The 115,343-nt window shown below is 73.1% G+C and carries 97 protein-coding genes, 1 tRNA gene, 1 pseudogene and 1 riboswitch (2 of these 100 cut by a window edge); of the genes and pseudogenes, 76 read left to right on the top strand and 23 right to left on the bottom strand.

Annotated features, from left to right (window positions below):
• Nucleotides 1-1,617, bottom strand: the 5' portion of a protein-coding gene (locus WBQ80_RS03210) for a hypothetical protein (protein WP_337282455.1). The gene continues 111 nt to the left of window position 1, outside the view; the window shows 1,617 of its 1,728 coding nt (coding positions 1-1,617); it begins with the start codon at nucleotides 1,615-1,617; its stop codon lies beyond the left edge, outside the window.
• 342 nt (nucleotides 1,618-1,959) lie between these two features.
• A complete protein-coding gene (locus tag WBQ80_RS03205) occupies nucleotides 1,960-2,604 on the bottom strand; it encodes an MBL fold metallo-hydrolase (protein ID WP_336571068.1) in 645 nt (214 codons plus the stop codon).
• Nucleotides 2,605-2,664: 60 nt separating this feature from the next.
• Here WBQ80_RS03205 and WBQ80_RS03200 point away from each other — a divergent pair, with 60 nt between their 5' ends.
• The 18 genes from WBQ80_RS03200 to WBQ80_RS03115 all read left to right on the top strand — a co-directional run bounded on the left by WBQ80_RS03200 (nucleotide 2,665) and on the right by WBQ80_RS03115 (nucleotide 26,879).
• Nucleotides 2,665-3,570, top strand: coding sequence for a diacylglycerol/lipid kinase family protein (locus WBQ80_RS03200; RefSeq protein ID WP_336571067.1), 906 nt, complete (start codon nucleotides 2,665-2,667; stop codon nucleotides 3,568-3,570).
• Between the two features lie 74 nt (nucleotides 3,571-3,644).
• A tRNA-Glu gene (locus WBQ80_RS03195) sits at nucleotides 3,645-3,720 on the top strand.
• Nucleotides 3,721-4,008: 288 nt separating this feature from the next.
• Complete coding sequence (locus WBQ80_RS03190) at nucleotides 4,009-5,067, top strand: TerC/Alx family metal homeostasis membrane protein (RefSeq protein ID WP_336571066.1); 1,059 nt, start codon at nucleotides 4,009-4,011, stop codon at nucleotides 5,065-5,067.
• A gap of 201 nt (nucleotides 5,068-5,268) precedes the next feature.
• The gene (locus WBQ80_RS03185; RefSeq protein ID WP_336571065.1) at nucleotides 5,269-6,072 is read left to right on the top strand and encodes a PP2C family protein-serine/threonine phosphatase; all 804 of its coding nucleotides are present in this window, start codon (nucleotides 5,269-5,271) and stop codon (nucleotides 6,070-6,072) included.
• Nucleotides 6,053-7,234, top strand: a complete 1,182-nt coding sequence (locus tag WBQ80_RS03180) for an FHA domain-containing protein (protein ID WP_336571064.1) — start codon at nucleotides 6,053-6,055, stop codon at nucleotides 7,232-7,234. The genes WBQ80_RS03185 and WBQ80_RS03180 overlap by 20 nt, the downstream gene beginning before the upstream one ends.
• Complete coding sequence (locus WBQ80_RS03175) at nucleotides 7,234-8,988, top strand: serine/threonine-protein kinase (RefSeq protein WP_336571063.1); 1,755 nt, start codon at nucleotides 7,234-7,236, stop codon at nucleotides 8,986-8,988. The genes WBQ80_RS03180 and WBQ80_RS03175 overlap by 1 nt, the downstream gene beginning before the upstream one ends.
• On the top strand, nucleotides 8,985-9,698 hold the full coding sequence (locus WBQ80_RS03170) for a hypothetical protein (RefSeq protein ID WP_336571062.1): 714 nt from the start codon (nucleotides 8,985-8,987) through the stop codon (nucleotides 9,696-9,698). The genes WBQ80_RS03175 and WBQ80_RS03170 overlap by 4 nt, the downstream gene beginning before the upstream one ends.
• Before the next feature lie 164 nt (nucleotides 9,699-9,862).
• A complete protein-coding gene (locus WBQ80_RS03165) occupies nucleotides 9,863-15,169 on the top strand; it encodes an Ig-like domain-containing protein (RefSeq protein WP_336571061.1) in 5,307 nt (1,768 codons plus the stop codon).
• A gap of 49 nt (nucleotides 15,170-15,218) precedes the next feature.
• On the top strand, nucleotides 15,219-16,187 hold the full coding sequence (locus WBQ80_RS03160) for an AAA family ATPase (protein ID WP_336571060.1): 969 nt from the start codon (nucleotides 15,219-15,221) through the stop codon (nucleotides 16,185-16,187).
• Complete coding sequence (locus tag WBQ80_RS03155; RefSeq protein WP_336571059.1) at nucleotides 16,184-17,545, top strand: DUF58 domain-containing protein; 1,362 nt, start codon at nucleotides 16,184-16,186, stop codon at nucleotides 17,543-17,545. The genes WBQ80_RS03160 and WBQ80_RS03155 overlap by 4 nt, the downstream gene beginning before the upstream one ends.
• Entirely contained in the window at nucleotides 17,542-19,836 is a 2,295-nt protein-coding gene (locus WBQ80_RS03150; RefSeq protein WP_336571058.1) for a transglutaminase-like domain-containing protein, read from the top strand. Before WBQ80_RS03155 ends, WBQ80_RS03150 begins: the two co-directional genes overlap by 4 nt.
• Before the next feature lie 19 nt (nucleotides 19,837-19,855).
• Nucleotides 19,856-20,353: an FHA domain-containing protein gene (locus tag WBQ80_RS03145; RefSeq protein WP_336571057.1), complete on the top strand. Its 498-nt coding sequence runs from the start codon at nucleotides 19,856-19,858 to the stop codon at nucleotides 20,351-20,353.
• Between the two features lie 128 nt (nucleotides 20,354-20,481).
• Nucleotides 20,482-21,981, top strand: a complete 1,500-nt coding sequence (leuC, locus tag WBQ80_RS03140; RefSeq protein WP_336571056.1) for a 3-isopropylmalate dehydratase large subunit — start codon at nucleotides 20,482-20,484, stop codon at nucleotides 21,979-21,981.
• Complete coding sequence (leuD, locus tag WBQ80_RS03135; protein WP_336571055.1) at nucleotides 21,981-22,598, top strand: 3-isopropylmalate dehydratase small subunit; 618 nt, start codon at nucleotides 21,981-21,983, stop codon at nucleotides 22,596-22,598. The genes leuC and leuD overlap by 1 nt, the downstream gene beginning before the upstream one ends.
• A complete protein-coding gene (gene murA / locus WBQ80_RS03130) occupies nucleotides 22,599-23,969 on the top strand; it encodes a UDP-N-acetylglucosamine 1-carboxyvinyltransferase (protein ID WP_336571054.1) in 1,371 nt (456 codons plus the stop codon).
• Between the two features lie 7 nt (nucleotides 23,970-23,976).
• Nucleotides 23,977-24,753, top strand: coding sequence for a lysophospholipid acyltransferase family protein (locus tag WBQ80_RS03125; RefSeq protein ID WP_336571053.1), 777 nt, complete (start codon nucleotides 23,977-23,979; stop codon nucleotides 24,751-24,753).
• Complete coding sequence (locus WBQ80_RS03120) at nucleotides 24,743-25,879, top strand: NAD(P)H-dependent glycerol-3-phosphate dehydrogenase (RefSeq protein ID WP_336571052.1); 1,137 nt, start codon at nucleotides 24,743-24,745, stop codon at nucleotides 25,877-25,879. Before WBQ80_RS03125 ends, WBQ80_RS03120 begins: the two co-directional genes overlap by 11 nt.
• Nucleotides 25,779-26,879, top strand: coding sequence for a D-alanine--D-alanine ligase family protein (locus WBQ80_RS03115; RefSeq protein ID WP_336571051.1), 1,101 nt, complete (start codon nucleotides 25,779-25,781; stop codon nucleotides 26,877-26,879). Before WBQ80_RS03120 ends, WBQ80_RS03115 begins: the two co-directional genes overlap by 101 nt.
• 38 nt (nucleotides 26,880-26,917) lie before the next feature.
• Here the strand turns inward: WBQ80_RS03115 and WBQ80_RS03110 are convergent, their stop codons facing one another.
• The gene (locus tag WBQ80_RS03110) at nucleotides 26,918-27,430 is read right to left on the bottom strand and encodes a DUF3515 family protein (RefSeq protein ID WP_336571050.1); all 513 of its coding nucleotides are present in this window, start codon (nucleotides 27,428-27,430) and stop codon (nucleotides 26,918-26,920) included.
• Nucleotides 27,431-27,454: 24 nt separating this feature from the next.
• Here WBQ80_RS03110 and thiL point away from each other — a divergent pair, with 24 nt between their 5' ends.
• A complete protein-coding gene (gene thiL / locus WBQ80_RS03105) occupies nucleotides 27,455-28,453 on the top strand; it encodes a thiamine-phosphate kinase (RefSeq protein ID WP_336571049.1) in 999 nt (332 codons plus the stop codon).
• Here the strand turns inward: thiL and rsmD are convergent.
• The gene (rsmD, locus tag WBQ80_RS03100) at nucleotides 28,423-29,037 is read right to left on the bottom strand and encodes a 16S rRNA (guanine(966)-N(2))-methyltransferase RsmD (RefSeq protein ID WP_336571048.1); all 615 of its coding nucleotides are present in this window, start codon (nucleotides 29,035-29,037) and stop codon (nucleotides 28,423-28,425) included. The genes thiL and rsmD overlap by 31 nt on opposite strands.
• Before the next feature lie 48 nt (nucleotides 29,038-29,085).
• Here rsmD and WBQ80_RS03095 point away from each other — a divergent pair, with 48 nt between their 5' ends.
• From WBQ80_RS03095 to mutM, 10 genes are all read left to right on the top strand, one after another.
• Nucleotides 29,086-29,904 carry a hypothetical protein gene (locus WBQ80_RS03095; protein WP_336571047.1) on the top strand — a complete coding sequence of 273 codons (819 nt, stop codon included), beginning with the start codon at nucleotides 29,086-29,088 and terminating at the stop codon, nucleotides 29,902-29,904.
• Nucleotides 29,901-32,093, top strand: coding sequence for an ATP-dependent DNA helicase RecG (locus WBQ80_RS03090; protein ID WP_336571046.1), 2,193 nt, complete (start codon nucleotides 29,901-29,903; stop codon nucleotides 32,091-32,093). The genes WBQ80_RS03095 and WBQ80_RS03090 overlap by 4 nt, the downstream gene beginning before the upstream one ends.
• A 51-nt stretch (nucleotides 32,094-32,144) precedes the next feature.
• Entirely contained in the window at nucleotides 32,145-32,636 is a 492-nt protein-coding gene (gene coaD / locus WBQ80_RS03085; protein ID WP_336571045.1) for a pantetheine-phosphate adenylyltransferase, read from the top strand.
• 44 nt (nucleotides 32,637-32,680) lie between these two features.
• Nucleotides 32,681-33,655, top strand: a complete 975-nt coding sequence (locus WBQ80_RS03080; RefSeq protein WP_336571070.1) for an AAA family ATPase — start codon at nucleotides 32,681-32,683, stop codon at nucleotides 33,653-33,655.
• A 62-nt stretch (nucleotides 33,656-33,717) separates the two neighbouring features.
• Nucleotides 33,718-35,034, top strand: coding sequence for a DUF58 domain-containing protein (locus WBQ80_RS03075; protein WP_336571044.1), 1,317 nt, complete (start codon nucleotides 33,718-33,720; stop codon nucleotides 35,032-35,034).
• Entirely contained in the window at nucleotides 35,024-37,396 is a 2,373-nt protein-coding gene (locus WBQ80_RS03070) for a transglutaminase family protein (protein ID WP_336571043.1), read from the top strand. Before WBQ80_RS03075 ends, WBQ80_RS03070 begins: the two co-directional genes overlap by 11 nt.
• Nucleotides 37,397-37,407: 11 nt before the next feature.
• Nucleotides 37,408-37,974 carry a YceD family protein gene (locus tag WBQ80_RS03065; protein WP_336571042.1) on the top strand — a complete coding sequence of 189 codons (567 nt, stop codon included), beginning with the start codon at nucleotides 37,408-37,410 and terminating at the stop codon, nucleotides 37,972-37,974.
• A 9-nt stretch (nucleotides 37,975-37,983) separates the two neighbouring features.
• A complete protein-coding gene (rpmF, locus tag WBQ80_RS03060) occupies nucleotides 37,984-38,187 on the top strand; it encodes a 50S ribosomal protein L32 (protein ID WP_067950558.1) in 204 nt (67 codons plus the stop codon).
• Between the two features lie 85 nt (nucleotides 38,188-38,272).
• Entirely contained in the window at nucleotides 38,273-38,926 is a 654-nt protein-coding gene (gene rnc / locus WBQ80_RS03055) for a ribonuclease III (RefSeq protein ID WP_336571069.1), read from the top strand.
• Between the two features lies 1 nt (nucleotide 38,927).
• The gene (gene mutM, locus WBQ80_RS03050; RefSeq protein WP_336571041.1) at nucleotides 38,928-39,914 is read left to right on the top strand and encodes a bifunctional DNA-formamidopyrimidine glycosylase/DNA-(apurinic or apyrimidinic site) lyase; all 987 of its coding nucleotides are present in this window, start codon (nucleotides 38,928-38,930) and stop codon (nucleotides 39,912-39,914) included.
• A 610-nt stretch (nucleotides 39,915-40,524) separates the two neighbouring features.
• Here the strand turns inward: mutM and WBQ80_RS03045 are convergent.
• Nucleotides 40,525-40,986: pseudogene (locus WBQ80_RS03045) on the bottom strand (GNAT family N-acetyltransferase); the annotation flags it as partial.
• Nucleotides 40,987-41,087: 101 nt separating this feature from the next.
• On the opposite strand from WBQ80_RS03045, the gene smc reads away from it, so the two are divergent.
• Entirely contained in the window at nucleotides 41,088-44,609 is a 3,522-nt protein-coding gene (gene smc / locus WBQ80_RS03040) for a chromosome segregation protein SMC (protein WP_336571040.1), read from the top strand.
• A gap of 10 nt (nucleotides 44,610-44,619) precedes the next feature.
• On the opposite strand, the gene WBQ80_RS03035 is transcribed toward smc, so the two are convergent.
• On the bottom strand, nucleotides 44,620-46,284 hold the full coding sequence (locus WBQ80_RS03035) for an alpha-amylase family protein (RefSeq protein ID WP_336571039.1): 1,665 nt from the start codon (nucleotides 46,282-46,284) through the stop codon (nucleotides 44,620-44,622).
• A gap of 3 nt (nucleotides 46,285-46,287) precedes the next feature.
• Complete coding sequence (locus WBQ80_RS03030; RefSeq protein WP_336571038.1) at nucleotides 46,288-47,274, bottom strand: TIGR03885 family FMN-dependent LLM class oxidoreductase; 987 nt, start codon at nucleotides 47,272-47,274, stop codon at nucleotides 46,288-46,290.
• Nucleotides 47,275-47,442: 168 nt separating this feature from the next.
• Between WBQ80_RS03030 and ftsY the strand changes: the two genes are divergently transcribed.
• The 4 genes from ftsY (at nucleotide 47,443) to WBQ80_RS03010 (ending at nucleotide 52,000) form a co-directional block, all read left to right on the top strand.
• Nucleotides 47,443-48,318 (top strand): signal recognition particle-docking protein FtsY, encoded by an 876-nt coding sequence (gene ftsY / locus WBQ80_RS03025; protein WP_336571037.1) that lies wholly within the window; start codon nucleotides 47,443-47,445, stop codon nucleotides 48,316-48,318.
• 17 nt (nucleotides 48,319-48,335) lie between these two features.
• The gene (locus WBQ80_RS03020; RefSeq protein ID WP_336571036.1) at nucleotides 48,336-48,818 is read left to right on the top strand and encodes a hypothetical protein; all 483 of its coding nucleotides are present in this window, start codon (nucleotides 48,336-48,338) and stop codon (nucleotides 48,816-48,818) included.
• 70 nt (nucleotides 48,819-48,888) lie between these two features.
• Nucleotides 48,889-50,478: a signal recognition particle protein gene (gene ffh / locus WBQ80_RS03015; protein WP_336571035.1), complete on the top strand. Its 1,590-nt coding sequence runs from the start codon at nucleotides 48,889-48,891 to the stop codon at nucleotides 50,476-50,478.
• An 88-nt stretch (nucleotides 50,479-50,566) separates the two neighbouring features.
• Entirely contained in the window at nucleotides 50,567-52,000 is a 1,434-nt protein-coding gene (locus WBQ80_RS03010; RefSeq protein WP_336571034.1) for a GH1 family beta-glucosidase, read from the top strand.
• 24 nt (nucleotides 52,001-52,024) lie between these two features.
• Here WBQ80_RS03010 and WBQ80_RS03005 read toward each other — a convergent pair whose 3' ends face one another.
• The gene (locus tag WBQ80_RS03005; RefSeq protein WP_336571033.1) at nucleotides 52,025-53,176 is read right to left on the bottom strand and encodes a glutamate--cysteine ligase; all 1,152 of its coding nucleotides are present in this window, start codon (nucleotides 53,174-53,176) and stop codon (nucleotides 52,025-52,027) included.
• Between the two features lie 222 nt (nucleotides 53,177-53,398).
• On the opposite strand from WBQ80_RS03005, the gene rpsP reads away from it, so the two are divergent.
• The 5 genes from rpsP (at nucleotide 53,399) to WBQ80_RS02980 (ending at nucleotide 56,322) form a co-directional block, all read left to right on the top strand.
• A complete protein-coding gene (rpsP, locus tag WBQ80_RS03000) occupies nucleotides 53,399-53,812 on the top strand; it encodes a 30S ribosomal protein S16 (protein ID WP_336571032.1) in 414 nt (137 codons plus the stop codon).
• Nucleotides 53,813-53,815: 3 nt separating this feature from the next.
• Nucleotides 53,816-54,052 (top strand): RNA-binding protein, encoded by a 237-nt coding sequence (locus WBQ80_RS02995; RefSeq protein ID WP_067950541.1) that lies wholly within the window; start codon nucleotides 53,816-53,818, stop codon nucleotides 54,050-54,052.
• A gap of 1 nt (nucleotide 54,053) precedes the next feature.
• Nucleotides 54,054-54,695, top strand: coding sequence for a ribosome maturation factor RimM (gene rimM, locus WBQ80_RS02990; RefSeq protein ID WP_336571031.1), 642 nt, complete (start codon nucleotides 54,054-54,056; stop codon nucleotides 54,693-54,695).
• Between the two features lie 9 nt (nucleotides 54,696-54,704).
• Nucleotides 54,705-55,421 (top strand): tRNA (guanosine(37)-N1)-methyltransferase TrmD, encoded by a 717-nt coding sequence (trmD, locus tag WBQ80_RS02985; protein ID WP_336571030.1) that lies wholly within the window; start codon nucleotides 54,705-54,707, stop codon nucleotides 55,419-55,421.
• Between the two features lie 202 nt (nucleotides 55,422-55,623).
• Nucleotides 55,624-56,322 (top strand): sirohydrochlorin chelatase, encoded by a 699-nt coding sequence (locus WBQ80_RS02980; RefSeq protein WP_336571029.1) that lies wholly within the window; start codon nucleotides 55,624-55,626, stop codon nucleotides 56,320-56,322.
• 32 nt (nucleotides 56,323-56,354) lie between these two features.
• Here the strand turns inward: WBQ80_RS02980 and WBQ80_RS02975 are convergent, their stop codons facing one another.
• From WBQ80_RS02975 to nirB, 6 genes are all read right to left on the bottom strand, one after another.
• Complete coding sequence (locus WBQ80_RS02975; RefSeq protein ID WP_336571028.1) at nucleotides 56,355-57,983, bottom strand: NAD(P)/FAD-dependent oxidoreductase; 1,629 nt, start codon at nucleotides 57,981-57,983, stop codon at nucleotides 56,355-56,357.
• Complete coding sequence (locus tag WBQ80_RS02970) at nucleotides 57,980-60,094, bottom strand: molybdopterin oxidoreductase family protein (protein WP_336571027.1); 2,115 nt, start codon at nucleotides 60,092-60,094, stop codon at nucleotides 57,980-57,982. Before WBQ80_RS02970 ends, WBQ80_RS02975 begins: the two co-directional genes overlap by 4 nt.
• Before the next feature lie 10 nt (nucleotides 60,095-60,104).
• Complete coding sequence (locus WBQ80_RS02965) at nucleotides 60,105-61,529, bottom strand: MFS transporter (protein ID WP_336571026.1); 1,425 nt, start codon at nucleotides 61,527-61,529, stop codon at nucleotides 60,105-60,107.
• Nucleotides 61,530-61,670: 141 nt separating this feature from the next.
• Complete coding sequence (locus WBQ80_RS02960) at nucleotides 61,671-62,801, bottom strand: uroporphyrinogen-III synthase (RefSeq protein ID WP_336571025.1); 1,131 nt, start codon at nucleotides 62,799-62,801, stop codon at nucleotides 61,671-61,673.
• Nucleotides 62,798-63,574: a uroporphyrinogen-III C-methyltransferase gene (gene cobA, locus WBQ80_RS02955; protein WP_336571024.1), complete on the bottom strand. Its 777-nt coding sequence runs from the start codon at nucleotides 63,572-63,574 to the stop codon at nucleotides 62,798-62,800. Before cobA ends, WBQ80_RS02960 begins: the two co-directional genes overlap by 4 nt.
• On the bottom strand, nucleotides 63,571-66,180 hold the full coding sequence (nirB, locus tag WBQ80_RS02950) for a nitrite reductase large subunit NirB (protein WP_336571023.1): 2,610 nt from the start codon (nucleotides 66,178-66,180) through the stop codon (nucleotides 63,571-63,573). Before nirB ends, cobA begins: the two co-directional genes overlap by 4 nt.
• Nucleotides 66,181-66,386: 206 nt before the next feature.
• Between nirB and nirD the strand changes: the two genes are divergently transcribed.
• Entirely contained in the window at nucleotides 66,387-66,737 is a 351-nt protein-coding gene (gene nirD, locus WBQ80_RS02945) for a nitrite reductase small subunit NirD (RefSeq protein WP_336571022.1), read from the top strand.
• 48 nt (nucleotides 66,738-66,785) lie between these two features.
• On the opposite strand, the gene map is transcribed toward nirD, so the two are convergent.
• Complete coding sequence (gene map / locus WBQ80_RS02940; RefSeq protein WP_336571021.1) at nucleotides 66,786-67,553, bottom strand: type I methionyl aminopeptidase; 768 nt, start codon at nucleotides 67,551-67,553, stop codon at nucleotides 66,786-66,788.
• A gap of 74 nt (nucleotides 67,554-67,627) precedes the next feature.
• Here map and WBQ80_RS02935 point away from each other — a divergent pair, with 74 nt between their 5' ends.
• From WBQ80_RS02935 to WBQ80_RS02890, 10 genes are all read left to right on the top strand, one after another.
• Nucleotides 67,628-68,149: a hypothetical protein gene (locus WBQ80_RS02935; RefSeq protein WP_336571020.1), complete on the top strand. Its 522-nt coding sequence runs from the start codon at nucleotides 67,628-67,630 to the stop codon at nucleotides 68,147-68,149.
• 201 nt (nucleotides 68,150-68,350) lie between these two features.
• Nucleotides 68,351-68,698: a 50S ribosomal protein L19 gene (rplS, locus tag WBQ80_RS02930; RefSeq protein WP_336571019.1), complete on the top strand. Its 348-nt coding sequence runs from the start codon at nucleotides 68,351-68,353 to the stop codon at nucleotides 68,696-68,698.
• Between the two features lie 76 nt (nucleotides 68,699-68,774).
• Nucleotides 68,775-69,521: a signal peptidase I gene (gene lepB, locus WBQ80_RS02925; RefSeq protein ID WP_336571018.1), complete on the top strand. Its 747-nt coding sequence runs from the start codon at nucleotides 68,775-68,777 to the stop codon at nucleotides 69,519-69,521.
• Between the two features lies 1 nt (nucleotide 69,522).
• Complete coding sequence (locus WBQ80_RS02920) at nucleotides 69,523-70,209, top strand: ribonuclease HII (protein WP_336571017.1); 687 nt, start codon at nucleotides 69,523-69,525, stop codon at nucleotides 70,207-70,209.
• A 6-nt stretch (nucleotides 70,210-70,215) separates the two neighbouring features.
• Nucleotides 70,216-70,539, top strand: a complete 324-nt coding sequence (locus WBQ80_RS02915) for a DUF2469 family protein (protein ID WP_336571016.1) — start codon at nucleotides 70,216-70,218, stop codon at nucleotides 70,537-70,539.
• Nucleotides 70,540-70,674: 135 nt separating this feature from the next.
• Nucleotides 70,675-71,031 carry a YraN family protein gene (locus WBQ80_RS02910; protein ID WP_336571015.1) on the top strand — a complete coding sequence of 119 codons (357 nt, stop codon included), beginning with the start codon at nucleotides 70,675-70,677 and terminating at the stop codon, nucleotides 71,029-71,031.
• A complete protein-coding gene (locus WBQ80_RS02905) occupies nucleotides 71,031-72,596 on the top strand; it encodes a YifB family Mg chelatase-like AAA ATPase (protein WP_336571014.1) in 1,566 nt (521 codons plus the stop codon). The genes WBQ80_RS02910 and WBQ80_RS02905 overlap by 1 nt, the downstream gene beginning before the upstream one ends.
• On the top strand, nucleotides 72,593-73,831 hold the full coding sequence (gene dprA / locus WBQ80_RS02900) for a DNA-processing protein DprA (RefSeq protein ID WP_336571012.1): 1,239 nt from the start codon (nucleotides 72,593-72,595) through the stop codon (nucleotides 73,829-73,831). Before WBQ80_RS02905 ends, dprA begins: the two co-directional genes overlap by 4 nt.
• Nucleotides 73,832-73,881: 50 nt before the next feature.
• Complete coding sequence (locus WBQ80_RS02895) at nucleotides 73,882-74,799, top strand: phosphodiesterase (RefSeq protein WP_336571011.1); 918 nt, start codon at nucleotides 73,882-73,884, stop codon at nucleotides 74,797-74,799.
• On the top strand, nucleotides 74,792-75,724 hold the full coding sequence (locus WBQ80_RS02890; RefSeq protein ID WP_336571010.1) for a tyrosine recombinase XerC: 933 nt from the start codon (nucleotides 74,792-74,794) through the stop codon (nucleotides 75,722-75,724). Before WBQ80_RS02895 ends, WBQ80_RS02890 begins: the two co-directional genes overlap by 8 nt.
• Here the strand turns inward: WBQ80_RS02890 and WBQ80_RS02885 are convergent, their stop codons facing one another.
• The gene (locus WBQ80_RS02885) at nucleotides 75,725-76,294 is read right to left on the bottom strand and encodes a murein hydrolase activator EnvC family protein (RefSeq protein ID WP_336571009.1); all 570 of its coding nucleotides are present in this window, start codon (nucleotides 76,292-76,294) and stop codon (nucleotides 75,725-75,727) included. It abuts the gene before it with no gap.
• A gap of 281 nt (nucleotides 76,295-76,575) precedes the next feature.
• On the opposite strand from WBQ80_RS02885, the gene rpsB reads away from it, so the two are divergent.
• The 9 genes from rpsB to WBQ80_RS02840 all read left to right on the top strand — a co-directional run bounded on the left by rpsB (nucleotide 76,576) and on the right by WBQ80_RS02840 (nucleotide 83,310).
• Nucleotides 76,576-77,526, top strand: a complete 951-nt coding sequence (rpsB, locus tag WBQ80_RS02880; RefSeq protein ID WP_336571008.1) for a 30S ribosomal protein S2 — start codon at nucleotides 76,576-76,578, stop codon at nucleotides 77,524-77,526.
• A gap of 27 nt (nucleotides 77,527-77,553) precedes the next feature.
• Complete coding sequence (gene tsf / locus WBQ80_RS02875) at nucleotides 77,554-78,384, top strand: translation elongation factor Ts (RefSeq protein ID WP_336571007.1); 831 nt, start codon at nucleotides 77,554-77,556, stop codon at nucleotides 78,382-78,384.
• 156 nt (nucleotides 78,385-78,540) lie between these two features.
• Nucleotides 78,541-79,272 (top strand): UMP kinase, encoded by a 732-nt coding sequence (gene pyrH, locus WBQ80_RS02870; RefSeq protein ID WP_336571006.1) that lies wholly within the window; start codon nucleotides 78,541-78,543, stop codon nucleotides 79,270-79,272.
• 30 nt (nucleotides 79,273-79,302) lie between these two features.
• Nucleotides 79,303-79,857: a ribosome recycling factor gene (gene frr, locus WBQ80_RS02865; RefSeq protein ID WP_336571005.1), complete on the top strand. Its 555-nt coding sequence runs from the start codon at nucleotides 79,303-79,305 to the stop codon at nucleotides 79,855-79,857.
• Between the two features lie 8 nt (nucleotides 79,858-79,865).
• The gene (locus tag WBQ80_RS02860; protein WP_336571004.1) at nucleotides 79,866-80,849 is read left to right on the top strand and encodes a phosphatidate cytidylyltransferase; all 984 of its coding nucleotides are present in this window, start codon (nucleotides 79,866-79,868) and stop codon (nucleotides 80,847-80,849) included.
• Between the two features lie 20 nt (nucleotides 80,850-80,869).
• Nucleotides 80,870-81,424 carry a DivIVA domain-containing protein gene (locus WBQ80_RS02855; protein WP_336571003.1) on the top strand — a complete coding sequence of 185 codons (555 nt, stop codon included), beginning with the start codon at nucleotides 80,870-80,872 and terminating at the stop codon, nucleotides 81,422-81,424.
• A gap of 137 nt (nucleotides 81,425-81,561) precedes the next feature.
• Complete coding sequence (locus WBQ80_RS02850; RefSeq protein WP_336571002.1) at nucleotides 81,562-82,212, top strand: lytic transglycosylase domain-containing protein; 651 nt, start codon at nucleotides 81,562-81,564, stop codon at nucleotides 82,210-82,212.
• A 37-nt stretch (nucleotides 82,213-82,249) separates the two neighbouring features.
• Entirely contained in the window at nucleotides 82,250-82,561 is a 312-nt protein-coding gene (locus WBQ80_RS02845; RefSeq protein WP_336571001.1) for a hypothetical protein, read from the top strand.
• An 11-nt stretch (nucleotides 82,562-82,572) separates the two neighbouring features.
• Nucleotides 82,573-83,310 (top strand): alpha/beta hydrolase, encoded by a 738-nt coding sequence (locus WBQ80_RS02840; protein WP_336571000.1) that lies wholly within the window; start codon nucleotides 82,573-82,575, stop codon nucleotides 83,308-83,310.
• Nucleotides 83,311-83,319: 9 nt separating this feature from the next.
• Here the strand turns inward: WBQ80_RS02840 and WBQ80_RS02835 are convergent, their stop codons facing one another.
• The gene (locus tag WBQ80_RS02835; protein WP_336570999.1) at nucleotides 83,320-84,384 is read right to left on the bottom strand and encodes an AI-2E family transporter; all 1,065 of its coding nucleotides are present in this window, start codon (nucleotides 84,382-84,384) and stop codon (nucleotides 83,320-83,322) included.
• Nucleotides 84,385-84,409: 25 nt separating this feature from the next.
• Nucleotides 84,410-86,020, bottom strand: a complete 1,611-nt coding sequence (locus WBQ80_RS02830) for a DivIVA domain-containing protein (RefSeq protein ID WP_336570998.1) — start codon at nucleotides 86,018-86,020, stop codon at nucleotides 84,410-84,412.
• A 204-nt stretch (nucleotides 86,021-86,224) separates the two neighbouring features.
• Here WBQ80_RS02830 and WBQ80_RS02825 point away from each other — a divergent pair, with 204 nt between their 5' ends.
• Both WBQ80_RS02825 and WBQ80_RS02820 read left to right on the top strand, forming a co-directional pair.
• Complete coding sequence (locus tag WBQ80_RS02825; protein ID WP_336570997.1) at nucleotides 86,225-88,111, top strand: hypothetical protein; 1,887 nt, start codon at nucleotides 86,225-86,227, stop codon at nucleotides 88,109-88,111.
• A complete protein-coding gene (locus tag WBQ80_RS02820; RefSeq protein WP_336570996.1) occupies nucleotides 88,108-89,070 on the top strand; it encodes a tetratricopeptide repeat protein in 963 nt (320 codons plus the stop codon). Before WBQ80_RS02825 ends, WBQ80_RS02820 begins: the two co-directional genes overlap by 4 nt.
• Nucleotides 89,071-89,165: 95 nt before the next feature.
• On the opposite strand, the gene glgB is transcribed toward WBQ80_RS02820, so the two are convergent.
• Complete coding sequence (gene glgB, locus WBQ80_RS02815; protein WP_336570995.1) at nucleotides 89,166-91,370, bottom strand: 1,4-alpha-glucan branching protein GlgB; 2,205 nt, start codon at nucleotides 91,368-91,370, stop codon at nucleotides 89,166-89,168.
• Nucleotides 91,363-93,378, bottom strand: a complete 2,016-nt coding sequence (locus WBQ80_RS02810; protein WP_336570994.1) for a maltotransferase domain-containing protein — start codon at nucleotides 93,376-93,378, stop codon at nucleotides 91,363-91,365. Before WBQ80_RS02810 ends, glgB begins: the two co-directional genes overlap by 8 nt.
• A gap of 110 nt (nucleotides 93,379-93,488) precedes the next feature.
• Between WBQ80_RS02810 and glgP the strand changes: the two genes are divergently transcribed.
• On the top strand, nucleotides 93,489-96,053 hold the full coding sequence (gene glgP / locus WBQ80_RS02805) for an alpha-glucan family phosphorylase (protein ID WP_336570993.1): 2,565 nt from the start codon (nucleotides 93,489-93,491) through the stop codon (nucleotides 96,051-96,053).
• 49 nt (nucleotides 96,054-96,102) lie between these two features.
• On the opposite strand, the gene ybaK is transcribed toward glgP, so the two are convergent.
• Together ybaK and glgX are read right to left on the bottom strand one after the other, a co-directional pair.
• On the bottom strand, nucleotides 96,103-96,600 hold the full coding sequence (gene ybaK, locus WBQ80_RS02800) for a Cys-tRNA(Pro) deacylase (RefSeq protein ID WP_336570992.1): 498 nt from the start codon (nucleotides 96,598-96,600) through the stop codon (nucleotides 96,103-96,105).
• Nucleotides 96,600-98,726 (bottom strand): glycogen debranching protein GlgX, encoded by a 2,127-nt coding sequence (glgX, locus tag WBQ80_RS02795; RefSeq protein WP_336570991.1) that lies wholly within the window; start codon nucleotides 98,724-98,726, stop codon nucleotides 96,600-96,602. The genes ybaK and glgX overlap by 1 nt, the downstream gene beginning before the upstream one ends.
• Before the next feature lie 50 nt (nucleotides 98,727-98,776).
• On the opposite strand from glgX, the gene WBQ80_RS02790 reads away from it, so the two are divergent.
• Nucleotides 98,777-100,012, top strand: coding sequence for a cysteine desulfurase family protein (locus WBQ80_RS02790; RefSeq protein WP_336570990.1), 1,236 nt, complete (start codon nucleotides 98,777-98,779; stop codon nucleotides 100,010-100,012).
• Between the two features lie 14 nt (nucleotides 100,013-100,026).
• Here the strand turns inward: WBQ80_RS02790 and arfB are convergent, their stop codons facing one another.
• Entirely contained in the window at nucleotides 100,027-100,464 is a 438-nt protein-coding gene (gene arfB / locus WBQ80_RS02785; protein WP_336570989.1) for an alternative ribosome rescue aminoacyl-tRNA hydrolase ArfB, read from the bottom strand.
• 249 nt (nucleotides 100,465-100,713) lie between these two features.
• Between arfB and mnmA the strand changes: the two genes are divergently transcribed.
• The 13 genes from mnmA to WBQ80_RS02720 form a co-directional block, all read left to right on the top strand.
• Nucleotides 100,714-101,835, top strand: coding sequence for a tRNA 2-thiouridine(34) synthase MnmA (mnmA, locus tag WBQ80_RS02780; RefSeq protein ID WP_336570988.1), 1,122 nt, complete (start codon nucleotides 100,714-100,716; stop codon nucleotides 101,833-101,835).
• Nucleotides 101,836-101,926: 91 nt separating this feature from the next.
• Nucleotides 101,927-102,637: a hypothetical protein gene (locus tag WBQ80_RS02775; protein WP_336570987.1), complete on the top strand. Its 711-nt coding sequence runs from the start codon at nucleotides 101,927-101,929 to the stop codon at nucleotides 102,635-102,637.
• A gap of 294 nt (nucleotides 102,638-102,931) precedes the next feature.
• Complete coding sequence (locus WBQ80_RS02770; protein ID WP_336570986.1) at nucleotides 102,932-103,663, top strand: PRC and DUF2382 domain-containing protein; 732 nt, start codon at nucleotides 102,932-102,934, stop codon at nucleotides 103,661-103,663.
• 217 nt (nucleotides 103,664-103,880) lie between these two features.
• The gene (locus WBQ80_RS02765) at nucleotides 103,881-104,672 is read left to right on the top strand and encodes a hypothetical protein (protein WP_336570985.1); all 792 of its coding nucleotides are present in this window, start codon (nucleotides 103,881-103,883) and stop codon (nucleotides 104,670-104,672) included.
• Nucleotides 104,673-104,783: 111 nt separating this feature from the next.
• The gene (gene ligA / locus WBQ80_RS02760) at nucleotides 104,784-107,024 is read left to right on the top strand and encodes an NAD-dependent DNA ligase LigA (protein ID WP_336570984.1); all 2,241 of its coding nucleotides are present in this window, start codon (nucleotides 104,784-104,786) and stop codon (nucleotides 107,022-107,024) included.
• A 72-nt stretch (nucleotides 107,025-107,096) separates the two neighbouring features.
• Entirely contained in the window at nucleotides 107,097-107,396 is a 300-nt protein-coding gene (gene gatC / locus WBQ80_RS02755; protein ID WP_336570983.1) for an Asp-tRNA(Asn)/Glu-tRNA(Gln) amidotransferase subunit GatC, read from the top strand.
• Nucleotides 107,393-108,925 carry an Asp-tRNA(Asn)/Glu-tRNA(Gln) amidotransferase subunit GatA gene (gene gatA, locus WBQ80_RS02750; protein WP_336570981.1) on the top strand — a complete coding sequence of 511 codons (1,533 nt, stop codon included), beginning with the start codon at nucleotides 107,393-107,395 and terminating at the stop codon, nucleotides 108,923-108,925. Before gatC ends, gatA begins: the two co-directional genes overlap by 4 nt.
• On the top strand, nucleotides 108,925-110,448 hold the full coding sequence (gene gatB / locus WBQ80_RS02745) for an Asp-tRNA(Asn)/Glu-tRNA(Gln) amidotransferase subunit GatB (RefSeq protein WP_336570980.1): 1,524 nt from the start codon (nucleotides 108,925-108,927) through the stop codon (nucleotides 110,446-110,448). Before gatA ends, gatB begins: the two co-directional genes overlap by 1 nt.
• Nucleotides 110,449-110,566: 118 nt before the next feature.
• Nucleotides 110,567-111,244 carry a hypothetical protein gene (locus tag WBQ80_RS02740; RefSeq protein WP_336570978.1) on the top strand — a complete coding sequence of 226 codons (678 nt, stop codon included), beginning with the start codon at nucleotides 110,567-110,569 and terminating at the stop codon, nucleotides 111,242-111,244.
• Nucleotides 111,245-111,301: 57 nt separating this feature from the next.
• Nucleotides 111,302-112,618, top strand: a complete 1,317-nt coding sequence (locus WBQ80_RS02735; RefSeq protein ID WP_336570977.1) for a DNA polymerase IV — start codon at nucleotides 111,302-111,304, stop codon at nucleotides 112,616-112,618.
• A 64-nt stretch (nucleotides 112,619-112,682) separates the two neighbouring features.
• Nucleotides 112,683-113,015 (top strand): hypothetical protein, encoded by a 333-nt coding sequence (locus WBQ80_RS02730; protein WP_336570976.1) that lies wholly within the window; start codon nucleotides 112,683-112,685, stop codon nucleotides 113,013-113,015.
• Nucleotides 113,016-113,066: 51 nt separating this feature from the next.
• Nucleotides 113,067-113,176: riboswitch (TPP riboswitch) on the top strand.
• A gap of 88 nt (nucleotides 113,177-113,264) precedes the next feature.
• Nucleotides 113,265-113,885, top strand: a complete 621-nt coding sequence (locus tag WBQ80_RS02725; RefSeq protein ID WP_442892672.1) for an ECF transporter S component — start codon at nucleotides 113,265-113,267, stop codon at nucleotides 113,883-113,885.
• Nucleotides 113,886-113,888: 3 nt separating this feature from the next.
• On the top strand, nucleotides 113,889-115,343 hold the 5' portion of the coding sequence (locus tag WBQ80_RS02720) for an ABC transporter ATP-binding protein (RefSeq protein WP_337282454.1). It continues 39 nt past the right edge of the window; the window shows 1,455 of its 1,494 coding nt (coding positions 1-1,455); its start codon is at nucleotides 113,889-113,891; the stop codon falls past the right edge of the window.

The following is a 115,343-nucleotide window of genomic DNA, read 5'->3' as shown; positions in this document are numbered from 1 at the left end:
GCCCGGCGCCACCCCTGCGGTGCCCGCGGCGAGCTGCGCCGAACCGTTCGCGAGGCGGTCGTTGCCGTCCCTGAGGTCGGCGGCGCCGTCGGCGAGGTCGCCCGCGCCCGTGGCGAGGACGATGCTGCCGTCGGCGAGCGTCTGCGTGCCCGAGGCGAGGTCGCCTGCTCCGGTCGCGAGCTCGTCCAGTCCGCCGGAGAGGTCGGCGGCGCCCTGCGAGAGCGTACCCGCACCGGCCGCGAGGTCGCCGGCACCCGTCGACAGGCGCTGCGCCCCGGCGGCGAGTTCGCCCGACTTCGTCGCGAGCTCCTGCGTGCCGCTGACCAGCTCCTCCACGCGCGAGTCGAGCGTCGTCGTCCCGTTCCGCACGGCAGCGGCCCCGGCGCTCACGCGGGCAGCGGCGCTCGACACCTGGGCTGCGCCGTCGGCGACGCGGCTCGTGCCGTCGGCGAGCTGGGCGTTCGCGACCGCGAGCTGCCCCGCGCCGCCGGCGACCTGCTTCGCACCGTCCGCGAGCTTCGTCGAGCCGGTCGACAGCTCGGCGGCGCCTCGCGCCAGAGCGGCCGTGCCGTCGGCGAGCGAGGCCGAGCCGGCGGCGGCGGCGTCGATTCCGCCTGCGAGCTGCGCCGTGCCCGCGCGGGTCGACTCGGCGCCGTCAGCGACCGCCGCTGCGCCGGCCGCGGTCTCGGCGGCGCCGTTCGACACGGCCTGCGCCGCGTCACGGAGGGCCTGCGCCTGGGCGATCAGCTCGGGGCTCGCTCCGCCGGCCGCCAGCGCGGCGCGGAACGCCTCGAGGCCCGACGCGAGCTGCGCGCTGCCTCCGGCGACCTTCGCCGCGCCGCCGTCGACCGCTGCGGCGCCCGCGGAGAGCTGCGCGGTGCCCGCGACGAGGTCCTGCGCCCCGGCGTCGGCCGTTGCGAGCCCGGCCGCGAGGGCCGCGGCGCCCGCGTCGACATCGGCCGCACCCGCGGCCACGCCCCTCGCGCCGGCGGCCAGGCCGTCGGCGCCGGCCGCGGCGGCCGAGGCGGCGTCGCGGACCTTCGCGGCCCCGCCCGCGGTGGCCGCCGCGCCGCCCGCGACGCTGGCGGCGCCGCCGGCCACGGTGGTCGCGCCCGAGGACGTGCGCCCGGCACCGTCCGCGACCGCGGTCGCGCCGTCGTTCGCGCGCCCGATGCCGTCGGCCAGCGCACCCGTTCCGCCGGCGATCCGCTCCGCGCCGGCCGAGAGCCGACCGGACCCGTCCGCCGCCCTGGCAGCGCCGTCCGAGACCTCGAGCGCGCCGGCGGCGGCCTTCGCCGCCCCGGCCTCGACCCGATCGGCGCCCGCCGCAGCGGAGGCGGCGCCCGCCGCGACCTTGCCGGCGCCCTCGGCGGCGTCGCCGGCTCCCGCGCTGAGCTCGCCCGAGCCGTCCGAGAGCCGCTCGGCTCCGGCTGCGAGCTCCGCCGAGCCCTCGTCGGCGAGTCCGGCCCCGTCCGACAGGCGCGCGGCGCCCGCCGAGATGGTGCTGGTCGTGAGCAGGAAGAACGCCGCGAGGCCGATGAGGGCCACCGTCACGGCGACGGCGGCGATGCGGACGCCGATGCCGTGGCGGTGCGCGGCAGGGTCGATTCTCGTCATTGAGGCTCCTGTGTGTCCGGGCGCGCCGAAGCGCGGCGGTTCGGGTGCGGTGCAGGGCGACGGCGCGCCGAGGGTGCGAGGGAGCGGCGCCGGCTCGGCGCGGCACCCGCGGGAGACCGCACCGTCGCGGCTCCGGCGCGTGGTCGCGTCGAGAGTGGCATGAATCTCTCAGGGAGCCTGCCGATCCGTCAACGGAGTCCGGCGAAGTCGAGAGCTTCCCTCCAAGCATCGGCGCGTCGCGTCCGCGCCGCGTTGTCGGTCATCGACATGCGGCACGCGACGACGGGAACGCGTCCCGGTGCTTCCGCCCGGTGAGGCGGGCGGCCGCCGCGAGATCCGCCGTCAGAGGTCGAAGGAATCGCCCGGTTCGAGCGGGAGGTACTCGCCGCCGCCCTGCTCGGTCGCCCACTCGAGCCGGGCGTTCGACAGGTCCTTGCCCGCCCGGGAGAGCACCATCTCGTGCGTCGGGAAGGCGCGCCGCGGGCGGACGGCGACCACGTAGTCCATCGATTCGGCGATCTTCATCCACGGCGCCCCGGCCGGCGCGGCGAGCACGTCGACGTCGACGCCCTCGGGCACGGCGAACGAGTCGCCCGCGTAGTACAGGGAGTCGTTCACGAGCACGCCGACGTTGTCGATCACGGGGATGGAGGAGTGGATCACCGCGTGGCGGCCGCCGAAGAAGCGCAGCCGGAACGGTCCCACCTCGACCTCGTCGCCCGGTGCGACCCGCTCCACCTCGATCCCCGCCTCGGCCGCCGCGGCGACCACGCCGTCGGGGCCGAGGATGCGCACGTCGGGGCTGCGGTCGCGGATCCGTCCGAGCTGTTCCGGCGTCCAGTGGTCGTCGTGCCGGTGCGTGATCACGACCGCGCGCGCCCCCGAGGCCTCGGTGATCGGCGTCGTGAACTTGCCCGGATCGACGAACAGCCGAGCGCCGGAATGCTCGATGACGAGGGCGGCATGTTCCAGCTTCGTGACGCGCATGCTCCGAGCCAACACCGTGTGCGCACGTCATGCAACCGGGTGTGCTGCCACAATCGCAGCATGGGTCCCCGTTCCCCCCGGCGACTGCTCCTGGCAGTGAACCCCTCCGCGTCCTTCGGACGGAATCGCGTGGTCGGCCCGGTCGCCGCGCGCCGGCTCGCCGACGCCGGCTACGACGTGACCCTGCTGCGCGAGGACAACTTCGAGCTCCTGCGGCGCGAGACGCAGTCGGCGTTCGAGCAGGGCACCGACGGCCTGGTCGTCGTCGGCGGCGACGGGATGGTCTCGCTCGGCGTGAACATCGTGGCGCGCACGGGCGTGCCGCTCGGGATCATCGCGGCCGGCACGGGCAACGACCTCGCCCGGGCGCTCGGCCTCCCGCACGACGATCCCGACGCGGCCGTCGACGCGCTGATCGAGGCGCTCACGCGGCCCCCGCAGGTCATCGACCTCGGCCTCGCGCACCACGGCGAACTCGGCACGTGGTTCGCGTGCGTGCTCTCCGCCGGGTTCGACGCGGTCGTCAACGAGCGGGCCAACCGGATGTCGCGACCCCGGGGCCCGAGCCGGTACACGCTCGCGCTCCTCCGCGAGCTCGCCACGTTCCGCCCCCTGCGCTATCGGCTCACGCTCGACGGATCGGTCCGCGAGCATGCTGCGATGCTGGTCTCGGTCGCCAACACGCCCTCGCTCGGGGGCGGCATGCGGATCGTCCCCCACGCCGACCTGTCGGACGGCACGCTCGACGTCTTCATCGTGCACCCCCTGTCCCGGGTGGGCCTGCTGAGCGTGTTCCCGCGGGTGTTCGCGGGCGAGCACGTCAACCACCCCGCTGTCGAGTTCGCTCCCGTGCGGCGCGCGCGCCTGGAGGGCGACGGCATCGTCGCGTACGCCGACGGCGAACGCCTGGGGTCGTTGCCGGTCGACGTCGAGGCCGTGCCGGGGGCGCTCGCGGTCTTCGTCTGAGCGTCTCGACGCCCGTCCCGGGCCGATTTGGAATGGGCTCGAGTCGTGTGGCATACTCTTCAAGTCGTCAACGAGGCCCCATCGTTTAGCGGCCTAGGACGCCGCCCTCTCACGGCGGTAGCGCGGGTTCAAATCCCGCTGGGGTCACCACACGACAGGCGAACGCCCCCGCATCATGCGGGGGCGTTCGTCGTTTCCGCGGATGCCGCATCCCGGACGCCGTCCCCGGGATCCCGTGATGCGGGCGCGCGCCGGCTCCCTCGGCCGCTAGACTCGTCCGAGCGAAGGGGAGTATCCCACCGAGGTCCAGCGCCTCGGGCCACGATCGTCAATACGAGCGCCGTCGACGCCGCTCCGGGCGTGGCGGCGCACGCATGTGCGGCCGGGAGAGACTTTCGGTCCTCCGTACGCAATCGCACACACCCGGAAAGGCGTCACGTGACCGCACTGCCCGTCTGGTTCGAAGTCGGCTCGCTCGTCGTGCTGACCCTCATCCTGGTCGCCGACCTGCTGCTGGTCATCAAGCGCCCGCACGTCCCGTCGTTCCGCGAGTCGACGCTGTGGGTGGTGTTCTACATCGTGCTCGCGCTGATCTTCGCCGGCCTCATGTTCACCATCGGCGACGCCGAGCACGGCGCCCAGTTCCTCGCCGGATGGCTGACCGAGTACAGCCTGTCGATCGACAACCTGTTCGTGTTCGTGATCATCATGGCGCGGTTCGCGGTGCCCAGGAAGTACCAGCAGGAGGTGCTCATGGTGGGCATCATCCTCGCGCTGATCCTGCGCGGCATCTTCATCCTGCTCGGCGCGCAGCTGATCGCGAACTTCAGCTGGATCTTCTACATCTTCGGCGCCTTCCTGCTCTGGACGGCCTTCAACCAGGCCTTCGGCAACCACGAGGACGACGGCGGGGACTCCGCGCTGATCCGCCTGCTGCGTCGCCGGCTCGCGATCACGAACGACTACGACGGCATCAAGCTGCGCACCGTGATCGACGGGCGCCGCTTCTTCACCCCGATGCTCATCGTGTTCGTCGCGATCGGCACGACCGACCTCATCTTCGCGCTCGACTCGATCCCCGCGATCTTCGGCATCACCGAGAGCCCGTTCATCGTGTTCACCGCGAACGTGTTCGCGCTCATGGGCCTGCGCCAGCTCTACTTCCTGCTCGGCGGCCTGCTCGAGCGACTCGAGTACCTCAAGTACGGCATCGCGTTCATCCTCGCCTTCATCGGCGTGAAGCTCGTGCTGCACGCGATGCACGAGAACGAGCTGCCGTTCATCAACGGCGGCGAGCACATCGAGTGGGCCCCCGACATCTCCACCTGGACCTCGCTCGCCGTGATCCTCGGAGCGATGCTCGTGGCGACCGTCGCGAGCCTCGTCAAGGCGAACCTCGACGCGCGCCGCCGCGGCCACACGCTCGGCGAGGAGATCCCGCACTTCACCGACGAGGGCGACCGCGCGGAGCGCGACGAGTCGCGCGTCGAGCGCTGATCGCGCCCCGTCGACGCCGGTCCGGCGCGGCGACCCCGCCGTCGGCTTGCTAGCGTTGAGCCACTGCGCCTCCGCGCCGCCCCTACCCCGCAGAGAGGACCCCAGCCAGTGACGTCCGATGGCAGTGGTGTCGTCGCGATCCCCAGTGGGTCCGCGCGCATCGCGCACAGTGCACGAACGCACGTCGGCCGCGTCCGGTCGGTGAACGAGGACGCGCTCCTCGCCCACGCGCCCGTGTACGTCGTCGCCGACGGAATGGGCGGCCACGCCCGCGGCGACGCCGCGAGCCGGGCCGTCGTCGACACCTTCCGCCGGCACCTCGACACGGGGGCGCCATCGCGCCCCGAGCAGGTGCTCGATGCGATCCACAGCTCGAACGAGGTGGTCCGGGCGCTCTCGACCGAGGGCGACGAGGGCACCGCGGTCGCCGGCACCACGGTCGCGGGAATCGCGCTGGTCGACGCGGGCGACGGGCGAGGCGTGCACTGGATGGTGTTCAACGTCGGAGACTCGCGGGTCTACCTGTGGGACGGACGGCGCCTCGACCAGGTGACGGTCGACCACTCCGCCGTGCAGGAGATGGTCGATGCGGGCCTGCTCCACGCCGACGACGCGGAGCGGCATCCCGACCGGAACGTGATCACGCGAGCGGTCGGCGCCGACGAGGTGGTCGAGCCCGACGTGTGGCTCATCCCGGCGCACGGTCGCCAGGTGTTCCTCATCTGCTCCGACGGGCTGTCGAAGGAGGTCGGCGACGAGGCGATCGCCGGCATCCTCGCCGGAGCGTCCTCGCACGCGGCCGGGCTCGCGGGCGAGCTCGTCGAGGCCGCGCTCGCAGCCGGCGCGCGCGACAACGTCACCGCGGTCGTGGTCGAGTCCGACCTGGGCGGCGAGCACGTCGACGGCGACGAGGCCACGCGCGACCGCGACGACGCGCTGCCGCCCGAGGCGGAGCAGACCTGGCCGAGGGGAGCGGGGGAGCAGGGTGGCGGACTACCGACCTGATCCCGGCGGCGGATGGCTCGCCGCACTCCGCCCCCGCGTCCTCCTCGTGCTGCCGGCCGAGCGCGCGGGCGAGGTCGCCGCGCTGTGGCCCGCACTGGGCACGGCGGATGCCGCCGCGGCGGTCGTCGACCGGCTGACCGCCGGCGGGGTGACGTCCGCCCCCGGCTTCGCACTGGTCGTGCGCGAGCCCGGTTCGGTGCGGGTCCTCGCGCGGGGTCCGCTCACGGTGCGGGTGGGCGAGGACGCCGTGTCCGGCGCGGGCGTCTCGACGTGGAGCGAGCGCGCCTTCGACGGGTCGCCCGAAGTCCGGGTGAGCGTCGACCGCGGGGCCGAGGCGGCGGACGCCTCCGGGCCCGCCCTGCCGATCGTCGAGGGCGTCGTCGCGGCGTCCGTCGTCGACTGGAGGGGCGTCGAGGCCGCCGGGCCCACGTCCGAGTCCTCGACGCCCGACTCCTCGGCGTCCGCGCCGGCAGCGGTCGTGCCCGGTCCGGCCGACTCGCGCCCGGAACCCCCCACCGCCGAGGCGGCCCGGCCCGTCGTGACCGCCGCCGCGCCCGAGGCAGAACGCCACGGGCCGCCGGACGAACGCACGATGGTGCCCGACGAGGACACCGTCGTCGGGTTCTCGCGGACCGAGCGCCCGCGCATCGACGTGCCCGACGGCCAGGCGACCATCGTCCCGCCGCCCGGCCTCGGCGACCCGCGCGTGCTCGGGGACCACGACGGGCTCACCGTGGCGGCCGCCGACATCCGACGTCTGCGCGAGGCGCGCGACGCCGGGCCCGCGGCGGCGGAGCCGGGTCGCTCCGCCGACGGCGCCGACCACCGGCTCGCACTGCGGATGCCCGACGGGTCGTTCGAACCCATCACGGGCGAGCTGCTCCTCGGTCGCGCCCCCGCCATCGGCCGGGTGACGGGCTCGCGCGTGCCGCGACCGGTCGTGATCGGCGCGGGGGACCCGGACATCTCCCGGACCCACCTGAAGGTGGCGGTGGAGGGCGGCACCGCCGTCGTGACCGACCTCGAGTCGCGCAACGGGACCCACGTGGTCGCGCCCGGCCAGGCGCCGATGCGCCTCCGGCCCTCGGAGCCCACGCCCGTCCTCCCGGAGACCGTCATCGACCTCGGCGGCGGATGGTCGATCCAGGTGGTGACGCGCTGATGCGTCGCGCGCCGTCGTCGCCGCCCGACCTGCCCGGGTACACGCCGCTCGGACTCCTGGGCTCCGGCGGGTTCGCCGACGTCTTCCTGTACGAGCAGCGCCTGCCGAGGCGCAAGGTCGCCGTGAAGGTCCTGCTCGCCGACGACATCGACCAGGGCACGCGTGCGCAGTTCGTCGCCGAGGCGAACCTCATGGCGCGCCTGTCGGCGCACCCGTTCATCGTGACGATCTTCCACGCCGACGTGTCGGCCGACGGACGGCCCTACTTCGTCATGGAGTACTGCTCGGGGCCGAGCCTGTCCGAGCGGTACAAGCGGCAGCCGCTCACCGTCGAGGATGCCCTCCGCACCGGGATCCGGCTCTCGGGAGCGGTCGCGACCGCGCATGCGGCGGGCATCCTGCACCGCGACATCAAGCCCGCGAACGTGCTCACCAACGACTACGGATGGCCGGCGCTCAGCGACTTCGGGATCTCCTCCGACCTCGAGGGCGAGCTGCCGGTGCACACCATGTCGTTCACGGGCGATCCCGCGGCGACGGGCTCGGGCACGGGATCCGACCGGGCCGCCGTGGGGATGAGCGTGCCCTGGTCGCCGCCCGAGCTGTTCGAGGACGACCCGCGTCCCGACACCCGGAGCGACGTGTTCGCGCTCGCGGCGACGGTGCACACGCTGCTGGCCGGGCGCACGCCGTTCGAGGTGCCGGGGCGCTCCAACGGCCCGCTCGACCTGATCGGCCGGATCGAGCGCGGCCGCATCACGCCGATCGATCGCGACGACGTGCCGGCGAGCCTCCAGGCCGTGCTCGCGACCGGGATGGCCCCGCGCCGGGAGGACCGATACCAGAGCGCCGTCGAGTTCGGTCGCGCCCTCCAGCGCATCGAGCTCGAGCTCGGCTACTCGGTCACGGGCATCGAGGTGCCGGCGATCCCCGCGGCGACGCCGTCGGACGCCGGGGCGACGGATGCCGCGAGCGAGGCCGCCCCCGCGCCGGAGGACGAGGACGCGACCCGCGCCCGCTCGGTGAGGGTCGTGCGGCCCGAGGGGCCGGTCGGACCGGCTGGCCCGTGGTCGGCCGACGCGCCCCGACCGGTCCGTGGTACGGCGCCCGACGGCGACGACGACGACGCGACCCGAGCCAGGGGCGTGCGCGAGGTGCGCGCGCAGGCGCCGCGGTCCGCGCCCGCCTCCGACCTCGTCGACGACGGGACCGTGCTGCGCGGCGCCTCGCCCGCGGCACGCGGCGGCGTCCTCGCAGCGGCGGGCGGGGAAGCCACGTCGGTCGCGGCTCCGGCCGCCGACGAGGCTGCGGTCCCCATCGACCCGCCCCGGCCGGGCGCCGGGCGGCGACGCGCGATCGCCGTCGCCATCGGCGCCGCGGCATCCGTCGCCCTCGTCGCGGCAGCCGGCGCCGCCATCGTGCTCGGCGGCTCGCTCGGCGGCCCGACCGGGGACCGGGAGGCGACGCCCGACCCCGCCGAGGACGCGGTCGTGGCCGCGACGGTGCCCGCCCCCGAGATCGAGCCGGGGCAGGCATCCGGCGACGGGAGCGTCGTCTTCGCGGTGTCCCACGACGACCCGGAGGAGGGCGACCGGTACCGCTGGCGCAACGCCGACGGGTCCGGCGGCACGGCGATCGCCGAGGGGCCGCAGATCGTCGTCCAGGGGGTGCCCGCCGGGCGCACGGTCTGCATCGAGGTGCAGGTGCAGCGCGGGAGCAAGACGTCCGAGCCGGTCACGGGGTGCACCGCATGAGGCCGCTGCGGGTCGAGTACTGCGGTGAGTGGTACACCGTCGAGTCGGGCCGGACCTTCGGCATCGGCCGGGACTCCGACCTCACCATCGACGACAACCCGTACCTGCACCGGACCTTCCTGACCCTGTCGAGCGAGTTCGGGCTGTGGTGGCTGTCGAACGTCGGCCAGCTGCTGTCGGCGACGGTGTCGGATGCCACGGGGAGCGTCCAGGCGTGGGTCGCCCCCGGTGCCAAGCTCCCGCTCGTCTTCCAGACGGTGCACGTGATGTTCAGCGCGGGAGCGACGACCTACGACTTCACGGTGCACGCCGAGGAGGACTTCTACAACACCTCGCTCACCGCGAGGCCCGACGACGGAGGCACCACGATCCTCCCCGTCACCCTCACGAGCAGCCAGCGGCTGCTCGTCGTCGCGCTCGCCGAGCACGTGCTCGCCCAGCCCTCCGCGGGCCGCGCCACGGTCCCGAGCTCGGCCGAGGCGGCAGCCCGGCTGGGCTGGAGCATGACCACGTTCAACCGCAAGCTCGACAACGTGTGCGAGAAGCTCGACAAGATCGGCGTCGACGGGCTCCGGGGCGGACGGGGGAGGCTCGCGACCAATCGGCGCGCTCGGCTGGTCGAGTACGCGGTCGCGACGCGGCTGGTCAGCGCGGAGGACCTGGCGCTCCTCGACCGGACCGCCGACGAGCGCGCCGAATCCCCGTCCTGACGACGCCCGGAGCCCCGGAGACCCCTCTCCGGTTGATGCGTCCGAATGGGCAGCGCTCCCCATTCGGCGGCTCGCGGGGACCGTGTTAGCGTGATGCCCGGCCCGCCGGTCTCCGGCGGCGGAATCCGACGCCCTACCGACGGAACGCACGCGGGGAGACGAGCTTGGTCACGTTGAGGTCCTGGGTGCGCACGCGTCGCCGGACGGCGTCCGTGGTCGCGCTCGCCGTGCTGGCCGGCGTGCCCGTCGGGATCGCCGCGCTGCATCAGGGCTTCCCCGTCACCGATCCCGACCTGCGCGCCCGCGAGGTGTGGGTGACCAACGCCGAGGAGCTCCTCGCGGGCCGGCTCAACCGGCAGATCGAGGAGCTCGACGCGTCGGTCGCGACCGCGACCGACGAGGTCGACGTGTTCCAGCACGGCGACGACGCGTTCCTCTACGACCCGAGCGTCGGCTCGGTCGAGCGCATCGACCCCGCGTTCACGACGCTCGTGCAGCGCATCGACGTTCCGCCCGCCTCGCAGCTGGCCTACGGCGGCGACGTCATCGCCGTGCTCTCGCCCGAGGGCGAGCTGTGGCGCGTGCCCGCCGCCGCCGACCTCTCCTTCGACTTCCGCGGCACCGACCCGGTCGCCGAGCTCGGCGACGACGCGCGTGTGGCCGTGAGCGGGGACGGCACGATCTTCGCCACCTCGCCCGGCGATCGCGAGCTCGTGAGCCTCGCACGCGACGCCGACGAGCCCCGGCGCGCCGAGCTCCCGCGGATCGGCCGTCACCAGCTGGCGGCCGTCGGCGAGCGCCCGGTCGTCCTCGACGTCGAGGCCGAGGCCGTGGTCGTCGAGGGCCGCCGGATCGAGCTGCCCGAACCCGCATTGCGGATCCAGCAGTCCGGGCCCGAGCGCGACCGGGTCGCGCTCGCCACGGCCACCGGGCTCCTCGACGTGCCGCTCGGCGGGGGCGACATCCGCTCGATCGACAGCGGCGCCGAGGTGCCGTCGGCGAACGCCGACGAGGTCGCCGCGCCGGTCCGCCTCGGGTCGTGCGTGCACGGCGCCTGGGCGCCCGGCCAGCGGTACCTCGCCGCGTGCGACGGCGCCGAGGCCGAGCGCGTGCCGATCGAGCAGCAGACCGCCGGGTCGCGCCTCGAGTTCCGCGTCAACCGGGACGTCATCGCGCTGAACGACCTCGGGAACGGCAACGCGTGGCTGGTCGACTCCGACCTGCGGCTGGTCGACAACTGGGAGGAGGTCACGCCGCCCGAGGAGTCCGACGAGCTCGAGGGCGACGAGAAGTCCTCGCAGCAGACGTTCGAGGACACGCTCGCGGAGCGCACGGACGTGAACCGACCGCCGGTCGCCCGGGACGACGACTACGGGGTCCGGCCCGCGCGCACGACCATCCTCGAGGTGCTCGAGAACGACACCGACCCGGACGGCGACGTGCTGACCATCGCGTCGACGTCGGAGGTGCCGGACGCGGCGGGCCGGCTCGAGCTCATCGACGGCGGTCGCGCGCTGCAGTTCTCGCCGGCCGAGGGTGCTGCGGGCAGCGTGTCGTTCCGGTACGGCGTCGACGACGGCCGCGGCGGCGTGTCCGAGGCATCCGTGAACGTCCGCATCGTGCCGGAGAGCGAGAACGCCGCGCCGACGTCGATGCGCAGCGGCGCGATCAGCGTCGAGCAGGGTCAGCAGCTCTCGTACAACGTGCTCGCCGACTGGAACGACCCCGACGGCGACGACCTCTACCTCGTCAACGCGTCGCCGACCGGAGGCGACACGGTGCGGTCGAGCCCGGACGGCTTCGTCACCTTCGAGCACCGCTCCGCCGAGCTCGGCACGAAGGAGGTCCAGTTCACGGTCTCCGACGGCCAGACCACGGCGGCGGGCACGCTCGTCGTCGAGGTGAAGCCGACCGGCACGCTCAACCCGATCGGCACGCCCGACTTCGCGCAGGCGTTCGTCGGCGAGACCCAGCTCGTCGAGCCGCTCGTCAACGACCTCTCGCCGTCCGGTGCGGGGCTGGAGCTGCTCGGGGTGGCCGAGGCCCCCGGCGGCGCGACCGTGACGCCGAACGTCGAACGCGGCACCATCGCCTTCTCGGCGAACGAGCCGGGCGAGTACGTCTTCCTCTACGACGTCGGCGCGGGCGCCGCCGTGAGCAAGGGCCTCGTGCGCGTGCAGGTCGTCGAGCCGCCCGGTGAGGCTCCGCCGCCCATCGCGGTGAAGGACACGGCCTACCTCCGCGCGGGCGAGCCGCTCACCGTGCCGGTGCTCGCCAACGACGTCTCGCCGTCGGGTCGCGTGCTCGCGGTGCAGACCGTCGACGACTCGGCGGCCGAGGGGCTGGTCTCGGTCGAGATCCTCACCAACACCGTGCTGCGCGTCACGGCGTCGCAGGCCCTCGACCGCCAGCTCCAGGTCGCGTACACCGTCTCCGACGGCGTGAACGCGTCGACGGCGACCGTCACCGTCGTGCCCGTGCCGCCGCTCGTGAAGCACCAGCCCCCGGTGGCCGTCGACGACGGCGCGATCGTGCGCGCGGGCGACATCGTCACCGTGCCGGTGCTCGAGAACGACTACCACCCGGACGCCGCGACGCTGCACGTCGAGCCCGAGCTGCTCGACGTCGAGGTGGGCGAGGGCCTCGCCTTCGTCGACGGCGACACGGTCCGCCTGCAGGCGCCCGAGGAGCCGGGGGCGTACAGCGCCGTGTACACGATCGGCGACGACCACGACCAGACCGCCCGCGCGACCGTGCGCTTCACCGTCGTGCCGCGCGACGCCGGCGAGAATCGCGAGCCCCTCCCGACGCCGCTCACCTCGCGCACCTTCGCCGGGTCGGCGGTCACGGTCGACGTGCCGCTCGACCAGCTCGACCCGGACGGCGACTCCGTGACGCTCACCGGCATCGGCTCCGCGCCGACCCTCGGGCGCATCGTGGAGCGCACGAGCACCTCGTTCACCTACGAGGCGCTGTCCGGCTCGGCGGGCACCGACACCTTCACGTACGAGGTGCGCGACACGTTGGGCGCGACGGCCGAGGGCACGATCCGCATCGGCGTCGTCCCCCGCCCGGCGGTGCAGCTCCCGCCCAAGGCGGTCGACGACACGATCGAGATGAAGCCGGGCCGCACCGCCTCGGTCGAGGTGCTCCTCAACGACTCCGACCCGAGCGGCTACCGCCTGCGGGTCGTCGACCTCCCGGAGGTCGACGACGGAATCGACGCGGAGATCCGCGACCGGCGCCGCATCGTCGTGACCGCGCCGCAGCAGGAGGCGGCGTACACCATCCGCTACGAGATCTCGAACGGCCGCGGCGGCGCCGACACGGCCTTCCTCCAGGTGGCGGTGACGGATGACGCGGTGATCGAGCCGCCCACCGCGGAAGACCAGGTCATCGAGCCCGAGCAGGTCGTCGACGGCGAATCGGTGACCGTCGACCCGCTGGCCGACGCCACCAACCCGGGCGGCCTCGTCGAGGACCTCGAGGTGACGCTCGAGGGACCCAACGCCGGGCGCGCCCGGATCGCCTCCGACGGCACGATCGACGTGGAGCCCGGTCGCGAGCGCTTCGCCGTCGCCTACCGCCTCACGAACACCCTCGACGACCTCTCGGCGACGGCCTTCGTCATCGTGCCGCCCGTGCCGTCCGGTGACGACACGGTCGAGGAGACCCAGCGCCCCAAGACGCCCGAGGAGTTGCTCGCCGAGGAGAAGGCGAAGTTCCCGGCGCCGTACCTCAAGGAGCTCGGCGAGATCATCGTGCCGATGAACGGCCGGATCAGCTGGAACGTCGACGACCTCGTCGTCGTGCCCTCGGGCGAGCCGGCGCTCATCCTGTCCGCCTCCGCCACGAACTCCGGCGAGGCGCCGTTCGTGAGCGGCACCGCGCTGCAGTTCGTGCCCGCGCCCGACTACCGCGGGCCGGCATCCGTCACCTTCGAGGTGACCGACGGCACGGGCCCGGAGGACCCCGTCGGGCGCAACGCGATCCTGACGATCCCGATCACGGTCGGCGACCCGGACTTCAACGACGCGCCGCCCGCCTTCACGCCGCGCAGCGAGACGATCGAGGCCGGCGAGGCGCCGCTCACGGTCGACCTGCGTTCGTCGACGGACCACCCGAACCCCGACAACATCGAGCGCGTCACCTACCAGAACCTCTCGGGCGCGAACGCCGACATCCGCGCCGAGCTCGTCGAGGGATCGATGCTGCGGCTGTCGTCACCGCTCGGGGTGCAGCCGGGCACCAAGGCCCGCATCTCGTTCGACGTCGTCTTCAACGAGTTCCGCGTGCCGGGCTACGTCGACGTGGCCGTGGTCTCGTCGACGCGCGCGATGCCGAAGGCGAACGACGACGGGCCCATCGAGATGGTCCGCAGCGGCACCCAGCGGGTCGACGTGCTGGCCAACGACTTCAACCCGTTCGCGCCCGACTCGCCGCTGCGCATCGTGTCGGCGCAGATCGACCAGGCGGACGTCGGCGCGAGCGCCTCCGTCAGCCACACCGAGTCCGACCTCACGGTGCGCACCGGAGCGGCCTTCACCGGCACGCTGAGCGTGATCTACCGGATCCAGGACGGCACGCGCGACCCGGCGCGCGAGACCCAGGGTCGTGTCACCGTCGTGGTGCGCGACGCCCCCGACAAGCCCGCGGCGCCCGCGATCGTGAACTCCGGCGACCGCACGGTGACGATCCGCTGGGCGGCGCCCGCGAACAACAACTCGCCGATCGACGCCTACCAGGTGAGCGTGAACGGGGCGTCCCGCGACTTCCCGGCCGGCGCGGCGGGCGTGAACCAGCAGATCGGCAACCTCGCCAACGGCACGGCCTACCAGTTCGCGGTGCGCGCCAGGAACGGGATCGGCTGGGGCGAGTGGTCGCCGCTGTCGGCGTCGGCGACCCCGTACGGCACCCCGAGCGCCCCCGAGAACGTCCGGGCGCAGCCGAACGGGTACGCACCCACGAGCGTCGACGTGACGTGGGGCGAGCCGTCGAACACCGGCGGCGGAGCAGTGCGGTACGAGGTCCGGATCGACGGCGGCGGATGGCAGAACTCCGGCCAGGACCGGAGCCACCGGTTCACCGGCGTCGGCGCGGGTTCCCACACCGTCCAGGTGCGTGCGGTGAACCTCGGGAGCGGGAACCCCGGCAACGCGGCATCCGACTCGTTCGGCGTGCAGAACGAACCCAAGACCGTGACCCTGCGGAAGGGCGCGACGCTCGGTCCCTACAACGGGCAGTACGGCTACTGCAACAACACGTGCTGGCACTACAACGTGACCGTGTCGGGCTTCCCCGACGGGGTGGCCTCCGGATACGCGTACTGCAGCGGCACCCGCCTGTCGACGAACATCCGCATCGACGTCCGGAACGGCACGGGCAGCTACTCGGGCCGCTTCCCCGACTCGTGGTGCGGCAACCCCGACGCGTGGGTCGTCATCGACGGCATCCGAAGCAACGACTGGTGAGCCGCGGACGCCACCGCGACGAATCGACAGAGGAAGAGACGAACGAGCAATGACCGTGACCCAAGACCAGGCCCTGTGGTTCCAGGACGCCTTCTCGAAGCTGGTCGACAACGTCGACCGCGCGATCCTCGGCAAGCGCCACGTCATCGAGCTCGTCGTGACGGCGATGCTCTCCGACGGGCACGTGCTGCTCGAGGACTTCCCGGGCACCGGCAAGACCGTGCTCGCGAAGGCGCTCGCCAACACGCTCGACGGCACGCACTCGCGCATCCAGTTCACGCCCGACCTGCTCCCGTCGGATGTCACGGGGGTGACGATCTACGACCAGGGCAAGGGGCACTTCGAGTTCCACCGCGGTCCGATCTTCGCGTCGATCGTGCTCGCCGACGAGATCAACCGCGCGAGCCCGAAGACGCAGTCGGCGCTCCTCGAGGTCATGGAGGAGGGGCGGGTCACCGTCGACGGCGTGAGCTACGAGGTCGGCAGCCCGTTCATGGTCATCGCGACCCAGAATCCCGTCGAGCAGGCCGGCACCTACTCGCTGCCCGAGGCGCAGCTCGACCGGTTCCTCGTCAAGACCTCGCTCGGCTACCCCGACCACGACACCGCCGTGACGCTGCTCCTCGACTCCGCGAACCGGGCCCGCGCGTCGAAGGTGTCGCCGATCATCGCGTCGAGCTCGGTCACGACCATGGCCCACCTCGCCTCCGAGGTCCACGTCGACGCCGCCGTGCTGTCCTACCTGAACCACATCGTGTCCGCCACACGCGAGCACGCCGACTCGGCGCTCGGCGTCAGCATGCGCGGCGCGCTCGCGCTGGCGCGCACGGCGAAGACCTGGGCGATCTCCCGGGGGCGCACGTACGTCACGCCCGACGACGTGCGCGAGCTCGCGGTGCCCGTGCTCGCCCACCGCATCATCGTCGACCCCGAGTCGGAGTTCGCCGGCGTCACCGCAGAGGACATCGTCACGCGCGTGGTCGCCGACGTCGCGCCCCCGGCGTACCGGGCGGCATGACGGGCGGGTCCAGCGCGCCGCCGGAATCGCGGGTCCCGTCGCAGGCGCGCCTCGCACTGCGCTCGGTGCGGCGCTCGGCCGCGGCATCCGTCGCCCGCGCGGCAGCGCGACTGCGTCACGCCGCCGCCCGCGTGGCGGCCTTCGCCGCGCCCGTCACGGACGTGGTCTCCCCGGTCGGCCGGCTCGTGATCGTCGTCGCCGCGACGTCGTTCGCCATCGCCTGGGGCCTGGGCTGGATCGAGCTCGCCTTCGTCGGCGCGACGCTGCTCGCGGCGCTGCTCATCGCGATCCCCTTCGTGTTCGGCCGGGTGCGGTATCGCGTCGGGATCGAGCTGCAGCCGCGTCGGGTCGTCGCGGGCGAGCGGGCGCTCGGGCGCCTCGTGGTCGAGAACGTCGGCGACGCGCCATCGGTGCCGTCGCAGCTCGAGCTGCCGGTCGGCGCGGGCCTGGCCGAGTTCGTGGTCCCCGCCATCGCGCCCGGCGACGAGCACGAGGAGCTGTTCGCGGTGCCCACCCAGCGGCGGGCGGTGATCGTCGCCGGCCCCGCGGCATCCGTTCGCGGCGATCAGCTCGGGCTGCTGCGCCGCGAGGTGCGCTGGACCGACCCCGTCGAGCTGTTCGTGCACCCCGTCACGGCCCGGCTGGCGCCGTCGGCCGCGGGCCTCGTGCGCGACCTCGAGGGCGAGGTCACCAGGACGATCACCAACAACGACATCTCGTTCCACGCCCTGCGCGCCTACGAGCCGGGCGACGCCCTGCGCAACGTGCACTGGCGCACGTCGGCGCGCACGGGGCAGCTCATGGTCCGCCAGTACGAGGAGACGCGACGCTCGCAGCTGCTGCTCGTCCAGGCCACGCGCGCCGACCACTACGCCTCCGAGGAGGAGTTCGAGCTCGCGGTGTCGGTGCTCGCCTCGCTCGGCGTGCAGGTCATCCGCGACGCCACGAGGTTCGCCCTCGCGACGGACGGTCGCACGCTCAACACGGCCACGCCGATCGCGCTGCTCGACGACACGAGCCGCATCGAGCCGGCCGGAGCGGCGGCCGACCCCGCGGGATCGCGCTCACGAGACCTCGGCGGAGCGACCGCCGCGCCCGCGGCATCCGTTCGCGACCTCGTGCGGGAGGCGGCCCGGCGCGTGCCGGTGCCGAGCGTCGTGATCGTCGTGGGCGGCTCGCACGCGCCGCTCGCGGAGTTCCGCGCCGTCGAGACCGTGTTCGCGTCCGACACGCAGGTCATCGCGTTCCGCGCCGAGCTCGGAGCGACCTCGCGCATCACGCGCGTGGGGGAGTCGACCGTGGTCACCGTCGGCGCGCTCGACGAGCTCTCCCGGCTCGTGCGGAGGGTGCGTCCGTGAACCGTCCGCCCCGTTCCGCCCTGATCGACCTCGGCGTCCTGTCGCTGCTGTCGCTGCTCGGCGTCGCCGGGTACGAGACGAGCTTCGGCGGTCTCGACTTCCTGGCCGCCGCCGTCGCGGGCATCGCGGTCGGGACGGCCGCCGCCGTCGCCGGCACGATGCTGCGCCTCGACGTGCTCACGACCGTGCTCCTCGGCATCGTGCTGTACTTCCTCGTCGGCACGCCGTTCGTGATGCCGGATGCCGCCCTGCTCGTCGTCCTGCCGACCCTCACGTCGCTCGCCGGGCTCGCCGTGGGCGCGGTGCACGGCTGGGCGGACATCCTCACCATCCAGGCGCCCGTCGAGGCGCCCGCCTACGTCGCGGCCGTGCCGTACGCCGCGGCGACCGTGGTCTCGCTCGTGGGCGGCCTGCTCGTGCTGCGGTGGCTCCCCGCGAGGCGAACGCCGCTCCGGGCCGCCGTGGTCCTCGTCGGGCCGGTGCTCCTGCTGCTCTCGGGGATCCTGCTCGGCACCGACGAGGCGTTCCTGGCGGCCGTGCGCGGCGTGGCCTTCGCCGCGATCGGACTCACCTGGATCGCCTGGCGACGGGGTGCGACCGTCGAGGCCTCCGGCGAGGGCGCGGCGCGACTGCGTCGCCGTCGGCTGACCGGGGCGACCGCCGTGGTCGCCGGCGCGGTCGCCGTCGGCGCCGTGGCCGGACTCGCGCTCGCCCCGATCGCCCCCGACCGGTTCGTGCTCCGCGAGCGCGTCGTGCCGCCGTTCGACCCGCTGGAGTTCCCCAGCCCGCTCTCGGGCTTCCGCACGTACACGAAGGACCTCGCCGAGGAGCCGCTCTTCCGCGTCGCCGGCCTCCAGCCGGGCGACACGCTCCGCCTGGCCGCGATGGACTCGTACTCCGGCCGGCTCTGGAACGTCGCCGGCCCCGAGGAGGCCGCCGCCGACGGGGGCTACTCCATCGTCGGTCGCACGCTGCCGCCCCCGGCGCTCGCCGACCTCGGCAGCGCTCGTGCCGTGGAGCTCGAGGTGCTCGGCTACGACGACGTGTGGCTGCCCACCGTCGGCTACGGTTCGGAGCTCGAGCTGCGAGGAAAGGCCGCGACCGCGAGCGGGGGCGACCTCCGCTACAACGCCGACGCCGGGACGGCGGTGCTGACGAGCGGGGTCGGGCCGGGGATCGCCTACCGCCTCGAGTCACGCATCCAGCGCGAACCGGAGGACGCGGCCCTCGCCGACGTGCCGGTCGCGCAGCTCGCGCTTCCGCCGGTCGACAACCTCCCCGACGTCGTGGCCGCGAAGGCCGAGGAGTACGCGGGCGATGCCACGAGCCCGGTCGACCAGCTGCGCGCGATCGAGCGCGGACTCAAGACGAACGGATTCCTCAGCCACGGCCTGGCCAGCGATGCGGTGCCCTCGCGCGCGGGTCACGGCGCCGACCGCCTCATCGAGCTCTTCACGCGGACGCAGATGGTCGGCGACGAGGAGCAGTACGCGGCGGCCATGGCGCTCATGGCGCGCCACCTGGGGTACCCGTCGCGCGTCGTGATGGGCTACGCGCCCGAGGTGGGCGAGGGCGACGACGAGGTCGAGGTCGTCGGTTCCGACGTGACCGCGTGGGTCGAGGTGCCGTTCGAGGGCGTCGGCTGGGTGTCCTTCCGCCCCACGCCCGACAACATCGACGTGCCGCAGGAGCAGACGCCGAAGCCGAAGACCGAGCCGCAGCCCCAGGTGCGCCAGCCGCCGCGTGCCGAGCAGGCCGAGGACGAGCTGCTCACGACGGTCGAGATCGACGACACCGACGACGAGGACCGGGACCGTCCGTTCCAGCTGCCGGCCTGGGCGTGGATCCTCATCGCGAGCATCGGCATCCCGGCTGCGGCGCTGCTGCTGCCGATGCTGTTCGCGATGCTCGCCCGGCGCCGACGCCGGAGCCTCCGGCGGCGCGGTCCGGCCGATCGCCAGGCGGCGGGCGCGTGGGAGGAGCTCGTCGACCGCTACGCGGAACTCGGCTTCGAGCCGCCCGAGCGGGCGTCCCGGCTGCAGACCGCGCGCGATCTCGAGCGCCAGCTCGACGAGCAGGGCCTGGGCGAGGTGCGGCGAGCCGACGGCGGCGTGCGGCTCACGTCGCTCGCGGCGACCGTCGACCGCGACGTCTTCGGCGGCGGCGACGTCGAGGCGGGCGCGGTCGAGCGGCGGTGGTCCGAAGCGGATGCCGCGGCGGCGGCGGTCTCCGCGGCGGCGGGTCGGCTGCGGCGCCTGGTCGCGCGCTACCGGGTGCGCCGACGGCGCTGAGCGCGGTTAAGGTGGGGGCGTGAGCGACTTCATCGTGCCTCCGCCGGGCCTCGTGCCCGACGCGCCGGCGCCGGCCGAGCCCGAGCGCACGGTGCGGGTGCCCGATCGGGTCCCGGCGTTCCGCCCGGTCGCGCCCGGACTCCCACCCGTGCCTCGGCCCGGCCCGCGCACCGCGTGGCGGCTTCGCGCCGACGGCGGCGGTGACGGCGTCACCGTGACGGGGCGCGTGGTGGTCGGCCGCGATCCGCGCGCCACGGATGCCGCGGCCGGCGCCGACCCGGTCGCGATCGACGACCCCGCGCGCTCCCTCTCCAAGACGCACGCGCTGCTCGAGGTCGTCGACGATCGGCTGCTCGTCACCGACCTCGGCTCCACGAACGGCGTCCGCATCTGGCCGGACGGCGAGGAGGCGATCGAGCTCGAGTCCGGTCGGCCGACCTCGGTGCCCGCGGGAGCGGTGCTGCTGCTCGGGGATGTCGCGTTCCTCGTGGACCGGGCCCCTGATGGGACGGTGTAACCTGAGGATCGTGCGCGTGCCGTTCCTCCTTCTCCTTCGGTGCCGCGACGGGGCCTAGTTCGTCCGGCCGCCCCCGTCGCGGAGTCCGTCGTCGGCTGACCCCCACGATCCGAGAGAGACGTTCATCGATGAATCCGCCCACTGAGCCGCAGGCCCGCCCGCGCACCCTCGCCGAGAAGGTCTGGGAGGCGCACCTCGTCAAGAAGGGCGAGGACGGCACGCCCGACCTGATCTACATCGACCTGCACCTCGTGCACGAGGTCACGAGCCCGCAGGCCTTCGACGGCCTGCGCCTGGCCGGCCGTCCCGTCCGACGGCCCGACCTCACGATCGCGACCGAGGACCACAACACCCCGACGCTCAACATCGACCGGCCGATCGCCGACCCGACGAGCCGCACGCAGATCGAGACGCTCCGCCGCAACGCGGCGGAGTTCGGCATCCGCCTGCACTCGCTCGGCGACGTCGAGCAGGGCATCGTGCACGTCGTGGGCCCGCAGCTCGGACTCACCATGCCCGGCATCACGGTCGTCTGCGGCGACAGCCACACCTCGACGCATGGCGCGTTCGGCGCCATGGCGTTCGGCATCGGCACGAGCGAGGTCGAGCATGTGCTCGCGACCCAGACGCTGCCGCTGAAGCCGTTCAAGACCATGGCGATCAACGTCGAGGGCACGCTCCGTCCGGGCGTCACCGCGAAGGACATCATCCTCGCCGTCATCGCGAAGATCGGCACGGGCGGCGGACAGGGCTACGTCCTCGAGTACCGGGGCAGCGCCATCCGCTCGCTGTCGATGGACGGCCGCATGACGATCTGCAACATGTCGATCGAGGCGGGCGCGCGCGCCGGCATGGTGGCCCCCGACGAGACGACGTTCGCGTACCTGAAGGGCCGCCCGCATGCTCCGCGCGGCGCGGACTGGGACGAGGCCGTCGCCTACTGGAAGACCCTCCCCACCGACGAGGGCGCGACGTTCGACGCCGAGGTGTCCATCGACGCCGACACGCTCGAGCCGTTCGTCACCTGGGGCACGAATCCGGGCCAGGGCGTCTCCCTCAGCGACGTCGTACCGGATCCCGCGCTGATCGACGATCAGCACGAGCGCGCCGCCGCCGAGCGCGCCCTCGAGTACATGGACCTCGAGCCCGGGACGCCGCTGAAGCAGATCCCGGTCGACGCGGTGTTCATGGGCTCGTGCACCAACAGCCGCATCGAAGACCTCCGGGCGTTCGCCTCGATCGTCAAGGGCCGGAAGAAGGCCGACGGCGTGCGGGTGATGGTCGTGCCGGGCTCGGCGCGCGTGCGGCTCGAGGCCGAGGCCGAGGGCCTCGACAAGGTGTTCGAGGAGTTCGGCGCCGAGTGGCGCTTCGCGGGCTGCTCGATGTGCCTCGGCATGAACCCCGACCAGCTCGCGCCGGGGGAGCGCTGCGCGTCGACCTCGAACCGCAACTTCGAGGGCAGGCAGGGCAAGGGCGGGCGCACCCACCTGGTCTCCCCGCTCGTGGCCGCCGCGACGGCGGTGCGCGGCACGCTGTCGGGCCCGTGGGATCTCGAGCGGAACGACGGTCTCGAGACGCCCGCTTCGCGAGCTCCTCGACCCGCACGCACCGAGGAGGTCTCGGCCTGATGGAGAAGATCAGCACCGTCACGGGCGTCGCAGCCCCCCTGCGCCGTTCGAACGTCGACACCGACCAGATCATCCCGGCCGTCTTCCTGAAGCGCGTCACCAAGACGGGCTTCGACGACGCGCTGTTCCACGCCTGGCGCCAGGATCCCGAGTTCGTGCTCAACGAACCCGCCTTCGCGGGCGCGAAGATCCTCATCACGGGCCCCGACTTCGGCACGGGATCCAGCCGCGAGCACGCGGTCTGGGCGCTGCGCGACTACGGCTTCGACGTCGTGATCTCCAGCCGGTTCGGCGACATCTTCCGCGGCAACGCCGGCAAGCAGGGCCTGCTCGCCGCCCAGGTCGCGTACGAGGACGTCGAGCGGCTCTGGGCAGCGATCGAGGCGCAGCCGGGAATAGCGGCGACCGTCGATCTGGTTGAGCGTACGGTGAGCATCGGCTCGCTCACAGTTCCGTTCGACATCGATGACTACACTCGCTGGAGGCTTCTCGAGGGGCTCGACGACATCGGGCTCACCCTTCGGGACGAGCAGGCCATCTCCGACCACGAGTCGACTCGAGCGGCGTGGCGGCCGACCACGCTCCCCATCCGGGAGCCGGCAGAGACAGGGAACTGAGTGAACACTCTCGTGGATGACGCGAAGCAGCACGGCACGGCGGTCGGCCTCGAGGTCGACCGCATCACGATCGACGGGGGCAAGCCGCTTCGGGGTCGGATCGAGCTGAAGGGCGCGAAGAACCTCGTGACCAAGGCGATGGTCGCGGCGATCCTCGGCGACACGCCGAGCGTCCTGAAGGACGTGCCCAACATCAGCGACGTGCGCATCGTGCGCGGGCTGCTCGAGGTGCACGGGGTGACCGTGACCGAGGGCGCCGACGAGGGCGACCTCGTGCTCGACCCGTCCGCGGTCGAGACCGCGCACATGGCCGAGGTCGACGCGCACGCGGGTTCGAGCCGCATCCCGATCCTGTTCTGCGGCCCGCTGCTGCACCGGCTCGGCGAGGCGTTCATCCCCGACCTCGGCGGCTGCCGCATCGGCGACCGTCCGATCGACTACCACCTCGAGGTGCTGCGCAACTTCGGCGCCATCGTCGAGAAGCTCCCGAGCGGCATCCGGATGTCGGCCCCGAACGGGCTGCACGGGGCCAAGGTGTCGCTGCCGTACCCGAGCGTGGGCGCGACCGAGCAGGTGCTGCTCACCGCGGTGCTCGCCGACGGCATCACCGAGCTGTCGGGGGCGGCGATCGAGCCCGAGATCATGGATCTCATCAACATCCTGCAGAAGATGGGCGCCATCATCTCGGTCGACACCGACCGCGTGATCCGCATCGAGGGCGTCGAGAAGCTGCAGGGCTACACCCACCGCGCGCTCTTCGACCGGAACGAGGCCGCCAGCTGGGCTGCCGCGGCGCTCGCGACCGAGGGCGACATCTTCGTCGGCGGCGCCCGCCAGGCCGAGATGCTCATGTTCCTCAACGTCTTCCGCAAGGTCGGCGGCGCGTTCGAGATCCACGAGGACGGCATCCGCTTCTACCACCCCGGCGGCGAGCTCAAGCCGGTCATCATCGAGACCGACGTGCACCCCGGGTTCATGACCGACTGGCAGCAGCCGCTCGTGGTCGCGCTGACCAAGGCCAAGGGCGTGTCGATCGTGCACGAGACGGTGTACGAGCAGCGCTTCGGCTTCGTGGACGCGCTCGTCGAGATGGGCGCGTCCATCGAGGTGCACAAGGAGTGCCTCGGCGGCCGGCCGTGCCGGTTCGGCCAGCGCAACTTCAAGCACTCGGCCGTGATCTCGGGTCCGTCGCAACTGCACGGCGCCGACATCGAGGTGCCCGACCTGCGCGGCGGGTTCAGCCACCTCATCGCGGCGCTGACCGCCGAGGGCCGCTCGACGGTGTCGAACGTCGGCATCATCGCGCGCGGCTACGAGAACTTCATCACCAAGCTCGAGCTGCTCGGGGCGGACTTCACGCTCGAAGGATAATGGGTCAGTGCCACACCGAGACCCGTCATCCGCGCCGGCTGCGAAGCCCGGTTCCGAGAAGCGCCGACCTTCCTTCTTCTGGTTCCTCGCCGTCCTCGTGCTCCCGCTGTGGAGCCTCGGGGTGAAGTACCGCTTCCACCACGGCGAGCGGATGCCGCAGGCGGGCGCGCTCGTGCTGTCCCCGAACCACTACAGCGAGGTCGACCCGCTCGTGATGGGCGTCGCGGCATGGCACCTCGGCCGCGCGCCGCGGTTCCTCGCGAAGGCGTCGCTGTTCAAGAACCCGGTGCTCGGGTGGCTGCTCCGCACGTCGGGCCAGATCCCGGTCGAGCGCGCGGGCAGCCAGAGCCACGCGGCGATCCGCGCGGCCGAGCAGCTCGTCGAGAAGGGGCGCATGGTCATCGTGTACCCCGAGGGCTCGCTGACGCGCGACCCCGACCTGTGGCCCATGCGCGGCAAGACGGGCGCGGTGCGCATCGCGCTCGAGCGCGGCATCCCGCTCGTGCCCGCCGCCCACTGGGGCACGCAGGCGATCCTGCCGCGGTACGGCAAGAAGCTGAGCCTCTTCCCGCGCAAGACCGTCGACGTGATCATCGGCGAGCCGCTCGACCTCTCGGCGTACCGCGACAAGCCGCTCGACACGGCGAACCTCACCGCAGCGACGAACGAGCTCATGAACGCCATCTCGGCGCTCCTCGGCGAGCTCCGCGGCGAGACTCCGCCTGCCGAACGATGGGACCCGGCCAAGCACGGCCAGAAGGAGACGGGACGCCTTGAAGGCTAGGACGCCGCGCCGCGGCCCGGGCAAGCGCGTGGCCGTGCTCGGCGCCGGCAGCTGGGGCACCACGTTCGCCAAGATCCTCGCCGACGGGGGCGCCGACGTCGTCCTGTGGGCGCGCCGGCCGGAGCTCGCGCGCGAGATCCAGGAGGGCAAGCGCAACAGCGACTACCTGCCCGGCGTGAACCTGCCGATCGGGCTGCGGTCGACGAGCCGGCTCGACCTCGCGCTGGCGGGCGCCGAGCAGGTGTACGTGTGCGTGCCGAGCCAGACGCTGCGGCAGAACCTCATCGCCGCCGAGCCGCACCTGCATGCCGAGGCCATCGTCGTCTCGCTCATGAAGGGCGTCGAGAAGTCGACCGGGCACCGGATGAGCGAGGTCATCGCCGAGGTGCTCCCGATCGCCGAATCCAAGATCGCCGTGATCTCGGGGCCCAACCTCGCGCTCGAGATCGCGAAGGAGCAGCCGACGGCCGCGGTCGTGTCCTCGACCAGCCTCGAGACGGCGCAGGCCGTGGCATCCGTCGCCCGCAACTCGTACTTCCACTCGTTCGTCAACACGGATGTCATCGGCACCGAGTTCGGCGGCGTGCTGAAGAACCTCATCGCCGTCGCCATCGGCATCGTCGACGGCGCCGGCTACGGCGAGAACACCAAGGCCTCGATCATCACGCGCGGCCTGGTCGAGATGACCGACTTCGCGGTCGCGCACGGCGCCCACCCCGACACGCTGTCGGGGCTCGCGGGCCTCGGCGACCTGATCGCGACGTGCCAGTCGCCGCTCTCGCGGAACAACACCGCCGGGCGCCTGCTCGGCCAGGGCTACAAGCTGCCCGAGGTCGTGAACCAGATGCAGCAGACCACCGAGGGTCTCGCGTCGGTCGGGCCGATCCTCGAGCTCGCGCGGGCGAAGGGCGTCGAGATGCCCATCGTCGAGCAGGTCCGGCAGGTGCTCGCCGGCACGCTCGCGCCGAAGGACATCGCGCCGCACCTCACGACCGACGACGAGCCCCAGGGCGAAAGGACGATGGATGGACAAGGTCAGGGTGGTTCTGCTCTTCGGCGGGCGCTCCAGCGAGCACTCGATCAGCTGCGCAACGGCGGCCGGAGTGCTCCAGGCGATCGACCGTGACCGCTACGAGCTGATCCCGGTCGGCATCACGCGCGACGGCGCGTTCGTGCTCGAGGCCGACGATCCCGCCCGCTTCGCACTCGATCCCGACCGGCTGCCCGAGGTGCACGACAACGGCACTCGCGTGCGCTGGCCCGACGGCTCGACGTCGCGCGAGCTGCGCGTGACCACCGCGAGCGGCGAGGAGTCGTCGCTCGGCGACGTCGACCTCGTGTTCCCGATCCTGCACGGCCCGTTCGGCGAGGACGGCACCATCCAGGGCCTCTTCGAGCTGATCGGCCTGCCGTACGTCGGCTCGGGCGTGCTCGCGAGCGCGCTCGGCATGCACAAGCACTTCACGAAGACGGCGCTCGAGGCCGCCGGCATCCCCGTCGCGCCGTGGCGCACGGTCACCGCGCGCGAGTGGGCCGGCGATCCGGCACGCGTCCGCGCCGACGCCGCCGGGCTCGGCCTTCCGCAGTTCGTGAAGCCCGCGCGCGCGGGTTCGAGCGTCGGCGTCAGCAAGCTCTCAGCGGCGGCCGAGCTCGACCACGCGCTCGAGGTCGCGTTCGCCGAGGACGACACGGTGCTCATCGAAGCGGCGATCGTGGGCCGGGAGGTCGAGATCGGCGTGCTCGGCGGCGCCCCGGGCGAGCCGCCGCGCGCGTCGGTGGCCGGCGAGATCGTGCTCACGGGCGACGGCTTCTACGACTTCGCGGCGAAGTACCTCGACGCGCCGGGCGTCGACCTGGTGTGCCCGGCCGACCTCGGCGACGGGCGGCTCGACGAGATGCGCGACCTCGCGATCCGCGCCTTCGAGGCGATCGGTGCCGAGGGCCTCGCGCGCGTCGACTTCTTCCTCACCGACGACGGGTTCGTGGTGAACGAGCTCAACACCATGCCGGGCTTCACGCCCATCTCGATGTTCCCCCGCTGCTGGCAGGAGACCGGCGTGGCCTACCCCGAGCTGATCGACGAGCTCATCCGCGTCGGCCTCGCCCGCGGCGTCCGGCTCGGCTGAGCACGCGACCGGGCTGCGGGCGCGGGCGCGCCCGCGGGTCAGCCCTCCTGCGGGGCGACGTCTTCGAGGTCGGTGCACCCGCCGTCGGCCTCGATGACCGCGACGGCGGCCGAGACGTCGGCGATGGCCGTCGTGCCGGCCACGACGTCGTTGTCGACCACGACCTCGACGGCGGGCGTGCGCCCATAGGTCGTGAACCGATACCGCGGCGCGTCGGACTCGTCGATGATCCAGTCGACCTCGTCGACGCTCACGCAGCGCAGCGTGGTGGGGCCGGGCGGCTCGACGCCGCACCGCAGGAGCACCGACGCGGGCGTGCCCCACGCACCGGTGCCCTGGGCATCGGTCTCGCGCGCCTCCTGGCCTGCGACGACGTCGGGCAGGCGCACGACCACGGCGGCGCAGTCGGGGTCGGCGGCGTCCGCGGCCGCCTCGAACGGCACGGGCCGGGCGCACGACGCGAGCAGGGGCACGGCGACGACGGCGACGGAGACCGCGGCGACGAGCCGCGGCAGGGTGCGCCTCGGGCGGCGGGGGCGGGGATCGGGCATCGCCATCAGGCTACCGTGGGAGCCATGGAGCCCCCTGCACGCGAGCCCGCTGCCGCGATCGGCGACCTCGGCGAGTCGGCGGTGCTCGCGCGGATCCTGCCCCGCCTCGCGCCCGGCGACGCAGCGCACCTCGGTGCGGGCGACGACGCCGCGGTCGTCGCCGCGCCCGACGGCCGGTTCGTCGTGACGACCGACCTGATGGTCCACGGCCCGGACTTCCGGCTCGCGTGGTCGACGCCGTTCGACCTCGGGTGGAAGGCCGCCGCGACGAACCTCACGGACGTCGCCGCGATGGGTGCCAGGCCGACCGCGCTCGTCGTCGCGATCGCGGCCCCGCCGACGCTCGGCGTCGGGACGCTCGAGGGCATCGCCGACGGCCTGCGCGAGGGGCTCGCCGCGCTCGCGCCGGGCGCCGGTGTGGTCGGCGGAGACCTGTCGGCGTCGCCCGTGCTGATGATCTCCGTCACCGCGTTCGGCGACCTCGAGGGGCGGGCGCCGGTGCTCCGCTCGGGGGCGCGCGCCGGCGACGTGATCGCGCATGCCGGGTCCCGCGGCGACGCCGCACGCGGGCTCGCGCTGCTCTTCGCGCGCGCGCGCGACGAGCGTGGCGAACCGGATGCCGCGGCCGCGGCCGTCCTCCGCCGAGAGCATCCGCGACTCGTCGCCGCACAGCTCGCGCCGACCCCGCCGGTCTCCGCCGGCGTCGTCGCGGCCGTCGCCGGGGCGAGCGCGATGCTCGACGTGAGCGACGGGCTCGCCCGCGACGCCCGCCGGATCGCCGAGGCGAGCGGCGTGGGCATCGACTTCCGGTCCGATGCGCTGGGTCCCGATGCGATGACCGCCCTCGCGGGCGCCGAGGACCATGGGCTGCTCGCCGCCTTCCCGCCGGACGTCGCGCCGCCGCATCCGTTCGAGGCCATCGGCATGGTCACGCCCCACGCGGGCGTGCTCACGCTCGACGGCGAGCCGGTCGACACGAGCGGCTGGGATCCCTACGCGGGCTGGGACGGCGCCGGCGGCTGATGGGCCTCGGGCGCCGGCTCGCCCGACGCGCTCGCCCACCACAGCGTGGTCTCGCCGTAGTCGCGACGTCGTTCGGCCTCGATCCCGGCGGGCCAGGACGGCTCGGGCGACCGCGAGCTGCGCTCGACCACGACCGTCGCGTCGGGGGAGAGGCGCGCGGCGAGCAGTTCGAGGTCGCGCGCGAGCTCGCGTTCGCCGAGGTCGTACGGCGGATCGACGAAGGCCAGGTCGACGCCGCCGGGCGCCGTCTCGAGGTACGTCGCGACATTCCGGGCCTCGACGCGGATGCGAGGCGCCGAGCCGCGCGCCGCTCCCGCGACGGCCGCCGCGTTGCGCCGGCAGACATCGGCCGCCGGCTTCGCCCGCTCGACGAGCACCACCTCGCTGGCGCCGCGGCTCGCCGCCTCGAGGCCCAGCGCACCCGAGCCGGCGTACAGGTCGAGCACGACGGCGCCGTCGACCGCATCGCGCGCCTCGAGCGCGGAGAAGATCGCCTCGCGCACCCGGTCGCTCGTCGGCCGCGTGCCGGACCTGGGCACGGCGAGCGTGAGCGAGCCGGCGAAACCGGCGATGATGCGCGTCATGTCTCGGGAGCATAACGGCCGCCTCCCGCGCGCTGCCATGATGGAGGGGTGGAAGACACGACCGACGCCCTGCACGCCGATCCGTCCCGCCACCGGGGAGACGAACAGCAGACCATCGACCGGCTCTGGGACTTCGCCGACCCCGCCACGAGCGAGGAGCGGTTCCGCACGGCCGCCGACCACGAGAGCCGACCGGCCCACGAGCGCGCCGTGATGACGACGCAGCTCGCGCGCGCCATCGGCATCCAGCACCGCGACGACGAGGCGCTCGCCCTGCTCGACGACCTCGAGGCCGCCGAACGGCCCGACGAGTCGTCCGAGGAGGCGGCCGAGGTGCGCGCGCGCATCGCGCTCGAGCGCGGGCGCATCGCCGCGACCGCCGAGCGGTTCGACCAGGCGGTGCCGCTGTTCACCAAGGCGGTGCGCGAGGCGGCACTGTCCGGCTCGACGTTCCTCGTGCTCGACGCGCTGCACATGCTCGCGCTGAACGACTCGGGCCACGAGGAGGAATGGGCGACCGAGGGGTTCGACCTGCTCGACGGCGTACGCGACCCGCGCCTGAAGCGGTGGGGGGTCGCGCTCCACAACAACCTCGGCTGGACCAAGCACGACTCGGGCGACGCCGTCGCCGCGCTGCACCACTTCGAGCGCGCGGTGGAGGCCGCCGACCGGTACGGCACCGCGGGCCAGCAGCACGTCGCCCGATGGTCGGTCGGTCGCGCCCTCCGCACGCTGGGCCGCACCGACGAGGCGCTCGAGCTGCAGCGCGAGCTCGCGCTCGCCCGCCCCGACGACACGTACGTGCAGGCCGAGATCGAGGCGCTCACGGCCGCGGCGACGGAGGCGGAGCCTACGATCGAGCCATGACGGCCGATCGTGCGGTCGAGGGCACCACGACCCTCGACACCAAGCTGTCGGGCGTGCTCGGGGGTCGCACCGCGCAGGCGCTGCAGCGCGCGTTCGGCCACGCGACCGTCGGCGACCTGCTCGCGCACTACCCGCGCCGGTACCAGGCGCGGGGCGAGCTCACCGCGCTCGACCGGCTTCCGCTCGACGAGAACGTCACGATCGTCGCCGACGTGCTCGAGGTGCGCGAGCGCACCATGCGATCGCGCCGCGGGTCGATCCTCGAGGCGAAGATCTCCGACGGCACCGGCATCCTCACCCTGACGTTCTTCAACCAGGCATGGCGGGCCCGCGACCTGAAGCCCGGCGTGCGCGGAATGTTCGCGGGCAAGGTCTCCGACTACCGCGGCGCACGCCAGCTCGCGCATCCCGCCTACGAGCTGTTCGACGAGGCCGCCGGGCACGACGCCGGCACGGATGCCGCGGCCGAGCGCTGGGCGACCGAGCCGATCCCGATCTACCCCGCGACCGCGACGCTGTCGAGCTGGGACCTGCAGAAGCTCATGGCGATCGTCCTCGAGGTGCTCGGGCCCGTGCCCGACCCGCTGCCCGACGACGTGCGGCGCGCGCGCGGACTCATCGCGCATCGCGAGGCGCTGCAACTCGTGCACCGGCCCGAACGCGAGTCCGACTGGAAGGCCGCGCGGCGCACGCTCCGATTCACCGAGGCGTTCGTCCTGCAGGCCGTGCTGCTGGAACGGCGGGCGGCGGCGCGCGCCCACGAGGCCGTCCGGCGCACTCCGGCGCCGGGCGGGCTCCACGAACGCTTCGAGTCGTCGCTGCCGTTCCAGCTCACCGCCGACCAGCGCACCGTCGGCGACGAGATCCTCGGCGACCTCGCCCAGCCCGTGCCGATGAACCGGCTCGTGCAGGGCGAGGTGGGCTCGGGCAAGACCGTCGTCGCGCTGCGGGCCATGCTCGCCGTGGCCGAGTCGGGCGGCCAGGCCGCGCTCCTCGCACCGACCGAGGTGCTCGCCGCACAGCACCTGCGCTCCATCGCGAAGATGCTCGGGCCCGAGCTCGTCGCCGAGACGATGCCCACGCTCGTGACCGGCCAGCTGCCGGCGGCCGACCGGCGGCGCGCGGCCCTGCGCGTGGCAGCGGGCCAGGCGCGCATCGTGGTCGGCACCCACGCGCTCCTCGGCGACACGACCTCGTTCGCCGATCTCGGGCTCGTCGTCGTCGACGAGCAGCACCGCTTCGGCGTCGAGCAGCGCGAGGCGCTCCGGCTCAAGGGGCGTCATCCGCACGTGCTCGTGCTGACCGCCACGCCGATCCCCAGGACCGTCGCGATGACCGTGTTCGGCGACCTCGACGTGTCCACGATCCGGCAGCTGCCGGCCGGCCGAGCGGGCATCGAGTCCCACGTGGTCCCGCTCGCCGAGCGTCCCGGGTGGCGGGCCCGCGTGTGGGAACGGCTCGCCGAGGAGCTCGAGCAGGGGCGGCAGGCGTTCGTCGTGTGCCCCGCGATCGAGCCCAAGGTCGCAGAGGACGACGGCGAACCGGTCGAGGCCGAGGGCACGGTCGACGCCGGGGCCGCGGCATCCGTCGCCTCGGTGCTCGCCGAGCTGCGCGCGCACCCGCGGCTGGCCGACCTGCGCATCGCCCCGCTGCACGGGCGGATGGGCGCCGACGAGAAGGACGAGACCATGCGGGCCTTCGCCGGCGGCGATCTCGACGTGCTCGTCGCCACCACCGTAATCGAGGTCGGCGTCGACGTGCCGAACGCGAGCACCATGGTCGTCGTCGACGCCGACCGCTTCGGCGTCTCGCAGCTCCACCAGCTGCGAGGCCGGGTCGGCCGAGGCAGCGTGCCCGGGCTCTGCCTGCTCGTCACGCGGGCGGAGGCCGGGAGCGTCGCGCGACAGCGCCTCGACGCGGTCGCCGGCACGCTCGACGGCTTCGAGCTCGCGCGCGTCGACCTCGAGCTCCGCCAGGAGGGCGACGTGCTCGGGGCGACCCAGTCGGGCCGCCGATCGTCCCTCAAGCTGCTCCGCGTCACGCGCGACGGCGACCTCATCGCCGACGCGCGCGAGGCGGCGGCCGGGGTGCTCGCGGTCGACCCGAGGCTCGCCGCCCACCCCGCGCTCGCGAGCGCCGTCCGCCGTGCGCTCGACGATGAATCGAGCGAGTACCTGAGCAGGGGCTGAGACTCCGACGCAGCGGTCCACCGCGCCGGATCCCGCACTACGCTGGCACGTATGCAGCGGATCGCCGTCGTTCCCGGATCGTTCGACCCCGTCACCAAGGGGCATCTCGACGTGATCGGCCGCGCTGCCGGGCTGTACGACCAGTTGCACGTCGTCGTGGTGCACAACCCCGACAAGTCCGCACTCCTGCCCATCGCGCAGCGGGTCTCGCTCATCGAGCAGTCCGTGGAGGAGGCCGGCGTCGCCGGCGACGTCGTCGTCGCGTCGTGGAGCATGGGACTGCTCGTCGACTACTGCACCGACGTGGGGGCGACCGTGCTGGTCAAGGGCATCCGATCACAGCTGGACGTCGCCTACGAGACCCCGATGGCGATCGTGAACCGGCACCTCGCCGGCGTCGAGACGGTGTTCCTGCTCCCCGACCCGGCGAACGCGCACGTGTCGAGTTCGCTCGTGCGGCAGGTGTCGGCACTCGGCGGCGACGTGAGCCCGTACGTGCCGGGGCCCGTGGCGCAGTACCTGCAGGGGGCGATGACGTCATGAGCGAGGCCACGGCGCCCCGCCTGGACGCGCTGCAGCAACCGGTGATGGGGATCGACGAGGTCGGCGCGGGCGCCGCGCGGATCGTCCGCAACGTCGAGGCGGTGATCAGCGGCAAGCGCGAGGCGGTGACGGCCGCGCTCACGGTCCTCCTCGCCGAGGGCCACCTGCTCATCGAGGACGTCCCGGGCGTCGGCAAGACGATGCTCGCGAAGGCGCTGGCGCGGTCCGTCGACTGCACGGTCAGCCGCATCCAGTTCACTCCCGACCTGCTGCCGAGCGACGTGACGGGCGTCTCGGTCTTCGACCAGGCGTCGCGCCGCTTCGAGTTCAAGCACGGGCCGGTGTTCGCCAACATCGTCATCGGCGATGAGATCAACCGCGCCAGCCCCAAGACGCAGTCGGCACTGCTGGAGTGCATGGAGGAGCGGCAGGTCACCGCCGACGGCACCACGTACCGCCTCGAGCAGCCGTTCACCGTGATCGCGACGCAGAACCCGGTCGAGATGGAGGGCACCTACCCGCTCCCCGAGGCGCAGCGCGACCGCTTCATGGCCCGCATCTCGATGGGCTACCCGGCGCCCGGCGACGAGCTCGCGATGCTCGCCCAGCGCGAGACCGCGAGCCCCCTCGACACGCTCGAGCCGGTCGTGCCCATCGACGAGCTGCGGGGGATGATCGCCGCGGTGCATCACGTCTACACCTCGCAGGCGGTCAAGGAGTACGCGGTCGAGCTCGCACGCGCCACGCGCGACGACCGGCAGCTGCGACTCGGCGCGAGCCCGCGTGCGACGCTGCAGCTCATCCGCGCCGCCAAGGCCCACGCCGCGATGCACGGCCGCGACTTCGTGCTGCCCGACGACGTCGACGCCCTCGCCGTGCCGGTGCTCGCACACCGGCTCGTGCCCACGAGCCGAGCCGTCGGCGGTCACGACCGCGACGGCGGCCCGCTCATCGATGCGATCGTGCGACGCGTCGTCGCCGAGACGCCCGTCCCGGTCGGCAGCGCACGGAGGGAGTGAGCACGATGTCGCGGTCCCGCGCCGTACGCGTTCCGGCGCGTCCCCGCCTCACGGGGCGCGGTGTGGCGCTGGTCGCGGCCGGAGCGGTGCTGTTCCTCGTCGCCGTGTGGTTCGACCTCCGCGACATCATGCTGCTCGCGGCCGTCGGGCTCGCGATGCCCGTCGCCGCACTCGGATTCCTCGCGGTGCGCGCCCCGCGGCTCGCGGTCACGCGCGCGTTCGAGCCGCACGTGGTGCGGGCCGGCGAATCGGCGGCCGTGCGGCTTCGCGTGCAGAACCAGGACCGGCGGGCGTTCGACGGCGCGCACTGGCGCGACCTCGCGCACCCGGCGCTGCACCCGCCCGGCGAGGCGGTGCTCCCGGCCGTCGGTCGGCACGAGAGCGCGATGCCGTCGGGCGACGACACGGTCGGACTCGAGTACCGCCTCCGCACGCCGCGCCGCGGCGTGTTCGAGGTCGGGCCGCTGCGCGTGTCGGTGACCGACCCGTTCGGACTGGCCCGCATGGACCGGGCGGCGGGCCTCGCGCGCGAGCTCGTGGTGACCCCGCGGGTCACTCCGCTCGAAGCGGCGGCCGGCGTGGTGGCCAGCGTCGACGGCGCGGTCCACGCCCTGCAGCGGCGCACCCACCCGAACAGCGACGAGCTCATCGCGCGCGAGTACCGGTACGGCGATCCGCTGCGCCGGGTGCACTGGGCGGCCACGGCGCGGCGCGGCGAGCTCATGGTGCGCGAGGAGGAGCAGCGGGGCGACCCCGAGGTCCGCATCCTGCTCGACACGGCGCTCGGCGCACGGGCGCACCACCCGTCTGCTGCCGCGCGCGACGCGGCCTCGACGCTCGATCCGGCGTTCGAGCTCGGCGTCGAGCTCGCGGCGTCGATCGGCGTGCACCTCCTCGACCTCGGGTTCCGGGTCCGGGTCGAACCGGTCGAGGATCCGGACGACCCGGCGACCCCGATCGCATCCGAGCCGGGCGGGTACCGCGCCGCCGGCGGCGAGCCGCAGCTGCTCGAGGACCTCGCTCGCCTCGAGCCGCCCCGTCGCGACGGTCCGATGACCGCCGCCCGGGAGCGCCCGGCCGACGACTCGCGCAGCGCCGCGCCGCCCGCGGTGCGGCGTGACACGCGCATGCCCGGCATCGCCGTGCTCGTCGCGCCGTCGCACGCGGCCGTCGACGCGCTCGTCGCGCTGCGCCCGGTCCTCGAGCCGGCGATCGCGTTCGTCGCCGACGGCATGGCCGCGCACGCCGTCGAGCGGCTCGAGCACGCCGACTGGAGGGTGGTCCACGTCCGGCGCGCCGCCGACCTCCCCTCGGCCTGGGCCGACGCCTGGCGATCCGCCCGCGAGTCCGCCCGGACGGGAGCGCCCGATGCGACCTGAACGGATGCCGCTGAGCACGCCGCAGAGCATGGCGCTCTCGGCCGCGACGCTGCTGCTGCTCCTGGTGGCGACCACCGCGCTGGGCCCGCTCATCGCCGGCAGCGCGTGGTGGTGGGCCGCGGCGTTCACGGGCGCGGCCGTGCTCGCCGCCGGCGCCGGCCTGCGCGCCCTGCGGACTCCGCCGTCGCTCGTGCCCCCGCTCGAGATCGTCGCGCTCCTCCTCGTGCTCACGCTGCTGTTCGGGGGCGCGACGAGCTTCGCGCTCGTCATCCCCACGCTCGACACCTTCGACGAGTTCCTCGGCCTGGCCGAGGGGGCCGTGCGCACGATCGAGCAGCAGTCGGTGCCGGCCATCCCCGTTCCCGCCCTCGTCTTCGCGCTCGCGGTCGGCGTGGGCGTGGTGGCCGTGCTCCTCGACGTGATCGTGCAGACCGTGCGCCTCCCCGCGCTCGCCGCGGTCCCCGTGCTGGTCCCGGTGCTCGTGCCCGGGTTGTTCGTGGAACCCGGGGCCGACGGCATCACGCTCGTCCTCACGGCTGCGACGTACCTGCTGCTCCTGCGGATCGACGTCAGGGTGCGCCGGAGCGCCGAGCTCGCCCAGGAGGACGACCGGCCCGATTCGGCTCTCGTCACGGCGCCGCGCCACCGGCCGATCGTCTCGACGGCGGGAGCGTCGCTCGGGCTGGCGGCGATCGGCCTCGTGGCGGCATCCGTCGTCACGGCGGCCACGCCGAGCGTGTCCACGAGCTTCCTGCTCGGGGCGGGCGGGCCCGGCACGATGTTCGCGCGGGGCGTGAGCCCATACGTGGAGCTCGGGCGCGACCTGCGCCGTCCCGACCCGGTGCCCGCGTTCAGCTACGTCTCGCCCGACGCCGACCGCCCCTACTTCACGCTGCTCAACGTCGAGCGGCTCGAGGGCGACCTGTGGACGGCCGAGGAGCGCGCGGTCGACGGGGACCACACCATCGACACCCTTCCCCGGCCGGACGGGCTGGCGGAGGACGTGCTCGTCGAGAACCGCGAGCTGACGGTGCAGATCGGCCAGGTGCGCACGGCGTGGCTGCCGCTCCCGTACCCGGCCGCCGAGGTGCGCGGGCTGCGCGGCTCGTGGTTCTGGGACGACGGGTCGCTCACCGTGCGCAGCGTCGACGCGACGACGCTCGGGCAGCGTTACGAGGTCACGCGGCTGGCGGTGCAGCCCACCGTCGAGCAGCTGCGCGGCGCGGGCGAACCGCCCGCGGGCTCGGTGGCGATCGCGACCCGCGAGCTCCCCGACGACCTCCCGGCGGTCATCGGCGAGACGGCCGCGTCGGTCACGCAGGGTGCGCGCAGCCGGTACGACGCCGCGGTGGCGATCCAGGCGTTCCTCCGCAGCTCCGAGTTCGAGTACTCCGAGGAGGCGCCCGTCGACGACGGCTACGACGGCGGCGGGTTCGACGTCATCGCGGAGTTCCTCGAGCGCCGCGCCGGCTACTGCGTGCACTTCTCGTCGACGATGGCGGTCATGGCGCGCGAGGTCGGGATCCCGTCGCGCATCGCGGTGGGCTACACGGCGGGCACGCCGAGCAACCAGCGCATCGAGGGGATGGTCCGCGTCGACGTCGACTCGCACGACCTGCACGCGTGGCCCGAGCTGTACTTCGAGGGCGTCGGGTGGGTGCCGTTCGAGCCCACGCCGGGTCGCGGCACGGTGCCCGCGTACTCGCGTCCGAACGCGGGGGAGGAGTCGCCCGGCGTCGTGCCCACCGCACCGGCGGCCACGCCCGAGGCGACGGGCCGTCCCGAGGGCGACCCGGACCGACTGCTCGCGGACCAGGGCGGCGGCGCCGCGGGCATCGGCACCGGATGGCTCGGCGGGGCGGGTCTCGCGGCGCTGGCCGTGCTGGTCGTGCTGCTGCCCGCGGGCATCCGGGCGGGGCAGCGCGCGGCGCGCCGGCGCGGCATCCGATCGGGGGCGTCACCGGCGGATGCCGCGTGGCGCGAGCTCACGGCGACCGCGCTCGACTTCGGCGTCGAGGTCGACGAGCGCCGCACCGCGCGCGCCCTCGCGGCGCAACTCGCCGAGCGGCCGGGCTTCGCGGCGTCGGACGGCGACGGCGCGGCGGCGCTGCTGCGGCTCCGCGACGCCGTCGAGCGCGAGCGCTACGGGCGTGTGCTGCGGTCCTCCGCCACAGAGCCGACAGCGGGCGGACCCGTCGTCGGCGTCTCCCGCGACGCGCTGGCCGAGGACCTCGCCACGGCGCGCTCGGCTCTCGCCGCCGACGCTCCGGCCGCGCGCCGGGTCGAGGCCGTGCTGCTGCCGAGGTCGCTGCGCGCCGCCGGGCGGGCCCTCCTCGGCCGGTCGATGCCGCGCGGCGCGTAGAATCGTCGATCGTGGCCGTCCAGCAGTCTCCCTTCAGCGTGAACGTGCGCGATCTCGTCAACCGTCCCGGCGAGATGCGCGAGCATCGACTCGACCTCCCCGCGCCCGAGCAGTACGGCGAGGGGCTCGTCGCCGTGCGTGAGGGGTCCGAGGTCTCGATCGACGTCCGCGTCGAGTCGGTGCACGAGGGCGTCCTCGTCACCGCCGAGGTCGATGCGACCGCCGAAGGCGAGTGCGGGCGATGCCTCACCGACATCGCCGTGCCCGTCGAAGTCGAGTTCCAGGAGCTTTTCGCGTATCATTCCGGAGAAGCTTTCGAGTATGAGGTTCAAGACGACCACGTGGATCTTGAACCGCTCATCCGAGATGCGGTGGTGCTGGCACTGCCGTTCCAGCCGGTGTGCCGGCCGGATTGCCCGGGTCTCGACCCCGAGACCGGGCTGCGTCTGGCTGATCATCCGGAACTCGTCACCCCTGAGCAGACCGACCCGCGTTGGGCTGCGCTCGCGGGGTTCACGGCTTCCGAGGACGAGGGCACGGTGCCGTCCGCATCCGATGCCGACCAGAAGAGAGATTGAGAGAGAGTCATGGCTGTTCCCAAGCGGAAGAAGTCACGCGCCAACACCCACGCGCGCCGTTCGCAGTGGAAGGCCGAGGTGCCCACGCTCGTCAAGACGGTCGAGAACGGCAAGGTCACCTACAGCCTCCCGCACCGCGCGCGCGTGGTCGAGGACTCGGCGGGCACCCCGCTGTTCCTCGAGTACAAGGGCCGCAAGGTCGCCGACGTCTAGTCGGCACGAGACTCCCGAACGACCGGTCGTGAGGCGCGTCGAGCAGACGGACACCGGGGCCCCCGAGCTGGCCGAGCTGCAGCGGATGCTGCGGGTCGAGCTCGATCCCGAGCTGCTGCTCCTCGCCCTCACGCACCGGTCGTTCGCGTACGAGAACGGCGGCATCCCGACCAACGAGCGCCTCGAGTTCCTCGGCGACTCGATCCTCGGGCAGGCCGTCACGGTCCGGCTCTTCACCGACCACCCCGAGCTCGACGAGGGCGAGCTGGCCAAGCGTCGCGCGAGCCTCGTCTCGAGTGCCGCGCTGGCCGAGGTCGCGCGCGCGGTGGGGCTCGGCCGGTTCATCCGTCTGGGCCGCGGCGAGACGATGACCGGCGGCGCCGACAAGCCGTCGATCCTCGCCGACACGGTCGAGGCGATCATCGGCGCCGTCTACCTCGACCGCGGCGGCGACGTCGCGACCGAGTTCGTGCTGCGCCTCGTCGGGCCGCTCATGGCCGACACCGAGCGCTTCGGCGCGGCGATGGATCCGAAGACGAGCCTGCAGGAGATCGCCGCCCGCCGCGGCGCGACCGCGCCCGTCTACGTGGTCGCCGAGAGCGGACCCGACCACAACAAGCACTTCGTCGCCACGGTCACCGTCGGCGACCTCGTGAGCGCGTCGGGCGAGGGCTCGAGCAAGAAGCAGGCCGAGATGGCGGCTGCCCTCGAGGCGTGGACCGCCCTGAACGACCGCTGACGTGCCCGAGCTCCCCGAGGTCGAGGTCGTGCGCGCGGGGCTCGCGCCCGCCGTGACCGGGGCCCGCATCGCGGGCGTCGAGGTGCTCGACGCTCGGTCGCTGAAGCGCCACGAGACGGCAACCGGCGACTTCGAGGCCCTGCTCGCCGGCGAGCGCATCGAGGCGGCCGTGCGCCGGGGCAAGTTCCTGTGGATGCCGCTCGCGAGCGGCACGGCACTGGTCGGCCACCTCGGCATGAGCGGGCAGCTGCTGCTGCGCACGCCCGACCACCCCGGCGACGACCGGCACGCCCGCATCCGGCTGCACCTCGAGCACCCGGATCACGGCGAGCTGCGCGTCGACTTCGTCGACCAGCGCATCTTCGGGTCGATGGCCGTCGACCGGATGGTGCCGACGGACGACGGCGAGGTCGCAGGGTTCTCGGCCGGCGTCACGGGTCCGTGGGCCCGGTCCATCCCGTCCCAGGTGGCGCACATCGCGCGCGACCCGCTCGACCCCGCGTTCGACGACGACGGGTTCGTCCGAGCGGTCCGGCGCCGCGCCTCGGCGATCAAGCGGATCCTGCTCGACCAGGGGCTCGTCTCGGGCGTCGGCAACATCTACGCCGACGAGGCCCTGTGGGCGGTCCGATCGCACGGCGAGCAGCCGGGCGACACGCTGAGCCCGCGGCGCGTCCGCGAGCTGCTGCTGGCGGTGCGCGAGGTGCTGCAGAAGGCGCTCGCCGAGGGCGGCACGAGCTTCGACACCCAGTACGTCAACGTCAACGGGGCCTCCGGCTACTTCTCGCACTCGCTCAACGCGTACGGTCGGACGGGCCGGCCGTGCCCGCGGTGCGGCACGCCGATCGTGCGCGAGGCGTTCATGAACCGGTCGTCGCACCGGTGCCCGCGCTGCCAGCGGCTCCGGACTCCCCGCTCGCCGCGTCCGGTGCCGGACGCTGCCACGCCGATTCGAGCGCGAACGGACGGAACCCGAGCGCCGCGTTGATGGCGAGCATGTGGGCGTTCTCGTCGGCGTTCCAGGTGAAGACGCGGTCGCGCGACGGGTCCGCGTCGGCGAGGGCGACGAGGTTCGCGAGCTTCATCCGGAGGCCGAGCCGGTGGCCGCGGTGGGGTCCGAGCACGATGGTGTCCCACTGCTCGACGGCGGGCGAGCCGGGCAGGAGCGACAGCTCGGTGAACCCGACGACCGCTCCGTCGGGGGCGAGCGCCGCGACGACGAGGTTGGAGCGGCCCGCCGCGATCGCCCGGTCCTCGACCTCGCGCACCCGCGCGGCATCCCACGGTTCGAGCTCGTACGAGATGGCGCCGCTCGGCGCATCGACGGTCATGCGCTCGTGCGCGATCGCGAGCGAGTCGAGGAGCTCGACCGGGGCTCGTTCCCGCCAGCCGACCAACCGGTATCCGCCTGATGCCGCGTCGACGGCTGAAGCCAGCCGCGCACGGAACTCCTCGCCGCGTCCGCCGACCTCGAGCGCGCTCACGCGGGAGAGCTGGCCGAGCTCGTACCCGTGCGCTCGAGCGAACGCCGCCGCCGGTGCGTCGGCGGGGATGCTCGCGTCGCCCTGCGGTGCATGGAGGCGCGCGACCGCCGGGTCGCCGGCGTCGACGAGATGGTCGGCCCACAGCACCGTCGTGTGGCGTCCGGCGGATCGTGCGGCATCCTCGACGGCGGCGAGGAGGGCCGACCCGATCCCGCTGCGTCGCCGGGCGGGATCGACGCCGACCGTCGGGACGTACGCCGTGGTCGCGTCCCGGTCCCGCTCCCACTGCACCTCGGCGATGCCGACGAGCGCGCCGGCGTCGAACGCGCCGATCGCGGTGCGCGCGGTGTTCTCGGTCTGGCGGAGGTCGTGCCGCAGTTCTCGCGGCCGGCGGCTCAGGTCGGCCGTGCCGAGCGCCTCGACGTCGAGGCGCCCGAGGAGTTCGGCGACGGCGGCCAGTTCGGCACCGCCGTCGCCGTCGAGGCGCTCGGGAAGGCGGACGGGTCGGATCTCGATGGTCACGCAGTCCTCCTCGCACCGGACGGCAGCCCGCCAGATTACGACGGAGGCGGTCATCGCGGCAACGGCCGATCGCGCCCCCCGCGGCGAGCGCGACGGTCGGGCGGCCGTTCGTCGGTTACCGTAGTCCGCAGCGCTCGGCAGTCGGAAGGGTGGTCGTGTACCTCAAGAGCCTCACCCTCAAGGGCTTCAAGTCCTTCGCGCAGCCGACCACCTTCGCGTTCGAACCCGGCGTCACGTGCATCGTCGGACCGAACGGCTCCGGCAAGTCCAACGTCGTCGACGCGCTCGCCTGGGTGATGGGGGAGCAGGGCGCGAAGACCCTCCGCGGCGGCAAGATGGAGGACGTCATCTTCGCGGGCACCTCCACGCGCGGCCCGCTCGGGCGTGCCGAGGTGAGCCTCACCATCGACAACTCGGATGGCGCGCTGCCCATCGAGTACACCGAGGTGACCATCTCGCGCACGCTGTTCCGCAACGGCGGCAGCGAGTACGCCATCAACGGCGAGCAGTGCCGCCTGCTCGACGTGCAGGAGCTGCTCAGCGACTCGGGCCTGGGGCGCGAGATGCACGTCATCGTCGGGCAGGGGCAACTCGACCAGGTGCTCCACGCGAGTCCCGAGGACCGCCGGGGCTTCATCGAGGAGGCCGCCGGCATCCTGAAGCACCGACGTCGGAAAGAGAAGACGCTCCGCAAGCTCGACGCGATGCAGGCGAACCTCACGCGCCTCACCGACCTCGCGGCCGAGCTGCGCCGCCAGCTCAAGCCGCTCGGCCGGCAGGCGGAGGTCGCCCGCGAGGCCGCCGGCATCGCGGCGGTGGTCCGCGACGCCAGGGCGCGCCTCGTCGCCGACGAGGTGGTCGAGCTCCGTCGCGCGCTCGAGGCCGCCGGACGGACCGAGCACGAGCGGCACGCCGAGCGGCTCGTGCTCCAGCAGGAGCTCGAACGACACCAGGCCCACATCGCCCGCCTCGAGGAGGCCTCGGGCGGCGACGAGGTCGACCGCGCCCGAGCGGTGAGCTTCGCGCTCGAGCAGTCCGAGGCCCGCCTGCGCTCGCTCGACTCGCTCGCGAGGCAGCGCATCGCCCTGCTCTCGGCGGCCGACGAGGGCACGGAGGCCTCACCGTCCGTGACCCGCGCCGACATCGACGGCGCGCGCGACGAGCTCGACGGCATCCGCGGCGCCGTGGGCGACGCGGCCGCCGGGCTCGAGCAGGCGGCGTCGACGACGCGCGAGGCCCGTACGGCGCTCGATGCCATCGACGAGGAGATCGCCGCGCAGGCGGCCCGGGTGAGCGAGTACGACCTGCGGGCGTCGCAGCTCGCGGGCCGTGCGGACGCGGCCGCGTCGAAGCTCGCGGCCGTGCGCGGCGAGGTCCTGCGCCATCGCAACGCCCTCGACGCGGCCCGGGCCCGCCGCGAGTCCGCGGTGGCCGAGGTCTCGCGCGTCGAGGCCGAGGCCGACGCCGATCCGTCGGCCGAGACCGACCTCGACGAGGCCTACGAGCTCGCCCAGGCGGCGGTGTTCGACGCCGAGGGCGAGATCGAGCGCCTCCGAGAGGCGCTGCACGACCGCGAGCGCGAGCGCGATGCGCTCGGCGCCCGCGTCGGCGCGCTCTCGCTCGCGCTCGACCAGAAGGACGGCTCGGCCGCCCTCGCCGCCTCGGGCACGGCGGGCGTGCGCGGCCTGCTGGCCGAGCACCTCCGCGTGGAGCCGGGATACGAGGCGGCGGTCGCCGCCGCCCTCGGCTCGCTCGCCGAGTCGGTGCTCGTCGACGACCGAGCGGCCGCGCTGCGGGCGCTCGCGGCCGCAGCCGACGACGACCTCGGACGCGTCGCGCTCACCATCGCCGAGCCGGGTCCAGCCCCCACGTCACCGCTCACCGTGCCCGGGCTCGTCACCGCCGGGGAGGTCGTGACCGCCCCGCCCGGCGTGCTCGCGCTGCTCGGCGAGGTGCTCGTCGCCGTCGACCTCGATGCGGTCCGGGCCGCGGAGGGGGCCCTCGCAGCCCTGGATCGACCGGCGACCGTCATCACGCGCGACGGCACCGTCGTCGGCCGGTACGTCGTGCGCGGCGGCTCGGGCCGCACCCAGAGCCGCATCGAGCTGCTCGCCGAGCGCGACCGCGCCGAGGCCCGGCTGGAGGAGGTGCGGGCCGACATCGAGCGGGCCCGCTTCGACCTGGACGAGCAGCGCGGCATCGCCGAGCACGCCAAGGCGCAGTCCAAGCTCGCGCTCGCGGCGCTCCGCGACTTCGACGCGAAGCTCGCCCAGCGCACCGAGGCGCTGAACCGCGCGCGGGTGCAGGCGGAAGCCGCCGAGGCCGAGACCGAGCGACTCGCGGAGGCGCTCCGCACCGCCGAGGAGCGCATCGCCGAGGCCGAGCAGGCCGCGACCGACGCGAAGGCCGAGCTCGAGGCGGCGCGCGCCGAGCCGCGCCCGGTCCTGGACGCCGACCGACGCGACGGCGCGCTCGCCGCGCTCGAGCGCGCTCGGGAGGGCGAGGTCGAGGCGCGCCTGCGGCTCGAGACCGCTCGCGAGCGCGTCCGCGCCGAGGAGGCGCGCATCGCCGCCATGGAGCGCCAGCACGACGCCGAGCGCCGTGCCGCCGAGGAGGCGGCCCGCCGCGCGGTCGTGCGTCGCGCCCAGCTCGAGGCGGCGAGCCGGGTCGCCGAGGCGCTGCCGCCGGTGCTGGCCTCCGTCGGCGCGTCGGTGGCCGAGGCGCGCGTCGCGCTCGCGGCCGCGGAGGCCGACCGGGCGAGCCGCAACGAGGAGGTGCACGCGGCACGCCGCGCCGAGGCATCCGTTCGCGAGCGCCTGCACGCGGTCACCGAGGACGTGCACGGCCTCGAGCTGCGCATCTACGAGAAGAAGCTGCACGTCGCCTCGCTCGTCGAGCGCGCCGAGGGCGAGCTCGGCCTCGGCGAGGCGGTGCTCGTCGCCGAGTACGGCCCCGACCAGCCCATCCCCCTCGACGGCGATCCCGAGGCGGAGCCGCGCGCGTTCGACCGGGCCGAGCAGCAGAAGCGCCTGCAGGCCGCCGAGCGCAAGCTCGCGCAACTGGGGCGCGTGAACCCGCTCGCGCTCGAGGAGTTCGCCGCACTCGAGCAGCGCCACCGGTTCCTCACGGAGCAGCTCACCGATCTCGCCAACACGCGCAAGGACCTCCTGACGATCATCGAGGAGATCGACGGCCGCATGGAGTCGATCTTCCGCTCGGCCTTCGAGGACACGCGCGAGGCGTTCGCCGAGGTGTTCCCGATCCTGTTCCCGGGCGGCGAGGGGCGCATCGCCCTGACGAACCCCGACGACCTGCTCACGACCGGCATCGAGGTCAGCGTGAAGCCCGCCGGCAAGAAGATCGAGCGGCTGTCGCTGCTCTCGGGCGGGGAGCGCTCGCTCGCCGCGGTCGCGTTGCTGCTCGCGATCTTCAAGGCCCGGCCGAGCCCGTTCTACATCATGGACGAGGTCGAGGCGGCGCTCGACGACGCCAACCTCGGACGCCTCCTCACGACCTTCGAGGACCTGCGGGAGTCGAGCCAGCTCATCGTCATCACGCACCAGAAGCGGACCATGGAGATCGCCGACGCCCTCTACGGCGTGTCGATGCGCCAGGACGGCGTCTCGGCGGTCGTCGGCCAGCGGGTGCGCGACGAGGTCGAGGCCAAGGCGAGCTGAGGGCGCCGCCCTAGGTGAGGCGCCGGTCGCCCGGTGCGAGGATCCTGAACCACCGGTAGCCGTACGCGTCGAGCTGGACCTCGACCCGGCCCCGCTCGTCGATGTCGGCGACGCCCGTCTCGAACAGGTCCGACAGGATGGCGCCCTCGGGCAGGTCGCCGAGCTCGAGCGTCACCGTGACGGGCCTCGGCGCGAAGTTGTGCACCGCGGCGAAGCGCAGGTGGTCCTCGGTGATCCGGTGCGCGATCACCGCCGGCTCGCCGGCGTCGAGCAGCTCGAACCGCCCCCAGCCGATCTCGGGCGAGGCGCGGTACCGCTCGATGAGCCCCCGCATAATGGCGAGCAACGAGTCGGGGTCATGCATCTGGGCCTCGACGTTGACGTGCTCGGGCGCGTAGCCGTCCGAGGGCGGGGTCGCGACGAGACGGCCCTTCGCGGCGCGGGAGAAGCCGCCGTGCTTCTCGGCGTTCCACTGCATCGGCGTGCGCACCGCCTGGCGCTTCTCCTGCTCCCCGTTCTCGCCCATGCCGATCTCCTCGCCGTAGAACAGCACGGGGGTCCCCGGCAGGGAGAACATGAGGCTGTAGACCATGCGGATGCGGCGCGGGTCGCCCTCGAGCATCGGGGGGAGGCGACGGACGATGCCGCGCCCGTAGACCCGCATCCAGTCCTCGGGTGCGAAGGCGGTGAACACCTCCTCGCGCTCGGGGTCGCTGAGCTTGTCGAGCGTCAGCTCGTCGTGGTTCCGCACGAAGTTGGCCCACTGCTTCTCGGGCGCGAGCTGCGGGCGTCGCGCGAGCGTCTCGACGAGCGGCGTCGCATCCTGTCGGGCGAGCGCGAGGTAGAGCCGCTGCATGGCCTCGAAGTCGAACTGGAGCGTGAGCTCCTCCGGATCGCCGTCGCGCCCGAAGTAGTCGAGCTGCTGCTCGTAAGGCAGGTTGACCTCGCCGAGCAGGATCGCCTCGCTCGCGCGTCGCTGCAGGTAGCGGCGGAGATCGCGCATGAGCTCGTGCGGGTCGCCGACGTCCTCGCCCGCGGGCGGCTCGATCAGGAACGGCACGGCGTCGACGCGGAACCCGGAGATGCCGAGCTGCAGCCAGAACCCGACGGTCTTGGCGATCTCGTCGCGCACGACTGGGTTGGCGATGTTCAGGTCGGGCTGGTGCTTGTAGAACGAGTGCAGGTAGTACTGGCCCGTGGGCTCGTGCCACTCCCACACGCCGTCCTCCTCGCCGGGGAAGACGCTCGCCGGGGGGTTCGGGGGCACCTCGTCGCGCCACACGTAGTAGTCGCGATGCGGCGAGTTCCGGCTGCGCTTGGCCGACAGGAACCACGGATGCCGCTCCGACGTGTGGTTCATGACCAGGTCCATGATCACCCGGATGCCGCGGTCGCGCGCCGCGTGGATGACGGCGACGACGTCGCCCAGGGTGCCGAAGCGGGGATCGACGCCCATGAAGTCGACGATGTCGTAGCCGTCGTCGAGGTCGGGCGAGGGCTGGAACGGCATGAGCCAGATGCAGGTCACGCCGAGCCCGGCGAGGTGGTCGAGTCGTTGGGCGAGCCCGTCGAAGTCGCCGCACCCGTCGTCGTTCCAGTCCATGAACGTCTCGACGTCGAGGCAGTAGACGACGGCCGTCTTCCACCACAGGTCGCCGCGGTCCGTGGCACGCACGACTCAGCCCACCGCGCCGGAGGCGACGCCGGCCTTCGACAGCTCGGGCAGCACGTGTTCGCCGAAGGCGTCGATGAACCCGCGCTGCTCCTGGCCGACGTGGTGCAGGTAGATGCGGTCGACCCCGAGCTCGGCGAGCTCGAGCAGCGCGTCGAGGTGCCGCGACGTGTCGGCCGAGGCCAGCAGGGTCTTCGCGACGTCGTCGACGGTCGCGTCGGCCGTGCGCTCGTCGAACTCCTCGGGCTGCTCGATCTCCCACGCGAGGTGCGCGGGCACGAGCGATTGCCGCCACTGGTCGTGCGCGATGGCGCGGGCCTCGTCGTCGGTCGGCGCCCAGCTCAGGTGCACCTGCACGCAGACCGGTCCGCGCCCGCCCGCTTCGCGGTAGGCCTGCATGAAATCGCGGAGCGCCGAGGCGTCCTGGTCGACGGTGATCACCCCGTCGGCCCACTCCGCCGTCTCGGCCGCCGTCTCGGGGCTCACGGCGGCGGCGAGCAGCGCGGGCGTCGTCTCCGGCAGGCTCCACAGGCGTGCGCGGTGGACCGTCACGAGGCCGTCCTGGTCGACCTCCTCTCCCGCGAGCAGGCGTCGCATGACATCGATCGTCTCGGCGAGCTTCGCATCGCGCACCTCCTTGTCGGGCCAGCCCTCGCCCGTGACGTGCTCGTTCATGCGCTCGCCGCTGCCGATCGCGGCCCAGAACCGGCCCGGGAACATCTCCCCGAGGGTCGCGATCTTCTGGGCGGCGATCACCGGGTGGTAGCGCTGCCCGGGCGCCGTGACGACGCCGAGCGAGAACGAGGTGGCCTGGAGCGCCGCGCCGAGCCACGACCACGCGTAGCCGGAGTGCCCCTGGCGCAGGCTCCACGGGGCGAGGTGGTCGCTGCACATGGCGGCACCGAAGCCGGCCTGCTCGGCGCGCACGACCGCCTCGAGGAGGGCACTCGGCGGCAGCTGTTCGTGGGAGGCGTGGAATCCGACGAGGGGCATGGGGGTTCTCCTTCCGCGTGGCTCCGATGCTTCCCCAGGCGCGGCGGCCCGGCAAGGCCTTGCGGGGGCGGATGCACCCCGGTAACGCGGGCGCGGGCGGATGCGGCGGCCCCCGGGCGGACGCCGCGACGCGAGCCGCGGCATCCGCTCGCCCCTAGGCTGGTGGTCATGGCAGAACGCGCATCGTGGTCGCTCGGGTCGGCCCTCCGCAACGTGTTCGGCGCGAAGACGATCGACGAGGACACCTGGGACGACCTCGAGTCCGCCCTCATCCGCGCCGACTTCGGCCCGGCGGTGACCGAGGAGATCGTCGACCGCATCAAGGCGCAGGTCGACCGCTACCGCACGACCGACCCTCGGGACGTGCAGCGGATGCTGCGCGAGCTCGTCGAGGAGCGGCTGTCGAAGTACGACCCCACGCTGAAGCTGACCGAGCGACCCGCCGTCGTGCTCGTCGTCGGCGTGAACGGCGTCGGCAAGACCACCACGATCGGCAAGTTCGCGAAGTTCCTCCGCAACTACGGCCGGAGCGTCGTCGTGGGCGCGGCGGACACCTTCCGCGCCGCCGCGGTGGACCAGCTCGCCACTTGGGCCAGCCGCGCGGGGGCGGAGGTCGTCCGGCCCGAGCGCGAGGGCCAGGACCCCGCCTCGGTCGCGTTCCAGACCGTCGAGTACGCCAAGCGGACCGGCACCGAGATGGTGATCATCGACACCGCCGGCCGGCTCCACACCAAGGGCGGGCTCATGGACGAGCTCGGCAAGATCAGGCGCGTGGTCGAGAAGCAGGCGCCCATCAGCGAGGTGCTGCTCGTGCTCGACGCGACGACCGGGCAGAACGGACTCGCGCAGGCCGAGGCGTTCATCCAGCACGGCGGCGTCACGGGCCTCGTGCTCACCAAGCTCGACGGATCGGCCAAGGGCGGATTCGTCATCGCCGTGCAGGAGAAGACGGGCCTGCCGATCAAGCTGATCGGACAGGGCGAGGGCATCGGCGACCTCACGGGGTTCACGCCCCACGTGTTCGCACAGCAGCTCGTCGGTTGAGAAGGGAACCGGACTCGATGGAACACGACTACTTCGGACTGATCGGCGACTACTGGTCGGAGGACGTGGAGTACGGCGACCAGCGCGTCGAGGTCGTCCTCGACGCCGAGGACGGCGCGGTCTCGACGGCGTCCCTCGATGCCGCGGCGACCCTCGTCGGCGAGCTCGAGCTCCTCGACGACGAGCTCCGGGGCGCCTTCGTGACCCAGCTCGACTCGTCGTCGTCGCCCGTGGTGCGCTTCCTCGCCGCGATGCTCGATCCCGATCTCGAGCAGGCCGACGAGGTCGAGGCCGCCATCGGGCGCGACTCCGGCGACCGGCAGATCGACGCGCTGCGCTCGATGTCGCTCACGCGGGTCGACCTCCGCCCGGACGCCGACAGCCCGGGCGAGACGTTCGCCGAGTTCGAGTACGGGCTCGCGCCCGAGGACACGGACGAGCGCCTGGTCGCCTCCATCGACATCGAGCGCGAGATCGTCGACGTGCGCCTCGAGGGCTGAGCCCCGCGGCATCCGCGCTCGCACCCCGTGAGCCGCGACCCGGCGGGGCCCATCTAGACTGGGGCGCATCATGGCTACGTTCGGCACCCTCTCCGACCGTCTCACCGAGACGTTCAAGAACCTCCGCACCAAGGGCAAGCTCTCCGCTGCCGACGTCGACGGCACCGTCCGCGAGATCCGTCGCGCACTCCTCGACGCCGACGTCTCGCTCGACGTCGTGAAGGCGTTCACCGCGACCGTGCGCGAGCGCGCGCTCGGCGACGAGGTGAACCGGGCCCTCAACCCCGCGCAGCAGGTCGTGCAGATCGTCAACGAGGAGCTCGTCGGGATCCTCGGCGGCCAGCAGCGCCGCCTGCAGTTCGCCAAGAACCCGCCGACCGTGATCATGCTCGCGGGCCTCCAGGGCGCCGGCAAGACCACGCTCGCGGGCAAGCTCGCGAAGTGGCTCAAGAAGGACGGCCACACCCCTCTGCTCGTCGCCGCCGACCTGCAGCGCCCCAATGCCGTGAACCAGCTCCAGGTGGTCGGCGAGCAGGCCGGCGTGCAGGTGTTCGCGCCCGAGCCCGGCAACGGCGTGGGCGACCCCGTCCGGGTCGCGAAGGACGCGGTCGCGCACGCGCAGCGCGCGCAGCACGACGTGGTCGTCATCGACACCGCGGGCCGCCTCGGCGTCGACGCCGAGATGATGAAGCAGGCCGCGAACATCCGCAGGGCCACGAACCCCGACGAGGTCCTCTTCGTCATCGACGCCATGATCGGCCAGGACGCGGTCGCGACCGCCAAGGCCTTCCAGGAGGGCGTCGACTTCACGGGCGTCGTGCTGTCGAAGCTCGACGGCGACGCGCGCGGCGGCGCCGCGCTGTCCGTTGCCTCCGTCACCGGGCGCCCCATCATCTTCGCGTCGACCGGTGAGACGCTCGACGACTTCGAGCCGTTCCACCCCGACCGCATGGCGAGCCGCATCCTCGACCTCGGCGACATCCTCACCCTCATCGAGCAGGCCCAGCAGGCCTTCGACGAGGAGGAGGCGCTGAAGGTCGCCGAGAAGCTCGCGACCGAGACCTTCACGCTCGAGGACTTCCTCAAGCAGATGCAGCAGCTGCGCGGCGCCGGCTCGATCAAGAAGATGCTCGGCATGCTGCCGGGCGCGGGCGGCATGAAGCAGCAGCTCGAGAACTTCGACGAGCGCGAGATCGTGCGCACCGAGGCGATCATCCAGTCGATGACCCCCGCCGAGCGCCGCAACCCGAAGCTCCTCAACGGCTCGCGCCGGCTGCGCATCGCCAAGGGCTCGGGCATGACCGTCACCGACGTCAACCAGCTCGTGCAGCGCTTCGAGCAGGCCGCCAAGATGATGAAGACCGTCGCGCGCGGCGGCGTGCCCCAGGTGCCCGGCATGGGGTCGATCCCGGGCGCCGGCGGCTACGGCGGCGGCAAGCGCCAGGCGGCCAAGGGCAAGAAGAAGTCCTCGGGCTCCCGGTCGGGCAACCCCGCCAAGCGCGCGGCCGAGAACGCGGCGATCGCCTCCGGCGTCACCCCCGCGGGCCAGGGCGCCGCGGCGGGATCGGGCTTCGGCCTCGGCGGGGCCGGCGGTGCCGAGGCGAAGGGCGCTCCGAGCGAGGAGGAGCTCGCCGCCCTCCAGAAGTTCCTCGGCCGCTGACCCGTCTCCCGCGTCCCGCACGCCGCACTAGGGTGAATCCGTGGCACGGCGGATGCCGCATCCGATCGATCGCACCAGGGGGACGACCATGACCACGGGCAACGCCGACTACCGCGACGCGGGCCTCGAGTTCGCCCCCGACTTCCTGCTCGGGTCGGCCACCGCGTCGTACCAGATCGAGGGAGCGGTCGCCGAGGACGGTCGCGGCCCCTCCATCTGGGACACGTTCAGCCACACGCCGGGCAAGGTCTGGAACGACGACACCGGCGACGTCGCGTGCGACCACTACCACCGGTGGGAGGCCGACCTCGACCTCATGGCCGAGCTCGGACTCGAGGCGTACCGGTTCTCGATCGCGTGGCCGCGCATCCAGCCGACCGGGCGCGGCCCGGCGAACGAGGCGGGGCTCGCGTTCTACGAGCGGCTCGTCGACGGGCTCATCGCCCGCGGCATCCGGCCCATCGCGACGCTCTACCACTGGGACCTGCCCCAGGCGCTCGAGGACGAGGGCGGCTGGACGAACCGCGCCACGGCCGAGGCCTTCGCCGACTACGCGCGCCTCGTGGGGGAGCGCCTCGGCGACCGCGTCGCCGTCTGGACCACGCTCAACGAGCCGTGGTGCTCGGCCTACCTCGGGTACGGCTCGGGCGCGCACGCGCCGGGCCTCCTCGACGGCGCGAAGGCGTTCGCGGCGGTGCACCACCTGAACCTGGCGCACGGACTCGCGGTGCGCGCGCTCCGCGACGTCGTCACCAACGACCCGGGGTTCTCGATCACCCTGAACCTGCACGTGGTCCGGCCGTCCGGCGAGACCGGACACGAGGCCGCCCGCCGCATCGACGGGCTCGCGAACCGCGTGTTCCTCGGCCCGCTCTTCGGCGACGGCTACCCGACGGATGTCATCGAGGACACCGCCGCCGTCACCGACTGGTCGTTCGTCAAGCCCGGCGACACCGATCTCATCGCCCAGCCCATCGACCTGCTCGGCGTGAACTACTACTCGACCGTGACGGTGCGGATGTGGGACGGCGTGTCGCCGCGCGTGAACGCCGACGGCCACAAGGACATGGGCGGCACGCCCTGGCCGGGATCCGAGCACGTCGAGTTCCTGGAGCAGCCCGGACCCTACACGGCCATGGGCTGGAACATCGACCCGTCGGGCCTCGAGGACCTGCTGGTCGCCCTGCACGGCGCCTACCCCGAGGTGCCGCTCATGATCACCGAGAACGGCGCCGCGTTCGACGACGTCGTGACCGAGGGTCCCGACGGGCCGATGGTCGACGACCGGGACCGGATCGACTACCTGCGCCGGCACTTCACGGCCGCGCACCGCGCCATGGCGCGCGGCGTCGACCTGCGCGGCTACCAGGTCTGGTCGCTCCTCGACAACTTCGAGTGGGGCTACGGGTACTCGAAGCGGTTCGGCATCGTGCGGGTCGACTACGACACGCTCGAGCGGCTGCCGAAGGCGAGCGCGCGCTGGTTCGCGGAGCTCATCCGCACGCGACGGATCCCGGCGTAGCCGGTCTCGTCCCCGGTCTCGTGGCTACCCGGCCGCCGGGGGCACCGTGCCCTCGCGAAGCTCGCGGGCGAGGTGGGCGACCACGGCGGTGAGCTCGCCGCCGTGCGCCTCGGCCACCCGGAGCTGGCGCTGGTAGCTCGCGCCGTCGTCGAGCGTCCGGCGGATCCGCTGCAGCTCCTCGGCGCAGCCCAGGCGCTCGGCGTAGGGGGCGAGCGTCACGAGCAGGTCGCGCACGTCGTCGGCGACGTGGCGCTCGGTGCCTGCGACATCCGTGATCACCTCGGCGTCCATGCCGTAGCGTGCGGCGCGCCACTTGTTCTCGCGCACGTACCAGGGCTGGAGCACCGTCAGGTGCTCGCCCCGGTCGAGGCGGTCCGACATCCACTCGACGAGGCACTGGATGAGTGCGGCGATCGCGCCGATCTCGGCGGCCGACGAGACGCCGTCGCACACGCGCACCTCGACGGTGCCCCAGCGCGGCGACGGGCGGATGTCCCAGCGGACCTCGGTGTGGTCCTCGATCACGCCCGTGCGGACGAGGTCGTCGACGTAGCGCTCGTACGAACCCCAGTCGGGCAGCGGGTACGGCAGGCCGGCGGTCGGCAGCTGCTGGAACATGAGCGCGCGGTTCGAGGCGTACCCGGTCTCGACGCCCGCCCAGAACGGGCTCGAGGCCGAGAGCGCCTGCAGGTGGGGCACGTACGCGAGCATGCCGTCGAGGATCGGCAGCGCCTTGCCGCGCTCCTCGATGCCCACGTGCACGTGGATGCCCCAGATCATCATGTTGCGACCCCACCAGCGGGTGCGCTCGATGAGCTTGTGGTAGCGCGGCTTGTCGGTGAGCCGCTGGTCGTACCACTGGCTGAACGGATGGGAGCCGCTGCAGATCAGCTCGTACTCGCCGAGCCCGTCGAGCACGGCGCGCACCTCGGCGACCTGGCCGGTGAGGTCGTCGACCGCGCCCGCGACGCGGTCGTGCACCCCGCTGACGAGTTCGACCGTGTTGGTCAGCAGTTCCGACGTGATGAACGGATGCGGCGCGCCATCCGCCCCGCCGAGCTCGGCGAGCACGCGGTCGCCCACCGACGCCAGCTCGCCGCTCCCGCGCTCGACGATCGCGAGCTCCCATTCGATGCCGACGGAGGATCGCCCGGACTTCGCGAACTCGATCCGCATGGGAGCCCCCTGTCGTCCCCTGCCGCGGGTGCGGCGTGGGCTCATCTTGCCACGCACCGACGCGATTATCGTCGCGCGACGAAATCTGCAAGAATGGTCAGTCGAGTTCTGTGCCGCCCGACCCTCTATCCGGCGGCCCGGAACACCTTTGAGCTTCCGCCGGGTGTGCACCCCACGCTCACGGCTGTCAGTTCGCCTACCTCACAACATCTCAGGAGAATCGTGGCTGTCAAGATCCGCCTCAAGCGGCTCGGCAAGATCCGTGCCCCGTACTACCGCATCGTCGTCGCCGACTCGCGCACCAAGCGCGACGGTCGCGTGATCGAGGAGATCGGCAAGTACCACCCCACCGAGGAGCCCTCGTTCATCGAGGTCGACTCCGACCGCGCCCAGTACTGGCTCGGCGTCGGCGCGCAGCCGACCGAGCAGGTCATGGCGATCCTCAAGCTGACCGGCGACTGGGGCAGGTTCAAGGGCGACAAGAACGCCAAGAGCACCGTCCGCACCGCCGAGCCCAAGGCCGAGTACCAGGTCGACGACGCCAAGAAGTCGGTCGTGAAGCCGAAGGCCGAGAAGCCGGCCAAGGCCGAGGAGCCCGCCGAGGCCGCTGACGAGACCGCGTCGGACGAGGCGTAGGCCTTGCTCGCTTCCGCGCTCGAACATCTCGTCAAGGGGATCGTCGATCACCCCGGCGACGTGAAGGTCACCTCCGCGTCGAGCGCACGCGGCGAGGTCCTCGAGGTGCACGTGCACCCCGAGGACCTCGGCCGCGTCATCGGTCGCGCGGGCCGCACCGCCAAGGCGCTGCGCACCGTCGTGACCGCACTCGCCGACGGCCGCCGGGTCCGTGTCGACGTCGTCGACACCGACGACTGACGTGTCTGCGGCACCCCGCTCCCAGCAGCTGCGCGTCGGTCGTCTCACGAAGGCGCACGGCCTCAAGGGCGCCATCAAGCTCGAGCTCTACACCGACGACCCCGAGCGCCGGTTCGTCCCCGGAGCCGAGTTCTCGCTCCAGGTCCCCGAGTCCTCGCCGTGGCACGGCCGGCACCTGACGCTCCGCGAGCTCCGCTGGTACAACGGCCACCCCGTCGGCTTCTTCGAGGGCGTCGACGACCGCACCGCCGCCGAGGGCCTCGTCAAGGCGATCCTCTGGGTCGACCAGCCCGCCGACGAGGAGTCCGAGCCCGACGCCTGGTACGACCACCAGCTGGTCGGTCTCGCCGTGCTCCGCGACGGCGAGAAGGTGGGCGAGGTCGTGCACGTCGACCACCTTCCCGCGCAGGACCTCCTGGTCGTGAAGACCGGCGGCCGCGAGGTCATGGTGCCGTTCGTCTCGGCCATCGTGCCCGAGGTCGACCTCGAGGCCGGCACCATCACCGTCACGCCTCCCGCGGGCCTGTTCGAGGAGCTGCCGGAGGCGGACGACGCCGACGCGTCCGGGGCGGGCGCCGAGTCGCAGTCCGAGGCGGGCGCCGCGGCATCCGCTCGCGTCGACCGCGACGCCGACTCCGAGTAGGCGTCGGCGATGCGCATCGACATCGTCACGATCTTCCCGTCGTTCTTCGACGTGCTCGACCTGTCGCTGCTCGGCAAGGCCCGCCAATCGGGGCTCATCGACGTGCGCACCCACGACCTGCGCGACTTCGCCCACGACCGCCACCGCACCGTCGACGACACCCCGTACGGCGGCGGAGCGGGCATGGTCATGAAGCCGGAGCCGTGGGGCGAGGCGCTCGACGCGATCGTCGGCGACGCGACATCCGACGCCCTGCTCGTCGTGCCGTCGCCCGCGGGCGAGCCGTTCACCCAGGGGGTCGCTCGCGAGCTCGCCGCAGAAGCGCATCTCGTGTTCGCGTGCGGGCGCTACGAGGGCATCGACCAGCGCGTCGTGGACCACTACGCGGACCGCATGCGAGTGCGGCTCATCAGCCTCGGCGACTACGTCCTGAACGGCGGCGAGGTCGCCGTGATGGCGATGATCGAGGCTGCCGGCCGCCTCGTGCCGGGCGTCGTCGGCAACCCGGAGAGCCTCGTCGAGGAATCCCACGAGGACGGCCTCCTCGAGTACCCGAGCTACACGAAGCCCGCCCTCTGGCGCGGACTCGAGGTGCCACCGGTGCTGCTGTCCGGCCATCACGGCCGGGTCGCCGAGTGGCGGCGCGCACAGCAGGTCGAGCGCACCCGCCGCGTGCGCCCGGAGCTGCTGCCCGACGAGGACGACGGCGCCGACCACGCGTCCTGATCCCGCGCCCGGGCCGCGGTGTGAGGCGTTCTTCACGCGCCGGAAACACGCGGGTCCGCTCCGCGAAACACGTGCTGCATACCGTCGGAAACGGCGGGCGGCATCGGATCCCGCCGGGAAGCGGGGTCGTCGGATGGTTCGGTCGGATGGCTCGGCAGCTCCCGACGGGAGCCGTGCGGCGCCGCCGCTGCGTCTGGTCGCCGTGACGCACGGCGCCCCCTCCGCCGCCAACCGGCAGGCGGTCATCCGGCTCGTGGACGGCGTCGCGACGGCCCGGCCCGAACTCGACGTCTCGATCACGTTCGTCGACGCTCGGAACGCCGACGTCGGCGCCTCGCTCGAGGCGGCGGCCGCCCCGCGCACCGTCATCGTGCCCCTCGTGCTCTCGGCCGGCTTCCACGTGCGCACCGGGCTCGCCCTCGGGCTCGACCGCCTCGGCGGCGACGTCGGACTCGCCTCCGAACTCGGCCCGGACGACCGGATCGTCGACGTGCTGGCCACGCGCCTCGCCGAGCTGGGACTGCGGGACGGCGATGCGGTCCTGCTCGCGGCGGCGGGATCCAACGACCCGCGCGCCGTACGCGAGTGCTTCGAGACGTCCCGGCGACTCGGCCAGCGACTCGGCAGGCCGGTGACGGCGGGGTTCATCGCGGCCGCCATCCCGCGCCTTCCGGATGCGATCGAGATGCTCCGCGAGGTGCATCCGGGCTCGCGCATCGTCGTCTGCCCCTACCTGCTCGCGCCGGGCACCTTCTACGACCAGGCGAAGGCGTCGGGTGCGGATGTCGTCGGCGACCCGCTCCTGCTCCCGGACCGCGCCGCGCCCGAGCCGCTCGTCGACCTCGTGATCGACCGTTACGCGACGGCCGTCGTCCCGTCGGAACGGCGCGAGCGGGCCTGACTCCGGCGCGAGCGCGCCGGGACGTCAGCCGGTCACGGGGTCAGGGCGCCGTCGGCCTCAGCGGCGCGGGCGAGCACCTCGGCGATCCGGCCGCGGCATCCGCCGCACCCGGTGCCGGCGCGCGTGTCGCGGCCGACGCACTCGACGGTCGTGTTGCCGCACGCGTGCGACGCCTCGATCCGGGCGACCGTGACGCCGTTGCACCAGCAGACGGTCGACTCGGGCGCGAACGCGTCCGCGTCGGTCCCGGGGTCGTGGTCGGGCCCGTCGAAGCGGAGCAGCAGCGACCGGTCCGCAGGCAGCTCGCCGCCCCGGTCGTACAGCAGGGTGAGCTCGGCGGCGGTCCGCGGCATCCCGACGCACACGAATCCCGTGAGCACGCCGTCCTCGGTCACCATCTTCACGTACCTGAGGTGCTCGGGGTCCGCCCATTGCGCGACCCGACGGCGCGGGCTGAGCGCATCGTCGTCCCATGGATCGGCGGCCACCTCGCCGACCGCGACGACGTCGACGTGCTCGGCCTTGAGCATCACGATCGCATCGCGCTCCGTGGGCAGGGGCTCGGCGGCGACCTCCGAGTCGGCGCCCGCGCTCCGGATCGCGGCGGCCTCGGCGGCGAGCGCGGCCGCGAGCCAGGAGGCCTGCCGCCATCCCGGGGCCACGAGCCCCGCCGGTGCGCCGGGCAGGTCGCGGCGACCCGCGGTCTCGGGCGTGCGCTCGACGACCTGCGCGCAGTCGCCGACCGCGTACACGTCGGGATCGGTCCAGCTGCGAAGGTCGGGCCCGACCACCACGCCCACCGCCGTCCGGAGGCCCGCCAGCACCGCGAGCTCGGTGCGCGGGCTCACACCGCACGAGAGCACGAGCAGGTCGCCCCGCAACTGCTTCCCGTCGGCGGTGACGAGCAGGTCGAAGCGGCGCGTGCCGTCGGCATCCGTCCGGTACCCCACGGCCTCGGCGCGGCTGTGCGCCACGACGGTGACGCCGGTCCGGCGCAGTGCCGAGCGCAGCACGTGCCCGCCGCCGCGGTCGAGGTTGCGCGGCATCGGGATCGGTCCGTGGTGGACGACGCACACCTGCGCGCCGGCATGGGCGGCGGCGAGGGCGAGTTCGAGTCCGAGGACGCCCGCGCCGAGCACGATGATGCGTCGCCGTCCGCGAACCGCCGCGAGCACGCGCCGGGCGTCGTCGAGGTCGCGGAGCGCGGTCACGCCCTCGGGCAGCACGTCGTCGCGCGCCACGAGCGACGCGGCGTGCTTGCCGAGCGAGGCGAGGTCGCGGCGCGGACGCTCGACGCCGTCGAGGGTCGGCGTGTTCGCGCGCGCGCCGGTCGCGAGCACCACGCGGTCGTACGGGATCCCGTCGCCGTCCGAGCACCGAACGACTCGTGCGTCGCGGTCGATCGCGGTCGCGGCCACGCCGAGCAGCACGCGGACCCCGGCGGCCTCCGCCGACGCCCGATCGCCGACGAGCATCGCATCGAGGTCGGTGTTGCCCACAGCGAGCTCCGCGACGAGCACCCGGTTGTACGACTCGACCGGCTCGCCGCCGACGACCGTGAGGGCGATGCGGCCCGCGGCCACCTCGGGCAGCAGCTCCTCGACGAAGCGGGCGCCGACGAGCCCGTAGCCGATGAGGACGATCCTGAGCGGTGAGCTCATGCGAGGGCTCCGGCTTTCGCGAGGCGCGCGATGCGCACGAGGTTGGTCTTGAACTCGGGCATGGACGAGATCGGGTCGACGGCGTCGGAGGTCAGCAGGTTGGCCGCCTGCTCGTCGCCGTAGTGGAAGGGCAGGAAGACCGCATCCGGTCGGATGTCGACGGTGACCCGGGCGCGCCCGTGCACCGTGCCGCGGCGGTTCGAGATGACGACGGGATCGCCGTCGCCGATGCCGAGGCGCTCGGCGGTTGCGGGATGCAGCGAGGCACGCAGCTCGGGCTGCGCCTCGAGCAGCTCGGGCACCCGGCGCGTCTGCGCGCCGCTCTGGTAGTGCTCGAGCAGGCGACCCGTCACGAGCGTGACCTCGCCGGGACCGGGCGCGGGGTGCGCTGCCGGACGCACCGAGACGGCGACGAGCCGGGCGCGCCCGTCTGGGTGCGCGAAGCGTTCCGCGAAGAGCCGCGGCGTGCCGGCCCCACCGCGGGGGTACGGCCAGTACGCCTCGGCGCCGGAGTCCAGGAGGGCGTAGTCGATGCCCGAGTAGTCGGCGATCCCACCCTCGGACGCGAGACGCAGCTCCTCGAAGACCGCTTCGGGGTCCGTGTCGAATCGGGCGGGCGAGCCGAGCCGTCGCGCGAGCTCGTGGAGGATCCAGAGCTCGTCCCGGGCGCCGGCAGGCGGCTCGAGGGCACGGCGGCGACGGATGACGCGACCCTCGAGGTTCGTCATCGTCCCCTCCTCCTCGGCCCACTGGAGGACCGGAAGCACGACGTCGGCGAGCGCGGCCGTCTCCGAGAGCACGAAGTCGCACACCACGAGGAGCTCGAGCGCGCCGAGGCTCCGCCGCACCGCTGCGGCGTCGGGGGCCGAGACGACGACGTTCGACCCGTGCACGAGCATGGCGCGGACGCCGTCCGGACGGCCGAGCGAGGCGAGCAGCTCGATCGCGGGCACGCCGGGTCCGGGGATCTCGGCGGGGTCGACGCCCCAGACGCGCGCGACGTGCGCTCGGGCATCCGGGTCGGTGATCCTGCGGTAGCCCGGCAGCTGATCGCACTTCTGCCCGTGCTCGCGGCCGCCCTGCCCGTTGCCCTGGCCGGTCAGCGTGCCGTAGCCGCTGCCCGGGCGCCCGGGCAGCCCGAGCAGCAGCGCGAGGTTGATCGCGGCCGTCGCGGTGTCGGTCCCGTCGACGTGCTGCTCGACCCCGCGGCCCGTGAGGATGAACGTGTTGCCGCCGGCCGCGAGCCGACGCGCGAGGCGACGCAGCGTCGGCGCGGCGACGCCGGTGACGGCCTGCACGCGCTCGGGCCACCACGTGGCGACGCTGCGGCGGAGGTCGGCGTCGCCGCTCGTCCGCGCGGCGACGTACTCGGCGTCGACGAGGCGCTCGGCGATCACGATGTGCGTGAGACCCAGCAGCAGGGCGAGGTCGGTGCCCGGGGCGGGCTGCACGTGCAGGCCCCGCCCGTCGTCGGCGAGCCTGGCCGTGGCCGTGCGACGAGGGTCGACGACCACGAGCCCGCCCGCGGCCTGCGCGCCCGCGAGGTGCCCGATGAAGGGCGGCATGGTCTCGGCGACGTTGGTGCCGAGCAGCAGGATCGTCTCGGCATCGTCGAGGTCGGCCAGCGGGAAGGGCAGCCCGCGGTCGACGCCGAACGCCCGGTTGCCGGCCGCGGCGGCCGACGACATGCAGAAGCGCCCGTTGTAGTCGATGCGGCTCGTGCCGAGGGCCAGCCGGGCGAACTTGCCGAGCAGGTACGCCTTCTCGTTCGTGAGGCCTCCGCCGCCGAACACGCCGACCGCGTCGGCGCCGTGCTGCGAGCGGATGTCGCGCAGGCGCCCGGCGACGAGGTCGAGCGCCTCGTCCCAGCTCGCCTCCCGGAGCACGCCGTCGGCGCCCCGCACGAGCGGGACGCCGAGGCGCGAGGGTGCGCGCAGCAGCTCCGCCGACGTCCAGCCCTTCTTGCACAGCCCGCCGCGGTTGGTGGGGAAGTCGCGGCCGGCGACGGTCACCGGCGTGGTCGCGGCCTCCGCGGCATCCGTCGGCGTGAGGGTCATCGCGCACTGCAGGGCGCAGTACGGGCAGTGCGTGGGGGCGGGGGCGTCGGGCATGGTGCTCGATTCAGATCTTCTGCTCGCGGAGGTGGCGCGGACGGACGTACACCGCCCAGGTGAGGGCGAGGAGCACCACGTACCCGGCGATGAAGCCCATGAAGGCGGCTGCGTAGTCGCCGGTCGTCTGGAAGGACAGGTTCAGCGCCTGGGGGATGAGGAAGCCGCCGAAGGCGCCGATCGCCGAGATCAGGCCGAGGGCGGCCGCGGCCTTGCGCTGCGTCGAGACGTCGCCCGCGCCGCCGTGAGCGGAGCGCATCGCGAACACGATCGGCACCATCCGGTAGGTCGAGCCGTTGCCGATGCCCGCCGTGGCGAACAGCAGCAGGAACAGGCCGAGGAACAGCCAGAAGCTGCCGAGCGGGAGGGTCGCGAGCACCGCGACCGTGATCGCCGCCATCGCCGCGAACGCGACCATCGTGATGCGAGCACCGCCGAACCGGTCGGAGAGCCGACCGCCGTAGGGTCGGGCGAGCGAGCCGACGAGTGCGCCGAGGAACGCGAGCGAGACGGTGGCGCCGAGCACGCCGATCGTCGAGAACTCGGGGAACTGGTCGGCGATCAGCTTGGGGAAGACGCTGGCGAAGCCGATGAACGAGCCGAACGTGCCGATGTAGAGCAGCGACAGCAGCCATAGGTGCGGCTCCTTGAGCGCCGCGGCCGAGCCCGAGAGGTCGGCCTTGGCGTTGGAGAGGTTGTCCATGGACTTCCACGCGCCGAACATCGCGATCAGGATGAACGGGATCCAGATCAGGCCCGCGATCGGCAGGTTCAGCGTCGCGCCCGCGCCGATCGTGATGACGATCGGCACCGTGAACTGCGCGACCGCCGCCCCGAGGTTGCCACCGGCGGCGTTCAGGCCGAGCGCCCAGCCCTTCTCGCGCTGCGGGTAGAAGAACGTGATGTTCGACATCGAGCTGGCGAAGTTGCCGCCGCCGAAGCCCGCGAGCGCCGCGGCGAACAGCAGCACGCCGAACGGCGTTCCGGGGTTGGACACGCAGATCGCGAGCGCGATGGTCGGTGCCAGCAGCAGCGCCGCCGAGACGATCGTCCAGTTGCGGCCGCCGAAGATCGGCACGAGGAACGAGTAGGGGATGCGCAGCGTGGCGCCGACGAGGCTCGGGATGGAGATGAGCCAGAACAGTTCACCCGTCGATAGCTGGAAGCCGGCCGCGGGCAGCGCCACGGCGACGATGCTCCACAGCTGCCAGACGACGAACCCGAGGAACTCGGCGAAGATCGACCAGTTGAGGTTGCGGCGGGCGATGCGCCGCCCCTCGCGTTCCCACTGGACGGGGTGCTCCGCGTCCCAGCCGTCGATCCAGCGGCCCGGGCGCAGGGTGAGGGCGCCGGTCGCCGCGGCGGGCGGCGCGACCGGGTCGGACGGCGCGGCGGGTGCGGTGCTCGGGGGAGGGGTCTGCATGGTCTCGGTCATCGGTGCCTCCGGGGGGTGTCGGTCACGGGGTCGAGCTGGTGCGACCGACGCTATGCGCGGCGTGTTTCCCGGGTTCGCGCGGACGGTGAACTCTGGGTCTCCACCTGCTCACCCGTCGCGGACGGCGATGTGAGGTCGTCGTCACACATCGATCCGGTACCCGCGCTTGACCACCGTCGCGATGAGCCCGGGCACGCCGATCGCCTGGCGGAGGCGGCTGAGCGCGACCTCGAGCGCGTGCTCGTCGCCGGCCCCGGGCATGCCCGCGACGAGGCGGTCCCGGGCGACCACCGAGCCGCGTGCGGAGACGAGCGGGCGCAGGATCGAGAGCGCGACGGGTGCGAGCGGGATGCGGCGCTCGCCGACTTCGACGACGGACCCGCGCAGCGCGAGCGGTCCGTGCTGCGTCTCGACCCGGATGACGCGCGCCGACTCGAGGTGCTCGCACACCTGCCGGATCATGGCGCCCATCCGGTACCGCTCCGGCTGGAGGGCGTCGATGCCGGCCGCGGCCAGCGGCGCGGCGGTGACGGGTCCGACGGCGGCGGCGACCACGGGTCCGCGCATCGCGTCGACGAGGTCGTCGTGGCGGCCGCGCGCCTCCGCCGCCATCAGCAGGGCGTGCACCGCGGGTGCGCTCGTGAAGGTGATGCAGTCGAGTCCGCCGGTGCAGGCGGCCTCGATCAGGCGTTCGACGCGCTCATCGGCGAGATCCGGATCGATCCAGCGGTACGGCTCGACGGTGAGCACCCGGTCGTGCGCCTCGCGCAGCCGGTCGAGCGCCGACGGCGGCAGGTAGCCGTGCAGCTGCACGGCGACGGTCAGGCCCCGCGGGTACGTCGCGAGCACCTCGTCGATGAGCGACTCCGTGGTCTCCTCGGCGCTCATCCCCACGTCGTCGAGCCCGGCGGCACGGATGCCGCCGCGCGCCTTCGGCCCGCGCACGAGGATCGCGGTGTCGCGGAGCGCGTCGAGGAGCTCGTCGCCGAGCCCCGCGGCATCCGCCACCTCGAACCAGCGGCGCACGCCGTAGGCGGTCGTGGCGAGCAGGACGTCGGGCCGCGCCGAGATGATGGCGCGCGTGTCGGCGATCACCGGCTCGTCGGAGCTCGCGTTCGCCATCCGGATCGTCGGGGCGTGGATCACCTGGGCGCCGCGGCGCACGAGCGCGTCGATGAGGTCGCCCGATCGGCGGTCGCTCGTCACTCCGATCCGGAAGCCCTCGAGCTGATCGGGCCGGAACCCGATCGCGCAGTCAGCCCGGTCGGTCATGCGGCGGCTCCCGCGAGTCCGGTCGCGCGCTCCATGAGCTGCACGGCGTCGGCGTCGCCGTCGTGCGCGAGCCGCACGACTTCGCCGACGACGATCACCGCGGGCGAGCTCGCACCGGCGAGGCCGGCCGCGGTCACGATCCCGCCGAGGTCGGCGATCGTCGTGCGCTGGTCGCACCGGAACCCGCGCTCGACGATCGCGACCGGCATCGAGGCGCGCATGCCGTGGCGCGCGAGCCCGGCCGCGAGCATCGGGAGCGTGTTGACGCCCATGAGCACGACGATCGTGCCGCCGAGGCCCGCCAGGTGACGGAGTTCGTCGTCGGTGAGCGGCGCGTGCCCCGAGACCACGGTGAACAGGCGGCTGACACCGCGGTGCGTCAGCGGGATCCCGGCGGCGCCGGGCACCGCGACCGCGCTCGTGACGCCCGGGATCACCTCGACCGGAACTCCGGCGCGGTGGCACGCGAGCACCTCCTCGCCGCCCCGGCCGAACACGTACGGGTCGCCGCCCTTGAGTCGCACCGCGTGCCGCCCCGCGAGCGCGTGGGCGACGAGCAGCTCCTCGATCTCGGGCTGCGGCAGCGCGTGGTGCCCCGGGCGCTTGCCGACGTCGACGAGTTCGGCGTCGGGAGCGAGCTCGGCCAGGCGGCCGTGCGGGGCGAGCCGATCGTAGAGCACGACATCCGCCGCGCCGAGCGCCCGCACCGCCGCGACCGTGAGCAGCTCCTCCTGACCGGGTCCGCCGCCGACGAGGCTCACGCGGCCGGTCATGCGCCGGCTCCGCGCGTGGGGATGGTGGGCCCGGACACGAGCACGGCCTCGCCGCGCGCGAGTTCCTCGGGTGTCGCGGGCCGGTACTGGCCGCGTTCCTCGACCCGGGCGAGCGTCTGCGCCGCCGCCTCGGGGGCGTTGACGAACGAGCGGAAGCGGCGCAGCCGGTCGGGGTCGGCGAGCGTGGCCGCCCACTCGTCCTCGTACGAGTCGACATGCCGGGCCATCGCCGCCTCGAGGTCGTCGGCGAGGCCGAGCGAGTCGCGCACGACCACGTCGCGCACGTGGTCGAGTCCGCCCTCGAGGTCCTCGATCCAGCGCGCGGTGCGCTGCAGCCGGTCGGCCGTCCGGACGTAGTACATGATGTAGCGGTCGATGTACCGCAGCAACGTCTCGTCGTCGAGGTCGCTCGCGAGCAGTTGCGCGTGGGCCGGCTGGAAGCCGCCGTTGCCGCCGACGTAGAGGTTCCACCCCTGGTCGGTCGCGATGACGCCGACGTCCTTGCCGCGGGCCTCGGCGCACTCGCGCGCGCAGCCCGAGACGCCGAACTTCAGCTTGTGCGGCGAGCGGAGCCCGCGGTAGCGCAGCTCGAGGCGGATCGCCATCGCGACGGAGTCCTGCACGCCGTACCTGCACCACGTCGAACCGACGCAGCTCTTGACGTTCCGCAGCGCCTTGCCGTACGCCTGGCCGGACTCGAAGCCGGCGTCGACGAGCCGCTTCCAGATCTCGGGCAGCTGGTCGAGCCGCGCGCCGAAGAGGTCGATGCGCTGGCCGCCCGTGATCTTGGTGTAGAGCCCGAAGTCGGTGGCGACCTGGGCGATGACCGCGAGCTTCTGCGGCGTGATCTCGCCGGCGGGGATGCGCGGCACGACCGAGTACGTGCCGTCCTTCTGCATGTTCGCCATGGCGCGGTCGTTGGTGTCCTGGAGGCCGCCGCGGCCGCCGTCGAGGATGTACGAGCCGTGCTGGGCGGCGAGGATCGACGCGACGACGGGCTTGCAGACGTCGCATCCGCGCCCGGTGCCGAGCCGCGCGACGATCTCCTCGAACGAGGCGAGCTCGAGCACGCGGATCGACTCGAACAGCTCCTGCCGCGAGATGGCGAAGTGCTCGCAGAGCGCGCGCGAGATCGGCTGCCCCGTCTTCCTCAGCTCCGCCTCGAGCAGCTTCTTCACGAGCGGCACGCACGACCCGCACTGGGTGCCGGCGCGCGTGCAGGCCTTCAGCGGGCCGAGCTCGGCGCAGCCCTCCCGATGGCCGTCGTGCGGCCCGTTCACCGCGTCGCGGATGGCGCCGGCGGCCACGTTGTTGCACGCGCAGACGAGGGCGGATGCCGGGAGCTCGTCACCCTCGGGCGCCTCCATGCCCGACGCCGAGAGGTATGCGGCGGGCTCGCCCGCGAGCTCGGTGCCGAGCAACGGCCGCAGCGACGCGTACGGCGATGCGTCGCCCACGAAGACGCCGCCGAGGAGCGTCTTCGCGTCGTCCGTCACGACCAGCTTCTGGTACAGCCCACGGGCCGGATCGGCGTAGACGATCTCGAGCGCCTGCTCCGTGCGGGCGAGCGCGTCGCCGAAGCTCGCGACGTCGACGCCGGCGAGCTTCAGCTTGGTCGCGTCGTCGACGGTCGTGAACTCGGCCGCTCCGCCGAGCAGGCGGTCGGCGACGACCTCGGCCATGGCGTTCGCGGGCGCGACGAGGCCCGTGCACCGGCCCTCGAAGCTCGCGACCTCGCCGATCGCCCAGACGTTCGGCACGGATGCCGCGCACGCCGTGTCGATCGCGACGCCCCCGCGCGGGCCGAGCTCGAGCCCCATCGCCCGAGCCAGCTCGTCGCGCGGCGTGATCCCGATCGCGAACACGACCAGGTCGGCGTCGACGCGGCGGTCGTCGGTGAGCTCCACCCCCACGACGCCGCCGCTGCTGGTGAGCACCCTCGCGGGGCGGACCCCGAGGTGCAGGTCGATGCCCTGGCCGGCGATGATGCGCCCGAGCGCGCGCCCGGCGCCCTCGTCGAGCTGGGCCGACATGAGCCAGCGGCCCGAGTGCACGATCGCGGCATCCGCCCCCAGCCTCGCGAGGCCCCCGGCGGCCTCGAGCCCGAGCAGGCCGCCGCCCGCGACGACCACGCGCGGCGCGCGGCCGAGGCGCTCGCCGAGCGTGCGGGTCTCCGCCACCAGGGCGTCGACGTCGTCGATCGTGCGGTACACCCGGGCGTGCTCGCTGCCGGGGATGTCGGGGACGGGCGCGGTCGACCCGGTCGCGAGCACGAGGTCGTCCCACCGCAGCTCGAGCCCGCTCGCGGTGGTGGCGACGCGGTCCGCGCGGCTGACCTCAACGACGCGCTCGCCCGTCAGGAGCCGGACGTGTCCGTCGTCCCACGGGGTGTCGGGCAGTTCGAGGTCGGCGTCGCCGTCGGCGAGGCGCGAGCTGAGCGCGACGCGGTCGTACGGCGCCCACGCCTCCTCGCCGACGACCGTGACGCGGAGGCGTCGTCCGGCGTCGCGGGCGTGCAGGCTGTCCGCGAGTCGATGCGCCGCCGGGCCGGCGCCGACGACGACGACGTGACGTGCGCCGGCCGCGGCGTTCGCGGTCTCGTTCATGCTGGCCTCCCGGTCTCAGGTGTCGGCGAGCGTACGGCGGGGCCGTTTCCGTCCTGTTTCGCGGTCGTAACGCAACCGCTCCGGGACCTTGCGGCCGTCCGTCGGCGATGTGAGGCCGGTTTCACCCGCCGGAAACACGGCGGACGCGACTGGGGAAACATGCCCGGCCTAGCGTCGGGTGCACACCGAGACGGAAGGAGCCGGAGATGACGTCGACCATCGAGCTGGCCACCACGTGGGTCCGCGCGTGCGCGGTGTCCGACCTCGAGCCGGGGTGGGGCGAGGTCGCACTCCTCGCTGAGCGCCAGGTGGCGATCGTCCGCATCGCCGGCGAGGAGGTGTACGCGGTGGACCACCACGACCCGCACACGGGAGCGCCCGTGATGGCGCGCGGCATCGCCGGCTCGCGCGGCGACCGCCCGACCATCGCGTCACCGCTGCACAAGGAGGTCTACGACCTGGGCACCGGCGAGTGCTTCACCGACCCGTCGCTGTCGCTGCGCACGTACCGCACGCGCGTCGTGGGCGGCATGATCGAGATCGAGCTCGACGGATGACGCGAGCTCATGCGGGCGGCCGTGCTCCGGGTCGCTGCCGGGCCGGCCTCAGCCGCGCTGCGTGAGGACGATCGGGTCGCCCTCGGTCACCGCGATCGTGTGCTCGGAGTGGGCGCCCCGCGAGCCGTCGACGCTGCGCAGGGTCCACCCGTCGGGGTCGGTGAAGATGCGGTCGGTCGTCTGCAGGAACCACGGCTCGATCGCCACCACCAGGCCGGGCTTCAGCGGCAGGCCGCGGCCCGGACGGCCGTTGTTCGGGATGTGCGGATCGCCGTGCATGGTGCGACCGACGCCGTGTCCGCCGAAGTCGGTGTTGATCGAGAGGCCCTCGGCCCTCGCGACGTCGGCGATCGCGCGCGAGATGTCGCCGATGCGGTTGCCGGGGCGCGCGGCGGCGATGCCGGCGTCGAGGGCGCGCCGGGTCGTGTCGATGAGGCGCAGGTCCTCGTCGCGGGGCGTGCCCACGACGATCGAGATCGCCGAGTCGGCGACCCAGCCGTCGACCGAGGCCGCGAAGTCCAGGCTCAGCAGGTCACCGTCCTTCAGCGCGTAGTCGTGGGGGAGGCCGTGCAGGACCGCGTCGTTGACCGACGTGCAGATCACCTTGCCGAACGGGCTGGCGCCGAACGACGGGTGGTAGTCGATGTAGCAGCTCGTGGCGCCCGCCGCGCGGATCATGTCGTGCGCGAGCGCGTCCAGCTCGAGCAGGTTGACGCCGGGCGCCGCGGCCTTCGACGTCGCCTCCAGCACGCTCGCCACGAATCGGCCGGCCGGCCGCATCTGCTCGATCTCCGCAGGGGTCCTCAGTTCGATCACGCCTCCCATTCTGTCGGGTCCGCCCTGAGTGAACACCCGGGGACCGCCCGGGCGGGCGCGGGTACGCTGGCCGCATGCTGATCCGTCGCGCCTTCTACCGCTGGCAGTTCATCGCCGCGGTCGTCCTGCCGGTGTGGCTGCTGATCGGCTACGCGATCTTCGGTTCGAGCGGGTGGGGCGTCATCGGCCTCATGTTCGCCGCTCCCATCGCCTTCGTGACGCTGGGCGTCGTGGCCCTCCTCGTGGCCGCCCGGCCCGACGTGCGTCGCGACAAGGCGGTCGACTGGGCGGATGTCGCGGTGCTCGGCACCTGGCACCTGCTCGTCGTCGCGGCCGGGGTGTACGGACCGACCGGCATCACGTTCGCGATCCTCGCCATGGTCGGCGCCATCGCGGCGTTCTGGTACGCGGTGTGGCGGCTGCTCAGCGACGGGGCGCGACGCGTACGGGCGACGATGGAGGAGTACGAACGGATCGCGTACTCGCGAGAGCCCGGGGCCGGGCTCCCCGGCGAGCGCAGCGAGACCCGACCCGCCGACGGCGGCGAGGTCATCGTCATCCGCGAGGAGCGCAGCTGGGACGAGCGGCGCGACTGACGCCCATCGGGTCCGCCGTGGCATCCGTCACCCGTTTTTGGCCGCAGGGGCACTGATCTGGCAGAATGGACGATCGTGCCGCCGCATGGCTCTGCCTCCGGGGAACTCGCACGGCGCGACCTGCGGTCGCGCGAAGCGGCACCACACACTTCCATCCATGATCCGCGTTCGACCGGTGGCGGGCGCAGAGAGCGAACCATCATGCACATCCTCGACCACGTCGACGCCGCGAGCCTCCGCTCGGACGTCCCGGACTTCCGCCCCGGCGACACCGTCAAGGTCCACGTCAACATCGTCGAAGGCAACCGCTCGCGCATCCAGGTCTTCCAGGGCGTCGTCATCGGCCGCCAGGGCGAGGGCGTCCGCGAGACCTTCACCGTCCGCAAGATCAGCTTCCAGGTCGGCGTCGAGCGCAAGTTCCCGGTGCACTCCCCGGTGATCGACCGCATCGAGGTCGTCACCCGCGGTGACGTCCGTCGCGCCAAGCTGTACTACCTGCGCGAGCTGCGCGGCAAGAAGGCCAAGATCAAGGAGAAGCGCGACAGCTGATCGGCTTCCCGCCGACACCGCGTCATCCGCTCGAGCTCCTCGCCCCTAGACTGGGTCGGGGAGCTCGAGCCATTTCATGACTGAAGACACACGCACCACGCGCGACGAACGCGCCGCCTCCGATGCGCCATCGCGCCGACGGAGCCTCCTGTTGTTCCTGCGCGACCTCGTCGTGATCTTCCTGGTCGCGGTCCTGGTCTCCTTCCTCATCAAGACCTTCCTCATCCGGTCCTTCTTCATCCCGTCGCAGTCGATGGAGCAGACCCTGGTGCAGGACGACCGCATCATCGTCAACCAGCTCGTGCCCGAGCTCGCGGCGATCGAGCGCGGCGACGTCGTCGTCTTCAAGGATCCGGGCGGGTGGCTTCCCGCTCGCGTCGAGGAGGAGCAGCCGCCGGTGCTCGCCGCCATCGACTGGTTCCTCGCGTTCGTCGGGCTCTCGGCGCCCGACTCGAACGACCATCTCGTCAAGCGCGTCGTCGGCCTGCCCGGCGACACCGTCGTGTGCTGCAACGCGCTCGGGCAGATGACCGTGAACGGCGTGCCGCTCGACGAGCCGTACGTGGCGCTCCCGCCCGGCGAGACCAAGGTCTCGCGCGACGACTTCGACGTCGTCGTGCCCGAGGGGTCGCTGTGGGTCATGGGCGACAACCGGTACAACTCCAAGGACTCGCGCTACAACACCGAGACGCCGCTCGAGGGCTTCGTCCCGATCGACAACGTGGTCGGGCGCGCGGTGGTCGTGAGCTGGCCGATCTCCCACTGGACCTTCCTCGACAACTACCCCGAGGTGTTCGCCGGCGTCGACGAGGGAGCCGGGTGAGGTGAGCCCCGCCGGCGTGCCGTCCCTGAAGATCGAGCGCGAACTGCTGGCCGGGGGAGCGCCCGTGGTCCTCGCCTGCGACGAGGTGGGTCGCGGCGCGCTCGCCGGTCCCGTCGCGGTCGGCATGGTCGTCATCGACGCCTCCGTCCGGCGGATGCCCGCGGGCCTGCGCGACTCCAAGCTCCTCCCCGAGCCGAAGCGCCGGATCCTCGCGCCGCGTGCGGCCTCATGGGTGCTCGCCTCGGCCGTCGGCGAGGCGAGCGCCGACGAGATCGACCGGCTCGGGATCATGGCGTGCCTCGGCCTCGCCGGCGCTCGCGCGTTCGCCGCGCTCGGCATCGATCGCGGCCTCGTGACGGGAGCGCCGCTCCTGCTCGACGGCAACGTCGACTGGCTCAGCCAGTCCATCGAGCACCGCGCGCAGGTCATCACGCGCATCAAGGCGGACCGCGACTGCGCGTCGGTGTCGGCGGCATCCGTCATCGCCAAGGTGCACCGCGACACCGGCATGCGGCGCGCGCACGACCACACCCCGCTGTACCACTGGCACGAGAACAAGGGCTACTCGAGCCCCGCGCACTTCGCCGCGATCGCCGAGCACGGGCCGAGCGGCATGCACCGGCGCACATGGCTGCACGAGCGGCCTGCCGAAGCGGCGCCGTCGCTGTTCGACCTCGAAGTAGGATGAGCAGCGATGGATGAGGACGAGTTCGAAGACTACGACCGTGAAGTGGAGCTCGCGCTCTACCGCGAATACCGCGACATCGTCTCGCAGTTCAAGTACGTGGTCGAGACCGAGCGTCGCTTCTACCTTGCGAACGAGGTCGAACTGGTGCGCCGCGACACCGAGCACGATTTCTACTTCGAGCTGTCGATGAAGGACGTGTGGGTGTGGGACGTCTACCGCGCCGACCGGTTCGTGAAGGCGGTGCGCGTGCTGACCTTCAAGGACGTGAACGTCGAGGAGCTGGCGACGCGCGAGTTCGAGCTGCCGAAGGACCTGGCGCTCGAGGAGTAGTCGGGGCGCGCCCGAGCGGTTCGCTGCGTCCTGAGGTGGTCTGAGCGGTCCTCCACAGGGGTCGCGTCGGGGGAGTCGTCCGCCGCCGTCGGCGATCGGCGCGGTGCGGGCCGTGCCGGCCGCGACTCTGGCCACATGGCCCACAACACCGAACTCGGTCGACACGGCGAACAGGTCGCCGCCGACCATCTCCAGGCGCGCGGCATGCGCGTCATCGACCGCAACTGGCGGTGCTCGCAGGGCGAGCTCGACCTCGTGCTCCGCGACGGCGACGAGACGGTCTTCGTCGAGGTGAAGACCCGCGCCGGCCACGGCTACGGGCACCCGTTCGAGGCGATCACGGCACGCAAGCTCGCCCGGCTGCGGCGTCTCGCGCTCGCATGGTGCGAGGCGCGCGAGGTCCCCACCGCGCGCATCCGCATCGACGCGGTCGCCGTGTTCGCCCCGTCGACGGCGCCGGCCATCGTCGAGCACCTCGAGCGGATCGCGTGATGCCCGTCGCACGCACGCGCTCCATCGCGCTCGTCGGGCTGACCGGCTCGGTCGTCGAGGTCGAGGCCGACCTGTCGAGCCAGCTGCCGGCGCTCGTCATCATCGGGTTGCCGGATGCCGCACTCGGCGAGGCGCGCGAGCGCGTCCGGTCGGCCGCGACCAACGCGGGCTGCCCGCTGCCCTCGCGGCGGCTCACCGTGAACCTGTCGCCGGCATCGCTGCCCAAGCACGGGTCGGGATTCGACCTGGCGATCGCGCTCGCCTGCCTCGCGGCGGCCGGCTCGGTCGAGCGCGAGTCGGTCGAGCGCTTCGTCCACCTGGGCGAGCTCGGGCTCGACGGACGCCTGCGGCCGACGCACGGCATCCTGCCCGCGGTGCTCGCGGCGGCGCGCGCCGGGCACGAGCGCGTCATGGTGCCGCTGGCGAACGCGGACGAGGCCAGGCTGGTGCCCGGTGTCGAGGTCGTGGCGGTCGCCTCGCTCCTCGAGGCGGCGGTGCGGCACGGCGGAGCGTTCGACGCAACCGCGGACGACGGGTCGAGGCCCGCGCGGGTCGACCCGGCGGCGGACGAGCCGGCTGCGCCGGCCCCCGGCGGCGACCTCGCCGACGTGGTGGGCAACCCCGACGCCGTCGACGCCCTGCTCATCGCCGCCGCCGGAGGCCACCACCTGCTGATGGCGGGACCGCCGGGCGCGGGCAAGACCATGCTCGCCTCGCGGCTTCCGGGCATCCTCCCCGACCTCACCCCCGACGCCGCGCTCGAGGTGGCATCGCTCCGTTCCCTCGCGGGTGAGCGGATCGGCGGCACGCTGTCGGTCCGCCCGCCGTTCGAGGCGCCGCACCACACCGCGAGTGCGGCCGCCATGGTCGGCGGGGGCAGTCGCGGCATCCGGCCCGGCGCCGCCGCCCGCGCGTCGCACGGCGTGCTCTTCCTCGACGAGGCGCCCGAATTCCCCGCCTCGGTGCTCGACGCGCTCCGTCAGCCGCTCGAATCGGGCGAGATCACCATCCACCGGGCGAGCGCGGTCGCGACGTTCCCCGCCCGATTCCAGCTCGTGCTCGCGGCGAACCCCTGCCCGTGCGGCGGGGGCGAGACCGTCGCGGACGCGTGCGCCTGCCCGGCCGCGGTGAAGCGACGCTACTTCGCGCGCATCTCGGGCCCGCTGCTCGATCGCGTCGACCTGCGGCTCCAGGTCAACCGGCTGACGCCCGCGATGCTCCGCATGGACGCCGGCGCCCCCGGCGGCCCCGCGATGACGACCGAGGTGGCCCGCGAGCGCGTGCGTCATGCGCAGGAGGCCGCGGCCGAGCGCTACTCCGGTACCCCGTGGCGCACGAACGCGCAGGTGCCCGGGCCGTGGCTCCGGGGTGACGGACGCATGCACCCGGGTTCCGCGGCCACCCGTGCGCTCGACTACGCGCTCGAGCGCGGACACGTGACGATGCGCGGGTACGACCGGGTGCTCAAGGTCGCGTGGACCGTCGCCGACCTCGAGGGCGCCGCGCGGCCGAACTCGCAGCACGTCGGGCGGGCGCTCAAGCTCCGCTCGGGGCTCGCGGCATGAGCGCCCTGGAACGCACCGTCGCGGCCTCGGCCGTCGATCTCGCGGCCGTGCGCTCCGCCGCAGCGGAGGTCCCGCCGCAGGAGGTCGCCGCGGCGGCGACGCTCGGGTTCGTGTCCGAGCCGGGCGACGGCGTGCTCGGTCGCCTCGTCGCCGCCCTCGGTCCCGTGCGGACGGCCGAGCGGCTCCTCGCCGAGGTCCCGAGCGGCGAGCTCGCTGCCGAAGCGGCCGCACACGGCGCGGCCGTCTCGGCCCAGGAGGTTGCGGCGGGCCTCCAGCGCTGGCGACCGCGACTCGACCACGCCGCCTTCGCCCGCGGGCTCGCGCAGGCCGCCCGCGTGGGGGCTCGCCTCCTCCTGCCCGACGACGAGGAGTGGCCCGACGGCATGCGCGACCTCGACGCGCACGCGCCGCTCACGCTCTGGGTCCGAGGCCGAGTCGCCGCCCTCCGAGAGACCCCGTCGATCGCCCTCGTCGGCGCCCGGGCCGCGACGGGCTACGGCGAGCACGTCGCGATCGAATCGGCCGCCGGGCTGGTGGATCGCGGGTTCGCCGTCGTCTCCGGCGGGGCCTACGGCATCGACGGCACCGCCCACCGTTCGGCCCTCTCCGGCGGCGGCACCACCGTCGCGTTCCTGGCTGGGGGCGTCGACCGCTTCTACCCGGTCGGTCATGAGGCGCTGCTCGCCCGCATCGCGGAGGCCGGGGCGGTCGTGTCCGAGATGCCGTGCGGCGCGGCGCCGACTCGTTGGAGGTTCCTCCAGCGCAATCGGCTCATCGCCGCGGCGGCGCAGGCGACCGTCGTGCTCGAGGCCGGCATGCGCTCCGGATCGCTCAACACGGCGGGCCACGCGGCCGCGCTCGGGCGCCCCCTCGGCGCGGTGCCCGGGCCTGTCACCAGTCCCGCGTCCGCAGGCTGCCACCGCCTGCTCCGCGAATTCGACGCCGTCTGCGTGACGGATGCCGCGCAGATGGCCGAACTCGTCGGCCTTCGCACAGCCGACGGGGGCGCCGTCCCGGGGGCGGTCGCGGGCGTCGACCGGGCGCTCGACGTGCTCGGACCCGACGAGCGGCGAGTGCTCGATGCCCTCGGCGTCCGACGCGCACGCACCGTCGCCGAACTCGCTCGGCGCAGCGGTCTCGGCACCGGTGCCGTCCTCGGAGCGCTCGGCGCGCTCGATGCGACCGGGCTCGCGCGACTCGTCGAGGAGGGATGGGTTCGCCGTCGATCGGCGTGACACCGCGCGCCGGGGCGGTAGGTGGTCCTAGGCTGGCGGCGGAGGCAGCGATGGATCATCCTCGATTCGGCAGGTACCCGGCGGCGCGTCACGTGATCGCCCACCTGAGCGATACCCACTTCCTCGCAGGGGGCGCCCCGCTCGGCGGCACTGCCGACACCGTGGCGCACCTCGACCAGGCCGTCCGGCAACTGGAACGACTCGCCGGGTCGCTCGACGCGATCCTGGTGACCGGAGACGTCACCGACCTCGGGGAGCGCGACGCGTACCTCCGCATCCGCGACGCGCTCGAGCCCCTCGCCGAGGCGACCGGCGCCAGGCTCGTCTGGGTGATGGGCAACCACGACGAACGCGTCCCGTTCGCCGAGATCCTCCTGCGCGAGCCGGAACCGCCCGAGGGTCCCGTCAACCGGGTCGTCGACCTCGACGGACTGCGGCTGATCCTGCTCGACACGAGCGTCCCCGGATACCACCACGGCATCCTCGAGCCGGAGACGCTTCCATGGCTCGACGAACAGCTGCGCCACCCCGCGCCGCACGGCACCGTGCTGGCTATGCACCACGCCCCGATCGCGACGCCGCTCGCGCTCATGGACGTGCTCGAGCTGCGTGGACAGGACGCGCTCGCGGAGGTGGTCCGGGGCACCGACGTCCGCGTCATTCTGGGCGGGCACCTGCACTACCCCACGCAGGGCACGTTCGCGGGCATCCCCGTGTCGGTCGCGGGCGCGCTCGCGTACACCATGGACCTCTCCGCCCCGCCGCGCGAGCTCGTCGGGATCGATGGCGGCCACTCGGTGTCGCTCGTGCACCTGTTCGACGAGGGGGTCGTCACGTCGGTCGTGCCGGTCGGCGACCACCAGGAGGTCACGAGCTTCGGCGAGCAGTTCCTGCAGGAGCTCGAGGAGCTCGACGACGACGGCCGGCTCGAGCGCTTCTCGCGCAAGCGCGGGCCGTCCGATGCCTGATCGACGACTCGACGCCGCCGTGGACGACTACCTCGGCCACGTGCGGCACGAGCGGGGGTACTCGGAGCACACCGTCGACGCCTACGCCTCCGACCTGGCCGACCTCGCCCGCTTCGCCGCCGACCGGCAGGTCGACGACGTCGGACGCGTCGACCTCGACCTGCTCCGCGACTGGCTGTGGTTGGCCACCGAGCGCGGGCTCGCGCGCGCGACCATCGCCCGGCGTGCGGCATCCGCACGCGGCTTCGGGGCCTGGCTGCAACGGACGGGTGCGGTCGAATCGGATCCGGCCGTGCGGCTGCGCGCACCCCGCGCGAAGCGCCCGCTTCCCCGGGTCGTGACCGCGCCGGCCGTCGCGGCGCTCCTCGAGGGGTTGCAGCTGGCCGCCGTCGACGGCGGTCCCGTGACGGTGCGCGACCTCGCCATCGTCGAGCTGCTGTACGCATGCGGGCTGCGCGTCTCGGAGCTCGTCGGCCTCGACGTCGACGACGTGGACCGGGGCAGCCGCACCGTCCGCGTCACGGGCAAGGGATCGAAGGAACGCGTCGTCCCGTACGGCGCCCCCGCCGCCGCCGCGCTCGATCGATACCTCGAGCAGGCGCGCCCGGCGCTCATCGCGTCGGCGGCGAGCAGGACCGGCGAGGCCGGCCGCGCCGTGTTCCTCGGGATCCGCGGCGGTCGCCTGGGCGTGCGGGCCGTGCACCGCCTCGTGGCGGGTCTCCTCGCCGACCTGCCGGGTTCCGGGCCCGCCGGTCCGCACGCGTTCCGGCACAGTGCCGCCACGCACCTGCTCGACGGCGGCGCCGACCTGCGCGCCGTGCAGGAGTACCTCGGCCACGCCAGCCTCGGCACCACGCAGATCTACACGCACGTCTCGGCCGAGCGGCTCAAGCAGACCTACGCGACCGCGCACCCTCGCGCCTGATCAGCCCCGCGGCGGAAGCAGCACCGCGCGAGGCAGGCCGCCGAGGAACCACAGGGGCGACACGTACTCGCCGTGCACGCGGACGCCGAAGTGCGCGCACACCTCGCCGCAATGTCCGCCCGCCGTCGTTGCGCCGACCGGCTGCCCCGCCGTCACGCGCTCGCCGACGGGGACGGATGCGGCGACCGGCTCGATCGCGCTGACGATCCCGTCGCCGTGGTCGATCGAGAGCACGCCGCGCCCGGCGACGGGGCCGGCGAACGCGACGACGCCGTCGGACGCGGCGCGCACCGCCGTTCCGGGAGCGGCCGCCAGGTCGATGCCGCGGTGGCCGGCCGCATAGGGAGTCGGCGGCGCCCGGAACGGGGCGATCACGCGCACGGGGGGTTCGATCGGCCACTCCCAGCGCCCGCCGTCGGCGGAGGCCCGGTGGACCGGCGCGGTCGGGGTCGCATCGTGCGCCGCCGGGCGCGACGCCGCGGGACCGGCCGCCGCAGGCGGCACGACGACCAGGAGGAGGGCCGCGGCGACGCCGACGACCAGGGCGAGGGTGCGGGGCGCGGAGGTCATGCCGACGAGCGTGCCGCCCGTGACATCCGCTCGGAACGCGTGGGCCCGAGCGGGGTCCCGCGGGCTCGCCGTGGGCGCTGTGGAGGACCGGTCGGGCCCGGCCTGCGTGATAGTATCTCCGGAGCGCCCCGCCTGTCGGGGCGACTACGCGTGCCCATTCGGCCACCGACTCCACTCAGTCCCGCTCGTGCTCTCGGAGCGCGGGCCGGCGGAGCCGTGCCGGGCACCAGGGCTCCCGGCCGCCGGCCGGGGCGACAACTGAGAACAGAAGGAGTACGGCCATGGCCGTCGTCACCATCCGCCAGCTGCTCGACAGCGGCGTGCACTTCGGGCACCAGACCCGCCGTTGGAACCCGAAGATGAAGCGCTTCATCTTCACCGAGCGTTCCGGCATCTACATCATCGACCTGCAGCAGTCGCTCGCCTACATCGACAAGGCGTACGACTTCGTCAAGGAGACGGTCGCCCACGGCGGCACCATCCTCTTCGTCGGCACCAAGAAGCAGGCGCAGGAGTCCATCGCCGAGCAGGCGACCCGCGTCGGCCAGCCCTACGTCAACCAGCGCTGGCTCGGCGGCCTCCTCACCAACTTCACCACGGTCTCCAAGCGCCTCGCGCGCATGAAGGAGCTCGAGGAGCTCGACTTCGAGGGCACCACCTCGGGCTTCACCAAGAAGGAGCTGCTGCTCAAGAAGCGCGAGCTCGACAAGCTGCACAAGTCGCTCGGCGGCATCCGCAACCTCTCGAAGACGCCGTCGGCGCTCTGGGTCGTGGACACCAAGAAGGAGCACCTCGCGATCGACGAGGCCAAGAAGCTCGGCATCCCCGTCATCGGCATCCTCGACACCAACTGCGACCCCGACGAGGTCCAGTACCCGATCCCGGGCAACGACGACGCGATCCGCTCCGTGAGCCTGCTCACCCGCATCATCGCCGACGCCGCCGCCGAGGGCCTCATCCAGCGCCACCAGAAGCCGGAGGAGGGCCAGGAGGCCGAGCCGCTCGCCGAGTGGGAGCAGGAGCTCCTCCAGGCCGGCGCCGCCGAGACCCCCGCGCAGTCGTCGGCCGAGACCGAGCAGGTCGCGGGCACCGAGGCCGCTGCCGAGGCGGAGGCCGCCGAGGTCGTCGCCGGCGAGCCGGAGGCCGACGCCGCCGAGGCCGAGCCGGCCGAGGCCGCCGAGGCCGAGCCGACCGAGGCCGAGGCCGCACCGGCCGACGCCGAGTCCAAGTAAGACCACGAGTCCAGGAGACTGCCTGATATGGCCAACTTCACCCTCGAAGACGTCAAGAACCTGCGCGAGCGCCTCGGCACCGGCATGGTCGACACGAAGAACGCGCTCGTGGAGGCCGACGGTGACATCGAGAAGGCCGTCGAGATCCTCCGCCTGAAGGGCGCGAAGGGCAACGCGAAGCGTGCCGACCGCTCCACCGCCGAGGGCCTCGTCGCCGCCGTCGAGAACGGCGACGGCACCGCCACGCTGATCGAGCTCGCGTGCGAGACCGACTTCGTCGCCAAGGGCGACAAGTTCGTCGCGCTCGCCGACCGCGTGCTCGCCGCCGTGGCGGCCGCACGCGCCGAGACCGTCGAGGCCGCCCTGGCCGCGCCGGCCGACGGCAAGACCGTCGCCGACGTGATCAACGAGGAGGCCGCGATCCTCGGCGAGAAGGTCGAGCTGCGTCGCATCCGCCTCGTCAAGGGCGAGAGCTTCTCGATCTACCTGCACAAGACGTCGAAGGACCTGCCCCCGCAGGTCGGCGTGGTGCTCGGCTACGCCGGCTCCGACGCCGAGACCGCTCGCTCGGTCGCCCAGCACATCTCGTTCGCGGCTCCCGAGTACCTCACGCGCGAGGACGTCCCGGCCGAGGCCGTCGACAAGGAGCGCACGATCGTCGAGCAGATCACGCGTGAGGAGGGCAAGCCCGAGGCCGCGCTGCCGAAGATCGTCGAGGGTCGTCTCGGCGCCTACTTCAAGCAGGTCGCGCTCCTCGAGCAGGACTACGCCAAGGACAACAAGCTGTCCGTCGGCAAGGTCCTCTCGGACGCCGGCATCACGGTGACCGACTTCGCCCGCTTCAAGGTCGGCGCCTAGGTCGCGACAGGGAGCCCGGATCGCCTCGGCGATCCGGGCTCCTTTCCTGTGTCCGGATCCCGTCGCACGGCGGCATCCGGACACGATCCGGACCGGCACTGCGCCGGACCGGGCGAACCAGTAGTTTTGACTCCCAAGGGGAAGGATCGGTCGCGGATGACGCAACGCAAGCGCAGGGTCATGCTCAAGCTCTCGGGGGAGGCGTTCGGCGCCGGATCGCTCGGGGTGAACCCCGACGTCGTCAGCGCGATGGCGCGTGAGATCGCGGATGCCGCACGCACGGTCGAGGTCGCGATCGTCGTCGGCGGCGGCAACTTCTTCCGCGGCGCCGAGCTGTCCGAGCGCGGGATGGACCGCGGCCGGGCCGACTACATGGGCATGCTCGGCACGGTGATGAACTCGCTCGCCCTGCAGGACTTCCTCGAGCAGGCCGGGGCCGAGACTCGCGTCCAGTCGGCGATCTCGATGACCCAGGTCGCCGAGCCGTACATCCCGCGTCGGGCCGAGCGGCATCTCGAGAAGGGCCGCGTCGTCATCTTCGGCGCCGGCGCCGGGCTGCCGTACTTCTCGACCGACACGGTCGCCGCCCAGCGCGCGCTCGAGATCGATGCCGACGTGGTGCTCGTCGCGAAGAACGGCGTGGACGGCGTCTACTCCGACGACCCGCGCACGAACCCCGACGCGCACAAGATCGACCGCATCAGCTACCAGGAGGCGTTGCAGCGCGGGCTCAAGGTCGTCGACTCGACCGCATTCAGCCTGTGCATGGACAACGGCATGCCGATGGTCGTGTTCGGCATGCAGCCGGCCGGGAACGTCACCAAGGCGATCCTCGGCGAGGAGATCGGCACCGTCGTGAGCAACGGCGAGCCGGCCGTCGCTCGATAGACTGACCCGAGCCCGAGAGAAGGAGTTCCCGTGATCGCGGATGTTCTGTCCGAAGCAAGTGCACGCATGCAGAAGGCCGTCGAGGTCGCGAAGGACGACTTCGCGTCGGTCCGCACCGGGCGCGCCAACCCGCAGCTCTTCCAGAAGATCATGGTGAGCTACTACGGCACGCCCACGCCGCTGTCGCAGCTGGCCTCGCTCAACAACCCCGAGGCGCGCACGCTCGTCGTCACCCCCTACGACAAGAGCGCCCTGAAGGACATCGAGCAGGCGATCCGCGACACCCCCAACCTGGGCGCGAACCCGAGCAACGACGGCAACATCGTCCGGGTGACGCTGCCCGAGCTCACCGAGGAGCGCCGCAAGGAGTTCGTGAAGATCGTGCGGTCGAAGGCGGAGGACGCGCGCGTATCGGTGCGCAACATCCGTCGCAAGACCAAGGACGACCTCGACTCCCTGAAGGGCGAGGTGGGCGACGACGAGGTGGCGCGCGCCGAGAAGGAGCTCGAGCACATCACCAAGTCGCACGTCGACCAGATCGACGAGGCGCTCAAGCGCAAGGAAGCCGAGCTCCTCGAGGTCTGAGGCCGAACATGACAGGCGTCCCTGAGGGGGAGCGTCCGGACGCCGGCGACCACGAGCACTCGTCGCGGGCGGAGTTCCGCGCGCAGATGCACCAGCGGCGCGTCGAACTCGAGCGGCAGCTCGAGGCCTCGCGCGCGCAGTTCGACCAGGCGCAGGAACGGATCAACGCCCGGACCGGGCGCAACCTCTTCCTCGCCGTGGGCATCGGCCTGGCGTTCGGCGGCACGCTGCTGCTCAGCCTGCTCGTCATCAAGGAGCTCTTCATGGTCTTCGCGGTCGTCCTGGCCGCGTTCTCGAGCTCCGAACTCGCGGCGGCGCTCCGCAACGGCGGGTACCGCGTGCCGCGCGTGCCGACGGTGGCCGTGGCCGTCGTCGCGATCCCCGTCGCCTACTACGGCGGGGCGCCGGGCCAGCTCGCCGCGGTGCTCGGCGGCATGCTCCTCGTGGTGGTTTGGCGGCTCGCCGAGCAGGCCTCCCCGGCCGTGCGGTCCGGCTCGAACGGCGTCGTGCGCGACCTCGGCGCGGCGCTGCTCGTGCAGGCGTACGTCGTGTTCCTGGCGACCTTCACGGTGGTCCTCACCGCCGCGGAGGGCGGCCAGTGGTGGACCCTCGCCTTCATCATCATCGCCGTGGTCGCCGACACCGGCGCCTACGCCTCGGGGCTCATGTTCGGCAAGCACCCCATGGCGCCCGTCATCAGCCCCAAGAAGACCTGGGAGGGATTCGCCGGCGGCGCGCTCGCGAGCCTCATCGCTGGCGTGCTCCTCTCGGTCTTCATGCTCGGCAACACGTGGTGGTTCGGGCTGATCTTCGGCGCGGCGATCTTCCTCACGGCCACGCTCGGCGACCTTGCGGAGTCGCTCATCAAGCGCGACCTCGGCATCAAGGACATGAGCTCGTGGCTTCCCGGCCACGGCGGCTTCCTCGACCGGCTCGACTCGATCCTGCCGTCGGCCGCGGTGGCCTACGTGGCGTTCCGGGTGTTCGGGTGACGGTGCGCGATACTGGTGCGGTGGATGCCACGTTCCCTCGCGCGCGCAAGAACCAGCTGGGCTACAAGACGTCCGAGGTCGAGGAGTTCCTGCAGCGCGCGCGGCGGGCGTACGACGGACGATCGCTGCCCGACGACGCGCCGCTGGACTCCGAGCGCATCCGCCTCACGGCCTTCGCGATGCAGAAGGGCGGCTACTCCACCGCGCACGTCGACGCGGCGATGGAGCGACTCGAGGACGCGTTCGCGTTCCAGGAGCGGCAGATCGCCTCGCGGCTGCACGGCGACGAGGCCTGGCTGAGCGAGGCCCGCACGACCGCCCAGGTCGTCGCGAACCGGCTCGCACGTCCCGAGGGCGAGCGGTTCGACCGGGTCAGCCGTCTCGCGCTGGGCTACAACATCCGCGAGGTCGACCGGTTCGCGGACCGCCTCACGCGGTACTTCCGCGACGGATGGCCCATCGCGATCGACGACGTCCGCGGGGTCGTCTTCTCGGCGCAGCGCGGCGGCTATCGCGAATCGCAGGTCGACCTCGTGCTCGACGCGGTCGTCGACGTCATGCTCGCCGTCCGGTGAACGGGGACCGTTTCGCCGAGCCGCGTCGGCTCCGATACACTCATCGAATCGTGGGCAGGCATTCGGGTGATGACGGCGGGACGCCGATCGAGTTCGTCGGCGAGCGTCGGTCCCGGGGGACAATGCCGAACCCCCCGATGGCGGGTCGCACGAGCGCCGCGCCGTCCGCCCGCGTCGCCACCGCACCGGCGCGCTCGCGCGTCACGAGCCCGGCCAAGCAGGCGGCGACGGTGGTCTTCGCCTTCGTCGCCTCGGTGGGCTTCCTGATGGTCAACGTGGTCGATCCCTACTCGGGCGCGACCGCCTCGGCCACGTACGTCCCGGTCGACCGGTTCGCCGGGGAGTCGGCGCAGGAGGTCGAGGTCGACGGCGAGTACGCGGTGTCCGTGGCATCCGAGGGCTACCTCGTCGAGAAGTACGTCGAGCCCGAGCCCGAGCCCGACCCCGCGTCGGCCGGTTGGGCACCGCCCGCGGTCGTGCCCGATCCCGGGTCGGCGCAGGCCTATGCGGCCGGGGCCGTGGCGGCCCGTGGCTGGGGGAGCGGCGAGTTCGACTGCCTCGTCGCGCTCTGGAACAAGGAGTCCGGCTGGCGCGTCAACGCCATGAACCCGTCGAGCGGCGCCTACGGCATCCCGCAGGCCCTCCCGGGCTCGAAGATGGCCACGGCCGGCGCCGACTGGGCCACCAACGCGGCCACGCAGGTCGAGTGGGGCCTGGGCTACATCACCGACCGGTACGGCACGCCCTGCGGCGCCTGGGCGCACTCGCAGAGCGTCGGCTGGTACTGAGCCCGGCCGGTCGCCGGGGCGACCATAGACTGGATCGATGGCCCGCTCGAACCGTTCCCGCGCCCGTCGGGCCGCGCGCGCCCGCGAGGCGCATCCCGAACTCGACGTCGAGCGGCTCACAGCGGGATGGCGGCGCACGGAGGTTCGTGCCGGCCGCGAATGGAACGTGCAGCCCGTGAGCGAGGCGCAGGCCGTCAAGGCCTACGTCTGCCCCGGCTGCGGGCTCGACGTCGAACCCGGGACCGCCCATCTGGTCGCCTGGCGCGCCGACGGCGTGCTCGGCGACGCCGCCGACCTCGCGTCGAGGCGGCACTGGCACACCCACTGCTGGAGGATCGGACCGAAGTGAACGAGCAGGCCATGACCGAGATCCGCGCGGGCGTCGAGCTTCCCGCCGAGCGCGAGGAGATCGAGTTGCGCACCGACGACGGGCTCCGCCTCGTGGGCGAGCTCGCGATGCCGCTCGGCCGCACGCCGGCGGCGACGCTCGTGACCCTGCACCCGCTCCCGACCGCGGGCGGGTTCATGGATTCGCACGTGCTCCGCAAGGCGGCCGCCCGGCTCCCCGCGCTGGCCGACCTCGCGGTGCTGCGCTTCAACACGCGGGGCACGTCGTCGCCGCGCGGCACCAGCGAGGGCCGCTTCGGCGAGGGCGTGACCGAGCGCGACGACGTGGCCGCCGCCATGCGCTTCGTGCAGGAGCGGGGGCTGCCCCGCCCGTGGCTCGTGGGCTGGTCGTTCGGCACCGAGCTCGCGCTGAAGTACGGTCTCGAGCACGGCATCGCGGGTGCCATCCTGCTGTCGCCGCCGCTGCATCGCACGACGGATGCCGAGCTCTCGCGCTGGAAGGACTCGGGGGTGCCGCTCGTGGCGCTGATCCCCGAGCACGACGACTACCTCACGCCGGCCGAGGCCGCCGAGCGGTTCGCCGAACTCCCGCATCTCACGCGGATCGACGTCGCGGGCGGCAAGCACCTCTGGGTGGGGGAGTCGCAGACGCGTCGCGTGCTCGAGGAGATCGTGCGGGCGGTGAACCCGGCGGCGCTGCCCCTGCCGACCGAGTGGCCTGCGGCCTCCGTCGGCGACGCGCGCGAATAGGGGGCGGGGTCAGCGCTCGTTCTGGCGCGGGATCACGACCTGCTTGATGATGAGCAGGATCGCGGCGGCGATCGGGATCGCGACGAGGGCTCCGAGGATTCCGAGGAGCGCCCCGCCCGCGAGTGCGGCGACCACGACCAGGGCGCCCGGCACGCGCACCGCGCGGCTCATGATGCGCGGGGCGAGCACGTACGCCTCGACCTGCATGTACACGAGGTAGTAGATCGCTGCGACGAGCGCCGTGAGCGGCGACCCGACGCCGGGGATGAGGCACGCCAGGACGATGATGATCGAGCCCGTGAGCGTGCCCACGAGGGGGACGAGCGAGAACAGGAACGCGACGAACGCCAGCACCGCGGGGAACGGCGCCTGGATGATCGAGAGGAAGGCGAAGCTCAGCAGGCCGTTCACGGCCGCCAGCGAGACCTGGCCGATCACGTAGCGCCCGACGGACTGCGTGATCTGCTCGGTCAGGTCGGCGAAGCGCGCCCGCCGCGACGCGGGGACGAGCTGGTAGGTCGCGCGCTTCATGGCGTCGAGCGACGCCGTGAAGTAGACGGTGAGGACGGCCACGACGATGACCGCGAACACGCCGCTGCCGATCGCGATCGCGACCTGCCACACGCCGCCGAGCAGCTCGCTGAGCTTGTCGGGGTTGGTGAAGAAGTCGGTCAGGGCGGCGGCGGCCTGTTCGCTGATCTCGTCGATCTTCAGCAGGGGGAACTGCTCCTGCAGCCACTCGATCCAGTCGACGCGGTTGAGCTGCGTGATGATCACCGGGATGAGCGCGATGAGCTCGCCCACCTGCTCGACGATGATCGGGATGACGGTGAGGAGGAGCGCCGCGACGAGCGCCGCGACGCCGAGCACCACGAGCAGGATGGCCGCCCAGCGCGGGAGCCCTCGGCGCTCGAGCCCGCTGATCGCGGGCTCGAGGCCGAGGGCGAGGAAGAGCGCCACGCCGACGTACGTGAGGATCGTCGACAGGCTCGACACCGCCGACAGGATCAGCAGGCCCGCGCCGACGCCCAGGGTGCCGACGAGGGCGAGCCTGAACGCGTTCTGGATCCTCACCGACGCGCCCTGTCCGCAGCCCGCGTTACTTCTTGTTGGCGACCTGCTCGGCCTGCGTGAGCACGCCGCGCAGGCTCTCGAAGTAGCCGGCGACCGCGTCGCGCTCGATCTTGATCTGGGCCAGTCGGTCCTCCGCGTCGGAGACGAGGGCGCGCGTGCGCTCCTCGGCGTCGGCGATGAGCTTGCGGGCCTGCGCGTGGGCCGCGGCGACGCGCTCGCGCGCCTCCTCGTCGGCCTTGTCGCGGGCCGCGGCGATCTCGCCGCGCACCTCGGTCTCGAGGCGCTCGGCCTCGGCGCGGGCCTCGTTCGTGCGGGCGACCGCCTCGGCGAGCTCGGCGTTGGCGTCGTCCAGGAACTTCTTGGTCTGCTCGGACGCCTCCTGCTGCGCCGTCAGGAGCTCCTGCTCGGCCTCGTCGCGCTTGGTGGCGAGCTCGGAGTCGAGGTCCATCCGTGCGCGCTCGATCTCGCGGCGCATCCGGTTGACCTCGTGCGTGGTCTTCTTGCGCAGCGACGTGAGCTGGTTGTCGAGGTCGATCCGGGCCTGCTCGGCCTCGGCCTCGAAGTCGGCGCGGGCCTGCTCCTGCTCGAGGGCGAGGTCGGCGCGCATCTGCTCGAGCTCCGCGGCGTGCTTCGCGCGGATCCGGTCGAGCTCGTGCTGCAGCTTGAGCTGCGCCGTCTCCGCCTCGCGCTCGAGGTCGACGGCGGTCTGCTCGCGCTGCTGGGCGAGCTTGGCGCGCTCCGCCTCGAGCTCGCGGGCCAGGTCGGTGCGGGCCTGCTCGAGCTCGTGCTCGAGGGTCGCGCGACGCTCCTCGATCTCGGCATCGATCGCGGCGCGGGCCTCGGCGGTCTCGCGCTCGAGGTCGATGCGCGCCTGCTCGGTCTCGCGGGCGAGGTCGATGCGGGCCTGCTCGGTCTCCTTCGCGAGCTCGGCGCGCTTCTGGTCGAGTTCGATCGCGACCTCGGCGCGGGTCTGCTCGGTCTCCTCCTGCAGTCCGGCGGCGGCGGCGCGGGCCTCGTTGGCCTCGGTGTTCGCGGCGACGAGCATCTCGGCGGCCTTGCGCTCCGCCTCGGCGACCAGTGCGGCGGCCTCGCGCTTGGCGATCGCCCGCGCCTCGGCGGCCTCGGTGCTCGCAGCGCCCCGGATCGCGGCCGCGTCGCGGTTCGCGTCGTCGCGGAACTGCTCGCTCGCCTCCTGCGCGCGGGCGACCATGTCGTCGGCCTCCGCTCGCGCGTTCTCGAGCAGGCGGTTGGCCTGGGCGCGCGCCTCCGAGAGAGTGCGCTCGGCCAGTTCGTGCGCGTCGGAGCGCATGAGGTGCGCCTCGTCCTCTGCGGCGCGGCGCAGCTTCTCGGCGTCGATGTCGGCCTGGGCGATGAGGCGGGTCGACTGCTCCTCGGCGACGCGGAGCGTGTTCTCGAGCTTCGTGCCGAGTCCGGAGAACGTCGGGCTCCCGACCTCTTCGAGTTCCGCGGTCAGTTCCTCGATCCGCGCGTTGAGGCGCTTGTTCTCCTTCTGGATGTCGGCCGAGGCGTTGTTCGCTGCGATGATCTCGCGGCGGAGCGCGTTGATGCTCCGGTCGACCTCATCCTTGTCGTATCCGCGGAATACCTGCGTGAACTCGGTCTCTTCGACGGCCAATTCTTCCTCCGGGGTCCGTGGCCCGCGTTGTGGGGGAGTGTGGGGGGCGCGGGTCGCCTCCGATCATACGGCGCGACGCGTGCGCTGTGGCGCGCCGTTTCGGGGCGCGTGCTTCCAGTCTCCCGTTAGGAGACTCCCAGACTGCGCCGCTAGTCTTGGGTGTCTTTGTCGGATGCCGCTTCAGTGCGGCCTGGAGGTAACTGCGTGCGATTCGTTCTCGCGATCCTGGCGTTCGCCGCCGCCGCCGTCATGGTCGGCTTCGGCATCGCCCAACGGACCGTCTTCCTCGAGCCGGACAAGGTGAGCCTCGGAACAGTCGTCGAGAACCAGGCGGAGTACATCGTCATCCAGCCCGAGGCGCTGGCGGCGCACGAGGGCAAGCAGACGATCACCGTCTCGGGCGGCGAGACCGTGTTCCTCTCGTACGGGCGCACCGACGACGTCGTGTCGTGGATCGGCGAGGAGCCGTGGGTGAGCGTGGGCTACGACGCCGAGGCGGGCGAGTTCACGAGCGAGGTCGTCGTGGCCGAGCCGGTCGACGACACCAACGCGACGCCGCCGGCCGAGGCGCCGGCCGAAGAGGCGCCCGCCGAACCGGAGGCCGAGGACGCCGAGCCCGTCGTGGTGCCCGCCGGCAGCGACCTGTGGCTCGACGAGTTCACCGGCGACCGCACCGTGAACACGACCGTCGACGTGCCCGAGGGGATCGCCGTCCTCCTCGCCTCGAGCGAGGGCGAGCCCGCTCCCGGCCGCATCACCGTCACCTGGCCGCTCGACAACTCGACCCCCTGGGCCGGGCCCCTCATCGCGGGCGGCGCGCTGCTGTTCCTCGTCGGCGCCCTGCTCGTCGTGTGGGGGGTGATCGGCCACCGCCGGTCGCGCGGTCCGCGCCGCAACCTGCCCAAGGGCCCCAGGGGCAGGCTCATGCGGGCGCCCCGCCCCTCGCGCGCCTCGCGCGGACTGCCCTCGGGCTCGAACGGCCACCGCCGACTCGGGCAGGCGCGACGCGTGGCGCTGCTGCCCGTGCTCCTCGTCCCGGCGCTCGCGCTCTCGGCGTGCTCCTCGGACTACTGGCCCGACCTGTCGGCGCCCCAGGAGACGGCGGCGGCCACGACGCCGCCCGCCACCCCGGGCGCCGAGGACGGCGAGGACGCCGCGGCATCCGGCGACGACGCACCCGCCGTCACGCCCGCCGTCACCGTGCCCCAGATGGAGCGCATCATGCGACGCGTCGCGGTCTTCACGACCGAGGTCGACGATTCGCGCGACACCGAACGACTCGAGGAGCGGTTCACCGGCCCCGCCCTCGAGGCGCGCCAGGCGAACTACAAGATCCGCGGCGCGCTCCCGGATCACCCCGAGCTGCCGGCCATCCCCGCCTCGCCGCTCACGTTGACCCTGCCGCAGCAGGCGTCGGGCTGGCCCCGGACGGTACTCACCATCGCGCAGAACAGCGACGACGAGACCGTGGCGCCGACCGCGCTGGTCCTCCAGCAGGAGACGCCCCGCGACAACTACAAGGTCCTGTACGCGACGGCGCTCGTGCCCGACGCCGACGTGCCCGAGGTCGCTCCCGCGTCGATCGGCGCTCCGCCCATCAACCCGGAGTTCAAGGGCCTCGTGATGCCGACCGGGCAGGTCGCGACGGCGTACGCCGACGTGCTGCTGAAGGGCCCGGAGTCGGAGTACGCGCAGTTCTTCGACACCGAGAACGACCCGATCCTGGCGCAGCTCGGCGTCGAGGGGCAGCAGGCCATCGCGGCCGACCTTCCCGACACCGCGGACATCGCGTTCAGCAACGCGGTCGGCGACAGCCCGACGGTGGCCCTGGCGACGAACGACTCGGGTGCGCTCGTGACCGTCTCGCTCACGCAGACCGAGAAGGTGACGCCGAACGACGGCGGCACGATCGGCTTCGAGGCGGGCGCGCCCGGCGCCGCCCTCTCCGGCTTCGACGAGAAGAGCGCCAAGGGCGTCCAGCGAGAGATCGGCATCCAGCTGATGTTCTACGTCCCCGCGATCGGGTCGGACGAGCAGATCCGCCTGCTCGGCTGGTCCGAGAGCCTGATCGGAGCCTCGGAGGTCCCGTGACGAACGCCGTCCCACCGCAGCTTCCCGCCAACCTGCGCGGCGCGGTCGACCTGTCCTCGCTCGTCCACCGCGACGAGCGGCGTGCAGCGGATGCCGCGCGCGGGTCCGGCGCGCCGTCCCCGTCCGCCGACGACCTGGTCGTCGCGACCGACGACCAGTCGTTCGGCCAGGTGCTCGAGCTCTCGCGGAGCGTGCCCGTGGTGGTCGTGCTGTGGGCGACGTGGAGCGAGCAGTCCGTGCAGCTCGTGTCGTCCCTCGAGGCACTCGTGCGCGCCCGCGCAGGCCGGCTCGTGCTCGCCACGGTCGACGCCGACCGCAGCCCCCAGCTCGTGCAGGCCCTGCAGGCGCAGGCGGTGCCGACCGTGGTCGCCCTCGTCGGCGGCCAGCCCGTGCCGCTCTTCCAGGGCGCGCAGCCCGACGAGGTCGTCGAGGACGTCTTCGACCAGCTGCTCGAACTCGCCGCGCAGCACGGCGTGACCGGGCAGGTGCCGGTCGGCGATGGCGGGGACGAGGCGGGGGAGTCCGACGAGCCCGCGGAGGCGCCCCTGCCGCCGCTCCACCAGGAGGCGTTCGACGCGATCACGCGCGGCGACTATGCGGCGGCGGCGGCCGCCTACACGACGGCGATCTCCCAGGACCCGCGCGACGACCTCGCGGTGGCCGGCCTGGCCCAGGCGAACCTGCTGGGCCGCCTGCAGGGCAGGACCCTCGACGAGATCCGCAATCGCGCGGCCGCGGCGCCGGGCGATCTCGACGCTCAGCTCGATGTCGCCGACCTCGACCTCTCGGGCGGGCACGTCGAGGATGCGTTCACGCGCCTGCTCGACCTGTTCCCGACGCTCGACGCCGCCGGGAAGGACGCGGTGCGCGAACGCCTGCTCGAGCTGTTCCAGGTCGTCGGCGTCGAGGATCCGCGCGTGGCGGCGGCGCGACGCCGCCTCGCGATGCTGCTGTACTGAGTCCCGAGGCGGTCTCGAGACGCATCTGCTCCGCCGGGTGCGGCTCGACCGCCGGAGTCCCGAGGCGGCCGTGAACGGCCCTCCTCGCCGCAGGGCTACTCGGGCTGGAACCACACCGCCGCGAGCGGCGGGAGGGTGAACGACGCCGACGCGGGCCGGCCGGCCCACGGGGCGGCGGTCGCCTCGACCCCGCCGAGGTTGCCGACGCCCGAACCGCCGTACTCCGCGGCATCCGTGTTCAACACCTCGCGCCAGCGGCCCGCGAACGGCAGCCCGAGGCGCACCTCCTCGTGCGGACGCCCCGCGAAGTTCACGACGCACAGCAGGGGCCGGCGTTCGCGGTCGTACCGGAGGAACGCGATGACGTTGAGCTCGGCCGCGCCGCCCTCGACCCACTCGAACCCGGCCGAGTCGTCGTCGAGCTGCCACAGCGCGGGGGTCTCCCGGTAGCGGCGATTGAGCTGGCCGACGAGCTCCGCGAGCTGCCGGTGGCTCGGCTGGTCGAGGATCCACCAGTCCAGGCCGCGCTCCTCGCTCCACTCCGAGAGCTGCCCGAACTCCTGCCCCATGAACAGCAGCTGCTTGCCGGGGTGCGCCCACATGAAGGCGAGGTACGCGCGCGTGTTGGCGAGCTGCTGCCAGTGGTCGCCCGGCATCTTGCGCACGAGCGAGCCCTTCCCGTGCACGACCTCGTCGTGGCTGATCGGCAGGATGAAGTGCTCGCTGAACGCGTAGAGGAACGAGAACGTCAGCTCACCGTGGTGGTGCGCCCGGTACATGGGATCGCGCTGGATGTACTGCAGGGTGTCGTGCATCCACCCCATGTTCCACTTGTACCCGAAGCCGAGCCCGCCCGACGAGGTCGTCGCCGTGACGCCCGGCCATGAGGTCGATTCCTCGGCGATCATCACGATGCCGGGGTTGCGCTTGTAGGCGGTGGCCGTCGCCTCCTGGAGGAAGCCGATCGCCTCGAGGTGCTCGCGGCCGCCGTACCAGTTCGGCAGCCACTCGCCCTCCTCGCGCGAGTAGTCGAGGTACAGCATCGACGCGACCGCGTCGACGCGCAGGCCGTCGACGTGCATCTCCTCGAGCCAGAACAGGGCGTTGGCGACGAGGAAGTTGCGCACGCGCGGGTTGCCGTAGTCGAAGACGAGCGTGCCCCAGTCCTTCTGCTCGCCGCGCCGCGGGTCGGGGTGCTCGTAGAGCGCCTCGCCGTCGAAGCGGGCGAGCGCCCACTCGTCCTTGGGGAAGTGCCCGGGGACCCAGTCCATGATCACGCCGATGCCCGCCTGGTGCAGGCGGTCGATGAGGTACTTGAGGTCGTCGGTGCTGCCGAAGCGCGAGGTGATCGCGAAGTATCCCGTGACCTGGTACCCCCACGAGCCGCCGAACGGATGCTCCGCCAGGGGCATGAACTCCACGTGGGTGTACCCGAGCCAGTCCAGGTACTCGATGAGCTCGTCCGCGACGTCGCGGTAGCCCCTGCCGGGCCGCCACGAGCCGAGGTGGAGCTCGTAGACGCTCATGGGCAGCTCGTGGGGGTTCGACTGCGCGCGTCGCGACATCCACTCGCCGTCGGCCCACTCATGGGTGGAGGTCGCGACGACCGAGCCGGTCGCGGGCGCGATCTCGGCGCGTCGGGCCATCGGGTCGGCCTTCATGCTCCAGTGACCGGCCTGCGTGAGGATCTCGAACTTGTACGTCGCGCCCGGCTCGACGTCGGGCACGAAGAGCTCCCAGACCCCCGAGGCGCCCATGTTGCGCATCGCGTGCCCGGTGCCGTCCCAGTCGTTGAAGTCCCCGACCACCCGGACGGCGCGGGCGCGCGGCGCCCAGACGCTGAACGACACGCCCCGCAGCGCGCCGACCGGGGAGTCGTACACGCGGTGGTGGGCGCCGAGCACCGTCCAGAGCTCCTCGTGGCGCCCCTCGGCGATCAGGTGCAGGTCGAGCTCGCCGATCGTCGGCGCGTAGCGATACGGGTCGTCGGCGATCCACTCGCCGCCGCCGTCGTATCGCGCGCGCACGCGGTAGCCCATCGCGCCGAATGCTCCCGCGCCGGCCCAGATCCCGTGCGCGACGTGCGCGAGCGGCACCACGCCGCCGTCGTCGAGCAGCGCGTCGACGGATTCCGCGAGCGGCCGCCGGACGCGGATCGCGGTGTGGGATCCGCCTTCGCCGGGGATGTCGAAGCCGTGGGCCCCGAGCACCGAGTGAGGGTCGTGGTGGCGGCCCTCGGCGACGGCGAGCAGCAGCCCGTCGTCGACGGGCGGCGGCGGGACGGTGGCGGTCTCAGGCATCCGTGCCTCGAATCACTCGGAGGATGTGGGCGGGTTGGGTGAACGCGTCGAGCCGCACGTAGTCGTGCCCGCCCCAGGCCCAGCGATCGCCGGTCACGAGGTCCTCGACCTGGAAGGGCGAGCCGGGTGCGAGGTCGATCGCCTCGAGGTCGAGGTGCACGGTCGTCTCGCGCACCGAGTGCGGGTCGACGTTGGCGACGACGATGATCGTGTCGTGGTCGGTGTCGGCGCGGCCGTCGATGAAGCGTCCCTCGAGGTGCTTCGAGTAGACCAGCACCGAGTCGTCGTCACTGCGGTGGAACCGGATGTTGCGGAGCTGGCCGAGCGCGGGGTGCTCGGCGCGGATGCGGTTCAGGATGCCGAGGTAGAGCGCGAGCGACCTGCCCTCCGCCTCGGCCCCGGCGAAGTCGCGCGGCTTGTACTCGTACTTCTCGTTGTCGATCGCCTCCTCGGCGCCCGGGCGGGCGACCGACTCGAACAGCTCGAAGCCCGAGTAGACGCCCCAGGTCGGCGCGGCGGTCGCGGCGATGGTGGCCCGGACGGTGAACGCGGCGGGCCCGCCGAACTGCAGGTACTCGGTGAGGATGTCGGGCGTGTTCACGAACAGGTTGGGCCGCATGAAGTCGGCGGTCTCCTGCGAGACGCTCGTCAGGAACTCCTCGAGCTCCTGCTTCGTGTTCCGCCACGTGAAGTACGAGTACGACTGCTGGAACCCGACCATCGCGAGGGCCTGCATCATCGCGGGCCGCGTGAACGCCTCGGCGAGGAAGACCACGTCGGGGTCGGTCGCGTTGATGTCGCCGATGAGCCGCTCCCAGAACGCGAGCGGCTTGGTGTGCGGGTTGTCGACGCGGAAGATCCGCACGCCCTGCTTCATCCAGTGGCGGACGATGCGGGTGACCTCGACGACGAGGCCCTCGAAGTCGTCGTCGAAGTTGATCGGGTAGATGTCCTGGTACTTCTTCGGCGGGTTCTCGGCGTACGCGATCGTGCCGTCGGGCAGGGTCGTGAACCACTCGGGATGCTCGGCGACCCACGGGTGGTCGGGCGAGGCCTGCAGCGCGAGGTCGAGCGCGATCTCGATGCCGAGCGCGGCCGCACGCCGCACGAACGCGCGGAAGTCGGCGAGGCTGCCGAGGTCGGGGTGCACGGCGTCGTGCCCGCCCGCGGCGCCGCCGATCGCCCACGGCGAGCCGGGGTCGTGCGGGCCCGGGTTCAGCGTGTTGTTGGGGCCCTTGCGGAACGCGACCCCGATGGGATGGATCGGCGGCAGGTACACCACGTCGAAGCCCATCGCGGCGACCCCGTCCAGGCGCTTCTGCGCCGTGCGGAACGTGCCGGACTTCCACGAGCCGTTCTTGAACTGCCGCGCGCCCTCGGAGCGGGGGAAGAACTCGTACCATGACCCGACCCCGGCCCGACGGCGCTCCACGAGGATCCGGTGCTCCTCGGAGTCCGTCGAGAACCGGGCGAGGGGGCGCTGGTCGAACTCGGCGAGCATCGGGCTCTCGAGCAGGGCACGCCGCTCGGATGCCGCGGCATCCGTGTCACGCAGGGACGCCGCGTACGCCCTCAGCAGCTTGCGCACCGACGCGGGCCGGGCGGCGTCGGCGGCCGCGCGCTCCGCCAGGCGCGCGCCGATCTCGTACATGAGCTCGACGTCGACGCCCGCATCGATCTTGAGCTCGGCGTCGTGGATCCATGTGCCGACCTCATCGCCGAAGCCGGTCACGTGCCAGCGCCACGTGCCCTCCTCGTCGAGGCGCACCCGCGCCTCCCACCGGTCGGTGCCGGGTGCGCCGGCGCGCATGCGATGGCGCTGCTCCGCTCCGGAGGGGCTCGTGAGGACGAGCATCGCGCCGACCAGGTCGTGCCCCTCGCGGAACACCGTGGCGCCGAACGGGACCACCTCCCCGGCGAACGCCTTCGGGTTCCAACGCGGATCGGGCAGGGAGGGCGTGAGCCGGGTCACGGGGATCCGGCCGGCGAGCACGGTGCGGCTGGTCACGTGTCGACCGTAGCGCGGATGGATGGGGAACGGCAGGCCGGGTTGCGGGGTTGCGGGCTGCGTGCCATCCGTTCACCTCACGGTCGCCCGCGCCCGCTTAGGGTTGTCCCGTGAAGCCGATCCGCAAGTTCACCGTCCGGGCCGTCGTGCCGCCGCAACTGGGTGCGCTCGAGGAGCTCGCCGCGAACCTCCGGTGGTCGTGGCACGAACCGACCAAGCGCCTGTTCGAGCACATCGACCCGGTGGGCTGGCAGCGCGCGGGGCGCGACCCCATCGCGTTCCTCGGCGACGTCGACGCACGCCGCCTCGACGAGCTCGCCGCCGACGACGGATTCGTCGGCTGGGCCGAGCGCGAACGGGCGGCGCTCCGCGGCTACCTCGATGCTCCGCGCTGGTTCCAGTCGCTTGGCGCCGAGACGCCGAGGACCATCGCGTACTTCTCGCCCGAGTTCGGCATCACCGCCGCGCTGCCGCAGTACTCGGGCGGACTCGGCATCCTCGCGGGCGATCACCTCAAGGCGGCATCCGATCTGGGCGTGCCGCTCGTCGCGGTCGGCCTCTTCTACAAGGCCGGCTACTTCTCGCAGGCCATCGCACCCGACGGATGGCAGCAGGAGCGCTACCCGGCCCTCGACCCCGACGGGCTGCCGCTCTCGGTGCTGCGGCGAGCGGACGGCACGCCCGTGCAGGTCACCCTCGCCGTCCCCGAGGGACGCAGCCTGCACGCCCGGGTCTGGCAGGCGTCCGTCGGCCGCGTCCCGCTTCTGCTGCTCGACACCGACATCCCCGCGAACGACGACGACCTGCGCCAGGTCACCGACCGGCTCTACGGCGGCGGAGGCGAGCACCGGCTCCAGCAGGAGCTGCTGCTCGGCATCGGAGGCGTCCGCGCGCTGCGCGCCTGGAGCGAGGTGACGGGCCGCCACTTCCCCGACGTGTTCCACATGAACGAGGGCCACGCGGGCTTCCTCGGCCTCGAGCGCATCTCCGCATGCATCCGCGACGGCCTGAGCTTCGGCGAGGCGCTGCAGCTCGTCCGCGCGGGCACGGTGTTCACGACGCACACGCCCGTCCCCGCGGGCATCGACCGGTTCGACCGCGCGCTGGTCGCCCGCTACCTCGAGTCCGGCCTGCTGCCGGGCATCGATCCCGCCGACGCGCTCCCGCTCGGCCTCGAGCCGGGCGCGCATCCCGACGAGTCGGCGTTCAACATGGCGTTCATGGGACTGCGTCTGGCGCAGCGCGCCAACGGCGTCTCGAAGCTGCACGGCGAGGTCAGCCGCTCGATGTTCTCCGACCTGTGGCCCGGCTTCGACGCCGACGAGGTGCCGATCACCTCGGTGACGAACGGCGTGCACGCCCCGACGTGGACCGACCCGGCGCTGATCGCGCTCGCCGAGACGAACCTCGGCACCGACGACACCGAGCACGCCGACTGGCTGAGCCCCGCGGTGAGCGATGCGGAGCTGTGGAGCGTCAAGCGCGGCATGCGCCTGCAGCTCGTCGAGGACGCCCGGCGCCGGCTCGCCGCGGCGTGGGCCGACCAGCACGCGGGCGCGGTCGCCCCCGACTGGGTGCGTCGCGTGCTCGACCCCGACGTGCTCACGATCGGATTCGCCCGCCGCGTGCCCACCTACAAGCGGCTGACGCTCATGCTGCAGGACCCCGAGCGCCTCGCGGCGATCCTCGCGGACCCGGACCGTCCCGTGCAGTTCGTCATCGCCGGCAAGGCGCACCCCGCCGACGAGGAGGGCAAGCGCCTGATCCAGCGCCTCGTGCAGTTCGCGCAGCGCCCGGAGCTCCGCGAGCGCATCGTCTTCCTCCCGGACTACGACATGGGCATGGCCGAGAAGCTCTACCCCGGGTGCGACGTCTGGATGAACAACCCGCTGCGGCCGCTCGAGGCGTGCGGCACGTCCGGCATGAAGGCCGCGATGAACGGCGCGCTCAACCTGTCGATCCTCGACGGCTGGTGGGCCGAGTACGCGGGTGACGACCACGGGTGGGTCATCCCCACCGCCGATGCCGCGCCCGACCCCGAGGAGCGGGACCGGCTCGAGGCATCCGCCCTCTACGACCTGCTCGAGCACCGCATCACGCGCCTGTTCTACGACCGCGACCACGACGGCGTGCCCACCGAGTGGATGTCACGCGTGCGCCGGACGCTGGCGAACCTGTCGCCCGAGCTCGGCGCCGACCGCATGGTGCGCGAGTACGTCGAGCGCCTGTACCGGCCCGCGGCCGAGCACGCCGCGGTGGTCGGGGCGAACGGCGCGAAACCCGCACGCGAGCTCGCCGAGTGGGTGGCGGGCGTCCGCGCCGCGTGGGAGGGCGTCCAGGTCTCGCACGTGGAGTCCGGTGGGCTCGACGCGACCCCGCACGTCGGCGACGAGCTGCACCTCCGGGCGCACGTCGCGCTCGGCTGGCTCTCGCCGGACGACGTCTCCGTCGAGGTGGTCTACGGCCGCTCGCACGGGGACGACCGCATCGAGAACGCACGGGTCGCCGTGCTCGAGCCCGACGGCACGTCGACGACGGATGCCGCGACGCGCGTGTACGTCGGCACCGTCACGCTCGACCGGGCCGGCGCCTTCGGCTACACCGTGCGAGTGGTGCCGCGGCATCCGCTGCTGCGCTCGTCGGCGGAGCTCGGCCTGGTCGCCGCCGCCGGCTGAGACCTCGGCGCGCCCGCACGCGCGCCTCGTCGACCCGCGCGCGCGGCGATCAGCGGGGGCGCGCGATCGGGGCGTAGCGGCCGTTCGTCACGGCGAGGAGGTCGTCGGGCGCGAGCTCGAGGTCGAGCCCGCGCCGGCCCCCGGAGACGAGGATCGTCTCGTGCAGGATCGCGGTCTCGTCGAGCACGGTCGGCAGCGCGACCTTCTGCCCGATCGGGCTGATGCCGCCGACGACGTACCCCGTCCTCCGCTCCGCGAGCGCGGGGTCGGCCATCTCGGCGCGCTTGCCGCCGACCGCTGCGGCGAGCGCCTTCAGGTCGAGCTGCTCGGCGACCGGCACGATGCCCACCGCGAGCGCGCCGTCGACGCTCGCGAGCAGCGTCTTGAACACCCGCTCGGGCTCGATGCCGAGCTTCTCGGCGGCCTCGAGGCCGTAGGCGGCGGTGCGCGGGTCGTGCTCGTAGGCGAGCGCGGTGAATCGGATGCCGGCGCGCGTCAGCGCGACCGTCGCGGGCGTGCCGGCCGTGGCATCCGACCTCTTCGCCATCAGCCGGCCCGCCCCACCTCGTCGGCGGCCTCGTCGGCAGCGGCGTCGACCAGCACGGGTGCGGGATCACCGTGCGCGCGGAACAGCCGCATGGACTGCGGGGCGACCTCGAGGCGGTCGCCGGGAGCATGCCGGGCGCCGAGGTCGTCGTCGGGCTCCTCGCGGGCCGAGTCCCAGAGCAGCTCGTAGGCCTCAACCCCCGGATGCGCAGGCAGCAGCACCTGGGTATCGGACTCCGAAGCGTGCACGACGAGCAGGATGCGGTTGAACTCCTCGAACTCCGGCGTCGACGCCGCGAGGAACTGCAGCGTGCGCTGCGACGGATCGTTCCAATGCTCGATCGTCATGGTCTCGCCGCGGGCGTTGTACCAGTCCATCTGCGACGCACTCGGCACGCGCTCGCCGAAGCGGCCGTACCACGCGGGTCGGAGGGCGGGGTTGTCGCGGCGCAGGCGAAGCAGGTGCCGCGCGGTCGCCTCGATCGCGCCGTCGCGCCCGACGGGGTCCCACGCGAGCCAGGTCAGCTCGGAGTCGTGGCAGTAGGCGTTGTTGTTGCCGCGCTGGCTCCGCCCGTACTCGTCGCCCGCGGTCAGCATCGGCACTCCCGCCGAGAGCAGCAGGGTGCCGAGCAGGTTCCGGATGCTGCGTCGCCGGGCCGCCGTGACGTCCGCGTCATCCGTCGGCCCCTCGACGCCGTGGTTGTACGAGTTGTTGTGGTCGGACCCGTCGCGATTGTGCTCGCCGTTGCCGAGGTTGTGCTTGACGTCGTACGCGGTGAGGTCGGCGAGCGTGAACCCGTCGTGCGCGGTGATGAAGTTCAGGCTCGCGAGCGGGCCGCGCTCGTGCGCGAACGTGTTGGCGGAGCCGGCGAGCCGCGTGGCGAACCGGCCGATGCCGCTCCCGGCCTCGCCGTGGCGCTCGCGGCGGAGGTCGCCGAGCCAGAAGTCGCGCATGCGGTCGCGGTAGCGGTCGTTCCACTCGCTGAAGCCGGGCGCGAAGTTGCCGGTCTGCCAGCCGAACGGCCCGACGTCCCACGGCTCGGCGATGAGCTTGCCCGCGCCGAGCACCGGGTCGGCGAGGATCGCGCGAAGCAGCGGATGGTCGGGGGAGTACGCTCCGAGCGCGTCGCGCCCGAGCGTCGCCGCGAGGTCGAGGCGGAAACCGTCGACCTGCAGTTCGTCGGCCCAGTACCGCATCGAGTCGAGCACCAGGCGCATCGCGGCATCCGTGCCGAAGTCGAGCGTGTTGCCGCAGCCGGTCGTGTCGACGTAGCGCCCGTGCACGTCGTGCCGGTAGTAGGCGGCGTTGTCGATGCCGCGGAAGCTGTACGTCGGGCCCTGCCGGCCCTCTTCGGCGGTGTGGTTGTAGACGACGTCGAGCACGACCTCGAGTCCCGCCTCGTGCAGGCGCTTGACCATGCCGGCGAACTCGCGGCGCACCGCCGCCGGACCGCCCGCCTGCGCGGCCGGGCTCGCGTACGGCGCATGCGGCGCGAAGAAGCCGAGCGTGTTGTAGCCCCAGTAGTTGACCTGTCCCTGCCGGACCAGGCGCTCCTCGGGCACGAACGCCTGCACCGGCAGCAGCTCGACGGTCGTCACGCCCAGCCCGGTGAGGTACTCGAGCGAGGCGTCGTGGGCGAGCCCGGCGTACGTGCCGCGGAGCCGGTCGGGGATGCGCTCGTTGAGCCGGCTGAAGCCCTTGAGGTGCGTCTCGTAGACCACCGTGTGGTCGAGCGGCACGCGCGGCTTGCCCGCCCCGCCCCAGTCGAAGCCCTCGGCGGCGAGCGAGTCGAGCGCGACCCCGCGCCACGAGCCGTCGGCGGCCGCCTGCAGCCCGCGCGCATACGGGTCGAGCAGGGTGTGCACCGGGTTGAACGCGTGCTCGACGCCCACGGGTCCGTCGACGCGGAGCCCGTATCGGGCGCCCGCGAGGAGAGCCGCGGACGACGCCTCCCACACGCCGTGCTCGTCGCGCCGGAGGGGCACGCGGACGGTGGCCCAATCGAGGTCGTCGGGGTCGAACACGACCAGCTCGATCGAGGCGGCATGCGCCGACCAGACGCGGATCGTGCCGCCCTCCGGTCCGGTCCGGACGCCGAGGTCGCGGAACGGATCGGCGGGAGACATGCGCTCTAGAGTAGTTCGTAGGGAACCGGTTCCCGTTCAGGAGGTGCACGATGCTCCGCCGCGACCCCGTCTACCTCGACCATGCGGCGACCACGCCCCTGCGTCCCGAGGCGATCGACGCGGTCACGCGGGCGCTCCGCGTGGTCGGCAATCCGTCCTCGATCCACTCGGCCGGCCAGGAGGCGAAGCGCCTGCTCGAGGAGTCGCGCGAGGAGATCGCGGCGACCGTCGGCGCGGATCCCATCGAGGTCGTCCTGACGGGCGGCGGCACCGAGGCCGTGAACCTCGCCGTGAAGGGGCTGTTCTGGCGACGTGCCGCCGAGGCGGGCGTCCGGCGCATCCTCGTTCCCGGCGGCGAGCACCACGCGACCATCGACGCGCTCGACTGGCTCGCGGGCGTCGACGGCGCCGAGGTCGTCGAGCTGCCGCTCGACGAGGCGGGACGCCTGCGGGTCGACGCGCTCGCCGCGGAGCTCGCGCGCGACGCGGCATCCGTCGCGCTCGTCACGATGCTGCAGGCGAACAACGAGGTCGGCACGATCGAACCGGTCGCCGAGGTCGCCGAGCTCTGCGCGCGGGCCGGAGTGCCGCTCCACGTCGACGCGATCGCGGCGTACGGGCACGTGCCGATCGACCTCCACGGCGTGCGGCGCGTGACGCGCGCCCCCGACGGGGCAGGGCTCGTCGCGATCAGCCTCTCGGCGCACAAGGTCGGCGGACCGGTCGGCATCGGCGCGCTCGTGCTCGACCGGTCGACGCGCATCGAGCCGCTGCTGCACGGCGGCGGCCAGCAGCGCCGCATCCGCTCGGGCACGCAGGACGTCGCTGCGGCGGCCGGGTTCGCGGCGGCGGCGCGCGCGACGTTCGACCGCTTCGAGCACGAGAACGAGCGGATGGCGCGCCTGCGTGACCGGCTCGTGGCGGGCGTCGCGGCATCCGTGCCGCCCGCGCGGCTCTCGGGCGATCCCGACCCGATGGGCCGGCTGCCCGGCAACGCGCACTTCTCGTTCCCCGGCTGCGAGGGCGATTCGCTGCTGTTCCTGCTGGATGCCGCGGGTGTGGCCGTCTCGACCGGTTCGGCCTGCCAGGCGGGCGTGCCCGAACCGTCGCACGTGCTGCTCGCGATGGGCCGCACCGAGGAGGAGGCGCGCGGCGCGCTGCGCATCACGCTGGGATGGACGACGACGGAGGCCGACGTCGACGCGTTCCTCGCCGCGCTTCCCGCCGCGGTCGAACGCGCGACGCGGGCGGGCATGGCGGCGCGGGCGACGAGCTTCGACCGCTGAGGCGGGCCCGGTGGTCAGTCGTGCGGCGGGCGACGCAGTCGCTTGACCTCGGTGCGCCGCTTCTTGGCCTCCAGCCGCCGTTCCCTGGATCCGCGGCTCGGACGGGTCGGCCGCCGTGAGGGCGACGGCGGCCGGAGCGCGTCGGCCACGACGGCGGCGAGCCGAACACGCGCCGCGCTCCGGTTCTGCAGCTGCGCGCGGTGCTCGGATGCGGTGATCGTGAGCACTCCGTCGACGAGGCGTCCGCCGAGGCGCTCGAGGAGGCGCTCGCGCTGGGGCGGAGTGAGCGCGTCGGAGCCGGTCACGCTCCACGCGAGCTCCACTCGCGAGTCGGCGGTGTTCACGCCCTGGCCGCCCGGACCGGACGAGCGCGAGAACCGCCAGGCGAGCTCGGACTCGGGGATCGTGAGTCCTGCGTCGACCCGGAGTCCGGGACGGTGGGCGGCGGGCATGGACCCATCATCCTCCGCCCTCGCGATGCGCGCGCATTCGGGTCCTCTCCCGATCCCCGAGTCGCACCGCCGCTGCCGCGAGTCGCCGGGAATCGCCCGAAACCCCTCCGCATGGGTCGATTCCCGGCGACTCGGTGGCGTGGGTGCGCGGGCGGGACGGCGTACGGGCCCGACGGGGGCGGCGGGCGCGTCGGACGGTGGCAGCCGCCCGCGGCATCCGCTCAGCCCCGGGTTCGTAGACTGGAACCCATGCGAGTCCTGGCAGCGATGAGCGGCGGCGTCGACAGCGCCGTCGCAGCGGCGCGCGCCGTCGACGCCGGGCACGACGTGGTCGGCGTGCACCTCGCGCTCAGCCGCATGCCCGGCACGCTCCGCACCGGCAGCCGCGGGTGCTGCACGATCGAGGACTCGATGGACGCCCAGCGCGCCGCGAACGTGCTCGGAATCCCGTATTACGTGTGGGATTTCTCCGAGCGCTTCAAGGCCGACGTCGTCGACGACTTCATCGCCGAGTACTCCGCGGGCCGCACACCGAACCCGTGCATGCGCTGCAACGAACGCATCAAGTTCGCCGCCCTGCTCGAGAAGGCCCTCGCGCTCGGCTTCGACGCCGTCTGCACGGGCCACTACGCGACGATCGTGACGGATGCCGCGGGCCACCGCGAGCTGCACCGCGCGAGCGCGTGGGCGAAGGACCAGTCGTACGTGCTCGGCGTGCTCACGGCCGAGCAGCTCGCGCACGCGTACTTCCCGCTCGGCGACACCCCCTCGAAGCAGCTCGTGCGCGAGGAGGCCGCTCGCCGCGGCCTCAGCGTCGCGCAGAAGCCCGACTCGCACGACATCTGCTTCATCCCCGACGGCGACACGCGCGGCTGGCTCGCCGACAAGGTCGGCACGGCGACGGGCGACATCGTCGACCGCACCGGCGAGGTCGTCGGCTCGCACGAGGGTGCGCACGCCTACACCGTGGGACAGCGCCGCGGTCTCCGGCTCGGCACGCCCGCGCCCGACGGCAGGCCGCGCTTCGTGCTCGAGGTGCGCCCGAAGGAGAACACCGTCGTGGTCGGGCCCAAGGAGGCCCTCGCGATCGCCGAGCTCGCCGGCGCCCGCTTCACCTGGGCGGGCCCGCCGCCCGCCGACCCGGCCGAGCCGTTCGCGTGCGAGGTGCAGATCCGCGCGCACGCCGACCCCGTCCCCGCGGTGGCGAAGGTGGCGACGGACGGCGCCGGCACGGCCGAGCTCGTCATCACGCCCGAGGAGCCGCTCGGCGGCGTCGCGCCCGGCCAGACGGCGGTGGTCTACGTCGGCACGCGCGTGCTCGGGCAGTGCACCATCGACCGCACCGTGAGCGCGGTGCCCGCCGACGCCTGATCCCGGTGTACCCCTTTCGGGGGTCGATCGCGTAGATTCGGCTGGGTCGGCGCGGGGTACCCCGGCCTCGCGCGAATGACGAGGAGCTGTCGTGTCCTACCCGATCTACCCCGCAGATCCGAACCGAGACCCCGCCGAACCGTTCCGCAGGCTCGACACGGCGCCGACGGCGGTGATGACGTCCTCCGCCCCGAGGCACGACCCGTGGGACGACGTCGTCGAGCCCCAGGTCGTGAGTCCGGAGGAGCTCGCCGAACGCCAGCGCCAGGCGTTCGGCGGACCGAAGATCGGGGCCGCGTTCTTCGGCTGGCTCGTCTCGTTCGCCACGGCCGCGACCCTGACGGGCCTCGTCGTCGGAGCGGATCTCGTTCTCGGGTTCGACGTGGTCCCCGACCCCTGGGCGTCGAGGGGGATCGGGCCGCTGGACGCCCTGACCGTCGGCTGGGTCGTCGTCGGAGCGATGCTCGCGATCGTGCTCGTCTCCTTCTACTGCGGCGGGTACGTGGCGGGTCGGATGGCGCGATTCAGCGGCGCAGCCCAGGGCGTCGTGGTCTGGGTGTGGGCGGCGGTGGTCGCCGGCGGAGCGGTGTTCGCGGCCGCGCTCCTCGGCGATCGAGCAGGACTCGTCGGGCTCGCCGGGGAGGTGCTCGCGCGGGTTCCGATCGACGCCGAGCTGCGCGCGGTCGCCGGCATCGTCGCCGCGGCGGCGACGCTCGTGGTCACCCTGGGCGGCGCCGTGCTCGGCGGGGTCGTCGGAGTTCGCTACCACCGCCGCGTGGACCGCGCGGGGCTCGTCGACTGACGGGCGCCCCCTCGAATCCGTCGTGTCGGAGCGATGCGGACGCGGCCCATGATCGAGGTCGCTTCCCGGACTGTCAAGCCTCCTGCGCCGGGAGAGGCGGCCACGTAGATTGGCCGTTCCACGTCGGCGCACTGCGAGTGTCGGGCGAGACATCGCCGGCCGCAGGCACCGGAACGTGACGGGATCCGGAACCGGATCCCGTGACGATCGGCGCGTTCGGGAGACCGGACGGGTGATGCGCCGGCGCGCCCGAGGGCGCGCGACGCACGGCGAGGAAACACGAAGGGAAGCATCATGATCGACACGAACACGATCGACCGTGCCATCGGCTCGACGGTCTACGACCGCGACGGCGACAAGATCGGCAAGGTCAACCAGGTCTACGTCGACGACCAGACGGGCCGCCCGCTCTGGGCGAGCGTGCACACCGGGCTCTTCGGGACCTCCGAGACGGTCGTGCCCCTGGAGGACGCGCGCTGGGACGGCGACGACCTCCGCATCGCGTACGACAAGGACCGCGTCAAGGACGCGCCCCGGGTCGAGACCGACGCGCACATCAGCGAGTCCGAGCAGGACGAGCTCTTCCGCTACTACGGCCTCGGCTCCGGAGCCGGGACGACGGACCGCGAGCGGACCGTCGGGCACGACACCTCCGGCCCGAACACGGACACGGCGATGACCCGTTCCGAGGAGCAGCTCAACGTCGGCACCGAGAAGGTGCAGACGGGTCGGGCGCGCCTGCGGAAGCACGTGGTCACGGAGAACCGGACGGTCACCGTCCCCGTCACCCGCGAGGAGGTCCGGGTCGAGCGCGAGCCCATCACGGACGCCAACGCGGCCCAGGCGCGATCCGGTCCCGACCTCAGCGAGGAGGAGCACGAGGTCGTCCTGACCGAGGAGCGCCCCGTCGTCCAGAAGGAGACGGTCCCCGTCGAGCGCGTGCGCCTCGACAAGGAGACCGTGACCGAGAACGAGAGCGTCTCGGAGGACGTCCGCAAGGAGCAGATCGAGTACCGCGAGGACTGATCCACCGGCTCGCGAGCACGCGAAGGACGCACCCGGCCACCGTCGGGTGCGTCCTTCCGCGTCCGGTCCCTGAGCGTCGCCCGAGCGTTCGCTGCGCATTCGGGACCCGCGGGACCGACCGTGTCAAGGCCCCTGCGGCGAGGCGGCTCCGGCCGTATCGTCGGAGTGGCGCCGCAGGCACCACACGTGTGCGGCGCACCACGAGAGGGGACCTGTCATGAGCACCTCATCCGATCGACCCGGGCGCGATCCGTACGCGCCCACTCCCGCCGACCGCGATGCGGACGGCATCAGGGACGACCGCGAGTACCGCGACCGCGACGGCGACGGCGTCCGGGACGACCGCGAGCACGGCGCGCACCGCGCAGACCGCGATCGCGACGGCGACGGGGTCGCCGACGACCGGGAGCGACGCGTCGTGCGCGACGACCGCCCCGTCGCGGACCCCGCAGTCCGCGCGGCAGTGGTCGACCGCGAACGGGAACGGTTCGGCGGGATGAAGTTCGGCGCGGCCTTCTTCGGATGGCTCACCGCCGTCGGCCTCGTCGTGCTGCTCACCGCACTGCTCACCGCTGCCGGAGCCGCGCTCGGACTCGGCACCCTCGGCGCCGCCGCCGACGAGGCGGCAGAGCAGAACGTCGAGACCATCGGCATCGTCGGCCTCATCGCGCTCGCCGTGATCCTCTTCGTGGCGTACTTCGCCGGCGGCTACGTCGCCGGGCGCATGGCGCGCTTCAACGGCATGAAGCAGGGCATCGCCGTCTGGCTGTGGGCCATCCTCGTCGCGGTCGTCGCGGCGGTCGTCGCCGCGATCGCGGGCAGCCAGTTCGACATCTTCGCCAACCTCAACGCCTTCCCCCGGATCCCGGTGACCGAGGGCCAGCTGACGCTCACGGGCATCATCGCCCTGGTGATCGTCATCCTCGCCAGCCTCGGCGGAGCGATCCTCGGAGGGAAGGCCGGTACGCGCTACCACCGGAAGGTGGACGCCGCCGGCTTCGGCGCCTAGCGCTGGGGGGCGCGGCGCCGGAGAGGGGTGCGCGGTGGGGGCCGCGCATCCCGCTTCCGCGCCGGCACCGCCGCGTGCTCGGCGTCGGTGGCCGTGGTTAGGCTGGCTCACGTGGCATCCGTCGACGAGACCGCACCTGCGGCCCCTTCCCGCGAGGAGGCGGCCGACGAGGTCGCCGACCTCACCATCCGCATCAACGAGGCGCGCGACGCGTACTACGAGCGCGACACGGTGATCATCAGCGACGCCGAGTACGACGAGCTGATGCGCCGCCTCGAGGCGCTCGAGCGGCTGCACCCCGAGCTCCAGAGCCAGGACAGCCCGACGCTCACCGTCGGCGGCCGAGGCGAGACGACGCTGTTCGCCCCGGTCGAGCACGCCGAGCGCATGCTGAGCCTCGACAACGTGTTCTCGGCCGACGAACTGGCGGAGTGGGCTTCACGGGCCCACGCCGCGGCCGGGCGTCCCGTGCACTGGCTCTGCGAGTTGAAGATCGACGGGCTCGCCCTGAACCTCAGGTACCGGCGGGGCCGACTCGTCTCCGCGGCCACGCGGGGCGACGGGCGCGTCGGTGAAGACGTCACCGAGAACGTGCGATACGTCCCCGGCATCCCGCTCCAGCTCGAGGGCGCGGGCCATCCCGAGCTCGTCGAGGTGCGCGGCGAGGTGTTCTTCCCCACGGCGGCGTTCGACGCGCTCAACGCCCGGCAGGCCGAGTCCGGCGAACGCGAGTTCGCCAACCCCCGCAACGCCGCGAGCGGATCGCTCCGGCAGAAGGCCGAGGGCAAGAACGCGGCGCAGCTCGAGCTCATGCATCGTCGCCTCTCGGGGCTCCAGATGCTCGTCCACGGCGTCGGCGCGTGGCCCGACCCGCCCGTCGAAGCCCAGTCCGAGGTGTACGAGCTGCTCGCAGGGTGGGGCCTGCCGACCTCGACGAGGTACCGCGTCGTCGACTCGGTCGAGGGCGTGCAGGAGTTCGTCGCCTACTACGGCGAGCACCGGCACTCCGTCGAGCACGAGATCGACGGCGTCGTCGTCAAGGTCGACGAGCTGGCGCTGCACGCCGAGCTCGGCGCCACGAGCCGGGCCCCGCGCTGGGCGATCGCCTACAAGTATCCGCCCGAGCAGGTCAACACGAAGCTGCTCGACATCGTCGTGAGCGTCGGCCGAACGGGCCGCGCCACGCCGTACGCGGTCATGGAGCCCGTGCGCGTGGCCGGCTCCGTCGTCCGTCAGGCGACCCTGCACAACCAGGAGGTCGTGAAGGCCAAGGGCGTGCTCATCGGCGACACGGTCGTGCTCCGCAAGGCCGGCGACGTCATCCCCGAGGTGCTCGGGCCCGTCGTCGAGCTCCGCGACGGCTCCGAGCGCGAGTTCGTCATGCCCGCCGAGTGCCCGGAATGCGGCACCCCGCTGCGCCCCATGAAGGAGGGCGACATCGACCTCCGCTGCCCGAACGCGCGGACGTGCCCGGCCCAGGTGCGCGGCCGCGTCGAGCACATCGGCTCGCGCGGCGCGCTCGACATCGAGGCGCTCGGCGAGGTCTCCGCGGCGGCCCTCACCCAGCCGCGCGTGCCCGCCGCGCCGCCGCTGCCCACCGAGGCGGGGCTCTTCGAGCTGACCGTCGACGACCTCACGCCGATCGAGGTCGTCGTGCGCGATGCCGAGACGGGGCTCGAGAAGCTCGAGGCCGACGGATCGGCCCGCGTGCGTGCGCCGTTCCGCCGCAACCCGACCAGCGCCGAGCGCAAGGCCGGACGAGAGGGGCCGCAGCCCTCGGCGTCCGCGATCAAGCTCATCGACGAGATCCGGAAGGCGAAGACCAAGCCGCTGTGGCGCATCCTCGTCTCGCTCAACATCCGCCACGTCGGGCCGGTCGCCGCCAGGGCGCTCGCGGAGCACTTCGGCTCGCTCGACGCGATCCGCGCGGCGAGCCGCGAGGAGCTCGCGCAGGTCGAGGGCGTCGGCTCGATCATCGCCGACTCGCTCATCGACTGGTTCGACGTCGACTGGCACCGCGAGATCGTCGAGCGGTGGGAGGCGGCGGGCGTGCAGTTCGGCACGCCGGGCCACCCCGGCCCCGGCCGCGCGGCCGACGGCGGCGGCGTCCTCTCCGGGCTCACGGTCGTGGCCACCGGGGCGCTCGAGGGCTTCACGCGCGAGGGCGCGCAGGAGGCCATCATCGCCGCCGGCGGCAAGGCGGCCTCGAGCGTGTCGAAGAAGACCGACTTCGTGGCCGCGGGCCCGGGCGCCGGGTCGAAGCTCGCCAAGGCGGAGGAACTCGGCATCCGCGTCATCGACGCCGCCCAGTTCGCGATCCTCGTCACCGAGGGCCCCGCGGCGCTCGACTGATCGGTCCGGCCCGGAGGGCGGAATCCCTCCCCGATAGAATCGCTGCATCCCATCCCCACACGACGGAGCAGCATGTCTGAAATCAGCGCCGAGCAGGTCGCGCACCTCGCGAACCTCGCACGCATCGCGCTCACCGACGAAGAGATCGAGCACCTCACCGCCGAGCTCGGCCAGATCATGCAGGCGGTCGAGAAGGTGAGCGAGGTCGCCACGCCCGACGTGCCGTCGACGAGCCACCCGATCCCGCTGCACACTCCGCTGCGCGTCGACGAGGTCGGCGACGTCCTCACCATCGACGAGGCCCTCGAGGGCGCGCCGGAGCACGACGGCTCGCGCTTCGTGGTCTCCGCGATCCTGGGGGAGGAGCAGTGAGCGACCTCATCCGCCTGACCGCGGCCGAGCTCGGCGAGCGGCTCGCCGCCCGCGAGGTCACCTCCGTCGAGGCGACGCGCGCGCACCTGGACCGCATCGCCGCCGTCGACGGCGCCGTGCACGCGTTCCTCCATGTCGACGCCGAGCGCGCGCTCGACACCGCGGCCGAGATCGACCGCCGTCGCCACATCGGCGAGGAGCTGGGGCCCCTCGCGGGCGTGCCGATCGCGATCAAGGACGTGCTCGTCACCAAGGGCATGCCGTCGACCGCCGGCTCCCGGATCCTCGAGGGCTGGATCCCGCCGTACGATGCGACGCCCGTCCGCAAGGTCCGGGACGCCGGCATGGTGCCCCTCGGCAAGACCAACATGGACGAGTTCGCGATGGGCTCGTCGACCGAGCACTCCGCGTACGGCCCGACCCACAACCCCTGGGACCTCGAGCGCATCCCCGGCGGTTCGGGCGGCGGGTCCGCGGCAGCGGTCGCCGCGTTCGAGGCGCCGCTCGCGCTCGGCAGCGACACCGGCGGCTCGATCCGCCAGCCCGCCCACGTGACCGGCACGGTCGGCGTCAAGCCGACGTACGGCGGGGTGAGCCGCTACGGTTCGATCGCGCTGGCGTCCTCGCTCGACCAGATCGGTCCCGTCAGCCGCACCGTGCTCGACTCGGCCCTGCTCCACGACGTGATCGCCGGCTTCGACCCGCATGACGCGACGTCGATCCCCGACCCGTGGCCGTCGATGGCCGAGGCGGTCCGGCGAGCGGATGTCTCGGGCCTTCGCATCGGCGTGGTCAAGGAGCTCGACTCCGACGGATTCCAGGCGGGCGTCCGCCAGCGCTTCCACGAGGCGCTCGAGCTGCTCGAGCAGCACGGCGCCGAGATCGTCGAGGTGAGCGCGCCGAACTTCGAGTACTCGATCGCCGCGTACTACCTGATCCTCCCCGCCGAGGCGTCGTCGAACCTCGCGAAGTTCGACTCCGTGCGCTTCGGCCTGCGCGTGACGCCCGAGGGCGGCGGCACGGTCGAGCAGGTCATGGCGGCCACGCGCGAGGCGGGCTTCGGCCCCGAGGTCAAGCGCCGCATCATCCTCGGCACCTACGCCCTGTCCGCCGGCTACTACGACGCCTACTACGGCAGCGCGCAGAAGGTGCGCACGCTCGTCCAGCGCGACTTCGACGCCGCCTTCGCCGCGGTGGACGTGCTCGCGACGCCGACCGCGCCGACCACGGCGTTCCGGCTCGGCGAGAAGCTCGACGACCCTCTGGCGATGTACCTCAACGACGTCGCGACCATCCCCGCGAACCTCGCGGGCGTCCCGGGGATCTCGGTGCCCACGGGCCTCGCGCCGGAGGACGGGCTGCCGGTCGGCATCCAGTTCCTCGCACCGGCGCGCGAGGACGCGCGTCTCTACAACGTCGGCGGCGCCCTCGAGGCGCTGCTGCTCGACCGGTGGGGCGGCCCGCTGCTCCAGCAGGCGCCCGACCTGTCCACCCACGAACTCATGGCGACCGAGGAGGGCGTGGTCTGATGGCGCGCGCAGCACTGATGGACTTCGACGAGGCCCTCGAGCGCTTCGAGCCGGTCATCGGCCTCGAGGTGCACGTCGAGCTCAACACGAAGACGAAGATGTTCTCGCCGGCGCCCAACCCGGCGCACGCCGAGTTCCACGGCGCCGAGCCGAACACGCTCGTCGCTCCCGTCGACCTCGGCCTGCCCGGCTCGCTCCCGGTCGTGAACGGCACCGCGGTGCGGTACTCGATCTCGCTCGGCCTCGCGCTCGGATGCTCGATCGCCGGGTCGAGCCGGTTCGCCCGGAAGAACTACTTCTACCCCGATCTCGCGAAGAACTACCAGATCTCGCAGTACGACGAGCCCATCGCCTACGAGGGCTCGGTCGAGGTCGAGCTCGAGAACGGCCGGGTCTTCCAGGTGGCCATCGAGCGCGCCCACATGGAGGAGGACGCCGGCAAGCTCACGCACGTCGGCGGCGCGACCGGTCGCATCCAGGGCGCGGAGTACTCGCTCGTCGACTACAACCGCGCGGGCGTCCCGCTCGTCGAGATCGTCACGAAGCCGATCGTCGGTGCGGGTGCGGATGCTCCCGCGCTGGCGCGCGCCTACGTCGCGACGATCCGCGACATCGTGCTCGCACTCGGCGTGTCCGAGGCGCGCATGGAGCGAGGCAACCTGCGCTGCGACGCCAACGTCTCGCTGCGCCCGCGTGGCCAGGAGCAGTTCGGCACGCGCACCGAGACCAAGAACGTCAACTCGATGCGGTCGATCGAGCGCGCGGTGCGCTACGAGATCCAGCGGCAGGCGGCGATCCTCGCCGAGGGCGGCACCATCATCCAGGAGACCCGCCACTGGCACGAGGACACGGGCACGACCAGCCCCGGGCGTCCGAAATCCGACGCCGACGACTACCGCTACTTCCCGGAGCCCGACCTGCTCCCGGTCGTGCCCGAGCCCGCCCTCATCGAGGAGCTCCGGGCCGCCCTGCCCGAGCCGCCCGCGGCGCGTCGCCGTCGTCTCAAGGCCGAGTGGGGCTTCACCGACCTCGACTTCCAGGGCGTCGTGAACGCCGGGCTGCTCGCCGAGGTCACCGCGACCGTCGCGGCGGGCGCCTCGCCCGCGGCGGCGCGCAAGTGGTGGACCGGCGAGCTCACCCGCATCGCGAACGCCCGAGGCGAGGACCCGGCGGCGCTCGCCGAGCCCGCGCAGGTCGCCGAGCTCGCGGCGCTCGTCGACGAGGGGATCCTCACCGACCGGCTCGCCCGGCAGGTGCTCGAGGGCGTCATCGCCGGCGAGGGCTCGCCGCGCGAGATCGTCGACGCCCGCGGCCTCGCGGTGGTCTCGGACGACGGCGCGCTCGTCGCGGCGATCGACCAGGCGCTCGCATCGCAGCCCGACGTCCTCGCGAAGATCCGCGACGGCAAGGTGCAGGCCGCGGGCGCGGTGATCGGCGCGGTCATGAAGGCGATGCAGGGCAAGGCCGATGCGGCGCGCGTCCGCGAGCTCGTGCTCGAGCGCGCGACCGGCGGCGACGGGTAGCACCTCGAGGCGAGCACGGATGCCGCGGCGCGGTCGACGCGCCGCGGCATCCGTCGTCTCACAGCCCGCTCTTGGCCGCCGCCGCTACGCTGGCGGCCCGACGACAGTGAGGACGATCATGGGATTCCTGGACCGGCTCTTCGGCGGCGGCGATCGCGACCGCCGGCCGGCGCCGCCGGTGCCGGAGGCGCCGCACGGCGGCCCGCCGGCGCCGCAGCGGCAGCAGCTCACCGATGACGAGCTCGCGATCGAGCGCTACCGCTACCTGCTGCGCACCGCACCGCCCGAGTCGATCGAGGCCGTGCACGCCGAGGCGTTCGCCAAGCTCACGCCCGAGCAGCGGCAGCAGGTCTACCGGTCGCTCGCCGAGCAGGCGCCGACCGGCGAGCGGATCGCCGGCGACGACCCGCAGTCGCTCGCGCGCGCGGCGACGCGGCAGGAGCTCCGCCAGCCCGGCTCGATGGAGCGCGCCTTCGCGGGCTCCCATGGAGGGGGCGCGTACGGCCGCCAGGGCGGGCCGTCGTTCGGCTCGATGGTCGGCGGCTCGCTGCTCGGCACCGTCGCGGGCGTGGTGATCGGCTCGGCGATCGCCCAGGCGTTCCTGCCCGACCCGACCGGCTTCGACGCCGCGGGCTCCGAGGGTGCGGGCGACCCGGGCGCCGGCGAGAACGGCGCCGGCGATGCGGGCGCGGCCGATGCGGGCGCGGCCGACGCGGGCGGCGGCGACTGGGGCGGCGACTTCGGCGGCGGCGGCAATTTCGGCGGTGGCGACTTCGGCGGCGACTTCGGCTTCTGACCGGCCGGCGGGCCGCACTCCCGGCTCCGGGACGGCGGCGGACGTTAGGGTCGCAGCATGAGCAAGCAGGACGGCTCGTCACGGCAGATCACCACGGGGCCCGTCGACGACTCGGCGACCCCGATCCTACACGTCGACATGGATGCGTTCTTCGTCTCGGTCGAGCTGCTGCGCCGCCCCGAGTTGCGCGGTCGACCCGTGCTCGTCGGCGGTACCGCGGGCCGCGGCGTGGTCGCCGCGGCGAGTTACGAGGCCCGCCGGTACGGCGTGAACTCCGCGATGCCGATGTCGGTCGCGCTGCAGCGCTGCCCCGACGCCGTGGTGCTCCGCGGCGACTACGCCCGGTACGCCGAGTACTCCGAGCGCGTCATTTCGATCTTCCGAAGCCTGACCCCGCTCGTCGAGCCGCTCTCGATCGACGAGGCCTTCCTCGACGTGTCGGGCGCGCGGCGGCTGCACGGCACCCCGGCCGAGATCGCCTGGACGATCCGCCGCCGCGTGCGCGACGAGACGGGGCTGACGTGCTCGGTGGGCGTGGCCGCGAGCAAGTACGTCGCGAAGGTCGCGTCGGGCCGGGCCAAGCCCGACGGCATGCTCGTGGTGCCCGCGACCGAGACGACGGAGTTCCTGCACCCGCTGCCCGTCTCCGCGCTGTGGGGCGTGGGGCGGGTGACCGAGGAGTCGCTCCTGAGGCTCGGGCTCCGCACGGTCGGCGACGTGGCCGGGATGCCCGTCGAAGCGCTCGAGCGAGCGGTGGGTCCGGCCCTCGCCGCGCGGCTCACGCAGCTCGCGAACGGCATCGACCCGCGCGACGTCGAGACCCGCCGCGTCGAGAAGAGCATCGGGCACGAGACGACCTTCGACCACGACCTGGTCGATCGCGACGACATCGCGCGCGAGCTGCTGCGATTGGCCACCGACGTGGGCGTGCGCCTCCGCCGGGCGGACGTCGTCGCCCGCACGGTCACGCTGAAGCTGCGGTACGGCGACTTCACGACCGTCACGCGCTCGCGCACCCTCGCCGAGCCGACGGATGTCGCGCGCCGCATCTACGACGAGGCGCTCGTCCTGCTCGGCGAGCTGGTCGGAGACGGGAGGCGGGTCCGGCTGGTCGGGGTGCGGGCCGAGCAGCTGCGCCCCGCCGGCTCGGGCGCACCGCTGTGGGACCCCGACGAGGAGTGGCGCGACGCCGAGCGGACCATCGACGCGGTCGCGCGGCGCTTCGGTCGGGGCGCGGTGCGCCCGGCCGCGCTCGTGCGACGCGGCGCGCCCGGGCCGCTCCCGACCTCCGGCGCTGGATGGGAACGGGAGGAGCCGGCCGACAGGGCCGATCCCGGCGAACCGCTGCCGCCCGGACCACGCGCGCTCCCGTGACGCGCCACTCCGCGTCATCCGTCAAGGCCTTTCGACGGCGCACGGGCGCGAGTACCGTGGCCGCATGGCTGATTTCGTGCTCGAACTCGCAGACAAGGTCGCCGGAGTCGGCGTCCGCACTTCCTACGCGGACAAGGTCCAGGTGGGCGGTGCCGAGATCGTGCCCGTCGCGCTCGGGGCCTACGGCTTCGGCGGTGGGTCCGGCAAGGACGACCAGCAGGGGGAGGGCTCCGGCGGGGGCGGCGGCGGCTGGTCCGTGCCGCTCGGCGCCTACATCAGCCGGGGCGGCGACGTGCGGTTCGAGCCGAACCTGCTCGGACTGCTGATCGTCGCGATCCCGCTCGTCGCGGCCACGGGCAAGGCGCTGAAGCTCGTCATCCGCGCGCTCAAGCGCTGATCGCGTCGACCCGACGCCCGCCGACCCACGGTCGTCGGCGGGCGTATACTCGTGCTCGAACACGGGAGTCCGGTGAGCCGGGCTGAGAGGAAGGTTCTCAACCTTCGACCGTCGAACCTGATCTGGGTCATGCCAGCGCAGGGAGGGCAGAGATTCTCATCTCCCGTGCCGCTTTCCACGAGACGAAAGGGCACGACAGTGCACGAGACATCCATCGGAACCGAGACCGCCGGGCAGGGCGACGCCGAGATCCACGCGGCTGAGGGCGCCGCGGGCGCGAGCGCTCGCCGCACGCGCTGGCGCGTGGTCGACATCGTCGTCGCGAGCGTCATCGGCGTCGCGACCGGACTGGTGTTCCTGATCTGGAACAACGTCGGGTACGCGTGGTTCAGCGCCGCCGACGCGCTCACGCCCGGCCTCGGCGGCATCGCGGTCGGGATCTGGTTGATCGGCGGCGTGCTCGGCGGGCTCATCATCCGCAAGCCCGGCGCCGCGCTGTACGTCGAGCTGCTCGCCGCGATGGTGTCCGCGCTCATCGGCAACCAGTGGGGCGTCGAGACGCTCTACTCGGGCCTCGCGCAGGGGCTCGGCGCCGAACTCGTCTTCCTCGCCACGGGATACCGCCGGTTCGGCGTCGTGACGGCGATGCTCGCCGGCGCGGCCGCCGGGCTCGGCGCCTGGGCCCTCGAGCTGCTCACCTCGGGCAACCTGCAGAAGTCGGCCGAGTTCCTCTTCCTCTACCTCGGCACGCTCGTCGTGTCGGGCGCGCTCCTCGCCGGCCTCCTCGGCTGGCTGGTCGTGCGGGCCCTCGCCGCGACCGGCGCCCTGCACCGGTTCGGCGCCGGACGGGACGTCGCGGAACGGGTCTGACGAGTGCGCCACCTCGATGCCGGCGCCGGCCCCGCCCGGGTGGATGCCACCGGGTGGGGCTGGCGCCACGCCGGTCGCCGGCGCGCGGCGCTGGACGGACTGGACCTGCGGATCCACGCGGGCGAGCGCGTGCTGCTGCTCGGGCCGTCCGGCTCGGGCAAGTCCACGCTGCTCCACGCCCTCGCCGGGGTCCTCGGCGGCGACGACGAGGGCGAGCAGTGGGGCGAGCTGCGCATCGACGGGCGCCGGGCACCCGACGCCCGGGGCAGGGCCGGGCTGGTGCTGCAGGATCCGGACTCGCAGGTCATCCTCGCCCGGGTCGGCGACGACGTCGCGTTCGGTTGCGAGAACCTCGGCGTTCCTCGCGATGAGACGTGGCGCCGGGTCGCCGCAGCGCTCGAGGCCGTGGGCCTCGACCTGCCGCTCGACCACCCGACCTCGCGGCTCTCGGGCGGGCAGAAGCAGCGGCTCGCGCTCGCGGGCGCCATCGCGATGCGGCCGGGCCTGCTGCTCCTCGACGAGCCCACGGCGAACCTCGACCCCGACGGCGTCGCGGAGGTGCGCGAGGCGGTCGGCCGCGTGCTCGAGCGCACGGGCTCCACGCTCGTCGTCGTGGAGCACCGGGTCGACGTCTGGCTCGACCTCGTCGACCGCGTCGTCGTACTGGGCCGCGACGGACGGCTCCTCGCGGACGGCGACTCCGACGAGGTGCTGGCGGAACGCCGTGCGGAGCTCGCGGCCGCAGGCGTCTGGGTCCCGGGCGTCCCGCTCGACGTCCCGGATGCACCGGATGCCGTGAGCGAGGGGACGGCTCCGATCCTCTTCGCCCGCGACCTCGCCATCGGCCGACCGCGCACGCCCGTGCTGCACGCCGGGCTGGATGTCGACCTGCCCGCCGCATCCTCGACCGTGCTCACGGGCCCGAACGGGGCCGGCAAGTCGACGCTCGCGCTCACGCTGGGCGGCCTCCTGCCGCCGCGCGGCGGCGCGGTGGTGGCGACGGCGCCGCTGGCCCGCGGCGTCGCCGACGCCCCGGTGCGGTGGCGTTCGCGCGACCTGCTCACGCGGATCGGCACGGTCTTCCAGGAGCCCGAACACCAGTTCGTCGCGGCCACGGTCCGGGACGAGCTCGCGGTGGGTCCCCGCGCACTGGGCCTCGCCGACGCCGAGGCGGCGGCGCGCGTGGACGAGATCATGCAGCGACTGCGGCTCGACCACCTAGCCGCGGCGAATCCGTTCACGCTCTCGGGCGGTGAGGCGCGACGGCTGTCCGTCGGCGCCGTCCTCGCGACGCGCCCTGACCTCGTGATCCTCGACGAGCCGACCTTCGGACAGGATCGGCTGGGTTGGATCGAGCTCGTGCGCCTGCTGCACGAACTCGTCGACGCCGGTACGACGCTGCTGTCGGTCACGCACGACGCGGCGTTCCGGGCGGCGCTCGGCGCGCGTCGCATCGAG

The sequence above is a fragment of the Agromyces sp. CCNWLW213 genome, from assembly GCF_037199545.1.
Taxonomy (GTDB): domain Bacteria; phylum Actinomycetota; class Actinomycetes; order Actinomycetales; family Microbacteriaceae; genus Agromyces.
The sequence above is the reverse complement of the archived record's forward strand: the minus strand, read 5'-3'. Positions and strand labels throughout refer to the sequence as shown.

What these genes read in the sequence shown, in the direction of transcription:
- WBQ80_RS03030 (WP_336571038.1), bottom strand. Translation starts at nt 47,274, where the DNA reads ATGCCCCTCGTCGGATTCCACGCCTCCCACGAACAGCTGCCGCCGAGT.
- WBQ80_RS02860 (WP_336571004.1), top strand. Translation starts at nt 79,866, where the DNA reads ATGACAGGCGTCCCTGAGGGGGAGCGTCCGGACGCCGGCGACCACGAG.
- rsmD (WP_336571048.1), bottom strand. Translation starts at nt 29,037, where the DNA reads ATGACGCGCATCATCGCCGGTTTCGCCGGCTCGCTCACGCTCGCCGTG.
- trmD (WP_336571030.1), top strand. Translation starts at nt 54,705, where the DNA reads ATGCGCATCGACATCGTCACGATCTTCCCGTCGTTCTTCGACGTGCTC.
- WBQ80_RS03115 (WP_336571051.1), top strand. Translation starts at nt 25,779, where the DNA reads ATGGACAAGGTCAGGGTGGTTCTGCTCTTCGGCGGGCGCTCCAGCGAG.
- WBQ80_RS02845 (WP_336571001.1), top strand. Translation starts at nt 82,250, where the DNA reads ATGGCCCGCTCGAACCGTTCCCGCGCCCGTCGGGCCGCGCGCGCCCGC.
- nirD (WP_336571022.1), top strand. Translation starts at nt 66,387, where the DNA reads ATGACGTCGACCATCGAGCTGGCCACCACGTGGGTCCGCGCGTGCGCG.
- WBQ80_RS03020 (WP_336571036.1), top strand. Translation starts at nt 48,336, where the DNA reads ATGGAACACGACTACTTCGGACTGATCGGCGACTACTGGTCGGAGGAC.
- WBQ80_RS02740 (WP_336570978.1), top strand. Translation starts at nt 110,567, where the DNA reads ATGGGATTCCTGGACCGGCTCTTCGGCGGCGGCGATCGCGACCGCCGG.
- WBQ80_RS02765 (WP_336570985.1), top strand. Translation starts at nt 103,881, where the DNA reads ATGAGCACCTCATCCGATCGACCCGGGCGCGATCCGTACGCGCCCACT.
- leuC (WP_336571056.1), top strand. Translation starts at nt 20,482, where the DNA reads ATGAATCCGCCCACTGAGCCGCAGGCCCGCCCGCGCACCCTCGCCGAG.
- cobA (WP_336571024.1), bottom strand. Translation starts at nt 63,574, where the DNA reads ATGACCGGCCGCGTGAGCCTCGTCGGCGGCGGACCCGGTCAGGAGGAG.
- mnmA (WP_336570988.1), top strand. Translation starts at nt 100,714, where the DNA reads ATGCGAGTCCTGGCAGCGATGAGCGGCGGCGTCGACAGCGCCGTCGCA.
- ffh (WP_336571035.1), top strand. Translation starts at nt 48,889, where the DNA reads ATGGCTACGTTCGGCACCCTCTCCGACCGTCTCACCGAGACGTTCAAG.
- WBQ80_RS03155 (WP_336571059.1), top strand. Translation starts at nt 16,184, where the DNA reads ATGACGGGCGGGTCCAGCGCGCCGCCGGAATCGCGGGTCCCGTCGCAG.
- WBQ80_RS03160 (WP_336571060.1), top strand. Translation starts at nt 15,219, where the DNA reads ATGACCGTGACCCAAGACCAGGCCCTGTGGTTCCAGGACGCCTTCTCG.
- WBQ80_RS02770 (WP_336570986.1), top strand. Translation starts at nt 102,932, where the DNA reads ATGATCGACACGAACACGATCGACCGTGCCATCGGCTCGACGGTCTAC.
- WBQ80_RS02965 (WP_336571026.1), bottom strand. Translation starts at nt 61,529, where the DNA reads ATGACCGAGACCATGCAGACCCCTCCCCCGAGCACCGCACCCGCCGCG.
- WBQ80_RS02840 (WP_336571000.1), top strand. Translation starts at nt 82,573, where the DNA reads ATGACCGAGATCCGCGCGGGCGTCGAGCTTCCCGCCGAGCGCGAGGAG.
- rpsB (WP_336571008.1), top strand. Translation starts at nt 76,576, where the DNA reads ATGGCCGTCGTCACCATCCGCCAGCTGCTCGACAGCGGCGTGCACTTC.
- WBQ80_RS02915 (WP_336571016.1), top strand. Translation starts at nt 70,216, where the DNA reads ATGGATGAGGACGAGTTCGAAGACTACGACCGTGAAGTGGAGCTCGCG.
- WBQ80_RS02790 (WP_336570990.1), top strand. Translation starts at nt 98,777, where the DNA reads ATGCTCCGCCGCGACCCCGTCTACCTCGACCATGCGGCGACCACGCCC.
- WBQ80_RS02890 (WP_336571010.1), top strand. Translation starts at nt 74,792, where the DNA reads ATGCCTGATCGACGACTCGACGCCGCCGTGGACGACTACCTCGGCCAC.
- gatC (WP_336570983.1), top strand. Translation starts at nt 107,097, where the DNA reads ATGTCTGAAATCAGCGCCGAGCAGGTCGCGCACCTCGCGAACCTCGCA.
- WBQ80_RS02905 (WP_336571014.1), top strand. Translation starts at nt 71,031, where the DNA reads ATGCCCGTCGCACGCACGCGCTCCATCGCGCTCGTCGGGCTGACCGGC.
- arfB (WP_336570989.1), bottom strand. Translation starts at nt 100,464, where the DNA reads ATGCCCGCCGCCCACCGTCCCGGACTCCGGGTCGACGCAGGACTCACG.
- WBQ80_RS02730 (WP_336570976.1), top strand. Translation starts at nt 112,683, where the DNA reads ATGGCTGATTTCGTGCTCGAACTCGCAGACAAGGTCGCCGGAGTCGGC.
- glgB (WP_336570995.1), bottom strand. Translation starts at nt 91,370, where the DNA reads ATGCCTGAGACCGCCACCGTCCCGCCGCCGCCCGTCGACGACGGGCTG.
- WBQ80_RS02885 (WP_336571009.1), bottom strand. Translation starts at nt 76,294, where the DNA reads ATGACCTCCGCGCCCCGCACCCTCGCCCTGGTCGTCGGCGTCGCCGCG.
- WBQ80_RS03110 (WP_336571050.1), bottom strand. Translation starts at nt 27,430, where the DNA reads ATGCCCGATCCCCGCCCCCGCCGCCCGAGGCGCACCCTGCCGCGGCTC.
- WBQ80_RS03005 (WP_336571033.1), bottom strand. Translation starts at nt 53,176, where the DNA reads ATGCGGATCGAGTTCGCGAAGTCCGGGCGATCCTCCGTCGGCATCGAA.
- gatB (WP_336570980.1), top strand. Translation starts at nt 108,925, where the DNA reads ATGGCGCGCGCAGCACTGATGGACTTCGACGAGGCCCTCGAGCGCTTC.
- WBQ80_RS03010 (WP_336571034.1), top strand. Translation starts at nt 50,567, where the DNA reads ATGACCACGGGCAACGCCGACTACCGCGACGCGGGCCTCGAGTTCGCC.
- rpmF (WP_067950558.1), top strand. Translation starts at nt 37,984, where the DNA reads ATGGCTGTTCCCAAGCGGAAGAAGTCACGCGCCAACACCCACGCGCGC.
- rnc (WP_336571069.1), top strand. Translation starts at nt 38,273, where the DNA reads ATGCTGCGGGTCGAGCTCGATCCCGAGCTGCTGCTCCTCGCCCTCACG.
- ftsY (WP_336571037.1), top strand. Translation starts at nt 47,443, where the DNA reads ATGGCAGAACGCGCATCGTGGTCGCTCGGGTCGGCCCTCCGCAACGTG.
- coaD (WP_336571045.1), top strand. Translation starts at nt 32,145, where the DNA reads ATGCAGCGGATCGCCGTCGTTCCCGGATCGTTCGACCCCGTCACCAAG.
- leuD (WP_336571055.1), top strand. Translation starts at nt 21,981, where the DNA reads ATGGAGAAGATCAGCACCGTCACGGGCGTCGCAGCCCCCCTGCGCCGT.
- WBQ80_RS02970 (WP_336571027.1), bottom strand. Translation starts at nt 60,094, where the DNA reads ATGCCCGACGCCCCCGCCCCCACGCACTGCCCGTACTGCGCCCTGCAG.
- WBQ80_RS03070 (WP_336571043.1), top strand. Translation starts at nt 35,024, where the DNA reads ATGCGACCTGAACGGATGCCGCTGAGCACGCCGCAGAGCATGGCGCTC.
- dprA (WP_336571012.1), top strand. Translation starts at nt 72,593, where the DNA reads ATGAGCGCCCTGGAACGCACCGTCGCGGCCTCGGCCGTCGATCTCGCG.
- WBQ80_RS03080 (WP_336571070.1), top strand. Translation starts at nt 32,681, where the DNA reads ATGGGGATCGACGAGGTCGGCGCGGGCGCCGCGCGGATCGTCCGCAAC.
- glgX (WP_336570991.1), bottom strand. Translation starts at nt 98,726, where the DNA reads ATGTCTCCCGCCGATCCGTTCCGCGACCTCGGCGTCCGGACCGGACCG.
- WBQ80_RS02910 (WP_336571015.1), top strand. Translation starts at nt 70,675, where the DNA reads ATGGCCCACAACACCGAACTCGGTCGACACGGCGAACAGGTCGCCGCC.
- WBQ80_RS03170 (WP_336571062.1), top strand. Translation starts at nt 8,985, where the DNA reads ATGAGGCCGCTGCGGGTCGAGTACTGCGGTGAGTGGTACACCGTCGAG.
- lepB (WP_336571018.1), top strand. Translation starts at nt 68,775, where the DNA reads ATGACTGAAGACACACGCACCACGCGCGACGAACGCGCCGCCTCCGAT.
- WBQ80_RS03205 (WP_336571068.1), bottom strand. Translation starts at nt 2,604, where the DNA reads ATGCGCGTCACGAAGCTGGAACATGCCGCCCTCGTCATCGAGCATTCC.
- WBQ80_RS02895 (WP_336571011.1), top strand. Translation starts at nt 73,882, where the DNA reads ATGGATCATCCTCGATTCGGCAGGTACCCGGCGGCGCGTCACGTGATC.
- WBQ80_RS02975 (WP_336571028.1), bottom strand. Translation starts at nt 57,983, where the DNA reads ATGAGCTCACCGCTCAGGATCGTCCTCATCGGCTACGGGCTCGTCGGC.
- WBQ80_RS02935 (WP_336571020.1), top strand. Translation starts at nt 67,628, where the DNA reads ATGCTGATCCGTCGCGCCTTCTACCGCTGGCAGTTCATCGCCGCGGTC.
- tsf (WP_336571007.1), top strand. Translation starts at nt 77,554, where the DNA reads ATGGCCAACTTCACCCTCGAAGACGTCAAGAACCTGCGCGAGCGCCTC.
- ybaK (WP_336570992.1), bottom strand. Translation starts at nt 96,600, where the DNA reads ATGGCGAAGAGGTCGGATGCCACGGCCGGCACGCCCGCGACGGTCGCG.
- thiL (WP_336571049.1), top strand. Translation starts at nt 27,455, where the DNA reads ATGGAGCCCCCTGCACGCGAGCCCGCTGCCGCGATCGGCGACCTCGGC.
- WBQ80_RS03090 (WP_336571046.1), top strand. Translation starts at nt 29,901, where the DNA reads ATGACGGCCGATCGTGCGGTCGAGGGCACCACGACCCTCGACACCAAG.
- WBQ80_RS03175 (WP_336571063.1), top strand. Translation starts at nt 7,234, where the DNA reads ATGCGTCGCGCGCCGTCGTCGCCGCCCGACCTGCCCGGGTACACGCCG.
- WBQ80_RS02735 (WP_336570977.1), top strand. Translation starts at nt 111,302, where the DNA reads ATGAGCAAGCAGGACGGCTCGTCACGGCAGATCACCACGGGGCCCGTC.
- nirB (WP_336571023.1), bottom strand. Translation starts at nt 66,180, where the DNA reads ATGAACGAGACCGCGAACGCCGCGGCCGGCGCACGTCACGTCGTCGTC.
- rplS (WP_336571019.1), top strand. Translation starts at nt 68,351, where the DNA reads ATGCACATCCTCGACCACGTCGACGCCGCGAGCCTCCGCTCGGACGTC.
- WBQ80_RS03200 (WP_336571067.1), top strand. Translation starts at nt 2,665, where the DNA reads ATGGGTCCCCGTTCCCCCCGGCGACTGCTCCTGGCAGTGAACCCCTCC.
- pyrH (WP_336571006.1), top strand. Translation starts at nt 78,541, where the DNA reads ATGACGCAACGCAAGCGCAGGGTCATGCTCAAGCTCTCGGGGGAGGCG.
- WBQ80_RS02960 (WP_336571025.1), bottom strand. Translation starts at nt 62,801, where the DNA reads ATGACCGACCGGGCTGACTGCGCGATCGGGTTCCGGCCCGATCAGCTC.
- WBQ80_RS02850 (WP_336571002.1), top strand. Translation starts at nt 81,562, where the DNA reads ATGGCGGGTCGCACGAGCGCCGCGCCGTCCGCCCGCGTCGCCACCGCA.